Below are 111,000 nucleotides of genomic sequence, written 5' to 3' on the forward strand. Positions count from 1 at the left end.
CTTGTCATGATCCCAGTCCAGCATATCCATCCCATGCTCGTGCATTTTCCCATTGTCCTCATCTACACTTTGGCGGCGATCGACCTTGTGGTGCTCGCTCGCGGCAACGCGGTGACCAAGCGTTCTGGCGTGGGGACGGTATCGACCTTTATCGCTCTCGCAGCCGGGGCGTTCGCGATTGGAACCTGGTTCTATGGGGGAATGGCACTCGATCATGCTGAAGCCGCCGGCTTCAGCAGTGACATAGCGGAGATCCACGAGAGCCTGGGAGGTATCACAGCGTTCGCGTTTCTGATCTGGGGCCTAGTGAGGCTCGGCCTTTGGGTGCGGAATCGTGAACTGCGGCTACTGACCATTGCTATTCCTCTGGTCGAAATTGGCGGAGCAATTCTGGTCACGGCGACGGCCTATTATGGTGGACTGCTTGTCTACGAACTTGGCGTGAACGTCGCTAAGACCGCGATCGCTGGTTGACGGGCACGCGCCTGGTTATTTGCAGCCCCAGCTTGGGTCATTTGTCTCGAGGGCAAAATGATTCAAATCAAGGCCCTTCGCTCATGCGGCATCTAAGAAGCCGGGAATGAAATATCTCCGGGGAGCGAGCATGCAAGCCGAAGCCATCATGAGCAAGCCAGTCATCTGCACGGACCCGTCCGCCTCGATCGCCGAGGTGGCCGGGCTGATGCTGTCCAATAAGATCAGCGGCCTGCCTGTTGTTCGCGGCGACGGCACGCTGGTGGGGATTGTCAGCGAGGGCGATTTCCTGCGACGAGGAGAACTGGACACCGAGCAAAAGCGCTCGCGCTGGCTAGAGTTTCTCGTCAGTCCTGGAAAGGCCGCCGACGAATATGTCCACGCCAATGGTCGACGGATCGAGGAGGTGATGTCCAGCGATGTCGTCACGGCGTCTCCCGCCGCGTCGCTCGCCGAGGTCGTCGAACTCATGACGCAACATCACGTCAAACGCATTCCGGTCATCGATGCCGGGAAAGTCGTCGGCATCATCACCCGTTCTGATCTGCTGCGGGCATTGCTCAGCGTCCTTCCGGATGCAGGCCGTTCGGTCATCGATGACGAGCAGATTCGCCACAACGTCGCTGGCGAGCTTGCAAAGCACAAATGGACCGGCAAAGACCTGATCCACGTGATGGTGAACAAGGGCGTGGTGATATTGAGCGGTGTCATCTTCGACGAACGTGAGCGCCAGGCAGCCTTTGTGGCAGCCGAAAACGTTGCCGGCGTAAAGGCTGTCAGGGATGGTCTCTTCTGCGCCGATCCGTTGTCCGTGGTGCTTGTTTCGTAGCGGCGGGACGATCCCGACGAACTTGCCACTGCAAGCCGCGGGTCCACGATCAATCTCGCTCGACAGCGAATTGTCGAGAATGAGAACATCACCAGCCGATTACCATGCCAAACGGGTTTGGATGCTCGCCTGAAGATGTGGCCACCAGCTGAAGAGGTCCGTGCTATCAAGCCCGCCAGGGCGATCCATGGAGTCCGGAGCCTACGCATCCGGTTGCGCTGGACCTCCAAGACGTACGGTCTTTCCAGAGGTTGAGTGACCCTCCATCCAGCTCGAGGCGTCGACGGTTCTAACGTTGACCGGCGGCGTGTTGCAGCCGTGCGATAAGATCACGGTTGCGGCAATAGTCTGGCGGATTATCGGCTTGCTGGTGTTCGTCGAGCCAGGTCGAGCATTCGTCCTGATGCCCACACGAGCGGCATCGGTCCACTGCCCGGTTGGTGACGGCGGCATGATCCGGCACCGATTTCAATTGTTTGTCGACGCCAAGCTTCTGCATCATGCGGCCCATCAGGGCGGTCCTGGCGTCGACTGAAACCAGATAATCGAGAAATGTCATGCTGATCACTCCTGCCTAGCGACCATCATTGTCATGTCGGCGGCCGCAATCATTGATCTCGATCAACAGCAGGCGTCGTTGCTAATCCCTGAGGCTAAACGGGAGGGCTTGGGCTCTGAGCTGAAGCGACAAGGCGGTCGAGAAAACGCCGTTGGCCGACTACCAACTTGTCCCGGGCCAAGGCTAGATCCAGCCATTCACCGCGGTCGACGTCGACAAACAATTGTCCCCGGCCACTGCGTGGTGGCCACTCCATAGCAGACAGATTGCTGCGCATCATCGCGGTGTCGAAATCACCCTCGAGCGCTGGGTTTGCCTTCTCGCTGGCGCTACTCACCCAAATTCAGCAGTGGGCCCTTGAGCTCCCAGCCTGTCTCTTCGGTGAACTCGCGCCGCGCCGTCCCCGCTAGGATTATACTCGCCCTTGCAATCGACCAGGCCCCAAGATCTCGCTTTTGCCAGAATGGGCCGCCTGGATGAACGAGCAGCACCTGCAGCCCCTTGTCCAATCTGCGATAAGGCAAAATGCCGGCGCTCTTTTCACGATGGTTTCAAGCCTCTCCACCCAGCCTATAATGTCGGGTACGCAGAATGAGACTTGGTGGCTCTGCCAATAGGTTGCCCCGGCCTCTTCGGGTGCGACTGCGGCTCCTCCTGGCCGAAGAACCCGCGCTTTGTCGCCTCTGAGGCCCATAGATAGAGCGCGGTGATAGCGACAAGTCCGGCAAGTATAGGCAGCGGCAAGGGCACGAAACCGAACCAGTCTGCGAACGGCAGATACGGAATCATGATCGCGACAAACCCGACGCCCAGTGTCAGCCAGGCGAGCAAGGGGCTCGGACGGCTCGCCCAAAAAGCGCGGTGCGTACGAACGATGAGCACGATTGCAAGCTCGGTCAGCAACGATTCGACAAACCAGGCTGTCTGGAATGCAGCCTCTGTGGCATGGGCGAAGAGCAGCAGGAACGCGAAGGTTGCGAAATCGAACAGCGAACTGACCAGGCCAAAGCTGATCATGAATCGCCTCACGAAACGGATGTCCCAGTGGCGCGGCCTGTGCAGCTGATCTGCGTCAACGTTGTCACTTGCGATGGCGAGTGAGGGCACGTCGGAAAGGAAATTGTTGAGCAGGATCTGCTTTGCCAGAAGTGGCAGGAAAGGCAGGAATAGCGAGGCGACCGCCATACTTATCATGTTGCCGAAATTGGCGCTGGTGGTGATGGAGATATATTTCATGGTGTTGGCGAAGGTCTTGCGGCCGTCGTCGACGCCCCGCACCAGCACTCCGAGATCCTGCTTGAGAAGGATGATATCGGCAGCCTCACGCGCGACATCGCATGCGGTGTCGACGGAGACCCCAATATCGGCCTCATGGAGCGCGGGCGCATCATTGATGCCGTCACCCAGATAGCCAACGACATGGCCCCTGCTCCGCAAGGCCTGGACAATGCGTTCTTTCTGGTTGGGGTCGATCTCGACGAAGAGGTCAGTGTCCTGCACGGCTGCAAAGAGCGCGCTCTTGGTCAACTTCGACAGATCCTCCCCGGTCATGATCCGATCGCTACGCAAGCCGACCGCTTGAGCAAGATGGGCTGCAACGTAGCGGTTGTCGCCCGTAATGACGTTCACGGCGATGCCCCGGTGGGCGAGTTCGGCAAGCGTGCTCTTTACGCCTTCCTTGGGCGGGTCTAGGAAAAGCAGAAAGCCGGCGAAGGCGAGATCGACCTCGTCCTTCCTGCCATAGGTAGCGTGGCTTTCAAATCGACGCGTCGCTAGCCCCAGAACGCGATATCCTTCCGCGCTCCAGCGTCGAAACATCTTGTCGATCGCCGCGCGGTGCGTGTCTTCGAGAGGTTCCAGGCCTTTCGCTGTGCCGACGAAGCTGCAGGTTTCGAGGACGTTCTGTACTGCGCCTTTCGTGATCAGAAGATCTTCGCCATCCTTGGTTCGCACAACAACGGATAGGCGCTTGCGAATGAAATCATAAGGGATCTCGTCGACCTTGGTGAAAGCGGCCAATGATGCACCCTTGCCCGGCGCACCGGCGATGGCTTCGTCCAGCGGGTTCTTCAGTCCAGTGTGCAGGGTTGCGTTGAGACGTGCCCAAAGCAGGATGTCGGTTGACGGGTTGCCGTCGACATCAAGCCATCCGTCAAGGTGGATCACGCCTTCCGTCAGCGTGCCGGTCTTGTCGGTGCAAAGCACGTCCATGCTGCCCAGATTCTCGATGGCGTCGAGACGGCGCACGATGACGCCATTGGCAGCCATGGCGCGGGCGCCACGAGCAAGTGTTACACTGATAATGGCCGGGAGCAGTTCAGGTGTGAGGCCGACCGCGAGTGCCAGGGAAAACAACAGCGATTCTATCAGCGGACGATGCAGCATCAGATTGGCAAAAAACACGATGATGACAATCGCCAGCATGATCTCGGTCATCAGATAGCCAAACGATCTGATCCCGCGGGCAAAATCCGTTTCCGGGATTTGTCGCTCCAGTGCCGCTGCGATGGAGGCGAATTCGGTGCGCCGGCCGGTCGCTGCCGCAAGCACGGTCGCCGTGCCGCTGCGCACGGACGTACCGGTAAACACCGCATTGTTGCGTTGGGCGACGGACGCATCAGGATCTGATCGCCCCGCCGCCTTCAGGACGGGGAAGGTTTCGCCAGTCAGCACCGCCTCGCTGACATTGAAATCCCGCGCTTCGAGGATGACGCAGTCGGCAGGTATGAGGTTTCCGGCCGATAGCCGGATGAGGTCGCCCGGCACGATTTCTTCGGCAGAAACGGAGGATTCGACGCCATCTCGCAGCACGGTAGCCTTGCGCGAGATACGCTGTTTAAGTGCCTCTGTCGCCCGCGACGCCCCATACTCCTGGGTGAAGCTGAGAACGCAACTTGCCAGCACGATCGCCCCGATGATTGCGGCCTCCTGACCTGCACCGACGAAGGCCGAAACGCTAGCCGCGAAGATCAGGATCAGGACAAGCGGGCTACGGAACTGGCGAACGAACACGCTAAGCGCCGACGCGCCTGACTTCGAGGCCGGCGTATTCGCGCCGTATTTGATGAGCCGCGAGGCGGCATCCGACCCAGCCAGGCCCGATGTGGGCGAAGTTGCCAGACCTCGCACGAGATCTTCGCTGGTGATCGACCAATACGGACTTGCGGCCGCCGCAACGGAATGTTGGTCCACGCCAGAAGACACGATATTCGCCATCAGTATGACAGGAAGCGGTTGATGCTGCTCTCTTCGATCAGCGTGCGGGTGACGCCACCAAACGCCCATTCGCGCAGGCGGCTATGGCCATAGGCGCCTGAGACGATCATGTCGGCATTGATCGAGCGTGCGAATGTCAACAACTGCTCGCCATCGACTTCACCGGTGATCAGTTCCGTCTGCGCCATGATGCCATGGTGCTCAAGATAGACAGCGACATCGGCGAGACTGTCACGAACATTGTCGTCGCCTTTGGCGGCGGCGATCGTGGCGACGACAACCTCATTGGCCTTGGCCAGAAAAGGCAAGGCATCCGCCACCGCCCGTCGCGCCTCCCTGGTATCCTTCCAGGCAACCAGGACCGTATTAGCGCGGAGGTGTTCGACGTTGTTTCCGATGACCAGGACTGGCCGGCCGATGCCGAGCGCCAGGCTGCCAACATCGGCGGCGCGAAACACGTCGTCTCCCGACGCACCGGTCACGACAAGATCGGCTGCGCGGGCGAAAACGCTGAGGAAGCGGGTCGGGCTGCAGACGGCCTGTCCCCACTCGCTTGTGATCGAAGCCGGGACCAGGCTTTCGAACTCGGCACGCAGTTCGGCAAGCCTCTTTTCGATTTCAGTCCGCTGAATCTGCATGACCTCCCCTTCGTAGACCATGCCTTCACCCGTCGCGACCAAGGGCGGAACATCCGCCGCCGCCAGACCAATGAGATGGGCGCCGAAACGCTCTGCGAGTTCGATACCCACTTTCACAATCGCAGCAGGGGGCGTATCGACGGCGAGATTCGCGATTATGGACTTGTAGGACATTGGACGCGCCTTTCACTCAAGCGTTTCGAATGTGCTATGAATTGCATTCACGGGCGCTGGCTTCCTTGATGCGCGTCAAAGAACCGGCCAATCGCTTTTGCATCTAGACTTCGGCCTCGATCCGTTTTGTCTCTGATCGGAGAAGTGATAGTTAGGCCTTGTTTATGTGTCTCGAGCCTAAGGAACCGCGGGTGATCCAAGACGAAGCATTCAGTTTGACGCCTGGCGGGACGACGCTCGAATCCCTATTGTCGCAAATGTTCGATCGGGCGCCCGGGTTCATGGCTCTGATACGCGAGCCTGACCATGTGTTCGTACTGACCAATGCCGCCTACCAGCAACTCATTGGCGACCGGCAGGTTATTGGAAAATCGGCGCGCGAGGCCTTTCCCGAACTCGAAAGACACGAATTCCTCGAACGGCTCGACCGCGTGTACGTGACTGGCGAGTCCTACAGCGGCAAAGGCGTGAAGGTCGGATTCCGCAACAGCAGCAATGGGCCAATTGAAGAGCGTATCCTGGATGTTGTCTATCAGCCGATCAGGGCCGATGACGGTCGAATTACCGCCATCTTCATTGAAGGCACGGATGTCAGCGACCTCTCATTTGCGAATGCCGCGCTTCTGTTGCGCGAAGATCATCTGCGTTCAATCCTGGCGACCGTGCCTGATGCGATGGTCGTCATTGACGAGCAAGGCAGTATCCAGTCCTTCAGCACGGCCGCCGAAACGCTGTTCGGTTACCAGTCGGGCGAGGTCATCGGACAGAACGTCAAGATGCTGATGCCGGCGCCCTATCGCGAAGAGCACGATGCTTATCTGCTTCGCTACCTGACGACCGGGGAGCGTCGGATCATCGGGCTCGGCCGCACCGTGACCGGGGCACGCAAGGATGGCACGACTTTCCCGATGGAGCTTTCCGTCGGCGAAATGCACCCGGGAACCGGACGCTTCTTTACCGGCTTTTGCCGCGACCTGACTGAACGTCATCGCGCGGAAGCAAGAATTCAGGAACAGCAGCAGGAGCTTCTGCACATGGCGCGGTTTACCGCCCTTGGCGAGATGGCATCGACGCTCGCTCATGAGATCAACCAACCGCTGACAGCCATCACCAATTACCTGAAGGGCAGCCGACGGCTCCTGGAGAAGAGCACGGAAGCAAACGCGCCGATGCTGCGGGATGCCGTGGAAAAGGCCGCCGAGCAGGCCCTGCGGGCAGGCGACGTCATTCGTCATCTGCGCGATTTTGTTGCCAGGGGCGAAAGCGAGCGCCAGGTCGAGCGATTGCCGGCGCTCATCGAGGAAGCCTCGTCGCTCGCCCTGGTTGGTGCGAGGGAGATCAATGTCCAGATCGGCTACAAGCTCGACCCTGCCGCGGAACTGGTCTTGACCGATCGCATCCAAATTCAGCAGGTTCTGCTCAATCTGATGCGCAACGCAGTGGAGGCCATGCAGGAAACGCAGCGCCGTGAATTGAAAATCACAACCGTTGCCCGGGACGATGGCATGGCTGAAGTGAGCGTGATCGATACCGGTCCGGGGCTCGCGCCAGAGGTTTCGGCGCAACTGTTCCAGCCATTTGTGACCACCAAGAAGCAGGGTATGGGTGTCGGTCTCTCCATCTGCCGCACCATCGTTGAATCGCACGGCGGCCACATCTGGGCCGAGGCAATGCCGACGGGCGGCACCGCCTTTCGGTTCACCTTACGCATCGTTGAGAAGGATGAGGTCACAAATGGCCGACAGTGATCTGGTCCACGTCGTCGACGACGATGTTGATGTTCGCAAGTCTCTCGGTTTTCTGCTGGCGACAGCCGACTTTGCCGTACGCCTGTACGAGTCGGCCACTGCTTTTCTCTCAGCGGCGGATGGCCATCTCGACGGCTGCATCGTTACGGACGTGCGCATGCCGGGAATAGACGGCATCGAATTGCTACGGCAACTCAGAACAGGCGGCCACAAGATTCCGGTCATCATCATGACAGGTCACGCCGACGTGGCGCTCGCCGTTCAGGCCATGAAGGAAGGCGCTTCCGATTTCGTCGAAAAGCCGTTTGACGACGAGATGCTGATCCAGGCGATACGCTCTGCACTGGCCAACCGGAACGAGGCGAACGCGGCGCATCCCCAGTCCGCGGATATCCGCGCGCGTCTATCGACCTTGTCTGACCGCGAGCGCCAAGTGCTGGACGGACTCGTTGCCGGTTTACCCAACAAGACGATTGCCTACGATCTGGGGATCAGCCCGCGCACGGTCGAAATCCACCGGGCCAATGTCATGAGCAAAATGGAGGCGAGTAGTCTGTCACACCTGGTGCGTATGGCGTTGATCGTGGAGTCCCGACCCTAGGGAGAGTCCTCGAGAGGATTGCGATTTCTGACCTCGGTCCTTTCCCAATCCCAATCGCGCCAATGGGTCGGCCGGATGTCGAGACGGGCACCACTAGCAGCATTCTTCCAGCCCTCCTTTATCCTTCTGCAGGCAAACACAAGCGCGTGCTCGCCGTCTTCGTCGAAAACGGCCAGTTCTAGATCGCGACCAAAAGGAGCGCTTAGGATTGGTTTCCACATCGCATCAAAATCTTCGCAAACGGTGTGGCGCGCCTTGATCTGCATCACTTTTTGAAATTACCGGCAAAGCGGGCGCGATTGCCTGTGTCGAACCGATGTCGACCACAATTCCTGCGGCAGACGCCATACCGGCCGCAATCACATGCGCGCCGCGGGCAGCCCAATCGATCGCGATTGCAGCATTGATATCTGATCCGACGTCCATGGCGATGGGCACCATTTCCCTGAACTGCTCCATGACCTCGCTCCGGCGATGATCGGCCATCTTAGGCCGGCTGCCGAACCAGAATTTGATCCGCGTCAATCACCGCACAATCGCGGCATCTGCGCCATACGCCGATTGATCGTGATCAAGGACTGCGCCGCCTAGGAGCCTATCGTTCGACGGCAAAACGAGATTTGCCATGCGGTATACCTAGGTCGACGAAGGCGCAGTGGCGGCCAGCATGTTGCCAGAGGGCATCCTGGAGCACTGGTTCATTGCCAGCGGCGACCCGATCAGGGCCGGAGAGCGCATAGCCGAGGTTCGCGTCGAAAGCGCGCTGCACGAGATTGTCGCGCCGGCAGCTGGGCGTGCGACCATTGTCGCATCGGCGAATACCGTCATTAAACCTGGATCGATCCTGGCAATCCTGGTGTCGCAGCCTGCTTAAGCCCTCAGCGCCTCAGATTGCCGTTCAGCAATACACGCAAGGATTTCCAGCAATGGCGACCCGACACGCCGCGCCTGCGACCATTGTGAAGCCAAGGTGTTCTTTTTCAACCGCGAGAACCTCCGACAGTGTGAGACTTGCGACGACGCTTGCGCATCATCCGAGCCACAACAAGGCTGGCTCGGTCGACGGCAAGCGTGCATTGGGAAATCAGGCCTTCTACCACGACATCCTCAGCGCCCTTCGGTCCGCGACCAGGGTCGGCGAAGCACGAGCTGGCCACGCACATCCGCGAGTACAACACCGGCTTAAACAATCGCATTGTCGGCATCGAACCGGCGGATCCTCCTACCGAGGCCCAGATCCTGGCGCATGCGCAGTCGTTTCTTCGTGCCCCTGGCCGGATGTTGCCCTGGCCCTCTCCGGTAGCAGTTTGCTGGCCGGCAATTGGCCGCGAATAGCCGGAGCCGTTCAGACCCGATCGCCTGCCGCATTCGAGACTGGGTCACGGCTGCTGCAGCGTGCTGATATACGTGATGATTGCTTCGATCTGATCGGGGCTCGCAGTCCACTCTGGCATATCCGGATGGCCAGTCGAAATGCCCTCCGCAAGAGCTTCCTCCAGATCGGAGATCGGATAGCGCTTTGACAAGGTGCGAAATGGCGGAGCGTCGGGATGGTTGCTCCTGTCAGTTTTTCCGACGGCGTGACAGCGGGCGCAGTTGACCTCCACCAACGCCTTGCCATGCTCCGTTACGCTATCGGCCAAGGCTGGCTGCACACATCCGAGTAACATCAACGCAAATACGGAAGCCCTGAGACGACTATGTCTGTAAACGGCGTTCATGTTGTCTGACGACCTCCGCATTGCCGTCTACACGACAGTCTTAGCCGCGGCATCCTCGATCGCTATCCTGGCGCCCTTACGCATGTTTCTGGCCGTTTCGGAAGCGAGCCTGGAGGTCAATGCGGCGACCTTGCCGGCTTCGATCACGTATTGCGACGTCGCATTCTGCACGAAAGCAGCGAAGATGTCGAAGGCATCATTGAACTGCGGACCACTGATCAAGTCATCGGCCAGCCTCACGTCCTGCTCACAACGATGCTTCAGAAACGCCAGCGTTTCAACATTGAAGCGCATCATGGCCTTGAAGGCGTGCACCTGAAGGGACGCGGCGGCGAGGAAGAGCTTCTGGCCATTCTCCGCCACCGGCAACAATTGTGTGCCTAATGAGGATGGCTCGGGCTGAGTGTGCATTATCGACTACTCCGTTCTGAATCTCCACAGCACGACGTTGACGCCATTCGTCGTCATGTCCTTGATCAGGATCAACCCTATGGTCTTGCGGGCTGTACGAGCGTGCCGGCACCAGCCGTTTTCCTTGCTTTTACGCCTCCCTCTATTTGATGGCCAAGTCGGTTCAACCGCAGATGGAATGAGCGATGGCTTTTAAGATGATTATGGTGCAACTGGACGTAGACGCGACGCCGCGCCGCGCATCTCGATGGCATGGGATTTGGCTCAACGGCTCGAGGCCGACCTCTGGCTTCTAGCGCCGCCGAGCCGCATTTTGTCCTTCCGACCGGCACTGACGACCAGGCCGCGCCCAAGGCGTTGTGGTGCCAGGTGGAGGAGATAGAAGGTCGCCTCGACTGCCTGAGAGAGGAATTCCTGAGCACCGTCAACGGCAGCAATCGTGCATCTTGGCGCGCAAAGATAGGCAATCCCACGCGCGAACTTGCACTCAATGCGCGTGCTGCCGATTTGATCTTGACCGGCTCGCCGTCGACCGATCTGGTGGTCGACCATAATCGTATGCTGGATGCGGCGAGTCTCATCCTGGCGTCCCGTGGCGACGATGTCGCGGACGTTAGCTCTTTCTGGCACGGCACGGAGTGACAGCGCGATCTGTGGTCTTGGATGCGCGCCTCTCCGAACCGGCGGACATCCTCCTGCAGATCGGACAGGATATTGCGGCCGATCTCATAGTTCTCGGCGGCTACGGTCACAGTCGGCTACTGGAGAGGACCTTTGGCGGCGTGACGCGTTCTGTGCTGCGCAGCGGATCATTGCATCGGTTCATATCGACCTGAGCAGGCGGAGCCTCGGAGTCGTGATTTTGACATGAATCAAGGTCGTCCGTTGCCGCAAAGGGTTACGTCCAACCCTTGCCAAATTCGGTGTAGCCGATGCCCGCAGCGCGACAGCGAGTAAATAAGGAGATTCGGACATGAATTATCAGCGGTTCTTCGAGGACGCGATCGACCAGCTCCATGCGGAACGACGCTACCGCGTCTTTGCCGACCTCGAGCGCATAGCGGGCAAATTTCCGCGTGCCATCTGGCGCGCCAACGGCCGCGCAGAGGAAATCACCGTCTGGTGCTCCAACGACTATCTCGGCATGGGCCAGCACCCGGATGTCATCGCAGCGTTCCAGAACGCGGCGGGCCGGATGGGTTCGGGCGCCGGCGGCACCCGCAACATCTCCGGCACCAGCAATCCGCTGGTCGAACTCGAGCATGAGCTCGCCGACCTGCACGACAAGGAAGCCGCGCTGGTCTTCACCTCCGGTTTTGTCTCCAACGAAGCCTCGATCTCGACCATCGCGCGGCTTTTGCCCAACTGCCTGATCATTTCGGACGAGCTCAACCATGCCTCGATGATCGAAGGCGTGCGGCGCTCGGGCGCGGAAAAGAAGATTTTTCGCCACAACGATGTCGCGCACCTGGAAAGCCTGCTGCAGGCGGCGGGCCGCGAACGCGCCAAGCTGATCGTGTTCGAGAGCGTCTATTCGATGGATGGCGATATCGCGCCGATCCGGGAGATCGTCGACCTCGCCGAGCGCTATAACGCCATGACCTATATCGACGAGGTCCACGCCGTGGGCATGTATGGTCCGCGCGGCGGTGGCATCACCGAGCGGGAAGGCCTCGCCGACCGCATCAACATCATCGAGGGCACGCTGGCCAAGGCTTTCGGCACGCTGGGCGGCTACATCACCGGCACGAGTGCTGTCATCGACGCCGTGCGCTCCTATGCGCCGGGCTTCATCTTCACCACCGCGCTGCCGCCGGCCATCGCCGCCGCTGCCACCACCTCGATCCGTCATCTCAAGCGCTCGCAGGCCGAGCGTGACGCCCAGCAGCAGCAGGCGACGCGGACCAAGCAGATCCTCTCCGCCGCCGGCCTGCCGGTGATGGAATCGGCGACCCATATCGTGCCAGTGCTGGTTGGCGACCCCGAGCTTTGCAAGATGGCAAGCGACCGGCTGCTCGGCGTGCACGGCATCTACATCCAGCCGATCAACTATCCGACCGTGCCGCGCGGCACGGAGCGGCTGCGCATCACGCCGACGCCGTTCCATTCGGATGCGCTGATCGCCGAGCTGCAGGACGCCCTGGTCGAGACCTGGGACGCGCTCGGCATTTCCTATGGTTCAGCAGGACGACCTTCCGTGGCCAAGACCGACCGGATCATTCCCCTGCTGGTGCAGCAGGCTTTTGGCTGAACTGGCGCCCAGCACCTCCGGTTCGTTTGACGCAGAGCCCGAACGATTTGATCCCGCTCAATGCTCAGAGCCTTATTATGCCCCAGAATGGCGCCAAATCTCAGGAGCATCGCCATGGGTCCTTGTCCTCACACGTCCTTCGCTGACTTCACGCATGCCGGCCAGCAGGCGCAACAATGGGTCAAGGAGCTCGCCAAAGACCTCTGCTGGAGCGAACCGAGCGCGTGCCGGCTGCTGAGGGCTGTCCTGCACACGGTGCGGGACTGGCTGTCGCCGGCGGAAATGGCCGATCTCTCGGCGCAACTGCCTGTTTTGGTCCGCGGCATCTATTTCGAAGGTTGGAAGCCGTCGGTGCCTGCGCATGAGCGCACGAAGCGCGACTTCATTATCAGTGTCAGAAACAGTTTCGGCTACGATGAGGAGATCGATTTCGATGTCGCGATCAGTGCCGTGTTCAAGCTTCTCGACCGTCACATTTCGCATGGCGAGATCGTACAGGTCAGAAACTCGATGAAAAAGTCGCTGCGAAACCTGTGGCCGGTGGATTGACCGATGTTCCGTGACCGGGAAGACGCTGGAGCGAAGCTTGGCCTGGAGCTGAGCAGACTTCAACTGCATCGGCCCATCGTACTGGCATTGCCGCGTGGCGGCGTGCCCGTCGCAGTGGAAGTGGCCAAAGCCCTCAACGCTCCTCTTGACCTGCTGATCGTCCGCAAGATCGGCGCCCCGGGCAATCCCGAATTGGCTGTTGCCGCAATCATCGATGGCGACCCTGGGGAGGTCGTGCTGAACCGTGAAATTGTCGAGCCTATGGGCTCGACGACGACGCCTTACGTGTCTTGATTGCAAATGAACGTCCTGAACTCGAACGCCGGCGCGTTGCCTATCGTGGCAAGACCAAACCGATGTCGATCGCAGGAAAGACGGCTATCATCGTCGATGACGGTGTCGCGACCGGTACGACCATGAAAATCGCGATCCGCGCCCTCAAGCGCCGGTCACCGAGGGAAATCGTCGTGGCGGTTCCCGTTTCACCGCAAGTGACGGTCGCCGCGCTGGAGCAGGAAGCGGACCGTGTAGTCTGCCTCAGTAGGCCAGGACAGTTCCAGGCCTTGAGCCATCATTATCGCCAGTTCCCGCAACTCTCTGACAACGACGTTGTCTCCGCTATGGACGAGGCTGCCCAGCTGTACAAAACTGGCCAGTGGCACGTTTCCGGCCTGGTTCAAAGGCCATGAAGAACAGGAGATCGAACTGATGCAGATCCGCACGCTTTCTGCTTTGGAATGTACCAAATTGCTGACGGCCAATCGCGTGGGCCGCCTGGCATGCGCAAAGGATGGACAGCCCTATGTCGTGCCGTTCCACTACGCCTATTCGGACGCCCATCTTTACGCGTTTTCCATGCCGGGCAAAAAGATCGAATGGATGCGGGCCAATCCGCTGGTGTGCGTCCAGGTGGATGAGCATGGACAGGGGCGGGGATGGAGAAGCGTCGTTGTTGACGGCCGATACGAAGAACTGCCTGACCGGATCGGCCACAAGCTTGAGCGGGATCATGCCTGGACGGTCTTGAGCAAGCACTCCGACTGGTGGGAACCCGGCGCACTCAAGCCGCTGGTTCCTCCCACAGCCGACAGTGCGCCGCATGTCTTCTTTCGGATCCTGATCGAACGGGTATCGGGACGGGAAGCGAGCGAGTAGTCATTCCATCAATTTGCGCGAGATGCGAAGGGCTGGCGCAATCTGCACCGGCCCTTTTGGATTGTTATCGCGCCATTAAGACCGGTAGTGACGAGCCCTCAAGCATTGACTTAGTGACCCCGCCGAAGATTCGCTCCCGCAGGCGGGAATGACCATAGGCGCCCATGACCAAGAGCTCGGCCGCGACGTCGCCGGCATGCTGGCGAAGCACGTCGGCAACCGAATGATTCGAACTCGGTAGCCGCTCGACGGTAACCTTCACGCCGTGCCGGGCAAGATAAGCCGCGGCATCTGCACCTGGCTCGTCGCCGTGATGGAACTCATTTTCGATGGGATCGATGATGACAAGGCGCACATCTTCGGCGCCTTTCAGCATATCGAGCGACTCGCGGACGGCGCGCGATGACTCCAGGCGGGCGTCCCATGCAACGAGGATGCGTTTCGGCTTCAGCGTCGGGCGCGAGCCCTCGGGAACAAGCAGGATGGGCTTTCCCGATGAAAACAGCGTGCCCTCGATGACTTTCTCCTTCAGCGCATGGCTTGCCAGCAGATCTGGTCCGAGAAGGGTCAGATCGGCGTAGCGGGCACGCCTTCCGATGACGTCGTCGGCCCATCCCATGTCGGGATAGTCGTCGCTCAGATCGGCCGATACGGCAGTCTGGGAGAGAAAGCCGGCGACGTCTGATTTTCGTTTCTCAAGCCTTCTCAACTCGGCCTGCCGCTCCGCAAGCCAGGCAGGCGAGACGACAGCGGCATACTCGCCCCCAGAGGGCGGCGCGGCCAGCTCGAGAACGAGCACGGAGAGATGGGCACCGACCTGTTCGCACAGTGAGGCGGCCAGCTTTAGATCGGCTTCGCCCTGGTTCGGCCCAGTAACCGTAAGCAGCGTCCTGAAAGTCACGGCGGCAACTCCTGATTTCGATTGAAAGGTCAATCTGGCTTCAGTCATTAGCGCGGGTGCCCGGCGCGCTCATTGCGCTGAATCAAATACCGTGACCGCGGGGCATTTGATCCGCATCAACGTACTGCCAAACCAGGGCTGTAGGTTTTCAGCTAATCAATCGGAAAACGCAGATGAAATTCCTGATCGCGGCGGCTCTGGCAGGATTGGCCTTCAACGCGGCTCGCGCCCAGGAACTTGGCGACGGCAAGGCCGAATACATGAACTCGTGCGCGGTCTGCCATGGTCCGGAAGGCAAGGGGGACGGCCCGTTGGCGACGAGTTGTTGAAGCGGCCGAGCGACCTGACGCGCCTCTCCAGGCGCAATGGCGGCGAATTCCCTTACTGGCGTGTTTATGCCGTGATCGACGGCCGCGCCATGGTGCCGGCGCATGGCGAGCGCGACATGCCGGTGTGGGGCAGCCAATTCCTGCCTGCCGACGTGAAGAAATATGGCCCGAACGCAGGCGAAATCGTCACCAGGGAACGGATCCATGAGTTGGCAGGCTATGTCCAGACATTGCAGCAATGAACGCAGCTCGCGCAAACGAAATACGCAAAACACACGTGGAAGGCCGGCCATGATCGTCGATGAGCAGCAAGCCGCTGCCTCTTTTCTGCTTGATCCTGCTACCCATGGCGCGGTCGGGGCCGTCGAGGCGATCGAGACTCACATTTCCCGTATTTTCCTCGTTGGCCAACGCGCCTACAAGATGAAGCGGGGGGTCAAGCTGCCCTATGTCGATTTCTCGGCGCCGGCCCTCAGGCTTGCCGCTTGCGAGAAAGAGGTGGAACTCAACTCGAAGACCGCGCCCGGCCTCTATTTGGTCGTGCGTCGAATCACCCGCGAAGCCGACGGCAAACTGGCTTTCAATGGCACCGGCCAAATGGTCGATGCTGCGATCGAGATGGTCCGCTTCGACCAGTCGAAGCTCCTCGATCGGATGGCAACCGCCGGAGAATTGACGCCGGCGCTGATGACCGCGGTTGCGCGCATGATCGTCAGCTACCACCGTGCCGCGCCGACGATCCACAATGGCGGCGGCTCATCAAATCTGGCTGGCGTGCTCGACATCAACGAGGCTGGCTTTGCCACCAGCCACGTTTTCGCAAAAGCTGAGGTCACGAGCTTTGCCGAGGCCTTCCGCAACGCCCTCGCCCGGCATTCCGGATTGCTCGACCGCCGGGAAGCCGCAGGCAAGATCCGCGGCTGCCATGGCGACCTGCATTTGCACAACATCTGCCTTTTAGACAGCGAGCCTCGCCTCTTCGACTGTATCGAATTCAACGACCAGATCGCCAGCATCGACGTTTTATACGACCTTGCTTTCCTGTTGATGGATCTTTGGCATCGCGGTTTTCCGCAGCTCGCCAACCTTGTGATGAACCGCTATCTCGATGAAGCCGACGACGAGGATGGGTTCGTGCTGCTGCCCTTTTTCATGGCTGTGCGGGCTGCCGTGCGCGCCCACGTCATCGCAACGCAGGTCGAGGAACGCAGCGCCGACAGCGACAGGCTGGTTGCCGAGGCGAGATCCTATTTCGACCTTGCCCGAACATTTCTCCAGGAAAAACCGGCGCGACTCGTTGCCGTTGGCGGTCTGAGTGGCTCGGGAAAGACGACCGTTGCCGAGGCGCTGGCCGCCCATTTCGGTGCAGCGCCAGGCGCCCGCATTGTCGAAAGCGACCGCGTCCGCAAGGCCATGCATGGTGTACCGCCGGAGACCAGGCTGCCGGACAAAGCCTATCGGCCCGAAGTTTCCGATCGCGTCTACCGCGAAATGGCATGGCGCGCCGGCCTGATCCTTTCGCAGGGCGGCTCGGTCGTGGCCGATGCCGTTTTCGACAGACCCGCCGATCGTGAGCGGATCGAGAAAGCGGCGCGCAGCCGGGCTATCAGATTCTCCGGATTTTGGTTGGAGGCGGCCCCGCTTGTCCTGTGGCAGCGGGTCAGCGAGCGCAAGGGCGGCCCTTCAGATGCCACGATCGAGATACTCTCGCGGCAATTGGAGCGAAATGCCACCCAGTCTGGCTGGCGAAAAATCGACGCTGATCGGATGCTCGCCGACATTGTCTTGGAATTGAGAAGGCACTCAGAGAGCGATGCGTCCGAAACCCTGTGCACAGCGTCCTGATCGGTGCAGCGGGCGATCGGCCTCAACTGAGTTCGAGCGTTACCTCGACAAGGCCGGGTTCGCTAGGATGACGCCTTATCGAGAAGCCAAACTCGCGGCACATGGCCAACATCCTCGTGTTCTCGGCGAGCATTATCCCTTCGATTCGTCCGATCCCATCGGCCCTCGCATAATCGACGATCTGGCTGAGCAATTCCCAGCCAAGACCATTACCCTGGAGATCTGTACGCACCAGCAAGGCGTATTCGGCGACGGTGTGGTCGGGATCGCAAGATATCCGGCTGATACCGGCCAGCGCGCCGGAGCTCGTATTCAGCGCAACGAAAGCCATGTTGCGACCGTAGTCTAGCTGGGTGAGCCGCTTCAGCATCTGGTCGGAGAAGCTTTTGCGGGGCGACAGAAAACGCAGGCGCAGATCATCGGGCGAAATCCTGGCAAGGAATTCGGGATAGAGCGAGATGTCGGCCGGCTTGATCGGACGGATATTGTAGTCGATGTCGCCCGCCGAAAACACCTTTTCCCAACCCGACGGATAGGGCCTTATGGCAAGTGCCGGGTTCGGCCCCGCCTCTTCCACCCGTTCCGGCTCGATCTCGATGCGGGCGTCGAGTGCAATCACACCCTCGGCGTCGGCCAGCAGCGGATTGATATCCACCGCAACGAGGCACGGAAAGTCGACGATCATCTGCGATAGGCCGTTGAGTGAAGCAATGATCGATTGCCGATCGGCCGGCTTGCGATCACGAAACCCGGCAAGAACGCGGCCGATCCGGGTTTGGTCGATTAGGTCACCGGCAAGAATGTCGTCGAGCGGCGGCAACGCGATCGCCGTGTCGTTCATCACTTCGACCGCGACGCCCCCGGCTCCAAAGAGGATGACTGGCCCGAAGATCGGGTCGCGGCTTATCCCGAGGATGAGTTCCTGCGCCTGTTTTCGCGCCACCATTGGCTGAACGGCATAGCCTTCAATGTCGGCTTGCGGTGCGTGCTTGCGCACGCGCGCCTCGATTGCGCGTGCCGCCTCCCCGGCGGCAACGGGGTCGGCGATGCCAAGCACCACCCCACCAATGTCCGACTTGTGCGTGATCGCCTTGGACAGGAGTTTGACGACGGCCTGCTCGGATGTCTTGAGGAACCGGCTGGCTGCCAGTTGCGCTTCGGCAGGAGATCTGGCGACGATCGTCTCGGGGACAGGGATGCCGTAGGCCGAGATTGCCGCCTTGGCTTCGGACTCGGTCAGCATACGCCGCCCTTCCCTGGCGACGGCCCTGAATATTGCAAGCGCGGCTTCCCGGTCGCTCGCGATGTCGCTGCGGCTCGACGGCGTGCGCATCAATGCCCGCTGGGCACGCGACCATTCGCTGAGATAAGAAACCGCCGTTGCGGCGTCCGCCGGCGTCTCGAAGCTGGCAAGACCAGCATCCTGAAGAACACGTCGCCCCTCGCGCGCCGTGTGTTCGCCGAGCCAGCAGGTCAGGACAGGTTTGCCGCTGATCTTGCCGCCCTGCGCGAGCACCGCCACGGCGCTTGCCGCGGCAAGCGGCGAGCCGAGCCCAGTCGGGCAGTTCATGACCAGGACGACGTCGGTGCCGGCATCGGCCATGATCGCCTCGATCGCGGCGGCATAGCGTTCTGGCGGGGCGTCCCCGATAATGTCGACCGGATTGGCGTGGGACCATGTACTCGGCAGGACGGCATCCAGACGAGTGATCGTTTCCGGCGATAGCTCGGCCAGGTGCCCGTTGCCTTCGACGAGTTGATCGACGGCAAGCACGCCGGCGCCGCCACCATTGGTGACTATGCCGACGCGGGCTCGTTCCAGCGGAACGAAACGGGCGGTCGTTTCAACCGCATCGAACAACTCGGTGAGACCTTTGACGCGCAGTATGCCAGCACGCAGCAATGCCGCATCGACGACGCGATCGGCGCCCGATAGCGCGCCGGTATGGGTCGCGGCTGCTTTGGCTGATTGCTCGTGCCGGCCCGACTTTATCGCAATCACCGGCTTTATGCGTGCCGCCGCACGCGCGGCCGAGATGAACTTGCGCGGATTGGGGATGGTTTCGAGATACATTACGATGGCGCGCGTGTGCATGTCGCCCGCCAGCATGTCGAGACAATCTCCCACGTCGACATCCGCCATGTCGCCCAGAGAGACGATCTGGGCGAAGCCGACATTGTTGTCCGCCGCCCAGTCTATCAGCGACGTCGCGATGGCGCCGGATTGCGACAGCAGCGCGATGCTGCCGGGTTTGGCGGCCATGTGCGCAAATCCAGCATTGAGCTTCAATGGCGGGATCATCAGCCCGACCGTGTTCGGCCCAATGATGCGGAAAACGGTGGGCTTGGCCGCATCGAGCATCGCCTGACGCAGGCCGTTTTCGTGCGTGAGCCCGGCGGTGATGACGATCGCCGCCCGCGTGCCCTTCTCTGCAAGGTCGCGCACTATGGCCGGAACTGTTCGGGGCGGCGTGACGATGACACCAAGGTCTGGAACGCCTGGAAGATCGGCCGCCTTGGCATAGGATTGCCGACCAGCCACTTGCGAATATTTCGGGTTGACCGGCCAGATCTCGCCCTCGAAGCCGCCGCTGACCATATTGTCGAAGACGACGCGGCCGACGGAGCCTTCGCGCACCGATGCGCCGAATACGGCGACCGACCTCGGGGCGAACGCATGTTCAAGATTTCGGATCGTCACCGGTGGGTCTCCCGTTCGCGGCGATAGTCGCCAATCGATCCTGCCCCTTCATTGCGCTGGATCAAAGCCTCGTCCGGTTCTCGCGATTAGCTGTTGCAAGAGGGTTCGAAGCGGTCGCTTGCGACGTAGCAGCCACTGCTGCGGTCAAGGATTGGAGAGTTAAGATGAGTTACTATTTCAGCAAGATCGTCGCCATGCCGTTCACAGCGGCAATCGACCACGTGAGCGACAAGCTCGCAAGCAAGGGGTTTGGCGTTCTGACCTCGATCAATGTTCAGCAGACCATGAAGGCCAAGCTTGGTGAAGATTTCAGGCCCTATGTGATCCTGGGCGCGTGCAATCCGCATTTCGCCTGGCGAGCCCTTCAGGCCGAAGACAAGATCGGAACCATGCTGCCCTGCAATGTCATCGTCACCGAGGTCGAACCAGGAAAGGTAGAAGTCGCGGCGGTGGATCCGGTCGCTTCAATGGGGGCCATCGCCAATCGCGAGCTTGCGCAGGTCGCGAACGTTGTGCGTCGCGTGCTCGAGGAGATGGTCCGCGAGCTCTAGCGCCAAAGGGGCCATCAAGGTTGAGGGACATCGGATGAGCGAGTCTGCTCTACGACGCGCATTGCTGGTCATCGCTATCCTGGGTCTCGCCGTCGGAGCCGGAGCCTGGCGAACGGGGCTCGGTCCCATCGAAGCCCACACGATCTGGACGGTGTCGACCTTGCCCGTGGTGGCGGCTCTCGCAATCTCCATTCTGCGCGATTTCTGGATCGGCCGCTTCGGCGTTGATGCGATTGCGCTGGTCTCGATGTCCGCCGCGCTGCTGCTCGGACAACCGCTTGCGGCAGTGGTGGTCGCTATCATGTATGCCGGTGGTACAGTCCTTGAGGATTTCGCTCGTGGCCGCGCGGAACGGAACCTCAAGGCGTTGACCGACCGATCGCCGCGTGTGGCCCATCGGACGACAACCCGAGGGACAGAGACAGTCCCCGTCGAAGATGTTGCTGTCGGGGACGAGCTTCTGGTCCGGGCCGGCGAATTGCTTCCCGTCGATGGTATATTGCTTGATCCTTCGGCCTCCCTCAACGAGTCCGCGGTGACCGGCGAGCCGCTGCCCGAGCGGCGGATAGCGGGCGACACGCTGCGCAGCGGCACCATCAATGCCGGCGAGACATTCAGCATGCAGGCTTCCGCCTTGGCAGACCAGAGCACCTATGCCGCGATCGTACGCATGGTCGCTGCAGCGCAGACGGCGAAATCCCCCTTCATTCGCATGGCCGACCGTTTCGCCCTGTTCCTGCTGCCTGCCACTCTGGTGGTTTCCGGCGCCGCCTGGTACATCTCCGGTGATCCAATCCGGGCGCTGGCCGTGCTGGTAGTCGCCACACCTTGCCCGCTCATCCTGGCTGCCCCTGTTGCCTTCATCGGCGGCGTCTCGCGTGCCGCGCGTGCAGGCATCCTGATGAAAGGCAGCGCGGCTCTGGAAGCGCTTGCGCAAGTCCGAACCGCGATCTTCGACAAGACGGGGACCTTGACCATCGGCGGCGCCGAGCTCATCGACATCGAAGCCGCACCCGGCTGTGAAGCGAACCAATCGCTGCAGCTGCTGGCATCCCTGGAACAGGCATCGCACCATGTGCTCGCCGACTCGATCATCCGGGCGGCGCGCGGCAGGCAGCTGATGCTTTCGCATCCGCATGATGTCAGCGAGCATCGCGGTGCAGGCCTCAACGGCCGGGTCGACACCATGTCGGTCGCGGCTGGATCGCGGGCTTTCGTGCTCGCCGACGAGCCGCTGCCCGGCTGGGCGAAAAGCGGCGAAGAAAAATACCGGGACGAGCCGGTGCTTAGGGTTTTTGTCGCCGTCGCTGGAGAGCTTGCTGGGATTTTCACCTTGGGCGATGCGTTGCGTCCTGATGCACGCGACGCGCTCGCCAATCTGCGCTCGGCTGGCATCACGCGCATGGTCATGCTTACAGGTGATGACAGTGCGGCAGCAAAGCGTGTTTCCTCCAGGCTTGATCTGGATGTCATCATCGCCGATGCCGTCCCTGCGGACAAGGTCACCACCGTCGAGGCCGAGAAAGCAACAGCGCCCACAATGATGGTTGGCGATGGCATCAACGATGCACCTGCCCTTGCCGCCGCAACGGTCGGTATCGCCATGGGCGCCCGTGGTGCGACCGCCTCCTCCGAGGCGGCCGACGTCATCGTGCTGACCGACAGGCTGCAGCCGGTTGCGGACGCGGTTCGGATTGCACGGCGAACGCGATCGATCGCCTTGCAGAGCATCATCGCCGGGCTGGCGTTGTCCGGGCTGGCAATGATCGCGGCGGCCATGGGGCAGATCACGCCGGTTGCCGGAGCGCTGCTTCAGGAGGGGATTGACGTCGCGGTTATCCTGAACGCCTTGCGCACGCTTGGCGATGGGCATCTGTGGCGCGCATAGTGGTTGAGAACAAAATCGGTGAATGGCGATGGCACAGCAAAATCTGGTGGTTTGCAGCAAATGCGGTGGGGTCAACCGCCTGCCGCCAGCCCGCAATGCCAGTGAGGCGAAATGCGGAAAGTGCGGGACCGCGCTGTTTTCGGGTCACCCGGAAGATGTCGACGCCGCGCGTTTCGATCATCAGATCGCGCGCAGCAGTCTGCCCGTTGTCGTCGACGTCTGGGCACCCTGGTGCGGCCCCTGCAAGATGATGGCGCCAGCCTATGAAGCGGCGGCAAGTGAACTGGAGCCGCATGTTCGTCTGATCAAACTCAACTCCGACAATGAGCAGGCTGTCGCGGCCAGGCTCGGCATCCGTGGCATTCCGACCATGATCCTGTTCCATGGCGGGCGCGAGATCGCGCGCACATCCGGCGCAATGACGGCAGGCCAAATCGTCAGGTGGGTTCGTGACCGCCTGCCGCCAACGGTCACCGCCTGAAGTCGTCGCGCCAATGGATCCGATCATCGCCCGGCTTGGGCTGGCGCTCGCAATAGGTCTTCTTGTCGGCTTGGAGCGTGGTTGGCAGGAGCGGGACGCGCCCGATCGCAGTCGCACAGCTGGCATCCGGACATTCGGCATATCTGGCCTGCTGGGTGGCGTGCTCGCTGCACTCGCCAACGCACTCGGCGCTGTATCCGTGCTGGTCGGCGGGTTCATCGCCTTTGCGACAATCTTTGCCTGGTACAAGGCACGCGAGGCTGCCCATGACGAGGACTTCAGCGTCACCAGCGTGATCGCGGGCCTGGGGGTGTTTGCCCTTGGCGCGCTTTCCGTCGCCGGCGATTATCGTGCTGCAGCCGCCGGTGGCGCGGCATTGGCGGTAATCCTGGCCAGCCGCGAGGTCCTGCACGGTCTTTTGAAGCGACTGACCTGGGTCGAACTGCGTTCGGCGCTGGTCCTTGCGGTGATGACGGCGATCGTCTTGCCCTTGCTGCCAAACCGCACGATCGACCCGTGGGCCGGTTTCAATCCCTGGGAAGTCTGGTTCCTGACGGTGCTGATGGCCTCGATTTCGTTCGCCGGATACGTGGCTGTTCGCATTCTGGGAAATACACGCGGTCTGCTGGTCAGTTCGCTCACCGGTGCAATCGTCTCTTCCACAGCAGTGACCTTGGCGCTTGCCCGCAATGCCGCGTCGGCAAGCAATCCGCTGCCGCTCGCCGGGGCGGCGTCCCTGGCAGCAATGGTTTCGGTGCTCCGCGTCTGCGCCGTGGTTCTGATCGTCGAGCCAAGTGTGCTCGCATCGGTCGTGATTCCGGCGATTACCGCAGCGCTTGCCTTCGCTGTCTGCGGCGCATTGCTGCTGGCTCGTGACAGCGGGAACGGTAAAGGCAGCGCGATCGCGCGCAATCCATTCGAACTGGGCCCCTTGCTGCTCTTCGCCTTGCTCTTTGCCATCGTCGCGACCGCAAGTGCCGGGCTGGCCGTTCAATTCGGTGGGCGCGGTCTGCTGGCGAGTTCGGCGCTGGCCGGCGCATTCGATGTCGATGTCTCGGTGCTTGGCGCGCTGCGCCTGGTCAAGCATTCCGTGTCCGTCGAGACCGTGGGCCAGGCCGTGCTCGCGGCGCTCGCAGCAAACGCGATCGGTCGCCTGTCGCTCGCAGTATTTGCTGGTCCGATCACGTTCTGGTTGCCACTGGCCGTCACAACACTGATAGCCGCGGCCATGGGTATCTGCGCCCTGTTGTTGCTCGGTCCTGGATAGAAGTGCTGTGCTCGCGCTTTTTTTGATACGGATCAAGAGCTAGGTCCCGCCACCGCTCTATGAAACTCCGTAGAAGGAGTTCGCCATGACCAGTGTGAAGGACCTCACCCCGAAATTCCGCAACGTCCGGCTGCTGCTCGCCCGTGAGAAAGGTCATCCGGAAGGCGACCGCGAAGAGGGCTATGACGTGCTCGCTCCGTTGACCGGCGAAGGCCGGATCGATGCGCAAGAGTGGAAATCGCACAAGGCCTCGTGCCGCGTTCGCCGATTTCGCACTGGCGAGGAGGATCTGGTCGGTCGGCTGAGGCGCAAGCCCGGCGGACATTGGTTCTTCGACTATGCCGACGGCGACCGCGACGACGAGATCGGCTTTCGTCTCGGCGACGAACGGTTCGTGACCGGCGAGTATGTGTCGATCGAGCGCAACGGCGCCATGCACACGTACCAGGTGGCGAGGGTCGAGCGGCCCTGACGCGGCGACGCAAGGCTCCCCTGGAGTAGACCATGTCGCGACGCATCTTGATTGTGGTCGGCCATCCCGATCCGTCCCCGGACCGGCTCTGCCGCGGTCTCGCCAGGGCCTATGGCGAGGGCGCGGAGAAGGCGGGGCACGCCGTCCGCCGGGTCGACCTGGCGGCGATCGATTTCCCGATGCTGCGGACAATGCAGGAGTTCGAGCACGGTTCAATTCCCGATGAACTGAAGGACGCAGCCGAAGCGATCGTCTGGGCGGAGCACATTGTCTTTGTTTTTCCGCTGTGGCTTGGGACCATGCCGGCCATGCTCAAGGCATTTCTGGAACAGGTCATGCGGCCGGGGACGGCCTTTGCCTATCCGGACAAGGGCGGCAGCTTTACCAAGACACTGCTTCGCGGCCGCTCCGCGCGCGTTGTGGTGACGATGGGTATGCCTTCCGTTCTTTACCGGCTATGGTTCCTGGGACACGGCATCGCCGGCATGAAGCGAAGCATCCTGCATTTTGTCGGTATCAGTCCGGTGCGCGAGACGTTGTTCGGCATGGTCGCCGGCGCCAGCGATGCGACCCGCGCGAAGTGGATCAGCCAGATCCGAAATCTTGGCGAGCGGGCCAGATAATCCTCAACCGCCAATCACGGTACCAGGACGGCGGCGCCGCTCAATCTGCCTTGCCTCAGATCGTCCAGTGCCTGATTGGCCTGTTCCAGTGAGTAGACCTTGGTGTGGGTGCGTGCCTGCGCACGCTTGGCAATGGGGAAAAACTCTTCGGCATCGCGGCGCGTCAGGTTTGCCACCGACACCAGTTCGCGCTCTTCCCAGAGCAACTCGTAGGCCATCGCCTGAATGTCACTCATAGGGATGCCGCCGCAAACCACCCGGCCGCCCTTGCGGACGGCACCAAGCGCGATCGGCACCAAGTCACCCACAGGAGCAAAGATGATCGCGGCATCGAGTTGCCCGGGCGGAAGTTGATCCGAACCGCCCGCCCAGGTCGCTCCAAGCGAGCGCGCGAAATCCTGTGCTTGCTCGTCACCGGGCCGGGTGACAGCGAAAATCTCACGGCCTTGCCAGATCGCGATCTGAGCGACGATGTGCGCGGCGGCGCCGAAGCCGTAAATCCCGAGCCGCTTGCCGTCGCCGGCCTTCTTCAGGCATCGCCAGCCGATCAGGCCGGCGCAAAGCAAGGGTGCCAGCGATACGGGGTCGGCATCCCGGTCCAGATCGAAGGCGAATTGCGCGTCGGCAATGACATGGCTGGCAAAGCCGCCATCGCGCGTGTAGCCCGTGAAATCTGGCTGATCGCAAAGATTTTCATGTCCTGTGGCGCAGTAGGGACAACGCCCGCAAGTATGCCCAAGCCATGGCACACCGACTCTCTGCCCGATCCTGGAAGGCGCCACCCCCTTGCCCACGGCATCGACGATGCCGACGATTTCGTGACCGGGAACGAGCGGCAATTTTGGGTGATGCAGATCGCCATCTATGACGTGAGATCGGTCCGACAGATAGCGCATGCCTCGACCTTCAACCTGATCTCACCCATCCCCGGTAAGGGGTCGAATCTTCGACCAGTTTCAAGGGAGTGCCTATGCTTTCGAGCACCATTGCTCTTATGACGCGCTCCATGTTGCCCCGCAAACAAACGAAGCCGATTACGATCAACTCCTCCGCTATTCCCGGCACCAGGCGATGGGATGCGATCCGGGCAACCTTTCGAAAACGGCGACAAGTCGCAGGCTCCTAGCGCTGCTCTGTTTTGGGGGTTCATGGACCGACGGTGAACTCGGTCCACATGCCGGCGCCAAAATGACCTGGCACGTTGCAGATAAGCAGGTATTTTCCAGCCTTCAGGTCGACGGTCAATGTGCCCGATTTGCCGGGATCGAGCTCCGAAACCTCGCCCTTGTCGCCCGCCTTGTCTTCGTCGACCCGGTTCTCGGCCTCAACATAGGGAAGCGGCTTGCCGGGATCGGCAAGGTACATCACGATCATTTCGTGAACGGTGTCCTTGGAGTCATTCTTCACTTTGAATGTGACCTCCCCGGCCTTCACGGCTCCGGGGGACGCCTTGATGCCCATGGTGGCCTTCGAGAGATCGCGTCCTGGCGTTGCATAAGCAAGAGCCATCGGCATCTCCGTACTCGCGCCCTTGTCCGAAAGCGAGACCTGAACAAGCTCGGCAGTCCGCGCAACGCCCGCACTGCTTGCCATCAGCATTGCGGCCGCAAGCCCGAGCGCCACTCTCCTCGATATGGTTTCCACGGTATTCCTCTTTCAGGACGGCAGCAGAAGCGCTCTACATCCTGGCGGTCATCATGCTCGCAGCACACCCGCGGTCGTTGCGCCAGATCAAACCGACCGATGCGAGCCCGATCTGCGGCCCGACCAAACTGTCAGCCAGTTGTCAGGTTGAAGTGGTTATTTCGGAACCAATGACGGCGAAAAGGCCGTCTGACAGACCGATCGAAATCCACCCGCAGGCGCAAAATCGGCGCCCAACTCCCGAATGGAGCCATCATGTATCGCACACTCGTCCTCGCCGCTCTCGCTGGCATGATTGCAGGACCGGCGCTCGCCGCCGGCGACAGCTGCAGCACCGCCCCGAAATCACAGTTCAAGCCCAAGGCAACGCTCGAGGCGCAATTGACCGGCCAAGGCCTCACCGTGCGCCAGATCAAGGTCGAGAAGGGTTGCTACGAAGTCTACGCGGTCGACAAGGCCGGCAAGAAAGTCAACCTGGCCTACAATGCCGAAACCCTTGAAAAGCTCGACAATGCCGAAGCCGGCGAAAACTGATCTGCGTGTTTCAGCCACTGCGGACGTGCAGCCATCTTCGCAGATGGTGCGCGTCTGGGACCTGGTCGTACGGAGTTTCCACTGGGCGCTGGTGCTCAGCTTCGTAACGGCCTGGTTCACCTCCCATTCCTCCGAGGTCTTGCACCATTTGGCAGGTTACGCCGCCGCCGCCCTGGTCGTGATGCGGCTCCTGTGGGGCGTTGTGGGCACGCCCTATGCGCGGTTCACTCAATTCGTGCGAGACCCGGCGACGGTGCTGCGCTATCTCTCTGCAATACCGAGCGGTCGCGAAGCCCGCTACATCGGCCACAACCCGGCCGGCGGCGCAATGGTGGTCGCGCTGATGGCTGCGATGGGGTCAACCGCACTGACCGGCTGGCTGATGACTACGGACGCCTATTTCGGCGTGTCGCGGGTTGAAACGGCGCACAGCCTGAGCGCGCACGGCTTACTTGTGCTGGTCCTCTTCCATATAGGCGGCGTCGCGCTGGCAAGCTTTCGCCATCGCGAAAACCTGGTACGGGCCATGATCACCGGGCGAAAACGCAAAGCCGAGTCGGCGGACATCGCCTGACGACCTGCCAATGGGCCAAATTCGATTTGCGCCCCGGCCGATATCGGGGGCGCGTGTCGGTCGCTCCTTGTTCAACATGGCCCTGGAAGCGCGCGATGCGACATGGGCGGAGCGGATAATATAAGAGCAGGCATTGGTGCGGCGACCCAGAAACCGGAACACCAACGCCACTCTTTTTATTCAGCAACCGCTTATTGACCCGCATCAAAGCTGCCGGTCCTGCCTTCCTGTTTATTGCCTCCCATCAGAGCTTTCAAAAGTGGGGAGAGCATCATGACTACGGCTGATTTCAACATCCCGGTTCCGCAAGTCGGTACCTTGGCGCCTGCGAAACTTCGATTGGGGTCGTTGACCGCCTTGGTCATCGGCTCGATGGTCGGGTCCGGCGTCTTCAGCCTGCCGCAGAACATGGCGGCAGGCGCTGGTCCCCTCGCAATTCTGATTGGCTGGGGTATCACCGCGTTCGGCATGCTGGCGCTGGTCTTCGTCTATCAATCGCTTGCGACCCGCAAGCCCGAGCTCGACGCCGGTCCCTATGCTTACGCCAAGGCCGGCTTTGGTCCCTTCATCGGCTTTAACAGCGCCTGGGGCTACTGGATCAGTGCCTGGGTCGGCAACGTCTCCTATGCTGTGATCGTGTTCAGCGCCCTGTCCTATTTCTTTCCGGCCTTCGGTGACGGAAACACCTGGCAGGCGGTGCTCGGCGCATCGGTCCTGCTGTGGCTGATCCACATCCTGGTTCTCGCCGGCATCCGGCAGGCCGCGGTCGTCAACCTCATAGTCACCGCGGCAAAGATCGCTCCGATCGTCCTGTTCGTTGGCGTTGTTGCCGTTGCCTTCAAGCTTCAGGTCTGGTCCCTCGACTTTACCGGTCTCGGCAACGCCAGTCTCGGCTCGATCACCGCACAGGTGAAGAGCACGATGCTGGTGACGTTGTGGGTGTTTATCGGCATCGAGGGCGCCAGCGTCTTTTCTGGCCGTGCGGAGCGCCGCAAGGACATCGCCACCGCGACGGTTCTTGGCTTCTTCACATGCCTCGCGCTCTACGCCCTGGTGTCGCTGCTGTCACTCGGCGTCCTCAGTCAACCCGAACTCGCCGGCCTGAAGAACCCCTCCATGGCCGGTGTGCTAGAAGCCGTTGTCGGCCCGTGGGGCGCTAGCCTCATCAACATCGCGCTCGTGGTGTCGGTGGTCGGCGCCTTCCTGAGCTGGACGCTGCTTGCGGCTGAAATTCCGCATGTCGCCGCCAAGGACGGCACAATGCCGAAGTTCTTCGGCTGGGAGAGCGAACGCGGTGTGCCATCGACCTCGCTGCTGATCACCAACCTGCTCGTCCAGGCATTCCTGGTGATCACGCTCTTCGCCCAAAGCACCTATCAAGCGCTGTTCTACATCGCGTCGGCCGCGATCCTGGTTCCCTACATTTTTTCCGGAGCTTACGCAGCCAAGCTCGCGCTGACCGACGAGAGTTACGGGAATGGCGAGCAGCGCGTCGGGGCTCTTTTTGCCGGATTGCTGGCCACGGTCTACGGACTGTGGCTCGTCTATGCGGCGGGACCCGCCTACCTGTTCATGTGCGCGATCCTCTATGCGCCCGGCATCATCTTCTACATCTGGGCGCGCCGCGAAACCAACCAGCGTGTGTTCCACCCTGCCGAAGCAGCGCTCGCCGCAGCTCTCGTCGCCGTCGCCATCCTCGCCGTTTACGAGATGTGGACCGGCGCCGTCAGCCCGCTTTGAAGGGATCGGTTCGATGACAAGCCTGGGTGTTCACTCCGAAGTCGGCCGTCTGCGCGAGGTTATGGTCCATCGTCCGGACCTCAGCCTGCGCAGGCTGACGCCGGAGAACTGCAAGGCGCTGCTTTTCGATGACGTGCTATGGGTCAAGCGCGCCCGCCAGGAGCACGATGTCTTCGTCGATGCATTGCGTGAACGCGGCGTCGTGGTCCATTCCTTCGGAGAGCTCCTGGCTGAGACGATGAGCCTGGCCAAGGCCCGCGAGTGGCTTCTCGACCGCAGGGTCCACCCCGGGGTCGTCGGTCTCGACATGGTCAATGAGCTGCGCGGATGGCTCGATGATATGCCGTCGGCGCAGCTTTCGTCCTTCCTCGTCGGCGGGGTTGCCAGGGCGGAGCTTCCTTTCGAACCCAAAGGTCTGACCGGGAGGACGCTCGCCCCCCAAGATTTCGTGCTGCCGCCGCTTCCGAACCAGCTGTTCACCCGCGACAGTTCCTGCTGGATCTACGGCTCAGTCTCGGTCAATTCCATGTACTGGGCTGCGCGGCGCCCTGAAGCCGCCAACGTCGAGGCCGTCTACCGCTTCCATCCTCGCTTTCGCGACAGCGGCATACCTTTCGTGTCGCCGGACCTAGGCACAGGCACGAGCCTCGAAGGCGGCGACGTTATGCCGATCGGTGGCGGGACTGTTCTCGTCGGCATGGGGGAGCGCACCACGCCGCAAGCCGTTGGCGACCTGGCCCGCAAGCTGTTCGCAGCCGGTGAGGCAACACGCGTGATTGCCGCCTTGATGCCACGCGACCGCAGTTTCATGCATCTCGACACCGTCTTCACCTTCTGCGATCGCGATCTTGTGACCTTGTATCCACCGGTGGTCGACCGCTTGCGCTCCTTCTCGCTGCGGCCGGGCGATGGCGAGGCGGCGGTCGAGGTCACGGATGAGGCAAAACCATTCACGGCTGTCATTGCCGAAGCGCTTGGGCTGAAAACGCTCCGAATCATCGCCACCGGTGGCGACCGCTACGAGGCCGAACGCGAACAATGGGATGATGGCAACAATGTCGTTGCGGTCGAACCCGGCGTGGTGGTCGGTTATGACCGCAACGTCTACACCAACACGCTTCTGCGCCGCGCGGGCATCGAAGTGATCACCGTCGAGGGGGCTGAACTCAGCCGCGGCCGCGGCGGTGGCCATTGCATGACCTGTCCGGTGGTCCGCGACGCAATCTGACGTGAAAGGAATTCTGGATGTCGACCAATCTTCACGGCCGCTCCGTCCTGACGCTGGACGATCTCACCGCCGATGAAATCCGCTTTCTTCTTAAGCTTGCCGCGGACCTCAAGGCGGCCAAACTCGCCGGGCATGAGATCCCGCGTCTGGTCAGGAAAAACATCGCACTGATCTTCGAGAAGGACTCGACTCGCACGCGCACAGGGTTCGAAGTCGCGGCCTACGACCAGGGCGCACACGTGACTTACTTTGGTCCCAGCGGCAGCCATATTGGCCACAAGGAATCGATGAAGGACACGGCGCGCGTGCTCGGTCGCATGTACGATGCGATCGAATATCGCGGCTTTGGCCAGCACCAGGCGGAATTGCTTGCCGCGCATGCCGGCGTGCCCGTCTACAACGGCCTCACCAACGAGGCGCATCCAACACAGATCCTCGCCGACCTCATGACCATGCGCGAATACACGCACAAGCATCTTTCGGACATGACCGTCACCTTCGTCGGCGAAGGGCGCGACAACGTCGCGCTGTCGCTGGCACTAGGCGCAGCCAAGGTCGGTATCGACATGCGCATCGCCTCGCCAAGGGAGCTCTGGCCGGATGAGGTATTTTGCGGCCATGTCGGAGAGCTCGCAGCACAAAGCGGCGGCCGCTTCCGGCTCGACGAGAATGTGACGGGTTGCGTCCAGGATGCCGATTTCATTTACACCGACGTGTGGATGTCAATGGGCGAGGACAAATCCGGCTGGGCCGAGCGTATTCGTCTTTTGACACCCTACCGCGTGACCGGCGAGGTAATGGCTGCCGCCGGCAACCCCCACGTCAAATTCATGCATTGCCTGCCGGCGTTCCATGACACGGATACCGAGATCGGTGCCTTCGTTGCGAAGGAATATGGCATCGATTGCATGGAGGTCACCCACCAGGTGTTCGAGTCTGCTGCCTCCATCGTTTTTGATCAGGCCGAAAATCGCATGCATACAATCAAGGCGCTCCTCGTCGCCACGATCGGTAACTGAGATGCTGATCGTCGTTGCACTTGGCGGAAACGCGCTACTGCGACGCGGCGAACCGATGACGGCCGAAAACCAGCGCGCCAACATCGTGCGCGCTGCCGCTGTGTTGGCGAAGCTGGTCAACACAGGGCACTCGATTGTCGTCACGCACGGCAACGGTCCGCAGGTGGGACTGTTGGCCCTGCAGGCAGCGACAACTGCGGACGGTCGCACATTTCCACTCGACGTGCTTGGCGCCGAGAGCGCGGGGATGATCGGCTACGTCATTGAGCAGGAGCTCTGCAACCTCCTTAAGGAGAGGCTTTTTGCGACGCTGCTGACGCAGGTGAGGGTCGATCCGCAGGATCCGGCCTTCGCTCATCCAACGAAGCCTATCGGCCCTGTCTACGATGAGACAACCGCACGCAGGCTTGCCAGCGAGCGCGATTGGCAGATCGCGCCAGATGGCGACAAGTGGCGCCGCGTCGTGCCTTCGCCCAGGCCCCTGGCAATCCTGGAAGCATCGGTAATCGCGTTCCTGGTCGAGCGCGGCGTGATCGTCATCTGCACCGGTGGCGGCGGTGTTCCTGTGATAGCAAGGGAGGACGGCAGTCTTTGCGGTGTGGAGGCAGTCATCGATAAGGACCTGGCAAGCGCACTTCTCGCCCGACAGCTGAGAGCCGACATGCTGCTCATGCTGACCGATGTCGACGCCGTTTATGAAGGCTACGGCACGCCGGGCGCTCGCGCGCTTCGTCAAGTGCGGTCAACGGAAATATCAGGGCGGAATTTTGCAGTGGGATCGATGGGGCCAAAGATCGAAGCTGCGGTCGAATTCGCGCAAGCGACTGGCAATCCTTCAGCGATAGGCCAACTCAAGGACGCCGTTGAAATCGTCAAAGGCGAGCGAGGCACCCTGTTCGCCCCCTGAGCCGTCCGGCCTTCAAGGCCTTCGAGCATTTTTCCAGCCGGGTTGCTCGCTGAGATCCCAGTACCTCTAAAATTCATCGTCATGCGCATCGCTTGATCGCCGTCAAGGCAAGCCGCGTCGCACGTTAGGTTGCTCCTGGAAACGCGAACGGGGCGCCGGCGGATGAGCTACAAATCCATTCGCTTGAACGTGGACATTGACGGTCCGATCGAGCCCATTGCCAGGGTAGGTATCGACCTCGCCCGGTTGATAGGCTTTTTGCGCGGCCGAAGCTCCGCTGCCGGTGACAATGGCTCCGGAAGGCGCCGAGCTGGCCGCGCAGTTTGTGGGAGCAGTCGATGGCGAGCGCAGTGCCGAGCACCGCGCCCGCATCTGCGCCGGCAAGATCATAGGCGAGAAGCCCGAGCGCGACAGTGGCGAGGCCGGTGCCGATGAGCGCGATGACCTGCGCCATGAACAGATGCCGATAGGTGCGATCGGCGAGAACTTCCAGCATGATTATCTTCTCGGGATGCTTGGGCGGCGTAAGGTGCCACGCCAGTAGTAGGATCAGTGTTTGTGGCCTTCCGGCTCAACCATCTTGAACGGCAGGACCTGTTGCTTGCCCTTTGAGGTCAGGATCAGCCTCGCCTCGAACTCGTGCGGCTCGGCGGGGGCGACGCTGCTTTCACGACGGTGGTGATTGCCGGCGACAGGCCCGAGCGAAAGCGTCTCGGGATCTTCGGACCGGTCGATGATCACGGTCGCCCCTAGATCGTCGGCATGGCTGTCGATGGTGAGACGGAAGCGCTCGCCAGCGGGCGTATCGACGATTTCGAGCGTTCCCGTTGCCAGGTCGCTGACGACCTTGAAAGGCTCCGGCGCATGATCGGCGTGGGCCGAACCGCCCGCCACGGATCCGACTTCGCCTTCCAGACGGATGTTCGCCTCCGAGAGCGCCGGCAGGTGGTCGAACAGCTCCCCTCTCAAAGCCTCCGCGATGCCGACCACATCCTTTGCGCTCGCTGTCTCGGCCACCTTGATGGCGATATCGGCGTGCAGCCTGTGGCCTATCCAGCGCGCCCGCACCTGGGCGACCCGTTGGATGCCCCCCACATGTTCAGCCGCATGATGGATTTCCTCGACGATGCCCGGCTCGACGCCATCCAGCATGCGTGTCAGCACCGCCTTTGAGGACTGCCAGACGATGGCGAGGATAGCCACAGTGATCAAAAGGCCGATGATCGGGTCCGCGAGCGGGAAGCCTAGCCAGACGCCGGCCGCGCCAAGCACCACCGCAAGGCTGGTGAAGCCATCGGTGCGGGCGTGATAGCCGTCGGCGATCAGGGCCGCGCTGTTTATCTCGCGGCCGACGCGGATGCGGAATACCGCGACAGCCTCATTGCCCAGGAAACCGACCAGGCCGGCGGCGGCAACCCAGCCGAGGAAGCTGATGGCTTGGGGATGGATCAACCTGTCGATCGCCTCATAGCCGGCGACGATGGCACTGAAGAGGATAATCAGGACGATGATGATGCCGGCCAGATCCTCGACCCGGCCAAGGCCGTAGGTGAAGGTCCGTCGAAACCCCTCTCCCAACAAATGTCGTCCACTGTTGTCCACCCGCCATTTCGCCAGTTGCTGCCATTCGTGTCGACCGCAGCCTTGCCGTTCCGACATAAGGCTATCGAGCATATCGGAGATCACGCTCCGCTAAGCGGCGATCAGCAGGAAAGCGATCGTGACCAGACCGGCCTTCGAAGTCCAAAATCCGCCTGCCTCGGCCTTCGGTTCTGGTTCGGACCCGGTCGGGGGATCGAACATGCGGTGCACGTTGTTGGTGTTCATGGGGTGGGTTCCTTATTTGTCAGCGATTGTCGTTGCGGGAGCTTTCGAGCCCATAGACGATGAGGCTGACGGCCCAGACCAGTCGCGGGCGAAGAGTGGCCACCTAAAGTCGGAGCCGATTGTGAAGTTGACCGCCGACATCAAGCCGATGGACGACGCTCCTCCGATCAGAACGCCGGCCACCGCGATCGCATGGCGCGCGCGTAACGCGGTGATTGCCAGCGCAACCAGGAGAACGCCGGGGGCGAGGGCGTAGCCGCCGAGCATCCGGAAACCTGGGTGAGCCACACGGAGGTCGAACGGATCCTGCAAACGCTCTACGGCATCTTGCGAACCCGAGGCCAGAACGGCCAAGACAAGGTGACGGCGGCGGCGTCAAAACGCCTCCTAAACCGGCGGATTTGTACCCAACCATCTCGTAGGCAAGGTTAGCGCGGCTTGGTGAAACCCGCAGGGTCAGCACCAATGGCGCGGTCAGGCTTTTAACCACCCTCTCCAGAAATGCTTCAGGAACTCAAGGCAGACCAGCACTGCGGCTCCTGCCGCCAGCGTCATCGAGAGGTCGTCAAGGTGCAGCGGTCCGAACTGGAAGAGACCACTGGCGAATGGCCAGAGAAGTGTCCCGCCCAGCGCTGCAGCAACCACCACGACGACAAGAGCAAGCGATCGATTGGGCCGGAACAACGCAATCAGCAGCGAGTCGCCGAACGTACGGTTGACGAAGATCAGGCCGACGATCGAGAGGACCAGCGAAAAAAACGTCAAGGCGCGAATTTCGTTCTCCGGCATTCCCCAGTGGAAGGCAAAAAGGAAGATGCTTGCGACAAGTGCGAACGCCAGCAGGCCCTGCACAACGCTCCAGGCTATGAGCGAGCGCGAAAAGAGCGATGCTTGCGGATCTCGTGGAGGGCGATTCATGACGTCATCTTCCTCGGTCTCGGCTTCAAAGACCAAGGAACACACCGGATCGATCACCATTTCCAGAAAGGCTATGTGCATCGGTCCGAACAGAATGGGCAGGCCAAACAGCAGAGGAAGAAGGGCCAGCCCAGCGATCGGCACATGCACGGCAAGAATGAAGCCCATGGCCTTGCGCAAATTGTCGTAGATGCGGCGGCCCAGCCGTATGGCTTTGACGATCGACCCGAAGTCGTCGTCGAGAAGGACAATGGATGAAGCCTCGCGCGCGACGTCGGTGCCGCGACCTCCCATGGCAATGCCGATGTTGGCCGCTTTCAGCGAGGGGGCGTCGTTGACGCCGTCTCCTGTCATGCCGACGATCTCGCCATTGGCCTTCAACGCTCTGACGATCGCCAGTTTCTGCTCGGGCGTGATCCGCGCGAACACTGTGGCGGTCTTGACGCGCGCGCAAAGTGCCGCATCGTCCATTGTCTTGAGCGTTTCACCGGTCACGACGTCGTTGAAATCGAGCCCAGCCTGACTGGCTATTGCTCTGGCGGTCGCCGGATAATCCCCCGTGATCATGACCACTCTGATTCCAGCGGACCGGCAGTTGTTCACGGCATCCGGAACCTCCGGGCGGAGGGGGTCAGCCAGCCCGACGAGGCCCATGAACTCGAAATCGAAGCCTGTCTGCCTTTCTGGCAGTTCACCAGCACAATGACTGGCTCGGGCCACCCCGAGGACGCGCAGTCCTTCGGTCGCCATGGCGTCCACGGAAGCCTTGATCGAAGCGAAGCGCTCCGCGCTCAGACGACAGAGTGCCGCTATGGCCTCCGGCGAGCCCTTGGCGGCGACCAGACAGTCGCTGCCGTCAGCCGGTGATCGCCAAGCATTCGACATGGCCAGCAGCTCGGGACGCAACCCATAGGCGCGGACAAGTTTCCGATCAACACTGTCCAGATCCTTGCGACTGGGTGATCGCTCCTGCGAAAGGGTGTGAAATGCCTTTTCCATCGGATCAAAAGGAATTTCGGCGCTGGCGAGCACACCAAGCTCGACCAGCTCGCCAAAGGCCGCCGGCATCCCGGCATTCATGTTGTCCGGTAACCGGAACCGTTTGCCGTCAGGCGTTCTCAGCTCCGCGATTGTCATGCGGTTTTCGGTCAACGTTCCGGTCTTGTCGGTGCAGAGAACTGTCGCCGAGCCAAGCGTTTCGATCGCCGCCGCACGACGGGTGAGCACGCGCGCCTGCGAGATGCGCCAGGCGCCCATGGCCATGAAGATGGTCAACACCATCGGGAATTCCTCGGGCAGCATCGACATGCCCAGCGCGATGCCAGCAAGGACCGCGTCGAGCCACCCGCCCCGCAAAACGCCATAAAGCACGACCGCCAGAACGCTGACCGCACCACCGACCAGTGCGAAGATGCCGACAAGACGTTTCGTCTGTCGCTGCAAGCGGGGTGCTTCGGTCTCCATAATGCTGAGCGATTGGCCGATCGCACCGATTTGGCTCAGCGGCCCGGTTGCCAGAACTTCGCCAATGCCCGAACCGCGCACCACGAGTGATCCGGAAAATGCGAAAGGCAGGTCGTCGCCGCCTGGGCGGCGTTCGGCTGGCGGGTCGCCATCCTTGGCTGCAAACTTGCGCACCGGAACCGACTCACCGGTCAGCAGCGATTCATCGGTCTGGAGATCCAGGCTTTGGATCAGCAAGACGTCGGCCGGCACCCGATCGCCCTCGCCCAGCACCACCAGATCGCCGCGCACGACCTCGCGCCCTGCAATGCGCCTACGTTCACCGTCGCGTATCACCAGGGCACGCGGGCTTGTCAGGTCGCGCAACGCCTCCAGAACGCGTTCTGTCCGCGCTTCCTGTACGATGGTTATCCCCACCGACAAGGTGGCAAAAGCAGCCAGGATCAACGCCTCATGCAGATCCCCAAGCAGCAGGTAAACGGCACCTCCGCCCAACAGAAGGGCCAGCATCGGTTCGCGCACGACTTCGAAGGCAATCCGCAGCGGCGTCCGCCGGTTCGATCTGGGCAGTTCGTTGAAACCATCGAGGGCGAGCCTGGCTTGTGCCTCGACCTCGCTGAGACCAGACAAAGCGATAGTGGGTCGGGTGGATTGGGACATTTGGGTGTTTCCCTCGTTCCCAACATCTTTAATCAGGTGAATAGAGCGGGCCTTGACCTACCGCAAAGGCTATCGTTCAAATGCCGAACGGACACCCGGTTCTGGATGGCCATTCGCCGATGCAACGGGCCAGCCTGAACGGATTAGGTGGTTTCCCTTAGGGACATAACCGAATTTCGCGATCTGCGGATTCGCGCGATTGCTGTGTTACGGATCAACCGGGAACACAGCCATGTACGCTCAACAGATCGCCAAGATTGAACTGCCAACGCAGCCGAGCCCTTTCGCTCTCCTCGATGGGGCTATGGCGCAACCGGTCAGCTTCTTCCCGGCTGGCACGGAGATCTACGCCCAAGGCGAAAAGGCAGGACCCCTTTACCAGGTCGAATTCGGCGCGGTGCGTGTCTACCGGCTGCTCGCCGACGGCCGCCGGCAGATCAGCGCCTTCCACATGGCCGGAGAGACTTTCGGCTTCGAGGCCGAGGCCACCCATCATTTCTTCGCCGAGGCCATCAACGCGACCGGTATCCGCGTTGTCCGGATCGCTGCGGCCGCGGACATGTCCCGCCAGTTGCTGCCGCTTGCGCTCAAGGGCTTGATCAGAGCTCAGGAACATCTGCTGGTCCTTGGCCGCCAGAACGCCATCGAACGGGTCGCAGCGTTCCTAGTCGACATGACGGAACGGCAGGGCGGCTTGCGCCAGGTCGACTTGCCGATGTCGCGACTGGATATTGGCGACTATCTCGGCCTCACCATCGAGACGGTGTCGCGGGTCTTCACCCGACTGAAGGACAAAGGCGTCATTCGCCTGCTCGGTTTGCGCAGCATCGAAATCCTCAAGCAGGACGTGCTTTTGGACATGGGTGAATAACCCACCCTCGCCGCTGCGACGACGCCAGACAACACCCAAGGATTTGAGACGATGAACAAGACGCTCACCACCCACACGGGATTCTGTTTCCAAGTGCGCGGCGCGCGCCCCGAGGACGAGCCGGCACTGGCTGAGTTTTTCACCCATGTGACCCCTGAAGATCTGCGCTTCCGCTTTCTCGGCGCCGTGCGGGAAGTTTCGCACGAACGGCTGGTGGCAATGACGCGGTCCGATGATGCGCACATCCATAATTTTCTTGCATTCGCACCAGACGGAATGCTGATCGCGGTGGCGACACTGGCCAGCGATCCGGCCGACCGGCGTGGCGAGGTCGCTGTCTGCATTCGCGATGACCGCAAGCAACTGGGCGTCAGCTGGGAATTGCTCGCCCACATTGCGCGCTACGCGGATGAGCTCGGTCTCGAAACCATCGAGTCGATCGAACACCGGGAAAACCGTGCGGCAATCGAGCTTGAGCGCGAGATGGGCTTCACCGTCACGACGGATCCGGATGACGCAACCCTCGTGCTGGTGCAACGCAAGCGAGGGGCCAAGTTGCCGAAGTAGCTGGGCACGCGGTTCCAGCGGCAGACAGACCGCTCAGAATGCCAGCGTCTCGCGGGCAACGGCCTGTTCCTCACCGGCCGGAATGACGAGAATGTCGACGCGCGAATTTGGCGCGCTGACACTCTCCGCACCTTTCTGGTTCAAATGCTCATCGAGCTCGACGCCAAGCCACGCAGCTGCTTCGCAGATCCTGTGCCGGATCAGTGGCGCGTGTTCGCCGATGCCAGCGGTGAACACCAGCGTGTCGAGCCCGCCAAGCGCGGCGGCAAGCGAGCCGATTTCACGTCCGACACGATAAACAAATAGGTCGACGGCTTGAACGGCCGAAGGCTCTTTTGCGCCCAGCAGAACCTGCATGTCTCCAGAAATGCCGGAGACGCCCAGCAGGCCCGAACGTTCGTAGAGAAGGCTGGCCAGGTCTTCGCTCGACAGCCTCCTCTCCTGCAGCAAATACAGGATGACGCCCGGGTCCAGCACGCCGCAGCGGGTGCTCATGACGAGGCCGTCAAGCGTCGAGAACCCCATCGTCGTGGCGACACTGCGTCCAGCCTTCATCGCGCAGAGGCTGGCGCCGCTGCCGAGATGGGCGACGATCACCCGACCGCCGGCGGCCGCACCGTAGCGCTCGCGCAGCTTCGCAGCGATATGGCTGTAGGACAGGCCGTGAAAACCATAGGAAACGATGCCCGCCTCGGTCATCGCGCGCGGCAGCCCGTAGATCTTGACAAGTGCTGGCCGGCTCGCATGAAACGCAGTGTCGAAGCATCCGACCTGACGCGCCCGCGGGAGGAGCTCTGCAGCCCGGGCAACGATCTCGAGATTGATCCTTTGATGGATGGGCGCCAGCGGCTCCAGCAGCTGTAGTGCCTCGAGCGCGTCCGTGTCGAGCAGCGTCGCTTGGGTGAAGTCGCGCCCGCCATGGACGATCCTATGCCCGACCCTGTTGATGCGGCCAAGAAGGTTGCGATCGGCGAGCAGCGCAGCGACCGTTGAGAAGGCTTTGGCAACATCGATCGATTTTTCGCCCAGGCTGATGTCGATCTCGGGGGATCCGGCCGCGGCCGCGACGTGCAGGCGCGGATGCCGTGCGAGCGACGAAATACTGCCGCGCAGCAGCTCGGAAAGCTCGGCGCTTGCCTCGAACACCGCGAATTTCAAGCTCGATGACCCGCTGTTCAGGACAAGGAACGCATCACTCATGAAGCCGTCCGCATTCTCGGCCCGGTGGTGCGCCGAAACCCGCTCGTCGGCTTATTGGGCAAGTCTGGCGCCGCATCCATGCCCTGCTCCCATTTCCAGCCAAGGATCTCCGGCATATCCTGACCATGAGCACGGATATAGGCCCGATGCTCAATCAGTTTGCCTTCCATCTCCTGCACCTGCCCGATATTGGCGCCCTTGCCCTTTGGCAGCCGCTCAAGGACGCTCTGGACGAGATGGTATCGATCCAGGCCATTGAGCACCGTCATGTCGAATGGCGTTGTCGTCGTGCCTTCCTCATTGTAGCCGCGCACATGGATGTTGTCGTGATTGGTGCGCCGGTAAGTCAGGCGATGGATGGTCCAGGGATAGCCGTGATAGGCGAAGATCACCGGCTTTTCCGAGGTAAACAGGGCGTCGAATTCACGGTCCGACAACCCATGGGGGTGATGCTCCTTGGGTTGCAGGGTCATCAGGTCGACGACATTCACCACCCTGATCTTGAGTTCGGGAATGGCATACCTGAGGATCTGCACGGCCGCCAGCGTTTCGAGCGTCGGGACGTCGCCGGCGCAAGCCATCACGACGTCAGGATCCTCGCCATTGTCGGTCGAAGCCCAGTCCCAGATGCCGATACCCGTCCCGCAATGAACGATGGCCTTGTCCATTGAAAGCCACTGCCACGATGGCGGCTTGCCGGCGACGATCACGTTGATGCGGTTCCATGTCTGCAGCACGTGATCGGTCACGCACAGCAAGGTGTTGGCATCCGGCGGCAGGTAGACCCGCACAATATCGGCTTTCTTGTTGAGAGCGACATCGATGAAGCCTGGATCCTGATGGCTGAAGCCATTGTGCTCCTGGTGCCAGACATGGCTCGACAGCAGATAGTTCAGCGACGCCACCGGCCGACGCCACGGAATGTCGCGGCAGGCATCCAGCCATTTGGCATGCTGATTGAACATGGAATCGACAATGTGAATGAACGCCTCGTAGCAGGAAAACAAGCCGTGCCGCCCGGTGAGCAGGTAGCCTTCGAGCCAACCCTGGCATGTGTGTTCCGAGAGAATCTCCAGGACCCTGCCGTCGCGGCCAAGATGAACGTCTTCGGGCAGGATCGTTTCCATCCAGGCGCGCTCGGTGACCTCGAACACGTCCTGAAGCCGGTTCGAGGCCGTCTCATCGGGACCGACGATGCGGAAGTTCTGCGCCGCCTCGTTCAGCTCCATGACGGCGCGCAGGAACTTGCCCATCGCCCGTGTCGATTCGGTCTTCACCGCGCCCGGTCGTTCGATCGCAACCGCGTGGTCGTGCACTAGGGGCAGGACGAGGGACTTGCGCAGCAGGCCGCCATTGGCATGCGGGTTGGCACCCATGCGCCATGTGCCCTCAGGGGCGGAAGCGCGGATCGCTTCAATAGGGGCGCCGGCTGCATCGAACAGTTCTTCGGGCCGGTAGCTTCTCAGCCAGTCCTCGAGCAGCTTGAGATGCGCCGGGTTTTCCGCAAGGCCCGACAAGGGAACCTGGTGCGAGCGCCAGAAGCTCTCGGTCTTCAGTCCATCGACCTCCTTCGGTCCGGTCCAGCCTTTGGGGCTGCGCAGCACGATCATCGGCCATCTTGGTCGCGAAGTCCCTGTTGCGGAACCGCTCCGCGCGGTCTGCTGGATCGCACGGATCCGGTCGAACGCATCGTCGAGCACGCTCGCCATGCGCTCATGCATCAGCGCCGGCTCGTGCCCCTCGACGAACAGCGGTTCATAGCCATAGCCGACGAACAGCGAGCGCAATTCGTCTTCTGGGATACGGGCCAGAATGGTCGGATTGGCGATTTTGTAGCCGTTCAGATGCAGGATCGGCAGAACCGCTCCATCGCGCTCAGGATTCAGAAACTTGTTGGAATGCCATGCGGTGGCCATCGGCCCGGTCTCGGCCTCTCCGTCGCCGACGACGCAGGCGACCACGAGATCGGGATTGTCGAAGGCCGCGCCATAGGCATGAGAAAGCGCGTAGCCCAGTTCGCCGCCCTCATGGATCGAGCCCGGCACGTCGGGCGCCGCGTGGCTCGGTATGCCGCCCGGAAAGGAGAACTGGCGGAAAAGTTTGCGCATCCCCTGCTCATCCATCGATATGTCGGGATTGAGCTCACTGTAGCTGCCCTCAAGATAGCTGTTCGCCACCATTGCCGGTCCGCCGTGACCAGGTCCGCAGACATAGATCACATTCGCGTCACTGAGCCTGATCATGCGATTGAGGTGGGCGTAGATGAAACTCAGCCCCGGCGACGTTCCCCAATGGCCGAGCAGGCGTGGCTTGACGTGCTCCAGCCGCAACGGTTCGCGCAGCAGTGGATTGTCGAGCAGGTAGATCTGGCCGATCGTGAGATAGTTGGCGGCACGCCAATAGGCATGGATGTCGTACGCCTCGCGGTTGGACAGGACACCACTGGAGGCTGGATTTGTCGTGTGCTCGGTCATGTCTGGCTCCGTTGTTGGCGACAGTCTTGAGTCTTGCGATTTCGACTTGCGCCTGTGTTTCGTCGAGCTGCAGCGAAGGAACACAAACGCGTCGGCGTTTCAGTGCATCTCTTCGCAGGATTTAAGCATCATTGCCGTCGAGCGCGCGGCGCATGCGCCTGATGACCGCCGCACGTCCCCGCTCGTCGGCCGCAGCGCCGACCGCTTCGTTGATGTCGAGGAGAAGTCTGGAAAGGTCGTTGTGCCAGTCGAGGCGGGCAACGCTTTCTGGTCTCAGACGGCGGGGCTGGTTGAGTTCGACCGGCAGACTGCCACTGAACGTCAATTGGAAGGCATCATCCAGCCGCGGCGTGATGATCCTGCCGTCAGGCATAATCGATTGCAGCCGCTCGCTGAAGCCACGCAGCCCTTCCTCCTCGCCATGGGTGAGGAACACCGCCTGCCTTACCGGACCTCTGGACGCGACCCACGCAACCAGTTCGGCTGCGTCGGCATGACCGGAATAGAGGTCGAACAGGCTGACATGCGCCTTGACCTCGACCTCCTCGCCCTGGATGCGCACGCGCCGAGCGCCGTCGAGCAGGATCCTGCCTAGAGAGCCCTGGGCCTGGTAGCCGGCGATCATCACCGTGGCATTCCGGCGCCAGAGATTGGCCTTGAGGTGATGGCGGATCCGGCCCGCGTCGCACATGCCGCTGGCAGCGATCACCACGAAGAAGCCGGTCAGGCGATTGATCGCCTTGCTCTGTTCCACCGTCTCGGTAAAGCGTAACTCCTTCGAGTTGAGGGCCTGCCGTAGCGCGTCACCCTGTTCGATCTCGTCGGCATGCCGCTCAAAAATCGCGCTGGCGCGTGTCGCCAGCGGCGAGTCGACAAAGACCGGCGCGGAGGGCACGGCACCGGTCCGCATGAGCAGATGGAGATCGACCAGCAGTTCCTGCGTTCGCTCCACGGCGAAGGACGGAATGATGAGAGGTCCGCCGGTCTCGGCGGCGCCACGCACGATGTCACCCAGCTGCGATCGCCGCTGCTCGGGCGATACATCCGGGCGCTCGCGGTCGCCATAGGTCGATTCGCAGATCAGGTAGTCGACCCCAGCCGGACCTTCCGGGCCGGTCTGCAGCAACTTGTGTCCAGGCCCGATATCGCCTGAAAACAGAATGCGCATGGGTCTCTTCTGGTGATCCAGATCGATCTCAAGTTCGACCGAGGCAGAGCCGAGCAGGTGACCAGCGTTCCAGAAGCGGGCCCGAAGGCCTTCGGCGACGGTTGTCCATTCGCCATATTCCAGGGCCCGGAACAAGGTCATGCAGGCGGCCGCATCTGAAAGAGTGTAGATCGGCTCGACCAGCGGCCGACCGCGCCGCGCGTTGCGTCTGTTCAGCTGTTCGACTTCCATTTCCTGGATATGCGCCGCGTCGGGCAGCATCACTGAGCAGAGATCGATGGTGGCGCGGGTCGAATGGATGGGACCGGAAAAGCCCTGCTTGACCAGCTTCGCCAACAGCCCACTATGGTCGATATGCGCATGCGTCAGGATGACAGCGTCGATCGTCTCCGGCGGGAACGGAAACTGGCCATAATTAAGTTCCCGTTCCGACTTCGATCCCTGGAAAAGGCCGCAATCGACGAGAACCCGCCAGCGGGAGGTTTCGATCTCGTAGCATGAGCCGGTGACGCCGTGGGCCGCGCCGTGAAAGCGCAGGATAGGATCCGTGCCGCGAGCGCCTTGCATGTCGCCACGCCCTAGTGGGAGAGCAGGACAGGCAGGCGCAGATCGGCAAGCACCCCGTCCGTAGCGCCACCGAGCACGAAATCCCTGACACGAGAATGGCCATATCCGCCCATGACCAGAAGCTTGCCGCCGATTTTGAGGGCATGCTCCTGCAGTGCAGTCGCGACCGAACGGTCCTGTGCCTGGATCGAGACCGCCTCGGCCATCAGACCACGCGCCCTCAAGCCCGAAGCAAGGCGCTCGCCAATGCCTTGCCCCGGAAGCGGCTTCTCGTCGGTGACGGTCACAACCGTAACCATTGAGGCACGTTCGAGAAACGCCCGCGCGTCTGCAACAGCCCTTGCGGCCACTCGGCTGCCATCCCAGGCGATAACGACATGTTCAAAGGGTTCCACCTTCGTGGAATCGGGAAGAAGAACGGTCGGCCTACCGGAGCCGAAGACTGTCGCCTCGGCCAGCGTCCGTGCCGTCTGGTTGGCGGGCGCCCAGCCGACAAGGCAGGTGTCGAAATAGCGGGAGTGCTCTGCGGCAACATCTCCCATCAGGGCCAGTGGCGCTGCGATCTCCTGGGCGGACAGGATCACCGCACCTGATGAGGCCTCATTGGCAACCGCCTCAAGCAGAGCTTTGCCGTGCTTGCGGCTTGTCGCCTCAGCTTCCGCTATCTTGTAGGGGAGGTCGAGGAGGTAGGTTGAGAGCGCATTTGAAACGTCGGGAATATCGACATTGATGGCGACGGCATGAAGCGCCGCTCCGATCTGCTTGGCGACGGCAACAGCGTTTACGGCCACTGCCCCAGCATTTGCGTCCGGATACGTCGCCAGACAAAGAACTGCCATTAGCTTCATCGGTTTTCGCCTCCATTGATGCCGGCCCGGATGGCCAACTTGCGTGGTATTGGTAGTCGCGGTGGGCGAGCCCGGCTTTGATCCACCGCAAATGCGTGACCACTGGACGAGATCCGCGTCGGCGCCCACGCCGACATCGTGTCGCCCGCCGTCGCTGCGCTGGCTCAATTGCATGGGCGAAAACCTGTCGCTATTTTGGAGCGAATGTTGTCTCTTGTCAGACGTCAATGCCCAAGCGGAAGACGACGCAACGATGGCACCGGCGGTCACCGCGATCCATGTCATTTCGGGGCTTCCGGACCTTTGACCGACTGACGTCGAGGACGCCTCCCGACGGGCTCGCCTCGCGACCCTCCCGTTCACGGTCCAGCATCAGCGCCACATCGTGGATTGTCTTGAACTGAAACGGCGCACGAAGCTGCGGCACCACCAGTAGACGGTCTGCCAGGGCGGGAAATCCTTCGGCAGCATGCGCCAGCCGCCACCCGGTCGGGCCATGTAGCGGATCGCGTTCAAGACTCGCGCAGGTCCCTCGCCACGCGCCGCCCGGTCATGGACGCGCCCGGCAGGAACGGTTGTATCCGCGACCATTCCTCATCCGTCAGATCGGACGGATAACGCTTGGTCTTCTTCTCGACGTCGGCCATCCGGCCACGCGTCGCTCGGGTCCACATCCCAAGCTTGAATTACGTGCGATCGCACCGTTCAAGGCGTTTTCAATCGGTCTCTGAGCGCGCTCGAACAAGCCCCGCCAATCCGCCGACCGCACTGCAGCATCGGGCGGCAATCAATCTGGTTCGGCTGTGATTCTTGGCGAGAACACGATGTCAATCGGAGATGACCAATCTGGATTAATCACTGAGTGGCTGACATTGCCATAAAATACGACAAAAAGGCGTGTGCCCGTTCCGAACCTTCGGGCCGGCCGCCACCTATGGTTCTGCACAAAACGGGAGGGCGGCTACTCCTAGCACAAGGGCTGCGTCTCTGCGTGGATACTCGTTGCCTCGACCCGAACAAGATCCGGCCTTCGCACCCTTGTCGCCGAAGACATACGGCCACTTTCGGAAACCCGAAACTTCATGGAGTGTTTCAATGACGCGAATACTGTTTGCCGGCCAGAAACCTGAAACCGTCGACTTCTCGGACCCGTCCTTGCCGCCCGGCTTCAATGCCGAAAAAATCAACGCTGGGATCGCTTTGGGCGTGGCGAAAATCGAGGAACGGGGCTGGCAGGGTGACACCTGCATGATTACGCCCGATGCCGCACTCAAAGGAGCGCTGAGCAATGCGACGTACGATTGCGTGGTGATCGGTGGCGGCCTAGGCTGCCGCCCAAGGGGCTACCCTTGTTCGAAACCGTTGTGAACATCATCCACAAGGCGGCGCCTAACGCCGCCTCAACACCAGACCCGAGGACACTGCGGAAGCCGCTGCCCGTCAGCTCCCCACGAGTTGACACCTCCCACGCAGTTTTGCAGTCGTGCTACAGCATTACAAAGTTTTAACCTTGGCGGCAGAGGTGGCCCTCAACCTTTCCGCTCCCGCTTGGCTCTAGCAAAGCCCCGATCGGTCGCGATAAATCGCTCAAGCATGGGCACAATCAGGCGAAGAGGATCAGTGGAAGGCTGACCCCCGTCGCGGCCAAGGATCTCAGCATATCTGGACAGATCGCGGTGCAGCGGCGCCGGCAGTTCCACTGTGACCTTAACCGGCTTGTCGTCTGCAATCGGACCGAGTTTCAGATTGGCCATTTTCAGCCTCCGTAGGGTTCGAGCACGAGATCGCGCGTAACGACGACACGCACATTGACGCCAGGCCGTATCGTCAGTGTGGGTGCGATGTTGAGTTGGCGCTGGACGATCTGCTGGCCCATCTGGCTGAGGCTGTCGGAGGCGCCGCTGCGCAAGGCGCGCACGATGTCACCTTCCTGGCCGGACGAGCCGGCCTCCGCGCCAACGCTGAGAATGGTGGTGAGTGCGGCCGCCTTGAACAGCTCGGCCCAATGGTAGTCGACGCCGTCCTCAAGGCCGGCATAGCCTTGGGCGTCAGTGCCAGGCTGGCGTTCAAGAACAATGGAGCGTCCGTTGGGAAAGACCAGCCTGTTCCAGACAAGCAGCACGCGCCGCTGGCCGAAGCCGACGCCATTGTCGTACTGGCCAATGACACGCGTGCCTTGCGGGATCAGCAGCGAGCGACCCGTCGGACTGTCATAGACATTTTCGATCACCTGGGCGGTGATCTGACCGGGCAGATCGGAACGGATACCGGTGATGAGGGCCGCCGGGATGACGGCCCCTGCTTGGAGCACATAGGGCGACGCCGGCGGCGTGACGCGATCCGGCGCCACGGTGCGCCGATCAGCGGCCGCATTCAGAAAGCCGAGCTGGCGGTCTTGCGTGGTCGACTGGCCGATCTGACCGGCAAGGTCGGGGCCGCCAAGGTTCGGCGGGGAAGTTCCTGCGGGCGGGGTTTCGGCCAATGCCGCGATTGACTGCCCCGTCTGGAAGAAAACACGCGACGTTCGGGCCGCCTCCTCTTCGGCCCGCCGGCGCTGTTCGGCTTCATCAACCATCGGCGTTGCGATCGTAGGCGGCACGACGGGCTGTCCCTTGTTCTGGGCATCAAGCATCGGCCGGCCAAGATCGCCAGGCAGCGGCGGTCCAAGAACAGGGCCAGTATAGTCGCGCGGCAGGCTGGCCAGTCCCTCGGCGGGCTGCCTGTTGGACGTCGAGTAGAGCTCGTCGCCATGCCTGCCGGTTTCACTCGTCCGAAGCGCGTAGATCAGCGCGCCGCCGACGCCAAGCGATGCACATAAGCCGATGCCGGCAAGCACCTTGCGCGACAAGCGCGTGACGCGCGGCGGATCGGCGCGAAGCTGCATGGGGGCAGCCGGGATTTCGTTCTCGCTCATGATTGTTCCCCTCCCCTTTGACGAAATGCGTTCTTTGCACTCGGCGCCGCATTGGTGCCTGACATCCACAGACCTCTCCTCGTGGCATCGGTGCGGACGATCCTGACGGTCTGTTGCCGCTTGCCACTGCCAAGCCGCAATTCCGCGGCGCCAAAGAGACGGTCGACGATCAGGGTGTTCTGGTAGACGCGGCTGTTGGCAATCTCGGCCTCGCCGTCCGGGCCTATGACGAAGATGGGCGGCATCTCGCCTTGCACGATCCCGCGTGGAAACTCGACGTAGGCCCGCCTGCCGTCGTCATAGACGCTGACGGGCCGCCACGGGGCCGCGTCGCCGGTGAAACCATAACGATAATTGCGTGCGGTGATGGCGGGAATCACCGGTGTCGCGGGGATCGCGCGCGCTTGTCCGGCCGGCGCCGCGGGATAGGCCCATGACACGGCGGGCATGTAAGGCTCCTCGCCCGATTGCAGCTCGATCATGTAGCTGCGCCGGTCGGTGGTGATGACGAGATTGGTGTTGATGTCCGGACGCGAAGGCTTGACCAGCACATGGACGCGCCTGGAGACGCCCGCTCCGCTTTCGGTGTCACCGATGATCCAGCGCGCGGTATCGCCCGCCGCGATCGGACCTTCGCCGGTCAGGCTTTCGCCGGGCTCAAGCGCGATGTCCGTTATCTGTCCTGGAGCGGCATAGACCTGATAAAGGGCTCCTTCACTCCAAGGATAAATCTGAATGGCGTTGTAATAACCCTCACGACGCGGCTGGACCCGCGCCGCCGCGTTCGCGTTCTCGACGCGCGCCACCGGCGTGCTGCCGGCCGCGCCGCCGCGGGCCGGGACCCACCCTGGTGGAACGTGCAGCGGTTTGGGTCTCTCATCGAGTGCGGCCACCGGAGCGGCAGGCAAAGGCGGCACGGAGGCGTCATAGGAGATCTGAGGTGGTTTCTGCGGTGTGGCGCAACCGGCAAGTAGCCAGCCCGACAACAACACCGCGGCAAACGCCGACTTTCTCAAAGCTGGAGTGGCGATGATACCGAATGGCTGGTTCATTGGCTCATCTCCCGCGACCAGTTTATGGCGTTGACGTATATGCCAAGCGGATTGGCCCGCAGCCGGTCAGCGTCGCGTGGCGCCTGGATCACGGTTGTCAGAATGGCTGTCCATCGCTCGCTGGTGGAGAGCTGGCCATCCTCGTAATGACGTTCGGCCCAGGCGACGCGAAAGGAGTCCGCCGAGGCACGAATGACGGACGAGACATCGACGGAGACCTGCTGCTTGCCCACCCTGGAGAAGGGGTCGTTGACACGGGCATAGTCGTTGAGTGCCGCGGCGCCCCCGTCGGTGGTCCATTCGTAGGCGCGCATCCAGTTCTGGCGCACGACGATCGGATCGGCCGGGATGGAGCGGACCTGCTCGATGAAACGGGCGAGATGCCACGCAATTTGCGGGTCGGTTGGCCTATAGTCCGAGGTGGCGGGCGCGAGTGCCTGCGCCTGTCCGAGCGTGTCAACCTGCACCACCCAAGGGATCACCGTCCCTCGCAGTGATTGCGAAACGAGCGTGGCGGCCAGGCCGGCCGACAGGATCAATGACCCGAAGGCCATTAAGCGCCAGCTTCTGGCCTGCACGCGAGCAGAGCCGATGCGGTCGTCCCAGACTTGCGCGGCCTTCTGGTATGAAGTCTCGGGCTGGGGCGCCTTGCCGTAGTGGGTGGCGGGCCGTCGAAAGATGTTCATGGGTCATTTGCCTTCGGAGAGAGAAACGGAACTACCGCTGCCATGGCCGTCGCCAGCGCGAACTGCGTGGGCAGCGGTTTGGACGCCGTGCGACAGGCGCTGGGACCGCTGCATGCGCTTGGCCCAGTCGGGTGTATTTTGTGCCACTTCGCCCGCGCCGGCCGCGCGGGAGACGGGAGGGTCGCTTGCGCGTTCGGCATTGCCCCTAACCGTCCCCGCTGTCGCGGTCTCACCGCGTTCCGCGTTGGCGGACCGTGGGCTAGCCGAGGAGGCCGATTGCACGGATTCACCGGCACGCGCGGCGGCGCGCCTGAGCGGCGAGCCATTTTGCGAAACACCGCCGCTGCCAACGCCGCCGCCCAGGGCGGAGGCGGCAGCTGCGGTGTCACCCTGGCCCGACGCGCCTGCAATCGAGCCGCCACGCACAATGGAGCTGCCTGCGGAGAAAGCCGCCGAGCCGCCGCGGGCTGCGAGGCTTGCGGTGCCGCCCGTGGCAAGCACCATGCCGCCTGCGGCCAGGCCTGTACCGACGGCGGCACCCGCACCGAGTTGCGGTCCGCCAGAGACGATGCCGTTGGCGATGCCCGGGCCGAAGATGCCGAGACCGAGAAGCGACAATGCAGCCAGCACGATTGCCATAGCTTGATCGATGGTGGGGTTTTCGCCGCCGAACCCTTGAGTGAACTCGCCGAACAGGGTCGAGCCAATGCCGATGACGACGGCCAGCACCAGCACCTTGATGCCCGATGAGATGACGTTGCCAAGGACGCGCTCGGCCATGAAGGCTGTCTTGCCGAAGAGGCCAAAGGGGATCAGCACAAAACCGGCCAGCGTCGCCAGCTTGAATTCGATCAGCGTTACGAAGAGCTGTACCGCCAAGATGAAGAAGGCAAGCAGGACCAGTGACCAGGCGAATAGAAGGCAGACGATCTGGATGAAGTTTTCAAAGAAGGAGACGTAGCCCATCAAACCTGAGATCGCCTCGAGCAATGGCCGTCCCGCATCGAGACCGGTTTGCGCCACCTTGCCGGGGTGCAGCAGGTCCTGAGCCGAGAAACCGGTTCCACTCGCCTTCAGGCCAAGACCGGAAAAACTCTCGAATACGATCTGGGCGAGACCGTTCCAGTTGGATATCAGATAGGCAAAGACACCGACGAAGAGCGTCTTCTTGACAAGCCGCGCAAGAATGTCGTCATCAGCGCCCCAGCTCCAGAAGAGCGCGGCGAGCGTCACGTCGATGACGATCAGCGTGGTGGCGACGAAGGCGACCTCGCCGCCGAGCAGGCCGAAACCGCTGTCGATGTAGCGGGTGAAAGTCGCCAGGAATTGGTCGATGACGCCAGTATTGCCCATATCTATCGGGCCTCGTGCAGGGCTGCATCTGGCGCGTCGGGCTCGCCTATCGAAGGCCCCGATGGCTGTTTCAGGCCGAGGAAGCGATCGCGCTGTTCGGCCCATAGCCGCGCGCATCCATCGTCACGCAGGGCAGCCTCGCCGAGGACCTGGCAACGGCGCAGACCCTCGCGAAGCGGGTTCGGCATCAAGCCTGCGCTTGTGTGCGCGCCCTCGCCCGCCAGCTTATTCTGTTTCCGGCTCATACCGAGCGCGGCCGCCGAGAGGGCGGCCGCGACAAAGATCACAGCCACCGCGCGAGCGAGGGTTTTGCCGTCCATGGCCATCGACCTCAGCGGTTAAACATCTGGACCGAGCCGACCTCGTAGCCCGAGCCGGGAGTGAGGAAGCGCCGGCGCTGCTCCCGCCCCTGATCGACCGCGGCGGCACGTTCGGCCTCGGTCAGCGCCTGGGCGCGACCGTTGGCGGCGACAACAGCGGTCAGGTCCGCGAGCTGCTGGCCCTGAAGCGCAAGAAGCTGATTGCCAGCTTGCGTCGCCTGCAGCGCTCCGGTCGCCGATTGGCTGGCGCCGACCAGCGCCGACATTTGCGCGCGGCCGGTCTCGATGTTTCCAACGACGCCCGCCTGGATGCGCATGGCGTCCTGAAGGCCGCCCACCGTGTTTTGCCAGCGCGAGCGCGCGTCCGTGACGAGCTCCTGGTCGGATGCAGAAAGCGAGACGCTGCCGTATTGCTGCTGAAAGGCCTTGTCGACCTGCTGGACGTCGAAGGCGATGTTTTGTGCTTGCCCGAGAAGCTGTTGCGTGCGTTGCACCGACTGTTGCAGTTGCTGGAGCGAGGACAAAGGCAGGCTCGCCAGGTTGCGCGCCTGGTTGATCAGCATCTGGGCCTGATTCTGAAGGGAGGTGATCTGGTTTGTGATCTGCTGCAGCGAACGCGCGGCCGTCAGAACATTCTGGGAATAGTTCGATGGATCAAACACGATGAAGGCATACGCTGGCGCAGTCGGCGAGATGGCGACCGGCGCGGCGAGTATCGCCGCGACCATGAGAAGGGCGTGTGGGCGCCTTTGACGAACAGTCATGGCTGGGAATCCTTTTCAGGTTCGGAAAGGGTTAGGTTGGGAATGAGGTCGGCGGCCCAGCCCACGTCACGGGCACGCAGCCAGGCCGCCAGGAAGCCGTTGCGGCCATGCTCGGCGATGATGCTGCCAATCAGGGCCTGATCGCTCTTCGAGGACGCGGCGCAAAGCGCCAGCCCGACCTCGGACAGGCCGAGCTCGAAGAGACGGTTGCCGCGGCGGGACTGGCAGTAGTAGTCGCGCTTGGGTGTGGCTCGTGCCAGGATTTCGATCTGGCGGTCGTTCAGGCCGAAGCGCCGATAGATGGCGGCAATCTGCGGCTCAACCGCGCGCTCATTGGGCAACAGCAGCCGGGTTGGACAGCTTTCGATGATCGCGGGCGCAATAGTCGAATTGTCGATATCGGCAAGCGACTGGGTGGCGAAGACGACGCTGGCGTTTTTCTTGCGCAGCGTCTTCAGCCACTCGCGCAACTGCCCGGCAAACCCCCCGTCATCGAGGGCGAGCCAGCCTTCGTCGATGATGAGCAACGTCGGACGCCCGTCGAGCCGGTCCCCGATGCGATGGAACAGGTAGGAGAGGACGGCCGGCGCGGCTTGCGTGCCCACCAGTCCTTCGATCTCGAAGGCCTGCACGGATGCCTGTCCGAGGTGTTCGGCCTCGGCGTCGAGCAATCGGCCGTGAGCGCCTCCGACACAGTATGGGCGCAATGCCTGTTTCAGGTCATTGGCTTGCAAGAGCACACTGAGCCCGGTGATGGTGCGCTCCTCGACGGGAGCCGAGGCAAGCGACGTTAGCGCCGCCCAGATATGCTCCTTTGCGTCCGGGGTGATCTGGATGCCTTCGCGCATCAGGATCGCGACGATCCAGTCAGCCGTCCAGGCACGCTCGTATGTGTCATGAACCCGGGCGAGCGGCTGCAGCGAAACGGAGGCGTCCACGCCTTCGGTGAGGTGCCCTCCGAGATCGTGCCAGTCGCCCCCCATGGCGAGCGCCGCGGCGCGGATAGACCCGCCGAAATCGAAGGCGAAGATCTGAGCGTTGCGGTAGCGGCAGAACTGCAGCGCCATCAGCGCGAGCAGCACCGACTTGCCGGCTCCAGTGGGGCCGACGACCAGCGTATGACCTACATCGCCGACATGAAGGACCAACCGGAACGGGGTCGAGCCTTCGGTCTTGCCGTAAAGCAAGGGAGGACTGACCAGATGCTCGTCCCGTTCCGGCCCCGCCCACACGGCAGAGAGGGGCATCATGTGGGCGAGATTGAGCGTTGAGATGGGAGGCTGACGGACATTGGCGTAGGCGTGCCCGGGCAAGGAACCAAGCCAGGCGTCGATGGCGTTGACGGTCTCGGCAATCGCCGTGAAGTCGCGGCCCTGGATGACCTTCTCGACAAGCCGTAATTTCTCGTCGGCCACGCGCGGGTCACAATCCCATATCGCGACGGTCGCGGTGACATAGGCCATGCCCGCCATGTCGGCGCCGAGCTCCTGCAATGCGGTGTCGGCGTCGGCCGCCTTGTTGGCGGCGTCGGTGTCGAGGAGGGCCGACGCTTCGTTGGTCATCACCTCCTTGAGGATCGAGGCGATGCTCTTGCGCTTCGCAAACCATTGCCGCCGTATCCTGGTCAACAGTCGGACAGCGTCGACCTTGTCGAGCAGGATCGCACGGGTCGACCAGCGGTAAGGGAAGGCCAGCCGATTGAGGTCATCAAGCAGGCCGGGTGTCGTTGCGGTCGGGAAGCCGGCGATCGAGAGCACGCGAAGATGCTTATCGCCAAGTCGTGGCTCGAGCCCGCCGGCGAGCGGTTCATCAGCGAGCAGCGCATCGAGATAGATCGGCGTCTCGGGGACGCGCACCTTATGGCGTTTGGTCGAGATCGTCGAATGCAGATAAGTGAGCGTTTCGCCGTCATCGAGCCAATGGCATTCCGGCATGAACCCGTCGAGCAGGGACAGCACGCGCCCTGTCCGGTCGACAAAGGCGCGCACGATCTCGCCCGGATCCGCGTCCGACTGGTCGCGACCCTCATAAAGCCACCCCTCGGCGCGCGTGGCGTCTTCGGGCGGTGGCAAAAACAGGAATGTGAGAAAGTAGCTCGATACGAAATGAACCCCTTCCTCGTCGAAATCGGCTTTGCGCTCGGCATCGAGCAGGCTGGCGGCCGCATTGGGAAACTGGCTCTCGGGATAGGAGGCGGCTTCGTGCCGCTGTGCTTCGACAAAGACGCTCCAGCCCGAGCCGAGGCGACGAAAGGCATTGTTGATGCGCGACGCCACCGCGACAAGCTCTGCCGCGACGGCGGAGTCGAGATCGGGGCCGCGAAACCTCGCGGTGCGCTGAAAACTGCCGTCCTTGTTGAGCACGACGCCCGGCGCGACGAGTGCTGCCCAAGGCAGATAGTCGGCAAGGCGAGCAGCGGTTCGGCGGTATTCGGCAAGGCTCATCATAGCGGCGCCCTCAAACCGAAAGATGTCCGGGGAGCCGCAGGTGTCGGCGCCCAACCTCGAAAAACAGCGGATCGCGCCTGGCGGCCCATACCGCCGTGAGATGTCCGATTGCCCAGATGAGGAGACCGACCAGCCACAGCCGCAGCCCAAGGCCGACCGCGCCCGCCAGCGTGCCATTGAGGATCGCTATTCCGCGCGGCGCGCCGCCGAGCAGGATCTGCTCCGTCAGCGCCCGGTGGACGGGCACCGTCCACCCCCGCACCGCGTCGAGTTGTTCAAGAGCGGTTGTCATCAGATCAGCGCTCCGCCGCCGAACGAGAAGAACGACAGGAAGAAACTCGACGCCGCAAAGGCGATCGAAAGGCCAAAAACGATCTGGATGAGCCGCCTGAAGCCACCCGAACTGTCGCCGAAGGCCAGCGTCAGGCCGGTGACGATGATGATGATCACGGCGACGATCTTGGAAACCGGTCCCTCGACGGACTGAAGAATCTTTTCGAGCGGCTGTTCCCACGGCATCGAGGAGCCTGACGCATGGGCGACCGGAGCCACCACGAGATTGACGGCAATTGCGACGCAGGCCGCAGCCAGGCCGGCGCGGCAGCGCGAAAGCAGGCGGATCATGAATTTTCTCCTGTGTTGATGGGGGCAGCTTCAGCAATGCGGTAATCGCCGTCGGCGCCGAGACCCTCGACTCTGACCAGTTCGACAAGCCGCCGCGCGTTGCCGCGTCCGGCGAGCACAGCGACAAGCCCGATCGTGTCGGCGATCAGCGCACGCGGCACGGTGACAACGGCTTCCTGGATAAGCTGCTCAAGACGGCGCAGCGCGCCTATACCGGAGCCCGCATGAAGGGTGCCTATCCCGCCAGGGTGCCCTGTGCCCCATGCCTTCAACAGATCCAGAGCTTCGGCGCCGCGCACCTCGCCGATGGGGATGCGGTCGGGCCGCAGGCGCAAAGACGAGCGAACCAGGTCGGAAAGCGTGGCGACGCCGTCCTTCGTGCGCATTGCGACAAGGTTGGGCGCGGCGCATTGGAGTTCACGGGTGTCCTCGATCAGGACGACCCGGTCCGTCCCTTTCGCCACTTCGGCAAGCAGCGCGTTGGTGAGCGTCGTCTTGCCAGTCGACGTGCCGCCGGCGACGAGGATGTTGGCGCGCACGGCAACCGCGGCACGCAATATCGCGGCCTGGGCGGCCGACATTGTGCCCGCCGCGACATAGTCATCGAGCGTGAACACGGCGACGGCGGGCTTGCGGATTGCGAAGGCCGGCGCGGCCACCACGGGCGGCAACAGGCCCTCGAAACGCTCGCCGGTCTGCGGCAACTCGGCCGAGACGCGTGGAGAACGGGAATGGACCTCGACGCCGACATGATGGGCGACCAGACGCACAATGCGCTCGCCGGCGGCGGGCGCCAGCATGTTCCCTGTATCGGCCAGACCGTCCGAAAGCCGATCCACCCAGATGCGGCCATCCGGGTTGAGCATGACCTCGACGATCGCGGGATCGTCGAGAAACCGGGCGATGGCGGGTCCAAGCGCGGTGCGCAGCATGCGCGAACTGCGCGCGCGTCCTTCGGTATCGTTGTGCGAGATGGCCATACTGTCCCCGTTCTGGCCGGGAACACGTCGAACAACGCCCGGTCGGGGACGATCAAAAGAGCCTTGGAGCAGCCCGGTTCAACCGGTTTCAGCCGTCGTCGTAGCGTAGCGTAAAATTACCGGCCAACGGCGGCGCCGACGGTCATCGCGCTTTAAGCCCGACGTCTTTCCGCCTTCGCCGCAGCTCAAATATGAACTTTTGCAGTAAGATGTCCATGTTTATTGACAGAAGACTCCCGCCGGGCTTATGACAAAGCCACCGATGGCCTCTCCGGAAAGGCGATCGTTCTTTCCACCGCACGGAGAATTGCCATGAGGTCCGGTCAGAAGGACGCGATTTCTGAGCGGAAAGCCGCCGACCTGAGGCACGCTGAAACCATACTGACATCATCGGCACCCCTTTCAGCAAAGATAGGTGGCACCTCGTGAACATGTTCGAGATCTGGCTAGGCATTCTGCAGGGGCTGGGCATCACCCTGAAGGTCACGGCCTATGGCCTGGTCTTTGCGATCCCCTTCGCGCTCGTCTTCGGCGTCGCGCAGTTTCTGACCACCGGCATGACCCGCTTCCTGGTCACCGCCATGATTGAATTCTGGCGCAGTTCCGCGGTGGTCGTCCTGCTCTTCGTCTTTTACTATGTGCTGCCGGTGATGGGGGTCACCCTATCGGCGCTGACCGTCAGTGCACTGGTGCTCGGTCTCAACACGGGCGGCTACGCCAGCCAGGCGGTGCGCGCCGGACTGCAATCTCTTCCCGCCGGCCAACGCGAGGCGGGCATGGCGCTCGGCCTCTCGCGCCCGGCGATCCTGTTTCTGATCGAGCTGCCGCAGGCCTTGGTCGCCATGAGCCCCACCTTCGTCAACAATCTTATCCAGCTCGTCAAGGCGACGTCCCTCGTTTCGCTGGTCACGCTGACGGACATGACCTTCCGGGCCAAGGAGATCGCGCAGACCGAATACGATCCGGTGGCGATCTACTCAGCGCTGCTGCTGGCCTTCTTCGTCGTGTGTTATCCGATCGCACTCGCCGGCCGCTGGCTCGAGGCGCGGGTCAAATCCTGAAAGAGGAACGCCTGGTGGGATTTAACTTTGACTTCGCGCTCTCGACCATTCCGACCATTCTCGGGGCAATCGGAGCGACTCTGCTGGCAACGGTGTTGAGTTGTCTCGGCGCTTCAGCGCTTGGTTTCAGTTTCGAGATGATCCGCCGCGGCGGCGGCGCGCCCGGCCTCGCCGTCCGCTTTCTGATTGACTTCATCCGCTCGACGCCGGTTCTGGCCTGGCTCTATTTCCTGTATTTCGTCATGCCTTTCTACGGCATCCGGCTTGGGGCCATGACGGTCGGCATACTGGGGCTGAGCCTGTATTACAGCGGCTATCTGGCGGAGGTGTTCAAGGCGGGCATCGACGCGATCCCGAAGGGCCAACAGGAAGCAGCCAGAGCCTTGTCGCTCAGCCGCCGCGACACGGTCGTTTTCATTGTCGCGCCGCAAATGTTGCGCAACGTCGCCGCACCGTTGGGCAACTATCTCGTTTCGATCCTCAAGGCCACGCCCTATCTCGCGATCCTGGCGGTACCCGAAATGCTCGGCCGCGCCTTCGATATCGCGTCTGAAACCTATCGATACGCGGAGCCGCTCACCGTCGCCGGCATTCTGTTTCTCGCCTTGGCGCTGATCGTTGCTTATGGCGTAAAGCGTGTCGAGCAGCGCCTGCTTGCATCCGGACGTCGCTGATGCTCGCTCAAGTCTCGCTCCCAGTCTCCTCCGTTCAAACCACCGCGCATCTCCGGGTCGATGGCCTCAATAAATGGTTCGGTGCCCTGCACGTCTTGAAGGATATTGATCTGACGATCCGCGCGGGCACACGCATCGTCGTTTGCGGGCCTTCCGGCTCGGGCAAATCGACGCTGATCCGCTGCTGCAACGGTCTTGAGCCTTTTCAAAAGGGAACGATCCAGCTCGACGGGATAGCACTGGGAAGAAATGCCCGGGACACGGCGACGGCGCGCCGGCTGACAGGCATGGTGTTCCAGAGTTTCAACCTCTTTCCGCATCTCACCGTGCTTGCCAACTGCACGCTGGCGCTGCGACGGGTTCTCCTGAAAACCGGCCGGGAGGCCGAAGAGATCGCCATGCAGCATCTGACGGCGGTGCGCATTCCCGAAAAGGCGCAAGCCTACCCGGCCCAGCTCTCGGGTGGTCAACAACAAAGGGTGGCGATCGCGCGTGCGCTCTGCCTCAATCCCCGAATCATGCTGTTCGACGAACCCACCTCCGCGCTCGACCCGGAAATGATCAAGGAAGCCCTCGACGTCATGATCGCGCTCGCGAAAACCGGCATGACCATGGTCTGCGTGACGCATGAGATGGGTTTCGCACGCGAAGTCGCCGATGAGATTGTTTTCATGGACGACGGCCGCATTATCGAGCGTGCCTCTTCCAAAGAGTTTTTCTCAGCGGCCGCTCACCCACGCGCGCGGCTGTTCCTGGACACCATCTTGAGCCATTGAGATGAGACGCGTGTCGACCGGCGTGCCGGCACCGCCCGCGCAGGAACGCTGCACGCCCGTCAGATCACCAGTCCGGCGCGAACGCGTAACCTGCCGAGCGAACGGTCCGGATCACATCGCTTCCCACCGACGCCCGAAGCCTTTTGCGCAACCTGGCTATATGGACGTCGACGCCCCGCACGTCGGTTGCGGCGGCATGTTCAGGCCATGCCGTCGCGACCAGCTCCTCGCGACTCAAGACCTTGCCAGGTTGCCCCAAAAGGCTGCGCAAAAGCTTGAACTCGATCGGTGGCATGACGATCTCCTTTTGCTTGAAGAATGTCCGGTGGGTCTGTCGCTCGAGCCGAAAATCGCCCTGCACCAACTCACCCGAGTCCGTTTCGCGTGAAAGCTTCGCTATGCCCGCCTTGCCGTGCAGCCATGTCAGCAGCTGTTCGGGGGCGAACGGCCGGGAAAATATTTCGTCGACGCCAGCCTTGATCAAGTCCAGATGCAGCCTGCCGGAGCGCGGGGCAACCAGGCTCGCGACCGGCGTCGCTTTGGTTGCGGCGGTCGACTTCAACCAGCTGCACTGCTTGACGATTGCACGGTCGCCCGGATGGCAGTCCACGATTATGGCAAGCGGGGCTGTCGCCGCGATGGCACGTGCGATTTCCCGGTCTCCCGTGATCAGCTGTGTTTCGAAGCCGGCTACCGAAAGTATGTGGCCGAAGACCAGGAAGAAATCCGGGTCCTTCGAGGCGATCAGGACCAGCGGCTTCATGAGTCCATCAACCGGGTTCGACACATCATAGGGCTGACTACCGCGCAAATGGGCGCGATGACAATACACCCCTGACGATCGAGCCCTCGCGCGCTTCCCGCAGGTGCCTGGTTACGAGCCTAGATGTTGTCGGCAAGTATGACGCCGCTGATGCCGTAAGCGCGGCGCGTCTGTTCAACAGCTTCGGGCGTGACCTCGATCAGCAACGCGATGATATCGCCGTCGGGATGTTCGAGAACGTCACCGAGCTCGGTCAGCGTCCACCCAAGCGCGCGCAGCCGTTTTGGCCAGAATGTCTCGCACACCACACTGATCTGTCGAATCCCCAGACGTTGAGCGATCTCGAGCAGACCGCAGAGAACCAAGCCGGCGATCGGCGACGGGGTGCCGTGCGTACGAAGCGATGGAACGACGAAGAAACGCGTCCACTCGAAAATTTCAGCCGCTCGCGGAGGCCTGTCGCCGGCGAGAACCGGGAACACTTCGCTCATGAGATGCGGCTCCAGCGTCGGGACGAGACGGGAGCCGCCTAGGATCTTGCCGTTGGTATCAAGCGCCAGAACATAAAGCGTATGCTCGTTATCGAAGGCGTCGATCTCGATGTTGATGGGCCGTGCGACGGCGCGCCATCGCCTCTGCTTGACGTAAATCTCGTAGCGTATCCGAAAGTAGCGCTCCAGAACTTTCCTGTAGTGCTTCCTGTTATCCCAAGTGACCAGATGTATACGAACCATGACGCCTCCAGGCGGAGGGTCGTAGGAAAACGGACTTGCCGTACGTATGACGGTATTCAGGTATTGCTAAATCTGGATTTCCTGCCGTCGCAGCGCCTTGACGATGGCATGCGCGACATTGATCGCATCGAGCTTTGCTCGAATGTTGCGCTGATGGCTTTCAACCGTGTTCCTGGTGACACCAAGGATACAAGCGATGTCATCGGTGGATTTGCCTTGCGCGCTCCACTCCAGGAGTTCGCGCTCGCGCGCCGTCAAGGGCGTGGGCTCTTCGCCATCGCCGGGTGTTCCCAGCCCTGAGAGGCTGCGAAAGGTATGCACGCAAACCGTCTCGATAAGGGGCATGGCGCTCGGCGGCACGTCCATCCGGTCGCTCGCCGCAGTGACCACACTTGGGCCCGCCAGAGGCACGTGAATGGGTACACAGATACCTTCTTTCATCCCGAACTCGGCAGCTTCGTCCATGACCAGCTTCGCGCGTGCACCCAACCTTGCGGCCGGCAGCTCGCGCCACAGGAAGGGCTCCGGCGAGTGCCGGCACTGCGCAACACACGGATCGTGCAAAAAGTGATCCTCGGAGACGTAGCGCCGATACCAATCGATAGGCCAGCCATCGCCCAGGATTTCACGCTGCCAGTCCGTATCGTGCGGCACGGGCAGTCCGGTGATCAGAAAATTGCGCAATCCGTAACGCCCCATGGCTGAGCGGAACTCTTGAAGGATTGCATCAGCCGACCGCGCAGTATCGATCTTGGTGATCGCCGCAAAAAGGTCGACAACAGTTTCGTTCTCCATTGGAAGACCTCAACCAAAGTCAGGCCCTACCCCGCAGAACAACCTATGGCTGTCTAGACACCATCTTCAATGGGACACGCATCGAATGTATACTAAAGGAGTCAATCACGTGTCACAAAGACGAGATAAGTGAAAATCAGGTCAGCACTGAATTGCGGAAGTCCGGCTTCATTCATTCGACTTTGAGGCGGCCGGCTTCGTCACCCGAACAGCGTGCTTACTTGCCGGGTTTGCTGAAACCAACTCTTGTGGCTCGACATTCAACGCCTTGGCCAGAATTTCGACTGTATCAAGCGTAGCGTTGCGCCGCCCGGCTTCGACGCTGCTGATATAGGCGCGCGTGCGGCCCGAAACGAAAGACAACTGCTCCTGAGAGAGTTTTCGCTCTCTGCGAAGCCGCTGCACGTTTAGGCCGAAAACGCCGCGAAGTTTCATCCAACAACGGATGCTACGACGCGCACTGTGGTGCGACACACTATAGTGCACATTCCGCATTGACAGCCGTGCTGCGGGCTGTTGAAACAACAAGCGAATTCCTCGTTTCCTGAATAAGGAATAGCCATGGCGAGCCGGCCATTTCGCGACCTCGCACACAACATGTCCGCGCATCTCTCGGGCGAGCAAAAGCCGCCTGGTATGGACGCAGGTCGTGTCCTGGAGTTCGTCTGCATCCGATGCGGCGCTTCCTCGCCTGCGCACGTCACCATCGACTCCAGGGGATGCGCCCACTGCCAAGACACCGCGCCGGCAAATCTTCGTCCGGTCTATGCGGTCCCGCACCTCCATCCCTTTGACGGCGTCACCAGTTCGCGCTCGCTGTGGCGTTTTGCGCATATGCTGCCTTGCACAGAAGCCGACGCGGTGAGCCTTGGCGAGGGTCTGACACCTTTGCTTGCCGCACCGCGCATCGGCGCGTTTCTGGGCGTGCCGGACCTTGCAATCAAGGACGAAGGCCGAAACCCGACCTGGTCGCACAAGGACCGCTTCTCGACCATCGCGGTCAGTGTGGCGCGCGCACGTGGCGCGAAAATCGTCGCGACCGCCTCATCGGGAAACGCCGGCGCTTCGCTGGCGGCCTACGCCGCTCGAGCTGGTCTCAAATGCGTCGTCACCACTTTCGCGGGGTCGGCCGGCGCGATGCTGGCGCAGATCCGAAAGTATGACGCGACGGTCTTGCCCCTGGTCAACAAAATGGACCGATGGTCGCTGCTTGAACAGGCGGCTGCCCGTTACGACTGGTTCATCGCATCGCCCTATCACGGTCCGGTCGTCGGCAGCCATCCACTCGGCATCGAGGGCTACAAGACGATCGCCTATGAGATCGTCGAGCAATCGAATGGCACGGCGCCAGACTGGTGCGTCCTGCCGGTCTGCTATGGTGATGCGTTGTCCGGCGTGTGGGCTGGCTTTTGCGAGCTGTTCGCGGCAGGGTCGATCACGCGCTTGCCTCGTCTCGTCGCAGCAGAGGTGCATGGGTCGCTGGCGCACGCTCTGGCCAGCGGCGCCGATGCGTTGAGTGAACGCAAGATGCTCTTCGACAGCCTAGCCGTATCGATTGGCACGCCACGCAGCACCTTTCAGGCCTTGAAGGCTCTGCGCGAATCCGGCGGGCATGCCGTCCCCGTCAGCAATCACGGCCTGATCGCGATGCAGGAACGCCTTGCGCGGGAGGAAGGAATCTTTGCCGAACTGGCCTCGGTCACGCCGCTGATAGCGATATCGACGTTGAAGGACCAAGGTGTCATCGCAGCCACAGACCGTGTCGTGGCCGTCGTGACAGCCAGCGGCCTCAAGGACCTCGATCGCTCCGTTGGATCGAACGAACACGACCAGATCTTCCAGACGACGCACGACGCCTGGCGCTGGCTCGACAAAAACGGGCTGGATCTCGTTTCATAGATTTTCCGCCGCACCAACAACCGGTGGCACTTCGCCTGCCGCCTGCGTTTTCAGCACATCGCCGAGGCAGCGACGCAGCCAAAGAAAGCGCGTCCATTGCGTCTCTTCGGCCGGTGCGATGGTCGTCAGCGTCCTCGGCTCCGACAGTTCCTTGCAGGGCCAGCCAGGCAGCGCCGCAAGCCACTCATCATTGTAGACGGTCTCGGCATGGCGATGGCCTTCGTCAGGCATGATCACCGCCACCTGCGCGTCAGGAAGCGTCGTTGCAACCCATTGCGCCACCAAGGCGGCGGCGCCGCTGGTCGGCCCCATGAAAATGCCATGCTCGCGCAGCAAGCGGTGCGCGCTCCTATACGCCGGGTAGGCGCCAACCCAATGGATCTCGTCGACAAGCTCATGCCTGACATTTTTCGGCAGAACGCTGTTGCCCAAGCCCCGCAGCATGCGCTTGCCGACAGGGTGCCCGAACAGAATGCTGCGATGGGTATCGACGGCAAACACCATCAGGTGGGGAAAGACAGTTCGCAAAAAGGAGGCGGTGCCGCATAGCGAGCCTCCCGTGCCGACGCAGCCGACCAGGCAGTCAATCCTGCCCATGGCCCGGACAAAGAGTTCGGCCAGCCGCGCATAGGCAAGCCAATTGCCCGGACTGTCGTATTGGCGGGTCCAGAAGCCATCCGGCTCCTTCGCCAGGATTTCCTTGAGGCGCTCCAGCCGGCCCGGCTGGTTGCCATCGCCGCGCGGATCGTCAAGGGCGATAACCGTCGCGCCGATGCGCTCCAGACGGGCTTTGTATTTGGCATCGATCAGCGTTGAAGCGGTGACGAGCGTAAGGCGATAGTCACGCGCCGCCGCCAGCAGCGCCACCGCCATTCCAAATGTGCCGGACGTCGTCTCGACGATATGGGAGCCGGCCTTCAGTTCGCCATTCGACGCTGCCCGATCCAGAATGTAGCGGGCCGGCATCAGCTTCATCAGCGGGAACGCAGCGGCCACGAGATTGGGCGCCAGCAGAGCAAGGCGCGGGGTCTCAAGGTCCCTGAAATAGTCCACGTCGAAGGTCACCATGTCCAGCTCTCCGCGTTGACCAAGTGAACTTCGACATCCTTGAAGCCGGCACGTCTTATCTGTTGCGCGACGAGGGCCGCCCGTCGCTTCAGATTCGATGTGAAAAGATCGAAAATCAGGCCAAACAGCGAACCGCTATGGGCGACTTGCACCCCGCACGCCCCGGCTCGCCTGGCGATGTCGGCGATCTCGCCGAAGCCCTGTTTCGGCAAGTGCCGTTGACTGATCACCGCACTGGCCGAGGCGGCACGTCCGAGAAGATAGGGATCCTGAAGGCGAACCGCCCGCGCCACCAGCGCCCTAAGCACGCCGAATTCCTGGATCTCGGTACTGTCGTAGCGTGCAGGCGGCAGCTGCAATGTGTCGACCGGAACCCCGCCATTTGCCTTGAACCCGACCAGGAGCAGCGGCGGCAGGGAGCCCCCGAAATTCTCGATCACCATGCCTTCCCGTTGCGCGAAGAGCACTGCGTGCTCATCGAACGCGATCGCGTCGCTGGCGCGCTCGGCAGCCACGGCCAGACGCCCGATGCTCGACGCCCGCAGCTGGATGTTGACGGCTGCGGCGACAGCGCGAATGGAAGCGACAACGTCAGCCGTCGATGAGCCGTAGCCGTGCCCCACAGGGATTGAGCTTTGAAGTGTCAGCTCGCCGCCGCCAGTGACGTTCAGAAAATCGAGCGTGAGGCGCGCGGCTGCCGCCGCCTTGACCTTATGATCGGGGTGGACAACGACCGCATCGCCGTCGCTCCTGGCGAAGCTTGCCTCGGATCTCAAGCCAGCAATCGGCAGCGTCACGAGCCCGCGATGAAGGCGCCCGCCATCATCCTTGAAGACGCCCTGGATGAGCTCGCCGTGATGCGCCATTGCCGTCGCTGTTCTCACCGGCGACCGCAGCGCTTCACGGCTCATGACATCGCCGGCCTCGGCCATTTTCATCTCCCCCATGCTTTTCTCGCCATGCGGGAAGATGGCGCCGACGATCGGCCGCGGCTCTCAAGGAATTCCGGTATTGACGGCCTCCTACCGTACCAGCAGGCGCGAGGCGATGCTGGCGGATCGTCAGGCGGCCGAGCCAAGGTGCCGCAGCGGCCGGCCGGCCGAAACCGATTGCACTGCTGCCATGATACCTTGCGCATCGATCCCGTAATGCCGGTAGAGATCCGCGATCGTACCGGTCTGGCCGAAATGCTCGACGCCGAGCGCGCGCGTGCGGTGGCCATGGACCGATCCCAGCCAGGCGAGCGTCGCGGGGTGCCCGTCCAGCACCGTCACGATGGCGCACGAGGCCGGGAGGCCAGCCAGCAGGCGCTCGACATGGCTGGTGGCGCGCGGATGGCCAAACTGGCGCGCCCGCGCCGCCGCAGACCAGCCGGCGTTCAGCCGATCGGCCGAGGTCACGGCCAGAAGCCCGACATCGCGCCGATCTCCGGCCATCAGCCCCAACGCCTGCACCGCCTCCGGCGCGACAGCTCCCGAATAGGCGATCACCACAGCGGCATTGGGCCCGGGCTTGCGCAACCAGTAGGCGCCGTCGACGATGGCGCGCGCCAGCGGATCCTCCATCTGGCGAGACGGTTGTTCGACCGATCGCGTTGAGAGCCTGAGGTAGACCGAACCTCCAGTACGATCGCGCAGCCAGGTTTGGTCGTCGGGCTCGGCCTCGCCGGAGCGCTGCATGTAGTCGAACGCCCAACGCAGGATGACTGCCAGCTCGTCAACATAGGCCGGCTCGAATGCGGCCAGGCCGTCCTGCGCCATGCCGATCAGCGGCGTGGCGATCGACTGATGCGCTCCGCCCTCTGGCGCCAGCGTCACGCCGGAGGGCGTTGCCGCCAGAATGAAGCGCGCGTCCTGATAGCAGGCATAGTTCAGCGCATCGAGGCCACGCTCGATGAAAGGGTCGTAGAGCGTGCCGACCGGAAGCAGCCGCTCGCCGTGAAGCGAGTGCGACAAACCCAGCGCCGACAGCATCGTGAAGAGGTTCATCTCCGAGATGCCCAGTTCGAAATGCTGTCCCGACGGCGAAAACGTCCAATTGAAGGTGGAGGGTATGCGTTCTTCACGGAAGAGGTCCGCCTGGTCGCCGCGCGCGAACAGGCCTCGCCTGTTCACCCAGGCGCCGAGATTGGTCGAGACCGTGACGTCCGGAGACGTGGTGACCACACGCTTTGCAAAATCGCTGTCTGACTTGGCGATCTCATGCATCAGAAGGCCGAAGCCCTGCTGTGTCGACATGGAGACCTGCGCGCGCCAGGGTATCTGTGCCGGCACGGATACGGCCGAGGCTTTATGGCGACGGGTAGCTGCCTGCGCGAAAGGCGACGACGCCAGATAGGACCGGATCGCGGCCTCATCGTATGCAAGGCCCTCGAACATGTCCCATTCACGCCCCTGGCGGACACCCATGGCTTGTCGCAGCGCCTCGACTTGCGCCGGTGTCATCAATCCGGCGTGATTGTCTTTGTGGCCTGCCAGCGGCAGGCCGAAGCCCTTGATCGTATAGGCGATGAAACAGGACGGACGATCATGCCCTCGCGCCTGCTCGAAGGCATCGACGATGCTCGCCAGATCGTGGCCGCCGAGATTTGCCATCAATGCGGCGAGGTCTTCGTCGCTGCGCTTCTCGACCAGCCGGGTCACCGATCCCTGGTCACCGAGGTCGTCCAGAAGGCGCCGGCGCCATGCAGCGCCGCCCTGGAAGGTCAGCGCCGAATAGAGCTGGTTGGGGCATGCATCGATCCATGACCGCAGCTTTTCGCCGCCCTCTTCCTCAAAGGCCGCCTTTTGCAAGGTGCCATGTTTCAGGATCACCACATCCCAGCCGAAGTTGCGAAAGATGGACTCGAAGCGCTGCCACAGGCCTTCGCGCACCACCGCATCCAGGCTCTGCCTGTTGTAGTCGACGACCCACCAGGTGTTGCGCAGGCCGTGCTTCCAGCCTTCGAGGAGGGCCTCGAAGATATTGCCCTCATCCATTTCGGCGTCGCCGAGAAGGGCGACCATCCGACCTTCAGGCTGGTCCGCGTTCCAGCCCTTTGCCCTGACATAATCCTGGACCAGGGAGGAGAACAGGGTCTGTGCCACGCCCAGTCCAACCGACCCGGTCGAGAAATCGACGTCGTCGATATCCTTGGTTCGAGACGGGTATGACTGCGCGCCGCGATAGCCGCGAAAATTCTGCAGCTGCTCGAGCGTCTGCTTGCCGTACAGATACTGGATGGCGTGAAAAACCGGGCTGGCATGCGGCTTGACGGCGATACGGTCTTCAGGCCTGAGGATCTGGAAATAGAGCGCCGTCAGCAAGGTCGAGGCGGACGCCGAGGACGCCTGATGTCCGCCAATCTTGAGGCCGTCCTGCGAGCCGCGAACATGATTGGCATGATGGATCATCCAGACCGCCAGCCACAGAACCTTGCGTTCGAGTTCGGAGAGGATCGTCATCGTCGGCTCCTGTCAGTCGGGTCTCAACGATAGCTGCCTCTGCCTCTCAAAAGTGACTATTCTTACGCAAGCCGACCGATGATATTGGCTGATGCAGCCAATAATGACGCCAGACGAGGGAAACATGCCAAATCCGACGCTTGATGCCATCGACCTGAAGATCATTGCCGCGCTGCAGAAGAACGCAAAAGCGACGACGAACGACCTTGCTGAAGCCGTCGGCCTTTCGCCCTCACCATGCGCCCGGCGCGTCAGGCTCTTGGAGGGCGCCGGCGTCATCAAAGGCTATACGGTCGTCGTCGACCAAAAGAAGCTCGGGCTGCCGATCAGCGCTTTCGCGTCGATCAAGCTTGAACGGCAACGCGAAGACGATCTCGACCGCTTCTCTCAGTCCGTGCTGCGCTGGCCGGAGGTTGTCGACTGCTATCTGATGACGGGCCAGCGCGATTACCTGATGCGCATCGTGGTGCGCGACCTGGAGGCCTACGAACGGTTCATCAAGGACAAGCTGACGCGGCTGGACAACATCGCCTCGATCGAAAGCAGCTTCGCGCTCGGCCAGGTCAAGCGCTCGGAAGTCTTGCCTGTCTAGGCGACCGGTCATTCGGCGTCGGTTAAGCTTCAGCGGCGGAAGCGAGTTGGGGGACCGCGTCACCCCGATCGCAATTCACGTCGGGCGTGTATCTCCTCGAGCGGCCAGGCTTGATCCACCCACCCCAGTCCGTCCGCAATATGTACATATTTTGTACATATATATTGACGAAGCACCGCATCCGACCGTAGCGTTGAGCGGCTGAGGCGGGACGCCTTCGCGCAACTCAAACTCATGGGAGGACCCCACCGATGAAATTTCGAGCCCGATCGGCTGCGATTGGCCTGGCCTGCATCGCCTATGCCGCGCTTGTTGGATCTGTGCTGCCGGCAGCGGCAGAGACCACGAAAGAACGCGTCTTGAAGGAAGGGCGGATCGTCATCGGCATCCACAACCGCTCGCCATGGGGCTACAAGAAGGAGGGAACCGGCGAGCTGCTTGGCTGGCATCCGGATCTTCTCAGGGCTGCCTTTGCCGATCTCGGGGTCAAGCAGGTCGAGTTTGAGGTCACCGAGTTCGGCGCGTTGATCCCTGGCCTGATGGCCGGCCGTTTCGATGCCGTTGCGTCGGGCCTGTCGATAACGCCGGAGCGATGTCAGCAGGTCGCCTTCGGCGCTCCCGACCTGAGGTCCGACGACGCGGCGATCGTGCTCGCAGGCAACCCCAAGGCGATCCACAGCTATGCGGATCTTGCCAAGAAATCCGACGCTATCATGGGCGGCGGCCGCGGCAGCAACGTCATCAAGAACGCTATCACCGAGGGTGTGCCGGAGGACCGCATCCTGCAGTTCCCCGACATCGAGACCAACATCGCGGCACTGCGCGCCGGCCGCATCGACGCGGCTCTGTTCTCTTCCCCGACGGTGATCGGGCTGCTTGCCGGCAACAAGAGCCCCGATCTGGAGCGCGCCAGCCCGTTTACGACGGACGAGAAGTCGATCAGCTACATCGCGATCGCGTTCAGGAAGGACGATGGCGATCTGCGCGACCTCTACAATCGGGGTCTGGCGAAGGTCATGTCGAATGGCACGATCGCCACCATCATGGCGAAGTACGGATTTGGCCCCACGGAGAACGTGCCGCCAGGATTGACGAGGTCGCAATTGTGCGGAGCCGCCAACTGAACGCCATCAGCAACAGAACCCAGTTGGCATCAACAGCGCGGGCGGCCCCGCGCTAGCGCCGGCGGCCCGCGCTGGCGATGACCGGGTGCGGACCGCCCTCCCCCAGGTACGGCGTCGTCATCATGGCCGCCATGTCAATTCGATCGGGCGCTTCGAATCGGACAGGAATGCCGCGACGCCGCCAGGGTCTTGTCCGGTCCGGCATAGAGCACATGCAGGACCGCACCGACCAGCAGCGCGTGGCTCGTGTTTTCCCAATGGTTGCGCCTTTCAAGCGAGCCTTCGGGATCGACCAGGATGTCGGCGATGTTTTGTACGTCGCGGACCTCCCATTCCCCACGCCAGACCTCGAGAAAGTAACTCGAGGCGTAGCCGCTCGGGCAGACGCTCGTGTCGCTTGAACCTTGATCCTCGCCGAGGGGCAATGACTGCGAGTGAGCAAGGAATACATGGTTTTCAGGACGCGCTCGTCGTAGCCGTTCGCCATCTGAAGTTCCGTATCCCAGGTGTAGACGCCAGTTAGGTTGATGTGTTCCCGACCGGGCGGCGAGATGTGCTTCAACAAAGTCTCAAGAATGTATCGTCCCGCTCGTTTCAGTTGGGGCCAAGACCGCCGCTGCCAGCTACACGGCATCATACGCGATCGCGTATATCTTTCCTACATACGTGATCGCGTATATCTCCGTTTTATACCTAACCCCGTATATTGACGATCAATACGCGATCGCGTATATTACGGGCGTGGAGACCCATCATGACAGACCAGATCGCTCGCAACGAAAAACAACTCGGAGCCATCCTGCGCCGCGCTCGCAAGAACGCCGGGCTCACGCAAGGCTCGCTCGGCAACCAGATCCACCTACGCCAGGGTACGGTCTCCCGCCTCGAGGCCGGCGAGCCTGCGATGCAACTCCGCACCTTGATGGCCGCCCTCTCCGCTCTCGACCTTGAACTCGTCGTGCGCGCGCGCAGCAAAGGCAGCTCCGCTGATATTGAGGACCTGTTCTAATGGCACGGCGACGGGCTCACATTCCCTTGAATGTCTTCCTGAACGGGCGCCTGGTGGGCGTCCTGCGCAGGGAATCGACGGGCGCCATCGACTTCCAATACGCCCGCGAATGGCTGGACTGGCGAGGCACCTTCCCGATCTCACTCTCGCTTCCTTTGCGGGAAGACCGCTACATCGGCACGCCGGTGACCAACGTCTTCGACAACCTGCTTCCGGACAATGACGCCATACGCAGGCGTGTTGCCGAACGCGTCGGCGCCGACGGCACGGATGCCTACAGCATGCTGGCTGCGCTCGGCCATGACTGCGTCGGCGCGTTGCAATTCCTGCCTGATGGCATGGATCCAGGCCCTCCCGGCAGTCTCGAAGGCAGGCCGGTCAGCAACCAGGACGTCGCCGGAATCATCGAGAACCTTGCTGCCGCTCCGCTAGGCCTCGGCGAGGATGAGGACTTTCGCATCTCGATTGCCGGCGCGCAGGAAAAGACCGCACTGCTGCGCAAGGACGGAGGCTGGTTCAAACCGATCGGCACGGCAGCGACCACCCATATCCTGAAGCCGCAGACCGGCCGGCTGCCGAACGGCATCGATCTCTCCAACAGCGTCGAGAACGAGTATCTGTGCCTTAAGCTGCTGCAAGCGTTTGGCGTTCCCGCCGCCCAGGCGCAGATCGCTGACTTCGGCAAACGCCGCACGCTGATCGTAGAACGCTTCGACCGGCTGTGGGCCCGCGACGGCCGCCTCCTGCGCCTACCGCAGGAAGATATCTGTCAGGCGCTGTCAGTGCCGCCGACGCGCAAGTACCAGTCGGATGGCGGTCCCGGCATGCGCGAGATTATCGAGCTCTTGAAGGGTAGCGATACGCCAGATGAAGGCATCGCCACCTTCTTGCGCACCTGCATCTTGTTCTGGCTGATTGGCGCGACCGACGGCCACGCCAAGAATTTCAGTATTTTTTTGAGCCCTGGCGGACGATTCCGCATGACGCCCCTTTACGACGTGCTGACCGCGCAGCCCAGCCTTGATACCGGCCAGATTCCGCACCAAAAATTCAAGTTGGCAATGTCGGTCGGCAAGAACAGGCACTATTCGGTACCTGACATCATGCCACGCCACTTCCTGCAGACCGCTGACATTGCCGGTGTGGGCACCCCTGTCATGCGCAGAATTTTCGATGACATTGCTGAAAACGTGGAAAAGCAGGCCGACGAGGTGATCGTCTCGCTGCCGCGTGGCTTTCCTGAACAGCTTGTCGACGCAGTCAAGTCGGCTATCGGCAAGCGGGCGGCTCTCCTCGCCGATAACAAGGCTGATGCCATCGATTGATCAAGGTGCGACGAACCGGCTGCCGGGACTTGCTCGCCAGCCGCTGCTGATCATCATCGTCTTCTTCGGTCCAACAAACATTGTCGTCGCGTGACCGCCACCGGCGTCAAGTATACCCATCATCATGATGAACATGGCCATCAGGCTCCAAGCTAGCCAACTCCGTCAGGGTGGGTTTTCGCGGTGTCCATCGGATTGATATCCTCGGAAATCTCCTGTCGCAGTTTCGGCCCCTTCGCGAGGCGCCTGCCCAGGGCGGTCACGAAGGCTTCGTAGCGCTCGGCCGCCTTGGCGCGCGCGGCCTGGGCGGCGGGCTCGGGCAACGCTGGCGTTGTCGCGAGCCAGAAACGGACAAACACCGCCAGTGTCTCGACCGCAATGCCGATATCGCGCTCCTGCCTGGCCAGGCGGCGATCAACCTGATCGAGGCGTTTGGCGATAGCGGCCTCGCGACGTTCATCCCCATCCGGCGACAGGAAGGAAGCGAGTGCGGCTTCCGCAATCATGGATTGGGGTTGATCGCGCCGCGCCGCATAATCGCCAAGCATCGTCATGATGGCCTGATCGAGATAGACGGAAATCTGCGCCTTCTTTTTGCGAGCCATCATGGCGCCTACAACTCCATGCCGTCATCGGGATCCAGGGAAACCTGCCGCGCAACGCCCTGCATGAGGCGCGCCAGTCGCCGGTTGCGGACGGCATCATCGTCGTCGTCGGCATCGTCGTCCTGTCCCATATCGAATTCGTCTTCAATCGGCGCCGCCCTCTCGACGGCCTGCGCCCGATTGAGTTCGGCTTGCAGGCGGCGCTCCGATCCCGTTGGATCGCCATCGCCCTGCTGTAGCGTTCCGGAAACGTGCGTGACCTCCAAGTGAGCCAGGATCGGCAACTCGCTCCAGTCGTCAGGCTCGGCCTCTCCGGACCGCGCCAGTTCGGGTGGCGGCAACACGCGCTCCTTAAAACTGGCGTCCTCATAGTACCGCGCCTTCTTGGCCCTGATCGGCGGCGCGCCTGCCACCATGACGATCTCGTCGGTCGGCGGAAGCTGCATGATCTCGCCAGGAGTGAGCAACTGCCGTGCAGTCTCTTGCCTCGACACCATGAGATGCCCAAGCCACGGCGAAAGCCGGTGACCGGCATAGTTCTTCATCGCCCGCATTTCGGTTGCCGTGCCGAGCGCGTCTGAGACACGCTTGGCGGTCCTTTCGTCGTTTGTGGCGAAGCTGACGCGGACATGACAGTTGTCGAGGACCGAGTTGTTGGGGCCATAAGCCTTCTCGATCTGGTTGAGCGACTGCGCGATGAGAAAGCTTTTCAGGCCATAGCCGGCCATGAAAGCCAACGCGCTCTCGAAGAAGTCGAGGCGGCCCAGCGCCGGGAACTCGTCCAACATCAGAAGCAACCGGTGGCGGGTTGTCTTGGTAGGCAGGTCCTCGGTGAGGCGGCGACCGATCTGATTGAGGATGAGGCGGATAAGGGGTTTGGTCCGGTTGATGTCCGAAGGCGGCACGACGAGATAGAGCGTTGCTGGTTGCGTCCCCGCAACGATGTCGGAAATTCGCCAGTCACAGCGCCGGGTCACGCCGGCGACAACCGGATCGCGGTAAAGACCGAGGAAGGACATCGCGGTGGAGAGCACACCCGAGCGTTCATTGTCGGATTTGTTGAGCAGCTCGCGCGCCGCACTGGCGATAACCGGATGCGGGCCGGCATCTCCCAGGTGCGCGGTCTTCATCATCGCGGCAAGCGTCGATTCTATCGGGCGCTTGGGATCGGAGAGGAAGGCCGCGACGCCGGCGAGCGTCTTGTCCTGCTCGGCGTAGAGAACATGGAGGATCGCGCCGACCAGCAGCGCGTGACTGGTCTTCTCCCAATGGTTCCTCTTCTCCAGGCTCCCTTCCGGATCGACGAGAATGTCGGCGATGTTCTGCACGTCGCGAACCTCCCATTCGCCGCGGCGGACTTCCAGAAGCGGGTTGTAGGCTGACGATCTCGAATTGGTCGGATCGAAAAGCAGCACGCGACCGTGCAGAGCGCGAAAGCCCGCGGTGAGCTGCCAGTTCTCGCCCTTGATGTCGTGGACGATCGCCGAGCCCGGCCAGGTCAGAAGCGAAGGCACCACCAGGCCGACGCCTTTGCCGGACCGGGTCGGGGCGAAGCACAACACATGCTCTGGCCCGTCGTGACGCAGATAATGGCGGTCATAGCGCCCGAGCACGACACCATCGTTATCGATTAGGCCGGCTGCCTCCACCTCTCGCTTCTCGGCCCAGCGCGCCGACCCGTAGGTCTGGACAGTCTTGGCTTCGCGCGCCCGCCACACCGACATGCCGATGGCAACAATGATCGAGAGGAAGCCACCGGACACGGCGATCAATCCGCCTTTCCCGAAGATAGACGGGGCGTAGGCGTCGTAGAAATACCACCACCAGAACAGAGCGGGCGGATAGTAGACAGGCAACCCGGCGATCTCGAACCAGGGCGGACCGAGCCCCATCTGGAAACCGAGTTGCCATGCGGTCCATTGTGTCGCCGCCCAGGTCGTCAAGAGGACGATCAGGAAGACCGTGAGGATCTGGCCCCACAGGATTTTCGTGGCGGACATGGTTGTTCCTTTCTTCCAGTGTCAGAGGCCGAGACCCTTCTTGCGGCCAAAGCTCCAGTCGATGCCGCCGTCGCCACGTGCGACACCGGAGACGTGCTGGCCGAGATGCTTTTCGAGTGAGGGCGTCCAGGGGACGAGCTGGAAGCCTAGTCCGTCGTCGATCATGGCGAAACGGCCGGAGGCGAGCGCCAAGCGCTGGCGATAGGTGCCGGCAACAAAGTCTCCGCTGGCGGCGCGCTTGAAGGGTTTTCCGGTGTCGGCGGCGAGCCTGTCGCCCAGCGTCTCCAGTTCCGCACGTCGCAGCGTGTCGAGCAGGTTCCGGGTGAAGACGACCCGTCTGCCTTGGCGCTCCGCGAACCCCTGTTTGACAAGATGTTCGGCGCGCCGGTCGAGGGCGTCGCGAACCTCGGCGCCGAAGCCGGCCTCGGCCAGGGCGGCCGGTTCGCGCGCGATTGCCTGACGGTCGAGCCAGGTCGCACCCGATGCCGTGATCTGCTGATCCACTCCAAGGTCGGAGCGCACGGCGAGCGCGGCTCGCCGCTGCCCGCGCGCATCATCGAATTTTCGCAGCTCGACGATCGATCCCGGTGCGCTGTCGCCAGCGGCCTCCAGATCGGAGAGCTTGATGTGATGGGTGCGTCCGTCGACGCCGTCGACCACGGCATAGGCCGTGCCGATCAGTTCGTCATCGAGCCCACGATCGACCAGCCGGCCGACAACCGGCGTCTCCAGGCTCTCCGCGGCCAGGACATAATTGGCTGAGCCACGCTCGATGTCAGCCGCACTCATCGCGCGGTGGATGCGCTTGATGATGTCGCCGCGCTCGCCTAGCTCGCGCAGTGTTGCTTCGGCCCGTTCGTCGATTGCCCATTGGCCAGGCCCGGCCTGTTGGGCAAGACCAAGGGTCTCGAGCTTGCGCAGGCGACCGATTTTCAGAGCGTGATACTCGTCCGGTTGACTTTGGGGAGATGGCGCGAGATCGATGATCCCGCTGTCACGGCTGTCGCGAAGCAACTGCCGATCAAGTTGCGTCCACCGCTCGGACTGGATGTGGCTTTCGAGCGAGTGGCGGATATCGAGCTCGGTGCGCGGACCCAGTTCCTGGGTAACCAGATCGCGAGCCCGGTCGCGCATGCCTTCCTTGATGTAGTCACGCGCGATGACCAGATCCTGGCCATCGTCGCGAACCCCACGCACGATCAGGTGAATGTGGGGATGCTCGGTGTTCCAGTGATCGACCGCCACCCAGTCGAGCCGCGTGTCGAGGTCCTTCTCCATCTGCCCCACCAGATCGCGGGTGAAGGCGTTGAGGTCCGCCATATCGAGAGCGTCGTCCGGCGAGACGATGAAGCGGAAATGGTGACGATCGTCCTTGGCGCAAGCGGCGAAGGAAGCGCCATCGGCATTCTCCGTTCCCGGCCCGAACAGCTTCCCCTTCTCCCCGTCCCGGCTGACACCCTCGCGGCGCAGATAGTTGAGGTGAGTGCCAAGTGGAGCGGCGCGCACGGAATGACGGACGACTCGCGCCTTGACGACGGCGCCGCGCGATCGCGAGGTGATGAGGCGGTTGGCCTGGATGCTGGCGCGCTGACCGTGACCAAAGCGGGAGCGGCTTGCTTGTACAATCCGGCCCGAGCGCGAAATACCGCCGCCGGCCTTTTTCGCCGCGGCCAACACCTGCGCGATGAAGGGCCGGGCCTGCTGGGCGCGCGTGGAGCGGATGCGCCCGGGTCGAATGCGAAACTCGCGCTCATCAGCCATGGCGCGGCACCGCAATGTGGAAAAAGAAAAGCAAATACAATATGCTGGCTGCTTAATACACATTGCGCCGATGGCCGGCAATGTGCGGAACGCGCCAGAAAATCAAGCAAGAACAACCACCAGACCGCCGCGCAATGTGCGCCCTTTTATCCTGCCATCCCTCGGTTGTTACCTCGTGCCCGACTCGCCTCATTGGCTGCGACGTCAAACGAGACCCCAGGGGGCGACCTGACGGAGACTTCGTCATCGCTGCGATGTCCGGACGTCGGACCCTGTGAACAGCTGGCGCGGCCGCGAACCGGCCGCGAAAAGTTTGCGCACCAACGGTGACGACGAAACCTCGACGGAAATGTCTTCGCCAGCCGGAAGACCGGAAGCGGCCATTGACCCGGACGGGACTATGAACAGCGGCGCAACCGTCCAGCTGACGGCCTTGGCATGGCCGGCGGTGAGTGCGCCGGGCGCATCACCGCCGCCCCAGAAAGGGCGAAGCGTGACAACATAGGCCCGGGTCTCAGCCGGCAGCGGACGGCCCTTCAAGGAGGCTTCGTAACGCCCTGGCCCGGCGTTGTAGGCGGCGAGAAAGCCCGGTGAACCGTATCGATCATACAGCTCGCGAAGATAGGCGGTGCCGGCAAGGATGTTGTCGCGCGGATCATAGGGATCGCGGCCGAGCTGGTGACGAAGGCGCAGCTCGGCAAAGGTTGCGGGCATGATCTGCATCAAGCCCAAGGCGCCCTTTCGCGACACGGCGCGCGGGTCGCGGGCGCTTTCGACGTGCATGATTGCCCGTATCCAGCGCTGAGGAACGCGGAAGCGATGCGACGCCTCGGCAATAGGCGCGGCATAGGGATCGTCCGCGGATTTGCGGGAGGCCGGCGCGGATTGTGCCAGCGCCCCCGTCATCGCGTGACAGACGATCAGCATGCCACCGATCAGCCAGAGTGCCTCTCGCCGACCAGGCAACCGACTGACGGGGCGGCTTCCGTCCGCACGTTTCGGCGCCGATGGCCCACTCATCGAGCACGCTCCGGCCGCGATTTCGGCCGGATCCAGCGCAGAGACCAGGAGCCGTCGTCGGTTCGGAAGAGACCGGCGCGAAAGCGCCGGCCAAACAGCGGGTCCTCCAACCGGCACGACAGATAGTCGCCAACCGTCTGTCCGGTTTCCTTCCAGGCCGCACCCACCTCGGGGCCGCCGCCGTCACCGATGTGGATACGAAAATCCGGCGCTTTGCCGTCAGATATTGTGGTCGGCACAAGCACCAGCTCGGCATCCACGAGCAGCGTTCGAACCCGCCCGCAGTAACCCGAATCTGTTTTCTGGAAGACGCCGATCTCGGCCATGGATTATCTCCTTCTCTTGTTGGCTGGACTGAATTTCAGTTCGCCGGAGCGAGCCAGGTGTAGTGGCCATCGCCCCTCTCGTCGGTCCAAAGCGGCAGCGCGGCCCCGACGATCGAGCTCGCCGGGAACGGGCCGAAATAGCGGCCATCGAGACTCTCCCCGACCTTCCGGTTCATGACGAAGATTTCGGCGGCGGCGATGATGCGGCAGCCCTGCCATTCCGGCAGCGCGCGCCCCTTGCGGTCGCGCTCCAGTGCAGCACCCAGCGCAAGCCCGTTCACCGTGACGAGGCGGCCGAGACGGCAGACTTGCTGCCCAGGAAGCCCTTCGATGTGCTTCAGCATCGGCACGCCGAGCGGAAGGTAGCCACGCTCGGCGGCGAACCGAGCGACCTTGTCTGGCGGTTCGATGACAACGAGCGCGCCGGCCGTGGGGACGGCCATGTTCCTGATCGCATAAAGCCCGAGTGGCGCGCTGGCCGACGCGTTCCACAGCAGCAGCTGCGGCATCTCCACGACAGCGGGAGCGACCGTCGCGGTGACGGCTGCAAGTGCCGCGGCTATGCAGGCGGTGCGGCTCATGAAGTCACCCGCTTGCGCAACAGAAAGGCGCGGTGCTGCTCGAGCGAATAGGCACGCGGCCTTCCGCCCGCAATCAGACGGTTGTGGGTCTGACGCCAATAGCCCGGTGCGGCCTCGACCGGATCGAGGCCGATCGCCTCGACCGCATCGATCAGTTGGAGAACCCGCTCGACCTTGTCCCAACCTGCGATCTTGAGCAGGATCTCGCCGCCTGGCCGGATGTAAGGCAGAGTCTGATACGCTTCAGCGGGCAAGACCGCGCGCACGATGTCGATGCGCGAAACAACAGTGCCAAAGTCATTCGCCGCCCAGCGCACGAACGCAAAAACACTGCCTGGCGCAAATCCGACGACGCGGCGCCGCTTGTCGATGATCGTCTCATGGGCAGGACGTCCGAAGCGGATGCGATGCTCAATCCGATTCTCGATCCAGATCAGCTCGACCGTCGTGAGGTCGTCGCGCGGCGTCGATTGGGTAGACGACGTCATGTGTCGTCTCCCTTGCGCCAGCCAGCGCACCGCCGCTTCTGCCCCTCACTGCCAGTCGACGGCTTGCGCGCAAGACTGTTAGATTGAGAGTTAGACTCTAAGTTAAGAGCGCGATTTTCCGTGTCGACCCCGCCGCTTAGGGCCGATCGCGGTTCCCGAAAGCACGAGGATCCGGTTCCCGATGGCACGATAGTCCGGGTTCCTGATGGCACGACCCTGTCCACTGATCCGGGCGCCGGCTCGAAAGCCAACAGCACACGGCCGCTGGCTTCGACCTCCGTGAACAGAAGGTATCCCGGCAAAGGTTGGCGGCGCACGATGCCACGCAGTTCGAAGGCGAAGCGCTTGAGCGGCGAGAGGCTGCCGGACTTGCGATGCAGGTGGCTGATGTCAAAACGCCAGCCGGAGTGCTGGCGACCGCCATGCTTGCGCACCAGCCGATAGAGCCAGCGCTCCAGACCGCCCGTCAGGCGGAAATAGGCGCGGTCGATCGTCAGGATGAGCGCATCGTCCATAACAGCGCGGTAGAACCAATCCGGCAAAATCAATTCGACGCCGAGCGGGTGGCCGTTTCGATCGAAGCGCTCCTGCCACTCGTTGATCCACGAGAAGCGATGGCGCCGGCCTTCGGCGCGTTGGCGAATGGAGGTGACGACGCTTGTCGACTGCAGGCGATCGAGCGCCGCCTTGAGGCGCAGATAGTCTCGCTTCGAGACACCGCGGCCGACGAAGGTGAGCATTTCGTATGGCGTCGCGGCCATCAGGCGCGAAGTGCGCAATCCGGCGTCCCGCGCATTGACGATCTGGCTTGCGGCCCAGATCAGGATATCGGCATCCCAGATCGTCGCCATGCCGTGGTCGGGCATCGCTTCGACACGGATAGCCACATCGCCGGCGCGAAAGTCGATGGGCGCGATGCGCCTGGATTTGGCGAGGGAAAAGAAGGGATAGGCCATGAGGTCCTGCGCATCGCGTGGCGCGACAACACCGGGCAGCGCGTGGAACAGATCAAGCTGTCCGCGTTCCGATGGTTGGCGTGGTCGTGCCGACATAGGGGAGATCAGCCGTGTCAGCGCCTTTCGCGCCCGGCATAGGCGATCAGGCGGGCGGCTTGAGGCTTGGCGGGCAGCACCGAGCCTTGCGGATCGGATGTCGACGTCATCGCGCCGCGCTGCACCCAGGCCTGGAGGTCGTCGACGGCGTAGACGACGCGGCCGCCGAGTTTTCGATAGGCAGGCCCGGTGCCGTAGGTGCGGTGTTTCTCCAGCGTACGCGCCGAAAGACTGAGGAAATGCGCAGCTTCCGAAGTGCGCAGGTAGCGCGGCGGCAATGGCGCGGCGTCGGCATTCATCGGGTGTCTCCTTGCGGCCGTCGAGATTGAACGGCGATCGATGGCCAGGATGGAAGAGTGTGGAGACGGTGATCAGGTGCGCAATTGAGGGGCGCTATTTCGCACCGCCAAGAGGCCTTCAGGCAGTGGCGCCGGCGCGCAGCCATTGAGAACAGCCGCGCTCGACCATCTCCACGGCGTCGCGCATCAGACGACAGGAAGCCGGTAATGGCAGCCGGCGGCGCGGAAAGCTTCCGCGGCACCGGCAGAAGGCGCCTCGCCCGACACCGGGCGAGGCGTCTGCCAGTTCACTCGCCGTTGCGGCGGTTGGGGCGGGACCAGATGAGGCTATGGCCCTCGCCTTCCTCGTCGGCGAAGAGGTTGGCGTAGATCGGGGCGGTGAAGCTCGGATCGTCGAGCTTGAGCCCGAGATAGTCGCGGCCCTCGTTGGAGCGCTTGGACCAGGCGGCGCCGATTTCGGCCTTGCCGACCACCACGCGGTGGCTTGCAGCGTTCTCGCCGCTGGCCCGGGTGTCGGGGACGATGCGCACGCCCTTGGCCTGGACGCTGAGGGTGATGATCTCGCCGGTGAACTCGTTCGCATTGGTCTTCTTGAAAGTGCCGATGGTAGCCATTTTCAGTCTCCGTTTCTTCGTTTCCGAGCCCGCACCATGCGGCCTCGATAGCGATCACAGGGCCGGAGGCGACCGCCGCCGCATCGCTTGCGACCGCAGCAAAAGCGGAGGATGGCGGAGGCGCGCGTTTCTTGGTTCCGCGAGGAATGGGCTTTGCCCAGGGGAAGAAACGCGCAACGCGCCCTTGCGGCATAGGCGGTCGAGGCTTCAGCCGTCCTTCGGCCAGATCAGCCGGCTCGAGAGGTCGTTGGTGCGCTCTGCGAAATGAAGGAGGGAGGCAATCGCGGCATCGGTAGCTCGGCGACGAAGCGGATTGGTTGGCCAGGAGGTCCGCCCACAATGTTGACCCGCATCAAAGGCTTGCCCCGTTGTGCCAAGCGCACGCGACGGCACACTGCGAATGTCCTGTTTGGGCCGAAGAACGAACCCGCTGCGCGGGATGGGCGCGCTGGGATGAGGTAGAGATCACGAACCGGACGTCGCGCTCGCATTTGAGGGTGGTTCGGCAGCGGCAGAGCATCACAGGCTTCTTCAACAAGGAGCCTGACCATGCCCTGTCCTGTTCTTGATGCACCTATCAGTCCAGTTCGTCAGCGGCTGATCGACGACATGAATATGCGGCGTTTCTCACAGGAGACGCAGCGCAACTATCTCCGCGACATCGGACGCCTGGCGACGTTCCTCGGCCGGTCGCCGGATACAGCGACCACTGACGACCTGCGCCGATTCCAGATCGAGCAGCAGGACGACGGCGTTCCCGTGCCGACGATGAACAGCATCGTGTCGGCGCTGCGCTTCTTCTTCACACATACGGTCGATCGCCCCGATCTGGCGCGCAAGCTCGTTCGTCTGGCGCACCCGCGCAAGCTGCCGGTGGTGCTGAGCCGCGACGAGGTCGCCCGGCTACTCAACGCCACCACCTGCCTCAAGCACCAGGCCGCGCTGTCGGTCGCTTATGGCGCGGGCCTGCGCGTGGCGGCGGTGGCGACGCTGAAGGTTGCTGACATCGACAGCCAGCGCATGCTGTTGCGCGTCGAGCGCGGCAAGGACGGGCGATACCGCAACGCCATGCTGTCGCAAGACCTGCTCTTGTTGCTGCGCCAGTGGTGGAAGGGCGGACGCCAGCAGGGGGGTGATGCATCGCGACGGCTGGCTGTTTCCTGGGCAGCATGCGATGAAGCCCATCAGCACGCGGCAGCTCTATCGCGTGGTCGTCGAGGCAGCGCAGGCGGCCGACATCGCCAAGCGGGTCGGGCCGCACATGCTGCGTCACAGCTTCGCCACCCACCTGCTGGAGGACGGCACCGACATTCCGGATCATCCAGGTCTTGCTCGGGCGCGCCAAGCTAAATAGCACCGCCTTCTACACCAAGGTTGCAACCCTCACGGTGCGCACCGTCACGAGCCCGCTCGACAAGCTTGGCCTCTTCAAGCTGGAAGAGATCTCGCCCGACGGCTGAGCGTGCGCGCCTCGATTGAGGTTGCCGACATCTTCCGCACTGCCGGGCCCGCCTACCGGGCCGTCCATGCAGGGCATCTGACACTGCAGCAACTCAAGGTCATGTCGGCGATCGAGCACTGCCGCACCGCCGCCCTTGGCGGTCACGTGGAGGCCTGCGAGGACTGCGGCCAGTGGCGCATCGCCTACAACTCCTGCCGCAACCGGCACTGTCCGAAGTGCCAGGGTGCCGCGGCGCGGACATGGCTTGCCGAGCGCGAGGCCGACCTGCTGCCGGTCGGCTACTTCCACGTCGTGTTCACGCTGCCGGCCGAGGTCGCCGACATCGCCTTCCACAACAAGGCGGCGGTCGACGACCTGCTGTTCAAGGCGGCATCGGAGACGATGCTGACGATCGCTGCGGATCCGAAGCATCTCGGCGCGCGCATCGGCATCACCGCCGTCCTTCAAACTTGGGGCTCGGAAATGTCGCACCATCCGCATGTGCACATGATCGTGCCGGGCGGCGGCATCGCGCCAGACGGAAGCCGGTGGATATCGTCGCGCCCGGCCTTCCTGCTGCCGGTGCGCGTGCTCGGCAAGCTGTTCCGCCGCCTGTTCCTCTCTCGGTTGGTTGCGCTGCACGATGCCGGCCGGCTCACCTTCTTCGGATCGATGGCGCACTTCACCGACCGGCGAGCATTCCTGCGGCACCTGGCGCCGGTCCGGAAGAAGCGCTGGGTGGTTTATGCCAAGGCGCCCTTCGCCGGGCCTCAAGCCGTACTTGCCTATCTGTCCCGCTACACCCACCGCTTTGCGATCTCGAACCGCCGCCTCATCCGATTCGATGAGGCCGAGGTCACGTTCCGCTACAAGGACTATCGTCGCGACGGCACAGACCGGCAGCAGATCATGACGCTCGCCACCGACGAGTTCATCCGCCGATTCCTGCTCCACATCCTGCCGCGTGGCTTCCACCGCATCCGGCACTACGACCTGCTCGCCGGCGGCTCCCACAAAGCCAGCCTCGCACTCGCGCGCAAACTGTTGAGCGTCGCGCCGCTGCCCGAAGACGGCACTCCGGAAGAACCGACTGACTTCCGCCCGCCATGCCCGTGCTGCGGCGGACGGATGATCATCATCGACGTGTTCGAACGTGGAGGCAGCCGCGCGGGCCGCCGGACGCGTCGGCGACGAACCGGGAGAGCGTCCCATGACGCGGCATGGCGAAGTCCAGCCTTCAGCCACAGGCGCTCAGCCTCCGGCGACGAACCCACGCGCGTCCATGGAGATCATCGGCCTCGACAGGGCTAAGTCCGACCGCACGCCGAGCCGAGGAGGCCGCACGGCCGGAAGACAAGGCGGTCCGTGCATCAATCCCGCCGCTTCTCGCCGGCGGTCGCGCTATCCCCGACACCAGCCAAAAATCGAAATCCCCATAACCCCTCGCCTGTGGCTCGAGGGTTCCTTCTTCGGAGACTTTCGTACGCCTGCCGGCGCCCGAAACTCTTCACGGAATCGGACGGCTGGCTTCTAGGCTCAGATCATCAGAAGCGGACTTAACAGGAGGTCTGTGCGCCTCAGCTGAACTGATCCGAACGCGAACAGCGAAATCGAGAAATTGAAGAGAATAGGTCCGCTCGCCGGGAGCAGCCTTTACGTCTAGGGCTGTCGAAATCCCACGCGCGCCCTGTAGATTCTCCCAAGGTAAGCCAACCGCGCGGGTTTAAGCTCCTCTCGCTTCAATCCCGATGACGTAGCGCGTCGAGCCAATATCTTAATATCATAATTACAGCACTGGACCATTCCTCGGGGGCCTTCAGTAGCGCGGCTTCCCGATCAGCCCACCAGCTGTCTGTCTCACGCTCCAGCAAGATACGGACAAAGCGATGTCCTTCTGGTCGGTGCTTCTGACCTTGATCTTCAGCACCGAACCCGCCCGCAATGCGGCTACTGTTCCTTCATCGAGGGTGAGCGGCACGATGCAGCCGGCCGGCAAGCAGGTTGAGAAGCGCAGCGCCTCAAGGGGCTGGCTGTCATCGATCTGCAATGCGGCGCCGGCGTCGAGCATAAGCCCAAACGGAAGCACGACATTGCCCGCGAGCGTGGCGTCGCTGTTTCGCCTAAGCTCAACAGCCAGGACCCGCTGGCCGTTCTGCTGCGTCTGTTGCTGGGAGACACCGCACGTTACCGTTGATGTGCTGCTTTGACAGGTCAGGCTCCAGTCTTGATAGCTTTCCTGGAGCGAAGTCGCGCCGCCTGGCAGCTTTGAAGTCACATCTTGAGACAAAGCCGCGGTGCCCATCACCATCAAGCCGAGCGTCGCCGCTGCACTGGCCAGCGGGAATTTCCACATGCGCAATTCGATCACCTTTCTTGCGGGTGAGATTTATGCTCAGGAACTCCTGCAGCTTTCGCGCGGACTGCCTGGAAAGGCCGCCCTTGAACTGCTCCGGTCGGCTGGTTCGTGAGGCATAGGCGTAAAGCACGTGAATGCCCATGATTGCGATCAGCTGCTCGATATGGACGTGGCTGACGCCCTCCTTCTTCGTAAGCTCCGCCTTGAGCAGTTTGGCGATGCGCAACGCATTAAAGTCCCGCGTGCCAAGGGGCGGAGGCATCAACTCCGTCTCCACCGGGCCGAATTGCTGCCTGGCCAGTTCCTTCAGGCTGTCGTCCGGGTAGACGATAATTGCGCTCTCCCGCGCCTTCGACAGCCGCAAGCGAGCTTCAAGATGTGCCGGCTTGACGATGATGCTCCCTGCCGCCGCGTCGTAGCGCTCAGCCTTGGCTCCCCCGAGGGAGGCACACACGCCTGGTGCGGCCTCGAGACCGACATAGACAACGTGATCACTTGCCTCGAAGGTGTGTAGACCAGGTGCCATGACGGAACAAGACGCCCTGCCCCGCTGAGTCGCTATCGTCCGCTCATCGGTTGTCGAAGAAACAGATTGCAAGTCCAGTTCGGGTGGATCGAAGCCGGCATCCAGATCGTGCTCAGAAGAAGTCATATCAGTCGGCCTGTGTCACAGCGCGAGGCAGGAAGACATTCACGTTTCAATTAGTGAATCCTAATTTAGAAGACGAACACTCCCATTCACCTTAGTGAGCGCCGTCAGACGTCCCTGGAATGTAAACTATCCCCCGAATGAACCGGTTCCCGATCATTCGCTTTTGATTCAACTCAACAATGGAACAAGGGTCGTGTGCCACACCCGCAGCGGTTGTGGACCAGAGTTGAGCGGCTTGTCATTGACCAGACCCCAACCGCAAAAAAGTGAGCTCGAAGGGTTGCCATGCACTCACGGGGGCGCATATCGGGTCGCGGGGATGCACTGCGGTTCGCTGGGTGCGCGGGCCACAACCTTGATGATGGTGACGGAACATTGAAAAATCCCGAACTTCGCCCAATCGATCTTCCACAGAGCAGCAGCGGCCTCGGAGCCTTGTGACCAGACTATTCGGAGTGCATGGGAATGCGGGGCCGAGGCTGGATTCGGGAACTGCGGCTTGCTGACGCTCAACAGCTCAGAAAGCAAATCGCCCAGTTCGAAATGGAACTACTTACGGAAAGAGAGTCATTCAAACTAAGAAGGCTCGCGGAGCTCGGCTATCACATCCATTCCCGCAAGTTGCGACTTCAACGCCTGGAGCGCTGCATCTCTGCGCTGAAGTGACTGATCTCTAGGAACCGCCGGCGACCGCCGAGTGGTCCGCTCGCGAAAAATAAGCTTTGGGGAGCACGATCCTGCATTCCATGCGCAGCGATCGGAGGCGGCGAGGTTGTAATACGAGTGTCCCATTCCGTTTCTCCTTCGGCCATGATTGGCCACCGGAGAAACGCGGGTACCCCTCGGGGCGTGATCCTGGCTAACCGCAATCTGATCGGTCCCGACATCGTGATCGCGGCGACGGCTATAGTACGGGCCTCGAATCGATGGTGGGCAAGCTTGGCGTTCTGGACGGCAGGGCGTTCCGCTTTTTAACGGCGGCGATCATGATCCGACGCGGCCGGGTCTGTGGTTCACGGGAATGCAGCCAAATGTCCGCGGCTGCTTCGCCGACGCCAGGATTCAGGCGCGCCATCGCAAAGGCCATTGTCAAATCATCGCGGCGCGAAGCGCGCCAGCAGCGGCAAGCAACGCCACAACAACCCACGACGGCATCCGCCATACGACCAGAAGCAGGAACCCGGTTACAGCCAGAGCAAAATCCCCTGGCGTGACGACTGCGCTCTTCCATACCGGATCGTAGAGAGCCATCCCAAGGATGCCGACCACAGCCGCATTCGCACCGCGCATCGCAGCCTGGGCGCCTGGACGCGAGCGCAGGGCGTCCCAAAACGGCAACATGCCGTAAACAAGCAGCGTACCGGGCAGGAAGATGGCGATAAGCGCGATCGCCGCGCCGGCCAGGCCGTTTGGAACGGGGCTTGCCACGCTCCCCAGATAGGCAGCGAACGTGAAGAGCGGCCCCGGCACTGCCTGCGCCAGTCCATAGCCCTGCAGGAAGGCTTCGTTCGTCACCCAGCCCGTGTTGACGACCTCCGTTTGCAGCAGCGGCAGCACCACATGGCCTCCGCCGAATACCAAGGCCCCAGAGCGGTAGAAGGCGTCAAAGAATGCGATAGCGTGACTACCCGTGGCCCGTTCCGTCAGCGACGGAACGACAAGGAGGACAGCAAAGAGTGCTAGCGAAACAGCGCCGCCGCGAGCCGAAACGGGAAAACTCAAATGTCCAGGCACCTTGGTTTCCTCGCCAGGGCAAAGCCATAGCCCGGCGAGGGTTCCAAGGACGATCGAAGCTATTTGCGCGAACGACCCGCCGACGACGACGACAACCGCAATCGCGAGTATCGCAATGGCGGCGCGCTGCTTGTCGGGCGTTAGCGTTCGCGCCATGCCCCAGATTGCTTGTGCTACCACGGCAACAGCCACGAGCTTGAGCCCGTGAAATACGCCGTCCGCGACTGGGCCATGAAGCCCTGCCGCACCAAAAGCGAAGGCCACAATGATCAGTGCCGATGGCAGGGTGAAGGCGAGCCATGCTGTAAGGCCACCTGCCAGGCCACCACCTCTGAATACGCCGAGGGCGAAGGCCACCTGGCTGGACGCCGGACCAGGAAGAAACTGGCAAAGGGCGACGAGATCGCCATACGCTTGCTCATCGAGCCATTTGCGACGCAACACCAGTTCGTTGCGATAGTAACCGAGATGCGCGATGGGTCCGCCAAACGATGTGAGGCCAAGCCTCAGGAATACACGAAAGACTTCGCCTGCGGACCCGCGTATCGGCGCGCCTAGCTGTTGGTCCATTGCGTTGCCCATACGAAATCGCTTCTAATAAACTTGCCGGGGGTCGTTTGAAAGGTGATCCATAATGACGCCAGCCAGTGTTCGGTACATTGTCAACGATGTCGCAATCTCCGTCGCCTTCCACACGCAGCACCTTGGGTTCACCATCGAGCAGGACGCACGGCCAGCGTTTGCGTCGGTGACCCGTGGTCCCTTGCGGCTGATGTTGAGTGGCGCTGCAAGCTCCGGCGCACGGCCGATGCCGGACGGTCGCCGTCCAGTGCCCGGCGGGTGGAACCGCATCCTGCTGCTTGTCGAAGATCTGAAAGAGGAAGTCGAACGGCTGAAAGGCGCCGGGTTGCCATTTCGCAATGAGGTCATCAGTGGAGTCGGTGGCTCGCAAATCCTGCTCGAAGACCGTCGGGGAACGTGATCGAACTGTTCCAGCCCGCCGCTCACTGACAGGTTCTCAACCTTGCTTTTGGAACTGACCGAGGTTTGAAGCTCGTCGGAACGGCCGAATCGGTGCAAGCGGCCGTAGACATGGTCGGAGTTCTGACGGCGTGTATAGGCGCCGTCTTCCGACACGAGGCTTTCAGGGCCAGGCGGCGGGCCTAAATGCCGCCCATTCCTCAGGCTAACAGAATACGGCACCATCAAGCTGCGCATGGGGTTGAACGCGCATCGTCGGAAACTTGGAACCCCCGCTTAGTCACTCGGAGCCGCGTGCGCCGTGGCGGAAGAGCTGTACTTCTAACTCGCCTCCCTATTGACAGACGGGCTGCATGCCGGGCCGCTCCGGCGGGAGCGCAATGTAGCCTTACTCGGCGACGGCAATAAAACAAAGCAGGTGTGCGACATCCAAACATTTGGATTCAACGTCCGGCATAATATGGCTTGAACGAAGTGCAAATGCTATGACCGTCGGATCGACAGAGTTCGGAGACCCATTCGCGGACGCAAGCGGTCCGTAGGCGGAGATGATCCGGAGGCTGCACCAAAGGGGCGATGATGATGGAAGCAGCGCCGCATTCACAGATTGCTGACCACTACGCGCGAGGCAGCCTGGTCGCAGGTATTCGCGATGGTCTTGCCGCCATGGGGAAGACCGAAAGCACGGTCACCGCCGAGGACCTCTCGCCCGTAGACGAGTTTCACATTGGCGGCCGCGCCGCCACGGGAGAGTTGGCAGGGCAACTTGCGCTCACCGCTGCGGATCGAGTGCTCGACATCGGCTGCGGCCTCGGTGGACCAGCGCGACAGATCGCAGCGAAGTATGGCTGCCACCTCACCGGCATCGATCTCACTCGCGACTACGTCGAAGCCGGCAATGTCCTTTCCGGCTGGCTCCATCTAGGGGAGCGCGTCTCGTTGCAGCAGGGCGATGCTTTGCGGCTGCCCTTCCCAGATGGATCGTTTACTGCCGCATACATGTTGCATGTCGGAATGAATATCGCCGACAAGAGCGCACTATTTTTCGGACATTGCGCGGGTCCTATGCCCCGGGGCGCGTTTCGGTGTCTTCGACGTCATGCGCACTGGACCCGGCGAACTGTCTTATCCGCTGCCATGGGCGAGTACGGCAGATACGAACGCGATCGCCGCTCCAGAGCAGTACCGCGACACACTTTCCGCGGCAGGGTTCGAGATCTTGTCGGAACGCCAGCGGCGTGATGCTGCGCTCGAGTACTTCGCACGGCAGCGCGCCCAAGTGGCCATGGGGCGGGCAGTACTGGGCGTGCAAACTCTCATGGGAGCGCGGCGGCCCCAGATGGTCCGAAACATGAGCGAAAGTATTTCAGCCGGCCTGATTGGGCCGGTCGAGATTATTGCCCGAAGGCGGTAATATCTGTTGTCGATTTCAACTGATTCTGGCGGGAAACGCAATGTCTGCTTCGGGTCAGGAATTGAACTAACGCGCCCGCCCCGTGCAAGTCCGCTTTGGTGAGCAGCAGCGCTAACTTCAACGGCCGGAATTGGGCGCATTGCTGCCCATCATTTCGGCTGAAAGCGAAGAGACATGGTCGTCGCGCTGCATCGTGTCACGCGGGTTCTCGAATCGGACCCGAGGTCCGCATCCCGACTACCTTCTGGAATCACCTCTCCGAGACTCTCCGGCGCAAGCGGGGAATGCTTGTGGGGTTGGGACGGGTGACCCGCGGTCGCCTCATTCCAGCCGTATCGCCGAGGAGCGATCTGAGCCCAGGTCGAGTGTGGCCGACCGGACAACGTCCCGACGCTCGTCGAATGGCCCTCACTGACGAGAGAAGCAGCAGGACGATTGGCTTCGACACCCACGCCTAGAATAAAGCGTTGATGACTACCGTGCCACGCAACGACACCATGTCCCGGGGTATCACCAAGGTTTGCTTGCGCGTTCTACGTCGAGGGAAGCGCCAGCCGCTTCTGGCCAGCAACGATACGGCGGAAGAACCACAGAATGGCTGGGCAAACCAGGAGCACGACGGCCCCGAAGTCCAGCGCGGCGCTGGCGGAGCCGATCGAGGTGGAAAGCTTTCCGCCGATCGCCGCTCCAACCGGGCTCCCGGCATAGAAAGCCGTATAGAATATTCCCATTCCGATCGCCCGCGTTTTCCGCTCGAGCACACGTGCTGGAAGGCTCATGATCGCACCGGCGGGGAGGCCGCAGACGGCACCGACGGCAATGACGATGGGAAGCACGTGGCCGCTTCGCGACAGGAGAACCGTTAGCAGGGCAAAGGCGATGCTGCCTGCGACAATGATGGCTTCGCCGCGTTTGGTCTGATCAGCGAGGAAGCCACCAAAGGGAACCGAAATCGCCGCGAGCCAGAGGACGATGCTGATCGTCGATCCAGCCGCAGCCATGGACCATCCTCGCTCAACCAGCATCGATGGCCCGAAACTGAAGATCATCGACAAACCGAGATTGTAGAGACACCAGATTGAGCTAGCGGCAACGACTGCATAGACCGTTTCCGAGGTCAGACTGCCTCGTTCGCCTTCAAGAGAGACCGCCGCCTCCGGCGCGCGGTAGACGAAAGCCATGAGGCCGAAGCCGATCAGAATCCACCCCGCGACGGCAAGGTTGACGAGATGAAGCCCGAACCTCGCTCCGATCCATGGCAGGAGCATGAGCGAGATTGCGATGCCCACCGGCCACGAGTTGACGAAAATGGCCATCGCGGTTGCGATTTCGCGACCAGTGAACCAGTCGGCCACCATCTTGGTCATCAGGACGCTCAAGAGAATGCCGCCAGTGCCCGCAATCAGTCGGCCCGCGATCTGCACGCTCCATAATGCCGACGTAGTCATAAGCAATTCGCCGGCCAGCATCGCCAGGAGCCCCGAGGACGGTCGCCTTGTCGCCATAGCGGCGTCCGATCGTGCCACCGGGCAGAGCAAGCAGGACGCCGGGCGCAAAGTAAACTCCTATAAGGATACCGATGTCGGCCAGGCTCGCATCGACGCTTTGGCTAAGCTGTGGTGCGACGGCCCCTACGCTCCCGAACTGAAATGCGAAGGCGGTGCGAGCGACAAACAAGACAGCAAGAATGGTCCAGCGGCTTGGCACTTGAGTCCTCCCGTGGGACTGACAATCCGCGCATGGTTTTCACCAAATGCCTGGCGCACTCAGTCCTATCAATGATGTCTCAGCGCTTGCAGATCATGTCGGCCAGCGGCCCAGGCAAGCGCCTCTTCGAGCCTGTCGTCACCCCAAAACGTCTCGCCATCCACGACGAACGCTGGAGAGCCGAAAATGCCGTAGTTGCGGGCCGCGTCGGTTTCAGCCTTGAGACGCTCATGGGCACCGGGCTCATCGGCCCTTGCAATCGCACGACCGACATCTTGACCGAGGGGGGCTAGCACATGCTCCAGATGGGCACGGCTACCCAGATCCATGCCTTCTAGGTACCACGCCCTGAAGCTTGCGACGGTATAAGCCTCGCACCAGCCCTCTTCGGCCGCCACCATGGCGACTCGGTTGGCCACAAGGTCCGGATCGGTCGGCCAGATGGGTGGCCTGACATAAGGCACCCCGTGCGTCGCCGCGCGTCGCTCCACATCGCGCCACATGTACTTCACCTTTGCCGCCTGGGTGCGGAGGGCGATGTTGTTCTCGGCCATGACGGTGCGGACATTGAAGGGCCGCCATCGAACGGCAACACCCGACCGTTTTGACACCGCATCAACGCGCATCACGGACAGATACGAGTAGCCGCTTCCGAAGAAATAGAAGAAGTCGAGTTGCTGCATTCCCGTCGCCTCCCATCCATGGATGCCGACACTCAGCCAACTCGGCAACAAACCTATGCCTCAGTCGGTGCTGTTAAGGCTGCACATCCGTATCAGCCATGATCCGCCGGCCTGCTGCTCGAAGACGTTGACAGACGTACCGCTGCCAACCTCCAGGCCCTCGGTATACGTCGCCAGACACCAAGCCAGGTCACCAGATCTGCCCGCGTGTATCACTGTCATCTTCTTTTCAGGCGCCTCGTCGTGGCCGTGCGTCCAGGCTGTATGGAGAGCTTCGATAGCATCCCGGCCCCGAGCAGGAGGCGCGTAGGGCGAAAGTAATTCGGCATCGGCCGTAAACATGGCGCCGCATGTTTTGGCGTCGCCAGCACGATAGGCAGCCACATAGGAATTCCAGAAAACCTGCAGTTCCTCGTGAATCGACATCGGACGGCCCTCCGGAAGCCAGTTTGCTATATTAGCGGTTTCTTAGATGTACGACAATTCTCCAATGCTGGTCCGCCGCTGGCCATCTTCCCACCTAGCCGTTATCGCGGTGACCCCGGGGGGTCGGTCTCCGCTTCAGGTAGTATGCGATCTCACACCGCGCGCACGGGTGCGCTTATGGGATATCGCAAAGGCGGGCTCTACGTCGGAGTTGAAGGCGAAGAGCAGCCGTTCACTCCAGAATCTGCCGACAGCGCATAAGTGGACCAGGCGCCGGACGGACCCCCTTCAGGAGAGGCGCCTTCGTGCGCGCAGCAATTGGCGGTAGCCGCGCTCGACCATCTTCAGGCCGTCGCGCACGAGGCGATACGTCTGGTAGCGGAAAGGCGAGTCCTGCCAGTCAGTGGCACTGACCAACTTCCGACCAAACAAGGCCGTCGCGACTTCGAAATGAGATGCCTGCTCCTCACGGCCGTCAAGGCACTGCAGCATATGGCCAAGACGCCGCCGCTGGGCCGAGGTCAAGCGGGCATCGGGAAGGTGTTGCCTGTGGATCGAGCGGACGAATCTCTCGATCGCCTGTAGCCTGTCATGCGCCATGTCATCGAGTGGAATTATGGCAGCCAGCGGCTCGCCTGGTCGCGCGCCGCCGAGAAGCGCCAACTGCACGCCGGCCGGCGAAGATCGCACGTGAAGGCCGACTTCGTCACGCTTTCCCGCGGCCAACCGAACATCGCGGGCGCTGTCTTCCCGCGCGAGCATATCCGCCGGAACCTCGACCAGGTTCACGACCCCAGGGTCGATCTGAGGCGCCCAATAGACCGGCTGCTCGACCGCGGACTGATCAGGCCTGGCGGCGAAACTGCAAGCCCCAGCGCTTGCGCAGCGCACGCATCGCTTTAGCCGAGCGGGAGGCCGCGAAGTCCCGCTGATACTGGGGATTTCGTCGCAGGAACTCCCAGGCAATCTCATCGGCCGCGGCGCCTTTAACGAACGCGTATGCCTGTGGGTCACACCACTGCGATGTATCGGGCTTCATCCGTATCCTTCCCTTCTCATGGATTTGATACGGAGACGCAGCGTTGAGCGAAATCCTTGGATTCCGTCATTGACGAATGAACGAGAGAGATCTCGGCGCCGAGCATCAGGCCGAGACTTTGCGATGCCTACTGGCTGGCCCCTTCCAGTGTCTTGAATGTGTCCGTCCAGGCGCGATAGGCCTCCTCATCGCCCTGGCTCCACGCGCTGAAGGCGCGCCAGGCGGCGAAAGAGGATGCAGACTGCTCGAACAGCGCGCCGATCGACTGGTCGCCTGCAGGCCAGCCGGCAGGCTCGCTGTTTATCGCTTCAGGCGTGAGGCGCCGCAGATCGGCCAGGGCCGAGCGGATGTGGGGCAACGGAAATTCGCACAGGTCTGTGTTGTCAGCCGCTTCTCGAACGATGACTGCAAGCTTGGCGATAACGCCCGCCAGCGATTGGGCAGACGTCACTGCAATCTTATCCAACAAGGCATCGGCCTTTTCAGCCTCGCTCTGCTCCGCCGTCCGGGCATCGAGATAGCGGTCGGCGTCAGCGCCCTCCCCGCGCCCAGGGACTTCGCCGACGGAGAAGAGCGCGCCGCGCTCCAAGAGCCCCTCCTCGGCCTGCTGCTGCCTGACACAGGAGGCTAGCATTCCAACATGAGCGTCGATCCAGGCAAGGGACAGGACGAGTGCTGGATCGGCCGACGGCGGGTCTACGACCGCATGGTCGGCCGAACGCTTAGGGTGTTCTTTGGTGCATGGCGATTGCCTCTCCCGTCCCAGCGTGACGGGAGGCAAAGTCGTGGTATTGTCGGAATCAGCCATGATCCGAGCTCCACACAGCTTGGCTTTGGTCAGGTCGAAAAGGGTGTTCGCGCACCCTCTTCGACCGCAAGTTCGAGACAGGGGTAATATACAAATTGATTGAGGTCAGTCATAATATTGGAGACAAGGCGGCGAATTTCAGCGCCGAGCAGTGCCGCGGCGCACGTGCAATGTTGGGTTGGAGCCAAGATGATCTGGCCCGCGCGGCCACCGTCGCACGGCAGACAATCGCTGATTTCGAACGCGGCGCGCGGACTCCGATTGCAAATAATATATTAGCGATCGTGAATGCGCTTGAAAGAGCAGGCATTGAAGTACTTCCCAACAATGGGATCCTCTTGCGTAAGAGCAGCTGATCGCGATTTCTGGACCACCGTCGAATGCGAAAGCCCGTCCGACCGGGGTCGAACGGGCTCGATTGAGAGTTACTCGCCGTTGCGGCGGTTGGGGCGGGACCAGATGAGGCTGTGGCCCTCGCCTTCCTCGTCGGCGAAGAGGTTGGCGTAGATCGGGGCGGTGAAGCTCGGATCGTCGAGCTTGAGCCCGAGATAGTCGCGGCCCTCGTTGGAGCGCTTGGACCAGGCGGCGCCGATTTCGGCCTTGCCGACCACCACGCGGTGGCTTGGAGCGTTCTCGCCGTTGGCCCGGGTGTCGGGGACGATGCGCACGCCCTTGGCCTGGACGCTGAGGGTGACGATCTCGCCGGTGAACTCGTTCGCATTGGTCTTCTTGAAAGTGCCGATGGTAGCCATTTTCAGTCTCCGTTTCTTCGTTTCCGAGCCCGCACCATGCGGCCTCGATGGCGATCGCGGGGCCGGAGGCGACCGCCGCCGCATCGCTTGCGACCGCAGCAAAAGCGGAGGATGGCGGAGGCGCGCGTTTCTTGGTTCCGCGAGGAATGGGCTTTGCCCAGGGGAAGAAACGCGCAACGCGCCCTTGCGGCATAGGCGGTCGAGGCTTCAGCCGTCCTTCGGCCAGATCAGCCGGCTCGAGAGGTCGTTGGTGCACTCTGTGAAATGAAGAGGGAGGAAATGGCGGCACATGCGATTAGAAGACCAAGCCACCGGGTCTCCAAGATGTCTCTCGATCGGCTTGGCATGGGCTGTATCAAGCCCTTATCACGTCGGCATGAGGCGACCGCCACCTCGTCCGCAGTGGCGGCTCGGGACCCGATCCGCGCGAACTGCCGCCCAAGGAACTGCGCAAGCCGCGACATCTACATCCCGGGTCTGCATATTGACAACATTAAGGTCAAGACGGCGGGAGTTCAGGTGAATCGAATTTCTTGCCCGGCTCAGGATCGCAAGACGACCCGAGGCGTTACACGTCGACACCGTGACTCCGCGCCCTGGCAAGAAGGAAGACGATAATGGCAGACAACAAGTCGAAGCGAGGCGCCGCCGACCGTCGGCAAGTCTCCGGCGGTGAAGGCTACGAGGTCAATTACTTTGCCCGCAAGCACGGCATCAGCAAAGAGCAGGCCGAGGCGCTGATAAAGCGGGTCGGCAACGACCGCGACAAGCTCAATGCCGCCGCGCAGAAACTAAAGAAATAGGCCGCGCGCCGGAATGGCGCGTCGGACAATTCGGTTTGGTGAGAGTAAATTCTGTGAGCAAGTCAGCGTCGCGTCGCCTCACAATCAGAGGATCTTCAACTCCCCCTACGAAGCCAGCCTCGCGACGCGCGGCCAAACTCGCGCCACCTGCCTTCCGGCCGGTCCAGCTCGCAAAACTGGTGGACACAGTTCCCCCCGGCGATCGCTGGATTCACGAGATGAAATACGATGGCTACCGCATCCTCGTCGCTGTGGGTGGCGGAGAGGCGCGCGCCTATACGCGCTCCGGTCTGGACTGGTCCGACCGTTTTCCCTCGATCCTGTCCGAGGCACGCAAGCTCAAGATTCGCTCGGCGCTCATCGATGGAGAGGCCGTCGTCACCGACACCGAGGGACGATCCAGTTTCCAGGCGCTTCAGAACGCATTGAAGGGTGCTCCGGCGAGCATTGACTATTTCGCCTTCGACCTGCTGCAGCTCGATGGCGAAGACCTGACCAGGCTTCCGCTCCTGGAGCGCAAGAAGAAACTGGAGGCAATTCTGCCGGCCAGGAACCCCATCTTTCGCTACTCCGATCATATCCAGGGCCGTGGAGAGGAATTGCTGAACCGCTTCTGCGACGCCGGCCTGGAAGGGGTAATCTCGAAGCTCGCGGATTCCGACTATGTCGGCGCCCGGGACGGCAGCTGGCTGAAGATCAAGTGCATCAAACGTCAGGAATTCGTGCTCGTCGGCTGGACGCCGTCAGACAAGGATCGCGCGTTTCGATCGCTGATTCTTGTTTTCAATGATGGCGGAAAGCTGCGCTATGCCGGCAAGGTCGGGACCGGTTTCGATACCGCCGAGATGGCCCGGCTGATGAAGATCATGGCGCCGCTCGAGCAGAAAGCCGCCACGGTCGAGGCGCCGCGCGCGGAGGTTCGCGGCGCCCACTGGCTGCGTCCCAAACTTGTAGCCGAGATCGCCTTTACCGAGATGACCAACGAAGGAACGCTGCGTCATCCAAGCTATCTTGGCCTGCGCGAGGACAAGAAGCCGGAGGCCGTCGTGCTCGAGACGGAACACCGCACAGCAACCCTGCCGTCACCGGCAATCAGCACGATTGCGATCAGCAATCGCGGCCGCGTCATCTACCCGGAATCCAACATCACCAAGGGACAGCTAGCCGATCATTACGCCGAGGTCGCCGACATCATGCTTCCGTGGGTCGGCAACAGGCCGATCAGTCTGGTCCGCTGCCCGCAGGGCCGCGCGAAGAAGTGCTTTTTCCAAAAACACGACGCCGGCAGCTTTGGCGACAAGGTCCATCACGTCGGGATCACCGAGAAGGACGGACACGAGGAGCCTTACCTCTATGTGGACGATGCCGACGGGCTGATGACCTGCGTCCAGATGGGAACGATTGAGCTGCATGGATGGGGAGCCCGCATCGAGGACGTCGAAAAGGCCGACCGGTTGGTGTTCGATCTGGACCCGGACGAGGGCTTGGATTTTGAAGCCGTCCGCGCGGCTGCCTTTCAATTCCGCGACATCCTCAAATCGTTGGGACTGACGACTTTCCCGATGCTGACGGGCGGCAAGGGGGTGCATGTGATCGCTCCGCTGACCCCACAGGCAGAATGGCCGGAGGTAAAGGATTTCGCGTCCCGCCTGGCTCAGGCGGTCGCCCAGAGCGATCCGGCCCATTTTACCGCCGCGTTGTCGAAGGCCCGCCGCAAGGGTCGCATATTCGTAGACTATCTGCGCAACCAGCGCGGAGCGACCGCGATCATGCCGTACAGCGCGAGAACCCGGCCGAGTGCTCCGGTGGCGGCGCCGATCACCTGGGCGGAGATGAAGACCATCAATGCACCCTCGCATTTCCATGTCGGCGACGCTCCCGAATTGAAGAAACGAGCGGCTTCCAAGGCTCTGGCGGGCTGGGGGCGCGCTGATCAATCCCTGCCACATCTGTAGCGCCAGCGGGCAGAGGAGAAGCCACGCCGTTTTTCCAACCCGGCGCCATGGCCCGCCAGGATTCTTTGGAACCTGCCAAGACCGGCCTCGTTTGCCTGAAGCCATGGCAAAAACCGACACGAGGACCATCGCCAATCTTCTGAGGGAATACGCGCATAGGACATCCCTGCGCGGCGGTAATCCCTATCGCGCAAAGGCGTATCTACGTGCCGCTGACAGCCTGGCGGCACTCTCCCAACCACTTGATCGCATCATCGCCGCCGGCGCCCTCACCAGTATCCCGGGGATCGGGGACGCCATCGCGGACATCGTGACGAAGCTCCATCAGACCGGCACGCACCCAAGCCTCGACAAACTGCGGGAAGAGGTGCCGGCAGGCGTGATGGAGCTGTTTGCAATCCCTGGTCTTCGGCCCGACAAGATATTGAAGCTTCACCAGGCGCTCGGCGTGAGTTCGCTGGCGGAGCTCAAAACCGCGGCGAAGGAAGATCGCATCAGGCCGGTCAAGGGGCTTGGTGCCGCGCTTCAGACGAAGATCCTGGAGAACCTGGCTATCGCGCGAAGCGGTCAGATGCAGCTTCATCTCCACAAGGCTGCTGCTCTCCTGGAGCATGCAATGGCATCGTTGCAGCAAGAACATCCGGAGTTCTCCCGCGTCGAGATCGCCGGTGACTTCCGGCGCGGGTGCGAGCTCGTTTCCGCTTTCGCGCTGGTAGCGCAAGGCACGGAGCAGGCCGAGCTCGCGGATGCGACCCTGCGGGTTGTCATCACCGACAAGAAGCACTTTGGCGCCAGGCTCCTCGACGCGACCGGTTCGGCAGATCACCTCAAGCAGCTGAAGACGCTCGCGGCCGTCAAGGGATTTGTCCTGAAGGGTGACGGGCTCTATCGCGGCCGAAAGCTGGTCGCCTCAGCGACAGAAGAGGATATCTACGAGACCATAGGCCTGCAGTTCGTCGAGCCCGAACTGCGCGAAGGCAGGGATGAGATCAGACGGGCGGCCAGCCACGAGCTGCCCGCACTTGTTCGAGACCAAGATCTGTGTGGCATCCTGCACTCCCATACGACAGCGTCCGACGGCACCGAGACGCTCGAGACGATGGCCGAAGCCACGCGCAAGCGCGGGTTCGAATATTATGGTGTCGCCGATCATTCGCAGTCCGCTCACTATGCGGGTGGCCTTTCGCTGCAGGAGATAACTGAACAGCATCGCGAGGCCGACCGGTTGAACCGGCGGTATGGTGGGAGATTCCGTATCCTGAAAGGCATTGAGGCTGACATTCTGGCGGACGGCTCGCTCGACTATCCGGATCATGTCCTGGAGCAGTTCGACTTCGTCGTCGCCAGCGTGCACAGCCGCTTCAAACTGCCCAGGAAGGAGCAGACTGAGCGCATCATCGAGGCGATCGGCAACCCCCGGACGACGATCATCGGCCACATGACAGGCCGCCAGCTGTTGCGGCGCCCGGGCTACGATCTCGACATCGCCAAAGTTCTTCGGGCCTGCGCCAAATTTGGCGTCGCCGTCGAAGTCAACGCACATCCATGGCGTCTCGATCTCGACTGGCGCTGGCATCAGGAGGCACTCGAATACGGCTGCATCTTCAGTGTCAATCCGGATGCTCATTCAATTCGCGAGCTCGATCACATGCACTGGGGCGTTGAGATGTCGCGCAAGGGCGGCGTCCCTGCGCAGCGAGTCCTCAATGCGATGCGCCTGCCGGCTCTGCTTTCCTATCTGGAAAAGCGCAAGCGCGCATCCAAGAGGATCGGTCGACCACGCCTGATGGCGAGGGACGCTATGCTGTAATTCAATTGGCTGGTCTGGTGCGGCCTCCTTCAACAGGTGCACGCTGCGTATATGATATTGGAATCGAGCCAACGGTCCAGCTGACCGAGCTGTTCGACCGACAATGTCCCTGCCGGCAACGGTCTGGTCAATGATTTGGCGGAGACCGACGGATCGAGCCACGCGGCCCAATCCTTGAATGACGATTTGACGGTCATGATAAGGGGCGATGTCCGGAACTGAAGATTGTAGGATCCGGCAGCACGAAGCTTATATCCTGGCGGAATGACATTGCAGGCAAATGGCCCCTGCCGCGGCGCTGACCCGCGCAAGATAATCCATGTCGACATGGATGCGTTCTACGCGTCGGTCGAACAGCGCGACAATCCAGAACTCCGCGGCAAGCCGCTTGCCGTCGGTGGAGCGGCCGCCCGCGGCGTGGTGGCTGCCGCAAGCTACGAGGCCCGCGCCTTCGGCGTTCGCTCCGCCATGCCTTCGGTCACGGCAAAGCGCAAATGCCCCCAACTCATCTTTGTGCCGCCTCGTTTTGACGTCTACCGGGCAGTCTCGGCTCAGATCCGCGAGGTGTTCGCCGAACATACCGATCTCATCGAACCGCTCTCGCTCGACGAGGCTTATCTCGACGTGACGCAGAACCGGCTCAATATTTCGTCGGCCACGACGATCGCCGAGACGATCAGGACAAAGATCCTGATGGTGACCGGTCTCACCGCTTCCGCCGGAATCTCGTACAACAAATTTCTCGCCAAGATGGCGTCCGACCAGAACAAACCGAACGGCCAGTTCGTCATCACGCCACGCCATGGGCCGGCGTTTGTCGAGGGTTTGCCGGTCAAGAAATTTCATGGTGTCGGTCCTGCGACCGCCGCGAAGATGGAGGCGCTCGGAATTGAGACCGGCGCCGATCTCAAGGGCAAGTCGCTCCCTTTCCTGCAGCAGCATTTCGGAAAGGCGGGGCTCTGGTACTATCAAATCGCGCGCGCCATCGACGAACGCAAGGTCGAACCAGATCGGCCGCGCAAATCAATCGGCGCCGAGGACACGTTCGCAGTCGACATATTCGACCTCAATGCATCAATCGCCGAACTCAAGCCGCTGGTCGCCAAGGTCCGGGGCTACTGTGAGGGCAAAGGCGTTCGGGGCCGGACCGTCACGCTGAAGATCAAGTTCGCCGACTTCCAGCAGATCACGCGCAGCCGCACGGTGGCGGTGCCGATCGAACTTCCGGATTTCGAACATCTCGCAGCCGATCTCCTTCAATCGGTGTTTCCGGTGCGGAAGGGAATCCGCCTGTTGGGCGTCACGCTTTCCTCCCTAGGCGATGTGTTGCCGCCGGATCAACGTCAACTGCGCTTCGAGCTTTAGCACTGCCCTGGGGCCAGGACGGAAAGGACGTCCGGCCGCATCTTGTCCGGATCATCGCTCGGGTGGATCGATCGTCGCGGACGATCTGGGAAACCTCTCCTTCATATTCGTCGGCCGCACGACCGTGAGTGTACCGTCGCCGGCGCCTGGTGGCGAGGCTGAAGGCGAAGGCGTTGGCTTCGACGAGGGACATTTTCCCGGCTCCTGTTCTGGAAGCGGGGAGCGATCCCCGCGTGACAGACGCCCGATGTATCCGGCCGAGGGCCGCAATCACCGTGAAGGCAAAGCCGAAACGGCGGCACGCTTTGCGTAGTCCGACCCTTTATGGATTGATGGCATCAGGCCCTCGGACCGGACCAAGGAATTGCGCCGACAAACGCGGGGATAGGGTCCCTGTTCTCCATTCCAGGACGGGATGGGATGTGAACCTCATGGTTCGCCACTTCGCATTCACCGCCGCCAAATCGGCAGGAGCGATCGTTCGATCAACGCGCCGGGAGCGACGAAAAACAAAGCGAATGACTGGAGGCGACTGGCCTTGTGGCGCCGTCATGTGGCGCCGAACCTCATCACCGGAATGCCGAGCCTGCGGGCCTTGTCGGCGAGGTTGTCCTGAATGCCTGAGCCGGGGAAATGAATGACGCCAATCGGCAAGGTGTCGAGCATGGCGTCGTTGCGCTTGAAGGGCGCGGCCTTGCCATGTTTGGTCCAGTCCGGCTTGAAGGCAATCTGTGGCACCTTGCGGCTGTGAGCCCATTTGGCCGCGATCAACTCGGCACCTTTGGGTGACCCGCCGTGCAGCAGGACCATGTCCGGATGCTTGCCATGGACCTGGTCGAGCTTGGCCCAGATCAGCCAATGATCGTTGAAATCGAGCCCGCCGGTGAAGGCGACTTTCGGGCCCGGAGGCAACAGCACCTGACTGTCTGTATGCTTCCTCGCGGCAACGAAGTCCCGGCTGTCGATCAGAGCCGCGGTCAGGTTGCGATGGTTGACGACAGAGCCCGAACGCGGGCGCCAGATCGAGTGTGTGTGGCGCTCGTAATGCTCGGCGGCCTGATCGCGCATCAATTCGAAGGCGTTGCGGCGTTCGAGCAGCGTCTGACCTTGGGCGATGAGGCGCTCGAGCTCGACCGACTTGACCTCGGATCCGTCTTGTTCGCGCTGTAGCCGTTGCTGGCCAAGCTCGTTTTCATCGAGCTCGCGTTCGATCCGCTTGGTCGCGCGATGGAACAGATTGACCGTCCCCCACAGCAACTCCTCGAGGTCGGGCTCAAGGCGTGTGTCGGCCATCGCCACCAGGAGAGCGTCGAAGATGTCGGCGATGCTGGCGGCTATGACCCGGCCTTCGGGAAGCGGGCGCGGATCGGGTTCATCGTCGAAGGGACGGTAGCCGTAGAGCTGAAGCTCGTGCAGGATGTGGTCGATGGATGATGATGCGGGTTGCGGCTCGAAGTCGGTATCGTGCTCGGTGCTCATGGCGGCTTGCCTTCGTGGGACCGGCCGCGCCCATCGCGGCCTTCATGGCGACGAAGGCGATGGACGATCCGGACTTGCACCCGAAGCGCCAGCGCAGGGCCGGAACGGGAGTGAAGGATGGCGAAGCCCGGCTATTTTGGTTCGCGATGGAAAGGCCCGAAGACGAGGTCCCGGGCGGCTCGCCGCACGGGGTGGCAAGGGCCGCCGGAAAATAACGGGGCGCAGCCATTGCCTGTCCGGACCGGCTGGTGCCCGATCGCCCTCTGGAAGGCCGGTGGGCCGGCCCTCGCCTCAGCGAAGGCCCCCCTGCGCACCGAGGTACGCCTAGCAAATGCCACCCCTCCCTTCCCCTTCCGGTCAGGCCGCCAGCTTCACGAAGCGCTCGACATCCTGTGGCGCGATCTGAACCCGCAGGATCCCCCTCAGCGCATTGACGCCGAGTAGACGCAGATCCTCGTTGAGGTCGCCAAGTTTCGGCGTCAGAACCATGGCCTCGATACCGGCCGCGCTGGTGCGTTCAATCAGGGTTGCCACTGCTGCGTCGCCTGCCGGATCATTGTCACGGGCGATGTAGAGGCGCCGCAATGTGTCAGGAAACAGGATTGCGGACAGATGCGCCGCCGACAAGGCTGCGAGTGCCGGCATGGCGGGCAGGACAGTGCGTTGCGACAGCATGGTCTCGATGCCCTCACCGGCGGCCATGACATCGCAGCAGCAGCCGAAGCGGACAGCGTGTCCGAGCAGTTCGCCCATGGCCCGTCTCGGTGTCTCGAGCGGAGCGCGGCCGAGATGGGCTTCGCTAAATCCGCCCGGATCGAGCCAGGTGCGGTGGGCCCCGGTAAGCTTGCCTTTGAGGTCGGTGACCGCCGCGACCATTGCCGGCCAGGTTTCAGTCCGGCCGCGGTCTGAACGGTAGTAGCAGCGAGGATGAAACCGTAGGCTCCCAGTCTCATGCACGGCTGTAATCGCGCGTGCGCGCAAATACGTCTCCACAAGAGTTCCCCGTATCGGCTGCGACATGGAGACCAGCCGCCGCGCCGCTTCAGGGGAACCGCCGGCAGCGGGAACGGCTTGCTCCCACTGGCCCTTTGGTTCGTTCGTGGGCGGCATGGACAGAAAGCTGCGCGCCTCGCCGGACACATCCTTGAAGTCCGTCAGGCCAAGCGATTCACGGATGACGTCCAGAAGGTCGCCGTGCTCGCCGGTGGCGGCGTCGGTCCATTTCCCGGCGGCACCCTTGCCGCAATCCGGTCCCTTGAGACGCACAAACATCGAGCGCCCCGGCGCATTGCGGGCGTCGCCAACCAGCCAGTAGCGGCCCTCACGGCGACCGTTGGAAAGGTAACGGCGGCAAACAGCCTCAGCCTGCCGAGCAAGATGGCTTGCCAGTTCGGATGCATCGCGAGGCAGCATCAGCGGGCCTCCCTCTCACTGATGCGCTGCACTGGCCAACACTCGATAACCTTGGCCGGCACCGCAGGCCCGCTGGCGTCCGCCGGCACAAACATGCGCAGCTTCCAGGATATGATTTCATGGAAGAGTCCGTAGGCGGTGAGCCGCTCGCGCATGGTATCGGTGATGCGACGCACATTGGACTGGCCGAGCACCAGCTTGTTGAAAGGGATATCGCGCGAGGACGACAGCGTGATCTTTTGAACGGCAGTGGTCATTTGAAGGTCTCCGCGACGGGCCGCCGAGAGCCTCTCTCTCAGCCTTGAACCCGTCACAAGATCCCTCCAACCCTCTCCCTCTCCTGCCTGCACAATCCGGCACACCGTTGCTCGACTGCCGAGCGCGCACGCATGTCGGCCTGTACGTTGTCTCCGCGTGAGCCGATGGTTGGAGCGGACAGACGAAGTGCGGCTGGCACTTGATACCTATGCCGATCGGCGGAACGGTGCATGCGCTGTTCGGGTCAGCGAAATTATGCCGCCCATTTGTCGTTGCCTGCGCTCAGCCCGATGGATGCTTCGGCCTCCACCGGCACGTGGCCAAGAAGCCAATCGGCCGCCTTGCTGGCCAGGCTGGCGGCGCGAACGATGGCGCGATTGTCCTCGCGCAAAACCTCCAGCCATGAGCCGATGTAGTCGGCATGCCGAACCGTGGGCACTATGCCCAAGGCGGCGCAGCAGAAGGCCGCGTTGATTTCTGCCACGAGTTCCTCGAACGCATACTTCCTGGAGGCGGTAGAGCCGGATAATTTGCGATCGAGACGTGAACTGTGGCCGGTGGCATGACCGAGCTCATGCAAGGCTGTCCGATGCCAATTGATCGGCTCGAAGTAGGCTTGGGGCGGAGGCACCTGTATATAATCGTGGGCCGGCACGTAAAACGCCCTATCGCCGCCGATACGAAAGTCGATGCCGGTGGCCTTGATCAGCGCCTCGACACGCGGTTCGATCGGGCTAGCCACCGGCAGTACAGCCGAAGCTGCGATTTCGTCAGGTAGCCCTTTACATTGTTCAATGTTGAAAACGGTGAAGCGCTTGAGGAACGGGATGGCTTGAGCATCCTCACCCGTCTCGCGAGCGCGCTTCTTCTCGTGATCCGGGACAAAACGATCGGCATAAACGACCGTTGTCCCGCGCTCGCCTCTACGGACATTCCCGCCGAGCGCGAAAGCCTGTCGATAAGTTATCCAACTCTGCGTTGGGAACCCGCATTCAACGACCGCGCCCCAGAGAATAAGCACGTTGATCCCGCTATACGCGCGATGCGTCCTGGCATTCTTCGGCAGGGAAAGCGACGCGTTTGCGGCGGAAGTTCCCCATGGCTGAACCCAGGGAAAACGACCCCCTTCCAGCTCGGCAATTATCTTGCCGGTGATCTCGTCGTAGAGGTTCGACCGGTCGGCGGCGTGGGTTCGTTTGGTCCGGACATACATCGCGGTTCTCCGCGACGGGCGCCGAAGGCCTCTCCTTCCGCTTTCAACCCGTCGCGAAAAACCCCTCCCATCCTCTAACTCTCCGTCGGGAGAGCTCTGCTTTCCCGACCAAATGAAAAACGGCGTACAAGGCGGAGGCACCGAAATGTCCGTCATTGCGACCAAGTCAGTTCGGTGCTGGAGCAAGTTCGTGGCCCTGAGACCGGTTCAACAGAGGCGGCCGAAGGAGCATCAGCATAGCGCCGCCGCCAGGCGGGATGCGGGACCGACCGCCCCCGGCGAAGGGCGCCGGATCAAAAACGATTGGTGCCATGCCTGCGTAAAATAAGACACTCTTCGAAGAAGGGGGCACCGTTTTTACCGGTCGTCGCGTGATTCCGACGGTCTATTTCCAGTACACCAACTCGGCGCTCAACCAGCAAACCATCCTATTTACACGCCCTGACCGCAATTCACCGCACCGTTTGATCGGATCCCTTCCGGCAGTGGCTATACAATCCAGATCTTGATCCATGAATGGGAAGCCCACGCACAAGGGCGGACACATACCGGGGCGAGGTTATGAAAAGCGACTCCCTTTCCTATCCTTCTCGGGGTCTCTCACGCGAAGAAGCTGCCCGATATGTTGGCGCGGCCATGACAAAATTCGACCAGATGGTTGCTGACCGGCGCATGCCGAAGCCGAAGAAAGTTGACGGCCGCGTGATTTGGGATCGCCTTAAACTCGAAGCGGCGTTTACCGAACTACCTGGAGACGATGACGAGAATATCGTCGACTTCCTGTTTGCAAGGGAATCACCGCAGGGAATAGATTCATTCCGCCATGATCGACAAATGTCCCGGCCTCTCCTCTTACACCGACCTCTCGGCGTTTCGTTCATGGCAGCCTTGCCGGCTCTGCTTGGCTAGGTTGACTCGCCTAGGTGTAGTATTTTCGGCATGTTTTGGGAAAAAACATGTGGCTTGTAGAGGGAAATAAACTATTTGTCTCGCTGGCGGTATGGCAAATCAAAGCTCGATCAATTCGTCCGATACGGTAAGAGGAAACTATATGACCACTGCTCTCGAACATGACGGCCAACTGGATACTGTGTCGATAGCGGCCGACATCGTCGCCGCGTATGTCTCGAACAATCCGCTGCCGGTTGGCGAGTTGCCGAAGCTGATTGGCGATATTCATGCCGCTCTGAAAGGCATCGGCACGACGGCGATAGAGCCTGTGGTCAAGCAGGAACCGGCAATATCGATCAGAAAGTCGGTGACGCCAGACTTTATTATCTGCCTTGAGAATGGGAAGAAGTTCAAATCGCTCAAGCGCCATATCCGAGTTCACTACAATCTGAGCCCTAATGAGTATCGCCTGAAGTGGAACCTTCCAGTCGACTATCCTATGGTCGCGCCGAACTATACGGCCACGCGCTCGGCATTGGCGAAATCAGCAGGCCTTGGACGAAAGGCGGTGGTGCCCGCACCAACCGCGAACGAGAAAACAAAAAAACCAGCGCGCTTAGCAGCCGCAAGAACACCTGCGGCGTCAATCAAGTCACCGCTGAAGAAGACGCGCAAGGCATCCGTCAAAGCCTGAGGGACTGCCCTGGCAAGGTGCCAGGCTGTAGCGGCCTGACCTTGATGAAGCCCCGCCGCGTGGCGGGGCTCAGTTGCATGTCGGTTCAGTCTGCGGCACAGCGGAACCGGATGAGGGAAGAACTGCCCCGACCAAGAAGGTAAAGAAGAGAACTAAGGACCTGGGTCTTGGATCACCGAGGTCGCTGGCACGGAGCCGGGGTGTCGTAGGGAGGCGCAGTTATGTTTCGGATTATCGCCGCATTGGCGATCGGCGGCGTTTTCATGCCGGTGGATCCTGCGTCGGTCGTGCGGCGCCCACAGGCGCCGGTGCCCTGGTCGACGGTTTATGTCGAGGGATGTTGCAAGACTTGTTCGGCCGGTCAGGCATGTGGCGATAGCTGCATCTCGCGAGAGAAGCGATGCCACAAAGCGCCCGGCTGCGCGTGCGATGGCTGAGATGCCGCGATTTCCCGCCCTTGGCGTCTGCCGCTTGTCGGCCGCCTTGCTCTGCCTCACCTTGCCTTCCGTGGCCGAACCACTGGTGGGCATTCCATCAGTCGTGGACGGCGACACGATCGAAATTCATGGACAGCGGATTCGCCTCAATGGCATGGACGCGCCGGAGAGTGCTCAGATCTGCGCCATCGCCTCTGGCAAGAAGTACCGTTGCGGCCAGCAGGCGTCTCTGGTGTTGGCGGATTTCCTCGATGCGCATCGCCCAACATCGTGCATTGGAGTCGACCGCGATCGCTACAGGCGCATGGTCGCTGTCTGCACCGCCGCAGGCGTCGATATCGGCGAATGGATGGTCAGGCAGGGCTATGCGCTTGATTGGCCGAAATACAGTGCCGGCTTCTACGTTGGAGCCGAGCAGGAAGCCAGGACCGCAAAGCGCGGCCTGTGGGCCGGCTCATTCGACAAGCCCTGGAATTGGCGCAGGCAACACTAGGACCTTCGCCGTTCCCTCAGGAGCCGGTTCAATTCCGCGGCAGCTTGTGAATCTCCAGTCTCACCGGACCGCCTCGATCGCAGCTCGTGCAGACAAGCGCCCTCTCAACGGAGCTGAACAGCGCGTCCTTGCCGTATCGCCGAATAAGCGCGGCTGGCTTCACCTCGGCATAGTGCGAGCAGCGTTTGCACCAAGCTCGCAACGTGTGCCATTCGCGCAGATCGCCAAGTGAAACGTCCAACCCGGCATGAATGCTGCCGTTGATGACAGTCTGCGGTGGAACCTTCACCTCGCCCGGAGTGATAATCTTCTCCATGACATGGCGGCTGTTGTAGTGAATCAGCAGCATTCCGGGCCGACGCCGAATGGCCGCCTGCCAAGCTGCCTGGCTGACCACCGCGTCCGGAGATCGGCATATGGTTTCTAGATGGGTTTTCTCCTCTCGATCCCAGACTTCGATCCGGAAATTGTCTTCCGCCGTCTCGGTCATTGAACCCGCGCCTTATGCCAGCCGCGAGAATAGCCGTTCGAGACTGCGGCCCGCGACAAGCCCAGTTCCCGTTCAAGGTCGTTGTTCCTGGCAAGGACATTCAGCAACGCGACCAAGACATCGCCGCCGGCTGCGGCTATGGCCTGCTCAGCCACCTCTTCCAGTTCGGACATAGCTTCGCCGGCCGGCGCGTTCTGGCGCGTTCCCATGCCTCTTTCCTGCTCAGATGTCATTCAGGAATAAGGAACATATTCCTTCCTCGTCAAGAGCAGTCTTGACTCAATGTTCTCTTTTCGTTCACTGTAGCTAAAATAGTTACCGGAGACAGACATGGACCTGGTTTTGACCGTCCCAGGCGCATCGCCTGAGGAGATTTCGCGCGGCATCGCGGCCGCCGAGACGGCTTTGGAGCGCGCCGGTTTCACAGCCGAGGAAGCGGCACAAGGCGCCTTTGCACTCGAAGGCTGGGATATAAACGGCTTTCCGGAAGATGGATTGGACGGTCGAGCCGGCGCCTGCGCACAAGCCTGGGGCCAAGCCCATACCGCCGCCCTGGAGGCGTGCTGTGCCGGCTGGCCTGAAGAACGCAAGCCTCTAAGCGTGGATCTGGAGCTACTGATCGATCCGGAAACCCAACTCGTCGACCGCGTCACCGCGTTGGCGATGCTTCGTGCAGATGTTGAGCGAGGCGGCAAAGACACGCTTAGCGGAAGGGATTCCATCTTGGCCTGGCGCATTGCGGCCGATGTCGAAGATCGGTTCAAAATGCGAGACCTCATCGGCGACCTAACCGTCGTCTTCACCACTCTTTCGCTTTCTCATTTCCACCCTGACGAGCCGGTCGAACCCAAGCGCCAAGCCGTCTGTGATGCAATAAACGCGCTTGAAGCGGCGACGGAAAAGCAGGCCTCGCGCTGATGCGAAGGAGAGATGATGTCCGACCATGTCCTGCCTGGCCAGAAGAAGCCAAAGCTGATCGTCGTCATTGCCTTTGATCGCGGCAACGAGGGCGATCTGTTTGCCGCCTACGGCCCGGCGGATCAGCAAAGCGAGGAAAGGGCAGTTCGCATAGCCAAGGCGCTGGCTACCAGGCATGTCGGCGTCATCGCATGGAGCCGCGATGCCGATCCAGCGCTTGGGGACTACGGCCCGCCTACAACGCTTTTCGTCAGCGGTGACGTACCCGACATGGAATGATCGTCAGGATCGGCCTCGTGTTACGCGCTTTGCGGGCGCACCGTTTCCACTCTAAGCGACCCCGCCGGAAGCGGCCGCAAGAGTTCAGATTCGGGCTTCGTCAGGTTGATCCAGGCAGCCCAATTCTGCGGCTGAAGAACAACGACCTGCCGATTATGAAATGGTGCGACATCGGGCCCGGGATCAGTCGTCAGCATGGTGAAGGTAGGCGGCTTGTTGCCGGCGGCCTCACGCCAAAGCCCTGCGATGGCCATAAATGGAGAGCCGTTGAGCGTAAAGCGATGTTTCGCCTTCGGATATTTCGCACCAGTGAACTCGAAGAACCCGGAGGCCGGAATGAGGCATCGATTGCTGTTTGCGAATTGCCTCCCTTCGGAGCGAAAGTTGAACACCGGTCCCCCCTTTGGGCCCGCCGGCGGAAATCCGAACGTCATCGATGCCAATTCAATCGCATCGCCGGCGCCGCGCATTATTGGCGCCGGGTCATTAATGCGGATGTCATCCGCCTGCGGCAAATCGAGTTCGGTTTGGTGCGCCGGGATTTTGAGCGCCAGCGACGCCATCATCCGACAGTATTCACCCCACAGGACATGCTGTTCATAATCGTTGCACATGGAAGGCTCCGGGCGACCTTCTTAGAGTAAGCCTATCTGGCTCTCGATGAAAAGGCGGCTGCCGCTCAACTCAGCGGGCCCCATTTAGCCAGAATATCCCCTTCGTCGCGGCCTCAATGAATAGCCTGCGGGCGTGATGGGCCTCTTTCAGCCCTTCGAGAACACGCGGTAAGGCTTTCCGGGCCGCAACATCTTTCGAACTGGTCATCGCCGGCCATCGGGCTCCCCCTGGGAGTAGATTAATGATCAGGCGATAGGTTCCGGTTCGCCGGCGAGATCCGTTGCGGCGGGATGCCGATGACAGATACCACGGCCTACCTCGACCATCGTGCAGTGTGCGGACCGCCTTGGCGGGGACAGTCAGTCCCGCGTCCAGGCTTTCAGCCGTCGCTATGCTGACGCTCCTTAGGCTGTCCCGTTCACCACCGCGGCCGAGGCGGAATTCCTCCATCCCACGCGCGAGGCTTGTCCGCCGTTGCGGACGCGCGCGGGATTTCGGTTTATACGCCCTTTGTCTTTTTTGGCGGCGGCCGCCGCTGGACTCGAATTTGCCGTAGAGGGAAGCACGGACCGGCCGCCGGCATGTTTGCTGCGACGCCAAGCTCGTTTTTGGGCTTTGTTGTTTTGGGTGGCTTGTTCTGGCATGCTGGCCTTTGGGAATGCGGGATTCGAATATAGCCAGCCCGTCTTGATGGCAGCTGAAAGATCCTAACGCTGCGCATATGAAGCCATTGATAGTGATCTGCTCGAAGGACGCGGAATTTTATCTGCTCCTCAGCCACATTCTCGAGGTCGACGGCTTCGCCAGTACGCTGGCCGGTTCCATCGATGAAGTGCTGGAGCTTGCAGCGGGCATGCCGGTTCGGGCCGTGGTGCTGGATTGTCGACCGGACAACCAGCTGGGGGCCAAAAGTGCCGGGCTCAAGCAGGATGCTCGCACAGGCGCCCTCCCCTGTGTCGCTCTGGTGTCGCCCGGCGCGGAAGCTCAGCACATTCAGCTGCTGAGGTCTGGCATTGACGAATGCTTTGTCCGGCCGTTTGCCCCGGCCAAGCTGCTCGAATACCTGCGGGCCAGGCTGGCGGTGGGCCAAGCATCGGAACAGGGATCCCGGCGTGGCAAGTCGCTGGCATATAGCGATATCGAGATGCAGC

112 protein-coding genes and 10 pseudogenes (1 of these 122 only partly in view) are annotated in these 111,000 nt (G+C 61.9%); 52 read left to right on the plus strand and 70 right to left on the minus strand.

The genetic code is table 11. The features are described from left to right. The first annotated feature begins 6 nt into the window (after positions 1-6). Entirely contained in the window at positions 7-474 is a 468-nt protein-coding gene (locus tag FJ973_RS07625; RefSeq protein ID WP_140522893.1) for a DUF2231 domain-containing protein, read from the plus strand. A 130-nt stretch (positions 475-604) separates the two neighbouring features. Beyond that, a complete protein-coding gene (locus FJ973_RS07630; RefSeq protein ID WP_140522895.1) occupies positions 605-1,303 on the plus strand; it encodes a CBS domain-containing protein in 699 nt (232 codons plus the stop codon). A gap of 289 nt (positions 1,304-1,592) precedes the next feature. Here the strand turns inward: FJ973_RS07630 and FJ973_RS07635 are convergent, their stop codons facing one another. From FJ973_RS07635 to FJ973_RS07650, 4 genes and pseudogenes are all read right to left on the minus strand, one after another. Further along, positions 1,593-1,862, minus strand: coding sequence for a DUF6455 family protein (locus FJ973_RS07635; protein ID WP_140522897.1), 270 nt, complete (start codon positions 1,860-1,862; stop codon positions 1,593-1,595). 94 nt (positions 1,863-1,956) lie between these two features. Continuing rightward, positions 1,957-2,389: pseudogene (locus FJ973_RS31245) on the minus strand (NUDIX hydrolase). Between the two features lie 43 nt (positions 2,390-2,432). Then, positions 2,433-5,078, minus strand: coding sequence for a magnesium-translocating P-type ATPase (gene mgtA, locus FJ973_RS07645; protein ID WP_224656229.1), 2,646 nt, complete (start codon positions 5,076-5,078; stop codon positions 2,433-2,435). Continuing rightward, on the minus strand, positions 5,078-5,890 hold the full coding sequence (locus FJ973_RS07650) for a universal stress protein (RefSeq protein ID WP_140522901.1): 813 nt from the start codon (positions 5,888-5,890) through the stop codon (positions 5,078-5,080). The genes mgtA and FJ973_RS07650 overlap by 1 nt, the downstream gene beginning before the upstream one ends. 257 nt (positions 5,891-6,147) lie before the next feature. Between FJ973_RS07650 and FJ973_RS07655 the strand changes: the two genes are divergently transcribed. Both FJ973_RS07655 and fixJ read left to right on the plus strand, forming a co-directional pair. After that, a complete protein-coding gene (locus FJ973_RS07655; RefSeq protein WP_224656241.1) occupies positions 6,148-7,638 on the plus strand; it encodes a PAS domain-containing sensor histidine kinase in 1,491 nt (496 codons plus the stop codon). Further along, positions 7,625-8,239: a response regulator FixJ gene (fixJ, locus tag FJ973_RS07660; protein ID WP_140522905.1), complete on the plus strand. Its 615-nt coding sequence runs from the start codon at positions 7,625-7,627 to the stop codon at positions 8,237-8,239. The genes FJ973_RS07655 and fixJ overlap by 14 nt, the downstream gene beginning before the upstream one ends. Before the next feature lie 225 nt (positions 8,240-8,464). Here the strand turns inward: fixJ and FJ973_RS07670 are convergent, their stop codons facing one another. Further along, the gene (locus tag FJ973_RS07670; protein WP_140527996.1) at positions 8,465-8,698 is read right to left on the minus strand and encodes a hypothetical protein; all 234 of its coding nucleotides are present in this window, start codon (positions 8,696-8,698) and stop codon (positions 8,465-8,467) included. A 196-nt stretch (positions 8,699-8,894) separates the two neighbouring features. Between FJ973_RS07670 and FJ973_RS07675 the strand changes: the two genes are divergently transcribed. Then, on the plus strand, positions 8,895-9,113 hold the full coding sequence (locus FJ973_RS07675; RefSeq protein ID WP_224656228.1) for a biotin/lipoyl-containing protein: 219 nt from the start codon (positions 8,895-8,897) through the stop codon (positions 9,111-9,113). Between the two features lie 505 nt (positions 9,114-9,618). Here FJ973_RS07675 and FJ973_RS07680 read toward each other — a convergent pair. Further along, on the minus strand, positions 9,619-9,909 hold the full coding sequence (locus FJ973_RS07680) for a cytochrome c (RefSeq protein WP_140523410.1): 291 nt from the start codon (positions 9,907-9,909) through the stop codon (positions 9,619-9,621). 78 nt (positions 9,910-9,987) lie between these two features. After that, complete coding sequence (locus tag FJ973_RS07685; protein ID WP_140522910.1) at positions 9,988-10,371, minus strand: phasin family protein; 384 nt, start codon at positions 10,369-10,371, stop codon at positions 9,988-9,990. A gap of 369 nt (positions 10,372-10,740) precedes the next feature. Between FJ973_RS07685 and FJ973_RS07690 the strand changes: the two genes are divergently transcribed. The 7 genes from FJ973_RS07690 (at position 10,741) to FJ973_RS07715 (ending at position 14,326) form a co-directional block, all read left to right on the plus strand. Further along, positions 10,741-11,013, plus strand: coding sequence for a hypothetical protein (locus FJ973_RS07690; RefSeq protein WP_140522912.1), 273 nt, complete (start codon positions 10,741-10,743; stop codon positions 11,011-11,013). Positions 11,014-11,024: 11 nt separating this feature from the next. Next, a complete protein-coding gene (locus FJ973_RS07695; RefSeq protein ID WP_224684587.1) occupies positions 11,025-11,207 on the plus strand; it encodes a universal stress protein in 183 nt (60 codons plus the stop codon). Between the two features lie 137 nt (positions 11,208-11,344). Continuing rightward, on the plus strand, positions 11,345-12,622 hold the full coding sequence (hemA, locus tag FJ973_RS07700) for a 5-aminolevulinate synthase (RefSeq protein ID WP_140522914.1): 1,278 nt from the start codon (positions 11,345-11,347) through the stop codon (positions 12,620-12,622). Positions 12,623-12,736: 114 nt separating this feature from the next. Further along, positions 12,737-13,171 (plus strand): DUF2267 domain-containing protein, encoded by a 435-nt coding sequence (locus FJ973_RS07705; RefSeq protein WP_140522916.1) that lies wholly within the window; start codon positions 12,737-12,739, stop codon positions 13,169-13,171. 3 nt (positions 13,172-13,174) lie between these two features. Further along, the gene (locus tag FJ973_RS31255) at positions 13,175-13,465 is read left to right on the plus strand and encodes a phosphoribosyltransferase family protein (protein WP_224656349.1); all 291 of its coding nucleotides are present in this window, start codon (positions 13,175-13,177) and stop codon (positions 13,463-13,465) included. Next, positions 13,462-13,860 (plus strand): phosphoribosyltransferase family protein, encoded by a 399-nt coding sequence (locus FJ973_RS31260; RefSeq protein ID WP_224656350.1) that lies wholly within the window; start codon positions 13,462-13,464, stop codon positions 13,858-13,860. The genes FJ973_RS31255 and FJ973_RS31260 overlap by 4 nt, the downstream gene beginning before the upstream one ends. A gap of 19 nt (positions 13,861-13,879) precedes the next feature. After that, positions 13,880-14,326 (plus strand): pyridoxamine 5'-phosphate oxidase family protein, encoded by a 447-nt coding sequence (locus FJ973_RS07715; RefSeq protein WP_140522918.1) that lies wholly within the window; start codon positions 13,880-13,882, stop codon positions 14,324-14,326. Positions 14,327-14,390: 64 nt separating this feature from the next. Here the strand turns inward: FJ973_RS07715 and FJ973_RS07720 are convergent, their stop codons facing one another. Next, positions 14,391-15,227, minus strand: a complete 837-nt coding sequence (locus FJ973_RS07720) for a universal stress protein (RefSeq protein WP_140522920.1) — start codon at positions 15,225-15,227, stop codon at positions 14,391-14,393. 173 nt (positions 15,228-15,400) lie between these two features. Between FJ973_RS07720 and FJ973_RS31720 the strand changes: the two genes are divergently transcribed. The 3 genes from FJ973_RS31720 to FJ973_RS07730 are packed head-to-tail and all read left to right on the plus strand — an operon-like array spanning position 15,401 to position 17,401. Next, positions 15,401-15,556, plus strand: a complete 156-nt coding sequence (locus FJ973_RS31720) for a c-type cytochrome (protein WP_318013166.1) — start codon at positions 15,401-15,403, stop codon at positions 15,554-15,556. Beyond that, entirely contained in the window at positions 15,553-15,798 is a 246-nt protein-coding gene (locus FJ973_RS31725) for a hypothetical protein (RefSeq protein WP_318013167.1), read from the plus strand. The genes FJ973_RS31720 and FJ973_RS31725 overlap by 4 nt, the downstream gene beginning before the upstream one ends. A 49-nt stretch (positions 15,799-15,847) precedes the next feature. After that, positions 15,848-17,401 (plus strand): bifunctional aminoglycoside phosphotransferase/ATP-binding protein, encoded by a 1,554-nt coding sequence (locus FJ973_RS07730; protein ID WP_140522921.1) that lies wholly within the window; start codon positions 15,848-15,850, stop codon positions 17,399-17,401. A 22-nt stretch (positions 17,402-17,423) separates the two neighbouring features. Here FJ973_RS07730 and FJ973_RS07735 read toward each other — a convergent pair whose 3' ends face one another. Then, a complete protein-coding gene (locus FJ973_RS07735; RefSeq protein ID WP_140522923.1) occupies positions 17,424-20,102 on the minus strand; it encodes a bifunctional acetate--CoA ligase family protein/GNAT family N-acetyltransferase in 2,679 nt (892 codons plus the stop codon). 164 nt (positions 20,103-20,266) lie between these two features. Here FJ973_RS07735 and FJ973_RS07740 point away from each other — a divergent pair, with 164 nt between their 5' ends. The 6 genes from FJ973_RS07740 (at position 20,267) to FJ973_RS07765 (ending at position 25,384) form a co-directional block, all read left to right on the plus strand. Then, positions 20,267-20,653, plus strand: a complete 387-nt coding sequence (locus tag FJ973_RS07740) for a DUF302 domain-containing protein (protein WP_140523416.1) — start codon at positions 20,267-20,269, stop codon at positions 20,651-20,653. 34 nt (positions 20,654-20,687) lie between these two features. Next, positions 20,688-22,541: a heavy metal translocating P-type ATPase gene (locus tag FJ973_RS07745; protein WP_140522925.1), complete on the plus strand. Its 1,854-nt coding sequence runs from the start codon at positions 20,688-20,690 to the stop codon at positions 22,539-22,541. Positions 22,542-22,569: 28 nt separating this feature from the next. Then, positions 22,570-23,022 carry a thioredoxin TrxC gene (trxC, locus tag FJ973_RS07750; protein ID WP_140522927.1) on the plus strand — a complete coding sequence of 151 codons (453 nt, stop codon included), beginning with the start codon at positions 22,570-22,572 and terminating at the stop codon, positions 23,020-23,022. Positions 23,023-23,035: 13 nt separating this feature from the next. Next, positions 23,036-24,289, plus strand: coding sequence for an MgtC/SapB family protein (locus tag FJ973_RS07755; protein WP_140522929.1), 1,254 nt, complete (start codon positions 23,036-23,038; stop codon positions 24,287-24,289). Positions 24,290-24,374: 85 nt separating this feature from the next. Further along, positions 24,375-24,761: a hypothetical protein gene (locus FJ973_RS07760; protein WP_140522931.1), complete on the plus strand. Its 387-nt coding sequence runs from the start codon at positions 24,375-24,377 to the stop codon at positions 24,759-24,761. 32 nt (positions 24,762-24,793) lie between these two features. Further along, positions 24,794-25,384, plus strand: coding sequence for an NAD(P)H-dependent oxidoreductase (locus FJ973_RS07765; protein ID WP_140522933.1), 591 nt, complete (start codon positions 24,794-24,796; stop codon positions 25,382-25,384). Between the two features lie 14 nt (positions 25,385-25,398). Here the strand turns inward: FJ973_RS07765 and FJ973_RS07770 are convergent. Both FJ973_RS07770 and FJ973_RS07775 read right to left on the minus strand, forming a co-directional pair. Continuing rightward, positions 25,399-26,380, minus strand: a pseudogene (locus tag FJ973_RS07770) (zinc-dependent alcohol dehydrogenase family protein). Between the two features lie 150 nt (positions 26,381-26,530). Then, entirely contained in the window at positions 26,531-27,007 is a 477-nt protein-coding gene (locus FJ973_RS07775) for a plastocyanin/azurin family copper-binding protein (protein ID WP_224656351.1), read from the minus strand. A 276-nt stretch (positions 27,008-27,283) separates the two neighbouring features. On the opposite strand from FJ973_RS07775, the gene FJ973_RS07780 reads away from it, so the two are divergent. From FJ973_RS07780 to arcC, 6 genes are all read left to right on the plus strand, one after another. After that, positions 27,284-27,562, plus strand: coding sequence for a PepSY domain-containing protein (locus FJ973_RS07780; RefSeq protein ID WP_140522935.1), 279 nt, complete (start codon positions 27,284-27,286; stop codon positions 27,560-27,562). Continuing rightward, on the plus strand, positions 27,540-28,136 hold the full coding sequence (locus FJ973_RS07785; protein ID WP_318013168.1) for a cytochrome b/b6 domain-containing protein: 597 nt from the start codon (positions 27,540-27,542) through the stop codon (positions 28,134-28,136). The genes FJ973_RS07780 and FJ973_RS07785 overlap by 23 nt, the downstream gene beginning before the upstream one ends. A 273-nt stretch (positions 28,137-28,409) precedes the next feature. Beyond that, positions 28,410-29,876, plus strand: a complete 1,467-nt coding sequence (gene arcD / locus FJ973_RS07790; protein ID WP_140522937.1) for an arginine-ornithine antiporter — start codon at positions 28,410-28,412, stop codon at positions 29,874-29,876. A 13-nt stretch (positions 29,877-29,889) separates the two neighbouring features. After that, complete coding sequence (locus FJ973_RS07795; protein ID WP_140522939.1) at positions 29,890-31,104, plus strand: arginine deiminase; 1,215 nt, start codon at positions 29,890-29,892, stop codon at positions 31,102-31,104. 17 nt (positions 31,105-31,121) lie between these two features. Continuing rightward, positions 31,122-32,123, plus strand: coding sequence for an ornithine carbamoyltransferase (argF, locus tag FJ973_RS07800; protein WP_140522941.1), 1,002 nt, complete (start codon positions 31,122-31,124; stop codon positions 32,121-32,123). Between the two features lies 1 nt (position 32,124). Beyond that, a complete protein-coding gene (gene arcC / locus FJ973_RS07805; protein WP_140522943.1) occupies positions 32,125-33,030 on the plus strand; it encodes a carbamate kinase in 906 nt (301 codons plus the stop codon). Positions 33,031-33,367: 337 nt separating this feature from the next. On the opposite strand, the pseudogene FJ973_RS07810 reads toward arcC, so the two are convergent. The 4 genes and pseudogenes from FJ973_RS07810 to FJ973_RS07820 all read right to left on the minus strand — a co-directional run. Continuing rightward, positions 33,368-33,526: pseudogene (locus tag FJ973_RS07810) on the minus strand (MFS transporter); the annotation flags it as partial. A 53-nt stretch (positions 33,527-33,579) separates the two neighbouring features. Then, positions 33,580-34,704, minus strand: coding sequence for a cation diffusion facilitator family transporter (locus FJ973_RS07815; protein WP_224680307.1), 1,125 nt, complete (start codon positions 34,702-34,704; stop codon positions 33,580-33,582). A gap of 18 nt (positions 34,705-34,722) precedes the next feature. Then, positions 34,723-34,857 (minus strand): hypothetical protein, encoded by a 135-nt coding sequence (locus FJ973_RS31570; RefSeq protein ID WP_263483449.1) that lies wholly within the window; start codon positions 34,855-34,857, stop codon positions 34,723-34,725. 474 nt (positions 34,858-35,331) lie between these two features. Then, entirely contained in the window at positions 35,332-37,899 is a 2,568-nt protein-coding gene (locus FJ973_RS07820) for a cation-translocating P-type ATPase (RefSeq protein ID WP_140522945.1), read from the minus strand. Between the two features lie 232 nt (positions 37,900-38,131). Here FJ973_RS07820 and FJ973_RS07825 point away from each other — a divergent pair, with 232 nt between their 5' ends. Next, complete coding sequence (locus FJ973_RS07825) at positions 38,132-38,770, plus strand: helix-turn-helix domain-containing protein (RefSeq protein WP_140522947.1); 639 nt, start codon at positions 38,132-38,134, stop codon at positions 38,768-38,770. A gap of 51 nt (positions 38,771-38,821) precedes the next feature. Beyond that, positions 38,822-39,337, plus strand: coding sequence for a GNAT family N-acetyltransferase (locus FJ973_RS07830; RefSeq protein ID WP_140522950.1), 516 nt, complete (start codon positions 38,822-38,824; stop codon positions 39,335-39,337). A gap of 33 nt (positions 39,338-39,370) precedes the next feature. On the opposite strand, the gene FJ973_RS07835 is transcribed toward FJ973_RS07830, so the two are convergent. From FJ973_RS07835 to FJ973_RS07855, 5 genes and pseudogenes are all read right to left on the minus strand, one after another. Then, entirely contained in the window at positions 39,371-40,537 is a 1,167-nt protein-coding gene (locus tag FJ973_RS07835) for an acetate/propionate family kinase (protein ID WP_140522952.1), read from the minus strand. Then, positions 40,534-43,011 (minus strand): phosphoketolase family protein, encoded by a 2,478-nt coding sequence (locus FJ973_RS07840; RefSeq protein WP_140522954.1) that lies wholly within the window; start codon positions 43,009-43,011, stop codon positions 40,534-40,536. Before FJ973_RS07840 ends, FJ973_RS07835 begins: the two co-directional genes overlap by 4 nt. Before the next feature lie 121 nt (positions 43,012-43,132). Beyond that, the gene (locus FJ973_RS07845) at positions 43,133-44,746 is read right to left on the minus strand and encodes an MBL fold metallo-hydrolase (RefSeq protein WP_140555415.1); all 1,614 of its coding nucleotides are present in this window, start codon (positions 44,744-44,746) and stop codon (positions 43,133-43,135) included. Between the two features lie 11 nt (positions 44,747-44,757). Next, entirely contained in the window at positions 44,758-45,879 is a 1,122-nt protein-coding gene (locus tag FJ973_RS07850) for a universal stress protein (RefSeq protein WP_224656362.1), read from the minus strand. A gap of 31 nt (positions 45,880-45,910) precedes the next feature. Next, positions 45,911-46,268 (minus strand): annotated as a pseudogene (locus FJ973_RS07855) (transposase); the annotation flags it as partial. Between the two features lie 421 nt (positions 46,269-46,689). Here FJ973_RS07855 and FJ973_RS07860 point away from each other — a divergent pair. Next, positions 46,690-46,962 carry a hypothetical protein gene (locus FJ973_RS07860; RefSeq protein WP_224656363.1) on the plus strand — a complete coding sequence of 91 codons (273 nt, stop codon included), beginning with the start codon at positions 46,690-46,692 and terminating at the stop codon, positions 46,960-46,962. Between the two features lie 161 nt (positions 46,963-47,123). On the opposite strand, the gene FJ973_RS07865 is transcribed toward FJ973_RS07860, so the two are convergent. From FJ973_RS07865 to trbB, 11 genes are read right to left on the minus strand one after another with little or no spacing between them, the layout of a single operon-like run. Further along, positions 47,124-47,348 (minus strand): DUF2274 domain-containing protein, encoded by a 225-nt coding sequence (locus tag FJ973_RS07865; protein WP_140522958.1) that lies wholly within the window; start codon positions 47,346-47,348, stop codon positions 47,124-47,126. A 2-nt stretch (positions 47,349-47,350) separates the two neighbouring features. After that, entirely contained in the window at positions 47,351-48,508 is a 1,158-nt protein-coding gene (locus tag FJ973_RS07870) for a TrbI/VirB10 family protein (protein ID WP_140522960.1), read from the minus strand. After that, entirely contained in the window at positions 48,505-49,560 is a 1,056-nt protein-coding gene (gene trbG / locus FJ973_RS07875; protein WP_140522962.1) for a P-type conjugative transfer protein TrbG, read from the minus strand. The genes FJ973_RS07870 and trbG overlap by 4 nt, the downstream gene beginning before the upstream one ends. Continuing rightward, the gene (trbF, locus tag FJ973_RS07880; protein ID WP_140522964.1) at positions 49,557-50,246 is read right to left on the minus strand and encodes a conjugal transfer protein TrbF; all 690 of its coding nucleotides are present in this window, start codon (positions 50,244-50,246) and stop codon (positions 49,557-49,559) included. Before trbF ends, trbG begins: the two co-directional genes overlap by 4 nt. Positions 50,247-50,249: 3 nt before the next feature. Next, complete coding sequence (trbL, locus tag FJ973_RS07885) at positions 50,250-51,599, minus strand: P-type conjugative transfer protein TrbL (RefSeq protein WP_140522966.1); 1,350 nt, start codon at positions 51,597-51,599, stop codon at positions 50,250-50,252. 2 nt (positions 51,600-51,601) lie between these two features. Further along, positions 51,602-51,919, minus strand: coding sequence for a putative entry exclusion protein TrbK-alt (trbK-alt, locus tag FJ973_RS07890; RefSeq protein WP_140522968.1), 318 nt, complete (start codon positions 51,917-51,919; stop codon positions 51,602-51,604). An 11-nt stretch (positions 51,920-51,930) separates the two neighbouring features. Beyond that, entirely contained in the window at positions 51,931-52,683 is a 753-nt protein-coding gene (gene trbJ, locus FJ973_RS07895) for a P-type conjugative transfer protein TrbJ (RefSeq protein WP_140522970.1), read from the minus strand. Beyond that, the gene (gene trbE / locus FJ973_RS07900) at positions 52,680-55,130 is read right to left on the minus strand and encodes a conjugal transfer protein TrbE (protein ID WP_140555417.1); all 2,451 of its coding nucleotides are present in this window, start codon (positions 55,128-55,130) and stop codon (positions 52,680-52,682) included. The genes trbJ and trbE overlap by 4 nt, the downstream gene beginning before the upstream one ends. Positions 55,131-55,140: 10 nt before the next feature. Next, the gene (locus FJ973_RS07905) at positions 55,141-55,422 is read right to left on the minus strand and encodes a VirB3 family type IV secretion system protein (protein WP_140522972.1); all 282 of its coding nucleotides are present in this window, start codon (positions 55,420-55,422) and stop codon (positions 55,141-55,143) included. Beyond that, positions 55,422-55,754 (minus strand): TrbC/VirB2 family protein, encoded by a 333-nt coding sequence (locus FJ973_RS07910; RefSeq protein WP_140522974.1) that lies wholly within the window; start codon positions 55,752-55,754, stop codon positions 55,422-55,424. The genes FJ973_RS07905 and FJ973_RS07910 overlap by 1 nt, the downstream gene beginning before the upstream one ends. Further along, positions 55,751-56,734 carry a P-type conjugative transfer ATPase TrbB gene (gene trbB / locus FJ973_RS07915; RefSeq protein WP_140522976.1) on the minus strand — a complete coding sequence of 328 codons (984 nt, stop codon included), beginning with the start codon at positions 56,732-56,734 and terminating at the stop codon, positions 55,751-55,753. The genes FJ973_RS07910 and trbB overlap by 4 nt, the downstream gene beginning before the upstream one ends. A 431-nt stretch (positions 56,735-57,165) precedes the next feature. Here trbB and FJ973_RS07920 point away from each other — a divergent pair, with 431 nt between their 5' ends. The 3 genes from FJ973_RS07920 to FJ973_RS07930 are packed head-to-tail and all read left to right on the plus strand — an operon-like array spanning position 57,166 to position 59,245. After that, entirely contained in the window at positions 57,166-57,795 is a 630-nt protein-coding gene (locus FJ973_RS07920; protein ID WP_210239488.1) for an amino acid ABC transporter permease, read from the plus strand. 14 nt (positions 57,796-57,809) lie between these two features. Further along, on the plus strand, positions 57,810-58,469 hold the full coding sequence (locus FJ973_RS07925) for an ABC transporter permease subunit (RefSeq protein ID WP_140522978.1): 660 nt from the start codon (positions 57,810-57,812) through the stop codon (positions 58,467-58,469). Continuing rightward, the gene (locus FJ973_RS07930; RefSeq protein ID WP_140522980.1) at positions 58,469-59,245 is read left to right on the plus strand and encodes an amino acid ABC transporter ATP-binding protein; all 777 of its coding nucleotides are present in this window, start codon (positions 58,469-58,471) and stop codon (positions 59,243-59,245) included. Before FJ973_RS07925 ends, FJ973_RS07930 begins: the two co-directional genes overlap by 1 nt. A 64-nt stretch (positions 59,246-59,309) precedes the next feature. On the opposite strand, the gene FJ973_RS07935 is transcribed toward FJ973_RS07930, so the two are convergent. The 4 genes from FJ973_RS07935 to FJ973_RS07950 form a co-directional block, all read right to left on the minus strand. After that, positions 59,310-60,056: a response regulator transcription factor gene (locus FJ973_RS07935; protein WP_226880663.1), complete on the minus strand. Its 747-nt coding sequence runs from the start codon at positions 60,054-60,056 to the stop codon at positions 59,310-59,312. 71 nt (positions 60,057-60,127) lie between these two features. Next, complete coding sequence (locus FJ973_RS07940; protein ID WP_140522982.1) at positions 60,128-60,742, minus strand: acyl-homoserine-lactone synthase; 615 nt, start codon at positions 60,740-60,742, stop codon at positions 60,128-60,130. A 66-nt stretch (positions 60,743-60,808) separates the two neighbouring features. Continuing rightward, positions 60,809-61,537: a LuxR family transcriptional regulator gene (locus tag FJ973_RS07945; RefSeq protein ID WP_140522984.1), complete on the minus strand. Its 729-nt coding sequence runs from the start codon at positions 61,535-61,537 to the stop codon at positions 60,809-60,811. A 168-nt stretch (positions 61,538-61,705) separates the two neighbouring features. After that, positions 61,706-61,972: a helix-turn-helix transcriptional regulator gene (locus FJ973_RS07950; protein WP_140555418.1), complete on the minus strand. Its 267-nt coding sequence runs from the start codon at positions 61,970-61,972 to the stop codon at positions 61,706-61,708. Positions 61,973-62,173: 201 nt separating this feature from the next. Between FJ973_RS07950 and FJ973_RS07955 the strand changes: the two genes are divergently transcribed. Continuing rightward, on the plus strand, positions 62,174-63,436 hold the full coding sequence (locus tag FJ973_RS07955; RefSeq protein WP_140523428.1) for a threonine synthase: 1,263 nt from the start codon (positions 62,174-62,176) through the stop codon (positions 63,434-63,436). On the opposite strand, the gene FJ973_RS07960 is transcribed toward FJ973_RS07955, so the two are convergent. From FJ973_RS07960 to FJ973_RS07970, 3 genes are all read right to left on the minus strand, one after another. Further along, positions 63,431-64,504, minus strand: a complete 1,074-nt coding sequence (locus FJ973_RS07960) for a PLP-dependent cysteine synthase family protein (RefSeq protein WP_140522988.1) — start codon at positions 64,502-64,504, stop codon at positions 63,431-63,433. The two genes, FJ973_RS07955 and FJ973_RS07960, sit on opposite strands and share 6 nt — an antisense overlap. After that, positions 64,498-65,442: a kinase gene (locus tag FJ973_RS07965; RefSeq protein WP_140523430.1), complete on the minus strand. Its 945-nt coding sequence runs from the start codon at positions 65,440-65,442 to the stop codon at positions 64,498-64,500. The genes FJ973_RS07960 and FJ973_RS07965 overlap by 7 nt, the downstream gene beginning before the upstream one ends. Positions 65,443-65,565: 123 nt before the next feature. Continuing rightward, positions 65,566-67,947 carry a transketolase gene (locus tag FJ973_RS07970; RefSeq protein ID WP_140522990.1) on the minus strand — a complete coding sequence of 794 codons (2,382 nt, stop codon included), beginning with the start codon at positions 67,945-67,947 and terminating at the stop codon, positions 65,566-65,568. A gap of 124 nt (positions 67,948-68,071) precedes the next feature. Between FJ973_RS07970 and FJ973_RS07975 the strand changes: the two genes are divergently transcribed. Together FJ973_RS07975 and ehuB are read left to right on the plus strand one after the other, a co-directional pair. Beyond that, positions 68,072-68,539, plus strand: coding sequence for an Lrp/AsnC family transcriptional regulator (locus tag FJ973_RS07975; RefSeq protein WP_140522992.1), 468 nt, complete (start codon positions 68,072-68,074; stop codon positions 68,537-68,539). A 251-nt stretch (positions 68,540-68,790) separates the two neighbouring features. Further along, positions 68,791-69,663, plus strand: coding sequence for an ectoine/hydroxyectoine ABC transporter substrate-binding protein EhuB (gene ehuB, locus FJ973_RS07980; RefSeq protein WP_140522994.1), 873 nt, complete (start codon positions 68,791-68,793; stop codon positions 69,661-69,663). 61 nt (positions 69,664-69,724) lie between these two features. Here ehuB and FJ973_RS31265 read toward each other — a convergent pair. After that, positions 69,725-70,016: pseudogene (locus FJ973_RS31265) on the minus strand (type IV secretory system conjugative DNA transfer family protein); the annotation flags it as partial. 401 nt (positions 70,017-70,417) lie between these two features. Here FJ973_RS31265 and FJ973_RS07990 point away from each other — a divergent pair. Together FJ973_RS07990 and FJ973_RS07995 are read left to right on the plus strand one after the other, a co-directional pair. Then, complete coding sequence (locus FJ973_RS07990; protein WP_064982438.1) at positions 70,418-70,672, plus strand: helix-turn-helix domain-containing protein; 255 nt, start codon at positions 70,418-70,420, stop codon at positions 70,670-70,672. After that, positions 70,672-71,997, plus strand: coding sequence for a type II toxin-antitoxin system HipA family toxin (locus FJ973_RS07995; RefSeq protein ID WP_140522996.1), 1,326 nt, complete (start codon positions 70,672-70,674; stop codon positions 71,995-71,997). Before FJ973_RS07990 ends, FJ973_RS07995 begins: the two co-directional genes overlap by 1 nt. On the opposite strand, the gene FJ973_RS30815 is transcribed toward FJ973_RS07995, so the two are convergent. The 11 genes from FJ973_RS30815 to FJ973_RS08045 all read right to left on the minus strand — a co-directional run bounded on the left by FJ973_RS30815 (position 71,998) and on the right by FJ973_RS08045 (position 80,743). Next, complete coding sequence (locus tag FJ973_RS30815) at positions 71,998-72,138, minus strand: hypothetical protein (protein ID WP_181165445.1); 141 nt, start codon at positions 72,136-72,138, stop codon at positions 71,998-72,000. Between the two features lie 11 nt (positions 72,139-72,149). Next, positions 72,150-72,605 carry a CopG family transcriptional regulator gene (locus tag FJ973_RS08000; RefSeq protein WP_140522998.1) on the minus strand — a complete coding sequence of 152 codons (456 nt, stop codon included), beginning with the start codon at positions 72,603-72,605 and terminating at the stop codon, positions 72,150-72,152. A gap of 5 nt (positions 72,606-72,610) precedes the next feature. Further along, entirely contained in the window at positions 72,611-74,602 is a 1,992-nt protein-coding gene (locus FJ973_RS08005) for a conjugal transfer protein TraG (protein ID WP_140523000.1), read from the minus strand. Between the two features lie 21 nt (positions 74,603-74,623). Next, positions 74,624-76,363 (minus strand): VirD2 family relaxase/mobilization nuclease, encoded by a 1,740-nt coding sequence (locus FJ973_RS08010; RefSeq protein ID WP_140523002.1) that lies wholly within the window; start codon positions 76,361-76,363, stop codon positions 74,624-74,626. 243 nt (positions 76,364-76,606) lie between these two features. Then, the gene (locus FJ973_RS08015; protein WP_318013186.1) at positions 76,607-77,290 is read right to left on the minus strand and encodes a lytic transglycosylase domain-containing protein; all 684 of its coding nucleotides are present in this window, start codon (positions 77,288-77,290) and stop codon (positions 76,607-76,609) included. Between the two features lie 89 nt (positions 77,291-77,379). Beyond that, complete coding sequence (locus tag FJ973_RS08020; protein ID WP_140523006.1) at positions 77,380-77,709, minus strand: DUF736 family protein; 330 nt, start codon at positions 77,707-77,709, stop codon at positions 77,380-77,382. 35 nt (positions 77,710-77,744) lie between these two features. Then, positions 77,745-78,290: a S26 family signal peptidase gene (locus FJ973_RS08025; RefSeq protein WP_140523008.1), complete on the minus strand. Its 546-nt coding sequence runs from the start codon at positions 78,288-78,290 to the stop codon at positions 77,745-77,747. Then, positions 78,287-78,778 carry a DUF2840 domain-containing protein gene (locus FJ973_RS08030; RefSeq protein ID WP_140523433.1) on the minus strand — a complete coding sequence of 164 codons (492 nt, stop codon included), beginning with the start codon at positions 78,776-78,778 and terminating at the stop codon, positions 78,287-78,289. Before FJ973_RS08030 ends, FJ973_RS08025 begins: the two co-directional genes overlap by 4 nt. After that, the gene (locus FJ973_RS08035) at positions 78,775-79,830 is read right to left on the minus strand and encodes a replication initiator protein A (protein ID WP_140523010.1); all 1,056 of its coding nucleotides are present in this window, start codon (positions 79,828-79,830) and stop codon (positions 78,775-78,777) included. The genes FJ973_RS08030 and FJ973_RS08035 overlap by 4 nt, the downstream gene beginning before the upstream one ends. A 17-nt stretch (positions 79,831-79,847) precedes the next feature. Beyond that, positions 79,848-80,129: a helix-turn-helix domain-containing protein gene (locus FJ973_RS08040; RefSeq protein ID WP_140523012.1), complete on the minus strand. Its 282-nt coding sequence runs from the start codon at positions 80,127-80,129 to the stop codon at positions 79,848-79,850. Between the two features lie 287 nt (positions 80,130-80,416). Continuing rightward, complete coding sequence (locus tag FJ973_RS08045) at positions 80,417-80,743, minus strand: DUF736 domain-containing protein (protein WP_140523014.1); 327 nt, start codon at positions 80,741-80,743, stop codon at positions 80,417-80,419. 549 nt (positions 80,744-81,292) lie between these two features. Here FJ973_RS08045 and FJ973_RS08050 point away from each other — a divergent pair. Next, positions 81,293-82,203 (plus strand): annotated as a pseudogene (locus FJ973_RS08050) (site-specific integrase). A 2-nt stretch (positions 82,204-82,205) separates the two neighbouring features. Next, positions 82,206-83,342: pseudogene (locus FJ973_RS08055) on the plus strand (IS91 family transposase); the annotation flags it as partial. A gap of 658 nt (positions 83,343-84,000) precedes the next feature. On the opposite strand, the gene FJ973_RS08065 reads toward FJ973_RS08055, so the two are convergent. From FJ973_RS08065 to chrA, 3 genes are all read right to left on the minus strand, one after another. After that, positions 84,001-84,399 (minus strand): invasion associated locus B family protein, encoded by a 399-nt coding sequence (locus FJ973_RS08065; protein ID WP_224656334.1) that lies wholly within the window; start codon positions 84,397-84,399, stop codon positions 84,001-84,003. Then, positions 84,311-85,192 carry a hypothetical protein gene (locus FJ973_RS31270; protein ID WP_224656336.1) on the minus strand — a complete coding sequence of 294 codons (882 nt, stop codon included), beginning with the start codon at positions 85,190-85,192 and terminating at the stop codon, positions 84,311-84,313. Before FJ973_RS31270 ends, FJ973_RS08065 begins: the two co-directional genes overlap by 89 nt. 1,089 nt (positions 85,193-86,281) lie before the next feature. Continuing rightward, on the minus strand, positions 86,282-87,508 hold the full coding sequence (chrA, locus tag FJ973_RS08075) for a chromate efflux transporter (RefSeq protein ID WP_140555420.1): 1,227 nt from the start codon (positions 87,506-87,508) through the stop codon (positions 86,282-86,284). A gap of 52 nt (positions 87,509-87,560) precedes the next feature. On the opposite strand from chrA, the pseudogene FJ973_RS08080 reads away from it, so the two are divergent. After that, positions 87,561-87,937: pseudogene (locus tag FJ973_RS08080) on the plus strand (VOC family protein). Positions 87,938-88,507: 570 nt separating this feature from the next. Here the strand turns inward: FJ973_RS08080 and FJ973_RS31275 are convergent. The 7 genes from FJ973_RS31275 to FJ973_RS08115 form a co-directional block, all read right to left on the minus strand. After that, entirely contained in the window at positions 88,508-88,828 is a 321-nt protein-coding gene (locus FJ973_RS31275; RefSeq protein ID WP_246672802.1) for a hypothetical protein, read from the minus strand. Between the two features lie 1,026 nt (positions 88,829-89,854). After that, entirely contained in the window at positions 89,855-90,790 is a 936-nt protein-coding gene (locus FJ973_RS08090) for an MFS transporter (protein ID WP_246675836.1), read from the minus strand. Between the two features lie 306 nt (positions 90,791-91,096). Beyond that, positions 91,097-91,711 carry a 2-hydroxychromene-2-carboxylate isomerase gene (locus tag FJ973_RS08095; protein WP_140523034.1) on the minus strand — a complete coding sequence of 205 codons (615 nt, stop codon included), beginning with the start codon at positions 91,709-91,711 and terminating at the stop codon, positions 91,097-91,099. Positions 91,712-91,771: 60 nt separating this feature from the next. Continuing rightward, positions 91,772-92,137, minus strand: coding sequence for a nuclear transport factor 2 family protein (locus FJ973_RS08100; protein WP_140523036.1), 366 nt, complete (start codon positions 92,135-92,137; stop codon positions 91,772-91,774). Between the two features lie 288 nt (positions 92,138-92,425). Beyond that, entirely contained in the window at positions 92,426-92,926 is a 501-nt protein-coding gene (locus tag FJ973_RS08105) for a DUF2285 domain-containing protein (RefSeq protein WP_140523038.1), read from the minus strand. Between the two features lie 55 nt (positions 92,927-92,981). Next, positions 92,982-93,176: a DUF6499 domain-containing protein gene (locus tag FJ973_RS08110; RefSeq protein ID WP_140523040.1), complete on the minus strand. Its 195-nt coding sequence runs from the start codon at positions 93,174-93,176 to the stop codon at positions 92,982-92,984. 127 nt (positions 93,177-93,303) lie between these two features. Further along, positions 93,304-93,984 carry a hypothetical protein gene (locus FJ973_RS08115; RefSeq protein WP_224656331.1) on the minus strand — a complete coding sequence of 227 codons (681 nt, stop codon included), beginning with the start codon at positions 93,982-93,984 and terminating at the stop codon, positions 93,304-93,306. A gap of 95 nt (positions 93,985-94,079) precedes the next feature. Here FJ973_RS08115 and FJ973_RS08120 point away from each other — a divergent pair, with 95 nt between their 5' ends. After that, complete coding sequence (locus tag FJ973_RS08120) at positions 94,080-94,340, plus strand: helix-turn-helix transcriptional regulator (protein ID WP_246675838.1); 261 nt, start codon at positions 94,080-94,082, stop codon at positions 94,338-94,340. Positions 94,341-94,409: 69 nt separating this feature from the next. On the opposite strand, the gene FJ973_RS08125 is transcribed toward FJ973_RS08120, so the two are convergent. Beyond that, a complete protein-coding gene (locus FJ973_RS08125; protein ID WP_042643545.1) occupies positions 94,410-94,736 on the minus strand; it encodes a DUF736 domain-containing protein in 327 nt (108 codons plus the stop codon). Positions 94,737-95,353: 617 nt separating this feature from the next. On the opposite strand from FJ973_RS08125, the gene FJ973_RS08130 reads away from it, so the two are divergent. The 3 genes from FJ973_RS08130 to FJ973_RS08140 all read left to right on the plus strand — a co-directional run bounded on the left by FJ973_RS08130 (position 95,354) and on the right by FJ973_RS08140 (position 99,304). After that, a complete protein-coding gene (locus tag FJ973_RS08130; RefSeq protein ID WP_140523042.1) occupies positions 95,354-95,539 on the plus strand; it encodes a DUF3606 domain-containing protein in 186 nt (61 codons plus the stop codon). A gap of 53 nt (positions 95,540-95,592) precedes the next feature. After that, positions 95,593-97,494, plus strand: coding sequence for a DNA ligase D (gene ligD / locus FJ973_RS08135; protein ID WP_224680367.1), 1,902 nt, complete (start codon positions 95,593-95,595; stop codon positions 97,492-97,494). Positions 97,495-97,597: 103 nt separating this feature from the next. Beyond that, entirely contained in the window at positions 97,598-99,304 is a 1,707-nt protein-coding gene (locus FJ973_RS08140) for a DNA polymerase/3'-5' exonuclease PolX (RefSeq protein WP_140523044.1), read from the plus strand. 29 nt (positions 99,305-99,333) lie between these two features. Here FJ973_RS08140 and FJ973_RS08145 read toward each other — a convergent pair. After that, positions 99,334-99,520 (minus strand): annotated as a pseudogene (locus tag FJ973_RS08145) (hypothetical protein); the annotation flags it as partial. Positions 99,521-99,568: 48 nt separating this feature from the next. Here FJ973_RS08145 and dinB point away from each other — a divergent pair. Next, positions 99,569-100,669, plus strand: coding sequence for a DNA polymerase IV (dinB, locus tag FJ973_RS08150; RefSeq protein WP_140523046.1), 1,101 nt, complete (start codon positions 99,569-99,571; stop codon positions 100,667-100,669). A gap of 549 nt (positions 100,670-101,218) precedes the next feature. Here the strand turns inward: dinB and FJ973_RS08160 are convergent. From FJ973_RS08160 to FJ973_RS08175, 4 genes are all read right to left on the minus strand, one after another. Further along, on the minus strand, positions 101,219-102,148 hold the full coding sequence (locus tag FJ973_RS08160) for a DUF2493 domain-containing protein (protein ID WP_140523050.1): 930 nt from the start codon (positions 102,146-102,148) through the stop codon (positions 101,219-101,221). A gap of 357 nt (positions 102,149-102,505) precedes the next feature. After that, positions 102,506-103,561 carry a toprim domain-containing protein gene (locus FJ973_RS08165; protein ID WP_140523052.1) on the minus strand — a complete coding sequence of 352 codons (1,056 nt, stop codon included), beginning with the start codon at positions 103,559-103,561 and terminating at the stop codon, positions 102,506-102,508. Beyond that, entirely contained in the window at positions 103,561-103,818 is a 258-nt protein-coding gene (locus FJ973_RS31280; protein ID WP_140523055.1) for a hypothetical protein, read from the minus strand. Before FJ973_RS31280 ends, FJ973_RS08165 begins: the two co-directional genes overlap by 1 nt. 254 nt (positions 103,819-104,072) lie before the next feature. Further along, positions 104,073-105,032, minus strand: coding sequence for an ArdC family protein (locus tag FJ973_RS08175; RefSeq protein ID WP_140555422.1), 960 nt, complete (start codon positions 105,030-105,032; stop codon positions 104,073-104,075). A 561-nt stretch (positions 105,033-105,593) separates the two neighbouring features. On the opposite strand from FJ973_RS08175, the pseudogene FJ973_RS08180 reads away from it, so the two are divergent. The 3 genes and pseudogenes from FJ973_RS08180 (at position 105,594) to FJ973_RS08190 (ending at position 107,547) form a co-directional block, all read left to right on the plus strand. Further along, a pseudogene (locus FJ973_RS08180) lies at positions 105,594-105,843 on the plus strand (hypothetical protein). A gap of 240 nt (positions 105,844-106,083) precedes the next feature. Further along, on the plus strand, positions 106,084-106,617 hold the full coding sequence (locus tag FJ973_RS08185; protein ID WP_140523057.1) for a MucR family transcriptional regulator: 534 nt from the start codon (positions 106,084-106,086) through the stop codon (positions 106,615-106,617). A gap of 438 nt (positions 106,618-107,055) precedes the next feature. Then, the gene (locus tag FJ973_RS08190; RefSeq protein WP_140523060.1) at positions 107,056-107,547 is read left to right on the plus strand and encodes a thermonuclease family protein; all 492 of its coding nucleotides are present in this window, start codon (positions 107,056-107,058) and stop codon (positions 107,545-107,547) included. Between the two features lie 28 nt (positions 107,548-107,575). Here FJ973_RS08190 and FJ973_RS08195 read toward each other — a convergent pair whose 3' ends face one another. Together FJ973_RS08195 and FJ973_RS08200 are read right to left on the minus strand one after the other, a co-directional pair. Continuing rightward, positions 107,576-108,037, minus strand: coding sequence for a hypothetical protein (locus FJ973_RS08195; RefSeq protein ID WP_140499776.1), 462 nt, complete (start codon positions 108,035-108,037; stop codon positions 107,576-107,578). Further along, entirely contained in the window at positions 108,034-108,246 is a 213-nt protein-coding gene (locus FJ973_RS08200) for a hypothetical protein (protein ID WP_140499774.1), read from the minus strand. Before FJ973_RS08200 ends, FJ973_RS08195 begins: the two co-directional genes overlap by 4 nt. A gap of 121 nt (positions 108,247-108,367) precedes the next feature. Between FJ973_RS08200 and FJ973_RS08205 the strand changes: the two genes are divergently transcribed. Together FJ973_RS08205 and FJ973_RS08210 are read left to right on the plus strand one after the other, a co-directional pair. Next, entirely contained in the window at positions 108,368-108,955 is a 588-nt protein-coding gene (locus tag FJ973_RS08205; protein ID WP_140499772.1) for a hypothetical protein, read from the plus strand. A gap of 15 nt (positions 108,956-108,970) precedes the next feature. Beyond that, positions 108,971-109,234: a hypothetical protein gene (locus tag FJ973_RS08210; RefSeq protein WP_140523062.1), complete on the plus strand. Its 264-nt coding sequence runs from the start codon at positions 108,971-108,973 to the stop codon at positions 109,232-109,234. A gap of 20 nt (positions 109,235-109,254) precedes the next feature. On the opposite strand, the gene FJ973_RS08215 is transcribed toward FJ973_RS08210, so the two are convergent. Continuing rightward, positions 109,255-109,848: an SOS response-associated peptidase gene (locus FJ973_RS08215; protein WP_140523065.1), complete on the minus strand. Its 594-nt coding sequence runs from the start codon at positions 109,846-109,848 to the stop codon at positions 109,255-109,257. 70 nt (positions 109,849-109,918) lie between these two features. Next, positions 109,919-110,299, minus strand: coding sequence for a DUF982 domain-containing protein (locus FJ973_RS31730; protein WP_224656320.1), 381 nt, complete (start codon positions 110,297-110,299; stop codon positions 109,919-109,921). Between the two features lie 271 nt (positions 110,300-110,570). On the opposite strand from FJ973_RS31730, the gene FJ973_RS08225 reads away from it, so the two are divergent. Continuing rightward, on the plus strand, positions 110,571-111,000 hold the 5' portion of the coding sequence (locus FJ973_RS08225) for a response regulator transcription factor (RefSeq protein WP_140523067.1). Its footprint extends 272 nt past the window's final position; the window shows 430 of its 702 coding nt (coding positions 1-430); the start codon lies at positions 110,571-110,573; the stop codon falls past the right edge of the window.

It is taken from the genome of Mesorhizobium sp. B2-1-3 (genome assembly GCF_006442495.1).
Taxonomy (GTDB): Bacteria; Pseudomonadota; Alphaproteobacteria; order Rhizobiales; family Rhizobiaceae; genus Mesorhizobium.

Coding starts and splice junctions, on each gene's coding strand:
- FJ973_RS07930 (WP_140522980.1), top strand. CDS start 58,469: ATGCTCGCTCAAGTCTCGCTCCCAGTCTCCTCCGTTCAAACCACCGCG.
- FJ973_RS08160 (WP_140523050.1), bottom strand. CDS start 102,148: ATGAGCACCGAGCACGATACCGACTTCGAGCCGCAACCCGCATCATCA.
- FJ973_RS07995 (WP_140522996.1), top strand. CDS start 70,672: ATGGCACGGCGACGGGCTCACATTCCCTTGAATGTCTTCCTGAACGGG.
- FJ973_RS08110 (WP_140523040.1), bottom strand. CDS start 93,176: ATGAAGCCCGATACATCGCAGTGGTGTGACCCACAGGCATACGCGTTC.
- FJ973_RS07960 (WP_140522988.1), bottom strand. CDS start 64,504: ATGGTGACCTTCGACGTGGACTATTTCAGGGACCTTGAGACCCCGCGC.
- arcC (WP_140522943.1), top strand. CDS start 32,125: ATGCTGATCGTCGTTGCACTTGGCGGAAACGCGCTACTGCGACGCGGC.
- arcD (WP_140522937.1), top strand. CDS start 28,410: ATGACTACGGCTGATTTCAACATCCCGGTTCCGCAAGTCGGTACCTTG.
- chrA (WP_140555420.1), bottom strand. CDS start 87,508: ATGGGCAACGCAATGGACCAACAGCTAGGCGCGCCGATACGCGGGTCC.
- FJ973_RS07905 (WP_140522972.1), bottom strand. CDS start 55,422: ATGACAACCGCTCTTGAACAACTCGACGCGGTGCGGGGGTGGACGGTG.
- FJ973_RS08165 (WP_140523052.1), bottom strand. CDS start 103,561: ATGCTGCCTCGCGATGCATCCGAACTGGCAAGCCATCTTGCTCGGCAG.
- FJ973_RS07780 (WP_140522935.1), top strand. CDS start 27,284: ATGTATCGCACACTCGTCCTCGCCGCTCTCGCTGGCATGATTGCAGGA.
- FJ973_RS07865 (WP_140522958.1), bottom strand. CDS start 47,348: ATGGCCAATCTGAAACTCGGTCCGATTGCAGACGACAAGCCGGTTAAG.
- trbK-alt (WP_140522968.1), bottom strand. CDS start 51,919: ATGGACGGCAAAACCCTCGCTCGCGCGGTGGCTGTGATCTTTGTCGCG.
- FJ973_RS08205 (WP_140499772.1), top strand. CDS start 108,368: ATGGACCTGGTTTTGACCGTCCCAGGCGCATCGCCTGAGGAGATTTCG.
- FJ973_RS08140 (WP_140523044.1), top strand. CDS start 97,598: ATGGCAAAAACCGACACGAGGACCATCGCCAATCTTCTGAGGGAATAC.
- FJ973_RS07655 (WP_224656241.1), top strand. CDS start 6,148: ATGTTCGATCGGGCGCCCGGGTTCATGGCTCTGATACGCGAGCCTGAC.
- FJ973_RS07635 (WP_140522897.1), bottom strand. CDS start 1,862: ATGACATTTCTCGATTATCTGGTTTCAGTCGACGCCAGGACCGCCCTG.
- FJ973_RS08035 (WP_140523010.1), bottom strand. CDS start 79,830: ATGTCGGCACGACCACGCCAACCATCGGAACGCGGACAGCTTGATCTG.
- FJ973_RS07740 (WP_140523416.1), top strand. CDS start 20,267: ATGAGTTACTATTTCAGCAAGATCGTCGCCATGCCGTTCACAGCGGCA.
- FJ973_RS08025 (WP_140523008.1), bottom strand. CDS start 78,290: ATGAGCCGCACCGCCTGCATAGCCGCGGCACTTGCAGCCGTCACCGCG.
- FJ973_RS07730 (WP_140522921.1), top strand. CDS start 15,848: ATGATCGTCGATGAGCAGCAAGCCGCTGCCTCTTTTCTGCTTGATCCT.
- FJ973_RS08210 (WP_140523062.1), top strand. CDS start 108,971: ATGTCCGACCATGTCCTGCCTGGCCAGAAGAAGCCAAAGCTGATCGTC.
- trbF (WP_140522964.1), bottom strand. CDS start 50,246: ATGAACATCTTTCGACGGCCCGCCACCCACTACGGCAAGGCGCCCCAG.
- FJ973_RS07940 (WP_140522982.1), bottom strand. CDS start 60,742: ATGGTTCGTATACATCTGGTCACTTGGGATAACAGGAAGCACTACAGG.
- FJ973_RS07990 (WP_064982438.1), top strand. CDS start 70,418: ATGACAGACCAGATCGCTCGCAACGAAAAACAACTCGGAGCCATCCTG.
- FJ973_RS07755 (WP_140522929.1), top strand. CDS start 23,036: ATGGATCCGATCATCGCCCGGCTTGGGCTGGCGCTCGCAATAGGTCTT.
- FJ973_RS08040 (WP_140523012.1), bottom strand. CDS start 80,129: ATGAATGCCGACGCCGCGCCATTGCCGCCGCGCTACCTGCGCACTTCG.
- FJ973_RS07630 (WP_140522895.1), top strand. CDS start 605: ATGCAAGCCGAAGCCATCATGAGCAAGCCAGTCATCTGCACGGACCCG.
- trbG (WP_140522962.1), bottom strand. CDS start 49,560: ATGAACCAGCCATTCGGTATCATCGCCACTCCAGCTTTGAGAAAGTCG.
- FJ973_RS07670 (WP_140527996.1), bottom strand. CDS start 8,698: ATGGAGCAGTTCAGGGAAATGGTGCCCATCGCCATGGACGTCGGATCA.
- FJ973_RS08115 (WP_224656331.1), bottom strand. CDS start 93,984: ATGGCTGATTCCGACAATACCACGACTTTGCCTCCCGTCACGCTGGGA.
- FJ973_RS31280 (WP_140523055.1), bottom strand. CDS start 103,818: ATGACCACTGCCGTTCAAAAGATCACGCTGTCGTCCTCGCGCGATATC.
- FJ973_RS08015 (WP_318013186.1), bottom strand. CDS start 77,290: ATGCTGATCGTCTGTCACGCGATGACGGGGGCGCTGGCACAATCCGCG.
- FJ973_RS08130 (WP_140523042.1), top strand. CDS start 95,354: ATGGCAGACAACAAGTCGAAGCGAGGCGCCGCCGACCGTCGGCAAGTC.
- FJ973_RS07970 (WP_140522990.1), bottom strand. CDS start 67,947: ATGACGATCCTCTCCGAACTCGAACGCAAGGTTCTGTGGCTGGCGGTC.
- FJ973_RS08185 (WP_140523057.1), top strand. CDS start 106,084: ATGACCACTGCTCTCGAACATGACGGCCAACTGGATACTGTGTCGATA.
- dinB (WP_140523046.1), top strand. CDS start 99,569: ATGACATTGCAGGCAAATGGCCCCTGCCGCGGCGCTGACCCGCGCAAG.
- FJ973_RS07795 (WP_140522939.1), top strand. CDS start 29,890: ATGACAAGCCTGGGTGTTCACTCCGAAGTCGGCCGTCTGCGCGAGGTT.
- FJ973_RS31570 (WP_263483449.1), bottom strand. CDS start 34,857: ATGAACACCAACAACGTGCACCGCATGTTCGATCCCCCGACCGGGTCC.
- FJ973_RS31275 (WP_246672802.1), bottom strand. CDS start 88,828: ATGGAGCCAGCCGGAAAGGACATTGCCGGCTTCGACGTAGTCGCGAGT.
- FJ973_RS31255 (WP_224656349.1), top strand. CDS start 13,175: ATGTTCCGTGACCGGGAAGACGCTGGAGCGAAGCTTGGCCTGGAGCTG.
- FJ973_RS08195 (WP_140499776.1), bottom strand. CDS start 108,037: ATGACCGAGACGGCGGAAGACAATTTCCGGATCGAAGTCTGGGATCGA.
- FJ973_RS07965 (WP_140523430.1), bottom strand. CDS start 65,442: ATGAAAATGGCCGAGGCCGGCGATGTCATGAGCCGTGAAGCGCTGCGG.
- FJ973_RS07685 (WP_140522910.1), bottom strand. CDS start 10,371: ATGCACACTCAGCCCGAGCCATCCTCATTAGGCACACAATTGTTGCCG.
- FJ973_RS07625 (WP_140522893.1), top strand. CDS start 7: ATGATCCCAGTCCAGCATATCCATCCCATGCTCGTGCATTTTCCCATT.
- FJ973_RS31730 (WP_224656320.1), bottom strand. CDS start 110,299: ATGGAGGAATTCCGCCTCGGCCGCGGTGGTGAACGGGACAGCCTAAGG.
- FJ973_RS08030 (WP_140523433.1), bottom strand. CDS start 78,778: ATGACGTCGTCTACCCAATCGACGCCGCGCGACGACCTCACGACGGTC.
- FJ973_RS08100 (WP_140523036.1), bottom strand. CDS start 92,137: ATGTCGATTCACGAGGAACTGCAGGTTTTCTGGAATTCCTATGTGGCT.
- FJ973_RS31720 (WP_318013166.1), top strand. CDS start 15,401: ATGAAATTCCTGATCGCGGCGGCTCTGGCAGGATTGGCCTTCAACGCG.
- FJ973_RS07850 (WP_224656362.1), bottom strand. CDS start 45,879: ATGACATGGATCGCGGTGACCGCCGGTGCCATCGTTGCGTCGTCTTCC.
- hemA (WP_140522914.1), top strand. CDS start 11,345: ATGAATTATCAGCGGTTCTTCGAGGACGCGATCGACCAGCTCCATGCG.
- FJ973_RS07785 (WP_318013168.1), top strand. CDS start 27,540: ATGCCGAAGCCGGCGAAAACTGATCTGCGTGTTTCAGCCACTGCGGAC.
- FJ973_RS07845 (WP_140555415.1), bottom strand. CDS start 44,746: ATGCAAGGCGCTCGCGGCACGGATCCTATCCTGCGCTTTCACGGCGCG.
- trbB (WP_140522976.1), bottom strand. CDS start 56,734: ATGGCCATCTCGCACAACGATACCGAAGGACGCGCGCGCAGTTCGCGC.
- FJ973_RS08095 (WP_140523034.1), bottom strand. CDS start 91,711: ATGCAGCAACTCGACTTCTTCTATTTCTTCGGAAGCGGCTACTCGTAT.
- FJ973_RS07705 (WP_140522916.1), top strand. CDS start 12,737: ATGGGTCCTTGTCCTCACACGTCCTTCGCTGACTTCACGCATGCCGGC.
- FJ973_RS07945 (WP_140522984.1), bottom strand. CDS start 61,537: ATGGAGAACGAAACTGTTGTCGACCTTTTTGCGGCGATCACCAAGATC.
- argF (WP_140522941.1), top strand. CDS start 31,122: ATGTCGACCAATCTTCACGGCCGCTCCGTCCTGACGCTGGACGATCTC.
- FJ973_RS08045 (WP_140523014.1), bottom strand. CDS start 80,743: ATGGCTACCATCGGCACTTTCAAGAAGACCAATGCGAACGAGTTCACC.
- FJ973_RS30815 (WP_181165445.1), bottom strand. CDS start 72,138: ATGGCCATGTTCATCATGATGATGGGTATACTTGACGCCGGTGGCGGT.
- fixJ (WP_140522905.1), top strand. CDS start 7,625: ATGGCCGACAGTGATCTGGTCCACGTCGTCGACGACGATGTTGATGTT.
- trbL (WP_140522966.1), bottom strand. CDS start 51,599: ATGGGCAATACTGGCGTCATCGACCAATTCCTGGCGACTTTCACCCGC.
- FJ973_RS07910 (WP_140522974.1), bottom strand. CDS start 55,754: ATGATCCGCCTGCTTTCGCGCTGCCGCGCCGGCCTGGCTGCGGCCTGC.
- FJ973_RS08010 (WP_140523002.1), bottom strand. CDS start 76,363: ATGGCTGATGAGCGCGAGTTTCGCATTCGACCCGGGCGCATCCGCTCC.
- FJ973_RS08020 (WP_140523006.1), bottom strand. CDS start 77,709: ATGGCCGAGATCGGCGTCTTCCAGAAAACAGATTCGGGTTACTGCGGG.
- FJ973_RS08005 (WP_140523000.1), bottom strand. CDS start 74,602: ATGTCCGCCACGAAAATCCTGTGGGGCCAGATCCTCACGGTCTTCCTG.
- FJ973_RS08215 (WP_140523065.1), bottom strand. CDS start 109,848: ATGTGCAACGATTATGAACAGCATGTCCTGTGGGGTGAATACTGTCGG.
- FJ973_RS07835 (WP_140522952.1), bottom strand. CDS start 40,537: ATGAGTGATGCGTTCCTTGTCCTGAACAGCGGGTCATCGAGCTTGAAA.
- FJ973_RS07840 (WP_140522954.1), bottom strand. CDS start 43,011: ATGACCGAGCACACGACAAATCCAGCCTCCAGTGGTGTCCTGTCCAAC.
- trbE (WP_140555417.1), bottom strand. CDS start 55,130: ATGATGAGCCTTGCCGAATACCGCCGAACCGCTGCTCGCCTTGCCGAC.
- FJ973_RS08000 (WP_140522998.1), bottom strand. CDS start 72,605: ATGATGGCTCGCAAAAAGAAGGCGCAGATTTCCGTCTATCTCGATCAG.
- FJ973_RS08175 (WP_140555422.1), bottom strand. CDS start 105,032: ATGTATGTCCGGACCAAACGAACCCACGCCGCCGACCGGTCGAACCTC.
- FJ973_RS07975 (WP_140522992.1), top strand. CDS start 68,072: ATGCCAAATCCGACGCTTGATGCCATCGACCTGAAGATCATTGCCGCG.
- FJ973_RS07745 (WP_140522925.1), top strand. CDS start 20,688: ATGAGCGAGTCTGCTCTACGACGCGCATTGCTGGTCATCGCTATCCTG.
- mgtA (WP_224656229.1), bottom strand. CDS start 5,078: ATGGCGAATATCGTGTCTTCTGGCGTGGACCAACATTCCGTTGCGGCG.
- FJ973_RS07650 (WP_140522901.1), bottom strand. CDS start 5,890: ATGTCCTACAAGTCCATAATCGCGAATCTCGCCGTCGATACGCCCCCT.
- FJ973_RS07825 (WP_140522947.1), top strand. CDS start 38,132: ATGTACGCTCAACAGATCGCCAAGATTGAACTGCCAACGCAGCCGAGC.
- FJ973_RS07830 (WP_140522950.1), top strand. CDS start 38,822: ATGAACAAGACGCTCACCACCCACACGGGATTCTGTTTCCAAGTGCGC.
- FJ973_RS08190 (WP_140523060.1), top strand. CDS start 107,056: ATGCCGCGATTTCCCGCCCTTGGCGTCTGCCGCTTGTCGGCCGCCTTG.
- FJ973_RS07760 (WP_140522931.1), top strand. CDS start 24,375: ATGACCAGTGTGAAGGACCTCACCCCGAAATTCCGCAACGTCCGGCTG.
- FJ973_RS07820 (WP_140522945.1), bottom strand. CDS start 37,899: ATGTCCCAATCCACCCGACCCACTATCGCTTTGTCTGGTCTCAGCGAG.
- FJ973_RS07920 (WP_210239488.1), top strand. CDS start 57,166: ATGTTCGAGATCTGGCTAGGCATTCTGCAGGGGCTGGGCATCACCCTG.
- FJ973_RS08200 (WP_140499774.1), bottom strand. CDS start 108,246: ATGGGAACGCGCCAGAACGCGCCGGCCGGCGAAGCTATGTCCGAACTG.
- FJ973_RS07715 (WP_140522918.1), top strand. CDS start 13,880: ATGCAGATCCGCACGCTTTCTGCTTTGGAATGTACCAAATTGCTGACG.
- FJ973_RS07680 (WP_140523410.1), bottom strand. CDS start 9,909: ATGTTACTCGGATGTGTGCAGCCAGCCTTGGCCGATAGCGTAACGGAG.
- FJ973_RS08125 (WP_042643545.1), bottom strand. CDS start 94,736: ATGGCTACCATCGGCACTTTCAAGAAGACCAATGCGAACGAGTTCACC.
- FJ973_RS07860 (WP_224656363.1), top strand. CDS start 46,690: ATGACGCGAATACTGTTTGCCGGCCAGAAACCTGAAACCGTCGACTTC.
- FJ973_RS07950 (WP_140555418.1), bottom strand. CDS start 61,972: ATGAAACTTCGCGGCGTTTTCGGCCTAAACGTGCAGCGGCTTCGCAGA.
- FJ973_RS07765 (WP_140522933.1), top strand. CDS start 24,794: ATGTCGCGACGCATCTTGATTGTGGTCGGCCATCCCGATCCGTCCCCG.
- FJ973_RS07955 (WP_140523428.1), top strand. CDS start 62,174: ATGGACGCAGGTCGTGTCCTGGAGTTCGTCTGCATCCGATGCGGCGCT.
- FJ973_RS07815 (WP_224680307.1), bottom strand. CDS start 34,704: ATGCTCGATAGCCTTATGTCGGAACGGCAAGGCTGCGGTCGACACGAA.
- FJ973_RS07870 (WP_140522960.1), bottom strand. CDS start 48,508: ATGAGCGAGAACGAAATCCCGGCTGCCCCCATGCAGCTTCGCGCCGAT.
- ehuB (WP_140522994.1), top strand. CDS start 68,791: ATGAAATTTCGAGCCCGATCGGCTGCGATTGGCCTGGCCTGCATCGCC.
- FJ973_RS31270 (WP_224656336.1), bottom strand. CDS start 85,192: ATGACTTCTTCTGAGCACGATCTGGATGCCGGCTTCGATCCACCCGAA.
- trxC (WP_140522927.1), top strand. CDS start 22,570: ATGGCACAGCAAAATCTGGTGGTTTGCAGCAAATGCGGTGGGGTCAAC.
- FJ973_RS08090 (WP_246675836.1), bottom strand. CDS start 90,790: ATGCTGGCCGGCGAATTGCTTATGACTACGTCGGCATTATGGAGCGTG.
- trbJ (WP_140522970.1), bottom strand. CDS start 52,683: ATGACTGTTCGTCAAAGGCGCCCACACGCCCTTCTCATGGTCGCGGCG.